Annotated in this window: 96 protein-coding genes (1 of these 96 only partly in view); 54 read left to right on the top strand and 42 right to left on the bottom strand. The window is 64.4% G+C overall.

From position 1 onward, the window contains the following. Nucleotides 1-817: the 5' portion of a helix-turn-helix domain-containing protein gene (locus SPO_RS19295; RefSeq protein ID WP_011049475.1), read on the bottom strand. The gene continues 215 nt to the left of window position 1, outside the view; only the first 817 of its 1032 coding nucleotides appear in the window; its start codon is at nucleotides 815-817; its stop codon lies off the left edge, out of view. Nucleotides 818-933: 116 nt separating this feature from the next. Here SPO_RS19295 and dmdC point away from each other — a divergent pair, with 116 nt between their 5' ends. The 3 genes from dmdC (at nucleotide 934) to smpB (ending at nucleotide 4105) form a co-directional block, all read left to right on the top strand. Next, nucleotides 934-2700: a 3-methylmercaptopropionyl-CoA dehydrogenase gene (gene dmdC, locus SPO_RS19300; RefSeq protein ID WP_011049476.1), complete on the top strand. Its 1767-nt coding sequence runs from the start codon at nucleotides 934-936 to the stop codon at nucleotides 2698-2700. Nucleotides 2701-2759: 59 nt separating this feature from the next. After that, nucleotides 2760-3563 carry a methylthioacryloyl-CoA hydratase gene (gene dmdD, locus SPO_RS19305; RefSeq protein ID WP_011049477.1) on the top strand — a complete coding sequence of 268 codons (804 nt, stop codon included), beginning with the start codon at nucleotides 2760-2762 and terminating at the stop codon, nucleotides 3561-3563. Nucleotides 3564-3628: 65 nt separating this feature from the next. After that, on the top strand, nucleotides 3629-4105 hold the full coding sequence (gene smpB / locus SPO_RS19310) for an SsrA-binding protein SmpB (protein WP_011049478.1): 477 nt from the start codon (nucleotides 3629-3631) through the stop codon (nucleotides 4103-4105). 95 nt (nucleotides 4106-4200) lie between these two features. On the opposite strand, the gene SPO_RS19315 is transcribed toward smpB, so the two are convergent. Genes SPO_RS19315 through SPO_RS23235 form a run of 3 tightly spaced genes read right to left on the bottom strand, consistent with a single transcriptional unit; the run spans nucleotide 4201 to nucleotide 5750 of the window. Continuing rightward, a complete protein-coding gene (locus SPO_RS19315; RefSeq protein ID WP_011049479.1) occupies nucleotides 4201-4551 on the bottom strand; it encodes a DUF2794 domain-containing protein in 351 nt (116 codons plus the stop codon). A 30-nt stretch (nucleotides 4552-4581) separates the two neighbouring features. Beyond that, nucleotides 4582-5070, bottom strand: coding sequence for a hypothetical protein (locus tag SPO_RS23230; RefSeq protein WP_051420410.1), 489 nt, complete (start codon nucleotides 5068-5070; stop codon nucleotides 4582-4584). After that, complete coding sequence (locus SPO_RS23235; protein WP_011049481.1) at nucleotides 5055-5750, bottom strand: ArsR/SmtB family transcription factor; 696 nt, start codon at nucleotides 5748-5750, stop codon at nucleotides 5055-5057. The genes SPO_RS23230 and SPO_RS23235 overlap by 16 nt, the downstream gene beginning before the upstream one ends. 147 nt (nucleotides 5751-5897) lie before the next feature. On the opposite strand from SPO_RS23235, the gene SPO_RS19330 reads away from it, so the two are divergent. The 4 genes from SPO_RS19330 to SPO_RS19345 all read left to right on the top strand — a co-directional run bounded on the left by SPO_RS19330 (nucleotide 5898) and on the right by SPO_RS19345 (nucleotide 10466). Beyond that, the gene (locus SPO_RS19330) at nucleotides 5898-6392 is read left to right on the top strand and encodes a c-type cytochrome (protein WP_144084036.1); all 495 of its coding nucleotides are present in this window, start codon (nucleotides 5898-5900) and stop codon (nucleotides 6390-6392) included. 85 nt (nucleotides 6393-6477) lie between these two features. Beyond that, a complete protein-coding gene (gene gpmI, locus SPO_RS19335; RefSeq protein ID WP_011049482.1) occupies nucleotides 6478-7995 on the top strand; it encodes a 2,3-bisphosphoglycerate-independent phosphoglycerate mutase in 1518 nt (505 codons plus the stop codon). Next, a complete protein-coding gene (locus tag SPO_RS19340) occupies nucleotides 7992-9128 on the top strand; it encodes a murein hydrolase activator EnvC family protein (protein ID WP_011049483.1) in 1137 nt (378 codons plus the stop codon). The genes gpmI and SPO_RS19340 overlap by 4 nt, the downstream gene beginning before the upstream one ends. Before the next feature lie 6 nt (nucleotides 9129-9134). Then, complete coding sequence (locus SPO_RS19345) at nucleotides 9135-10466, top strand: S41 family peptidase (RefSeq protein WP_011049484.1); 1332 nt, start codon at nucleotides 9135-9137, stop codon at nucleotides 10464-10466. A gap of 93 nt (nucleotides 10467-10559) precedes the next feature. Here SPO_RS19345 and SPO_RS19350 read toward each other — a convergent pair whose 3' ends face one another. Together SPO_RS19350 and SPO_RS19355 are read right to left on the bottom strand one after the other, a co-directional pair. After that, nucleotides 10560-10937, bottom strand: a complete 378-nt coding sequence (locus SPO_RS19350) for a hypothetical protein (RefSeq protein WP_044028860.1) — start codon at nucleotides 10935-10937, stop codon at nucleotides 10560-10562. Nucleotides 10938-10948: 11 nt separating this feature from the next. Then, nucleotides 10949-11710: a DUF6478 family protein gene (locus SPO_RS19355; protein ID WP_011049486.1), complete on the bottom strand. Its 762-nt coding sequence runs from the start codon at nucleotides 11708-11710 to the stop codon at nucleotides 10949-10951. A 250-nt stretch (nucleotides 11711-11960) separates the two neighbouring features. Between SPO_RS19355 and SPO_RS19360 the strand changes: the two genes are divergently transcribed. From SPO_RS19360 to SPO_RS19375, 4 genes are read left to right on the top strand one after another with little or no spacing between them, the layout of a single operon-like run. After that, complete coding sequence (locus SPO_RS19360; RefSeq protein ID WP_044028861.1) at nucleotides 11961-15077, top strand: ABC transporter transmembrane domain-containing protein; 3117 nt, start codon at nucleotides 11961-11963, stop codon at nucleotides 15075-15077. After that, on the top strand, nucleotides 15070-15960 hold the full coding sequence (locus SPO_RS19365) for a CPBP family intramembrane glutamic endopeptidase (protein ID WP_084791027.1): 891 nt from the start codon (nucleotides 15070-15072) through the stop codon (nucleotides 15958-15960). Before SPO_RS19360 ends, SPO_RS19365 begins: the two co-directional genes overlap by 8 nt. A 58-nt stretch (nucleotides 15961-16018) precedes the next feature. Continuing rightward, entirely contained in the window at nucleotides 16019-16963 is a 945-nt protein-coding gene (gene accD, locus SPO_RS19370) for an acetyl-CoA carboxylase, carboxyltransferase subunit beta (protein WP_011049489.1), read from the top strand. Then, nucleotides 16960-18234 carry a bifunctional folylpolyglutamate synthase/dihydrofolate synthase gene (locus SPO_RS19375; RefSeq protein ID WP_011049490.1) on the top strand — a complete coding sequence of 425 codons (1275 nt, stop codon included), beginning with the start codon at nucleotides 16960-16962 and terminating at the stop codon, nucleotides 18232-18234. Before accD ends, SPO_RS19375 begins: the two co-directional genes overlap by 4 nt. A 75-nt stretch (nucleotides 18235-18309) precedes the next feature. Here the strand turns inward: SPO_RS19375 and zapE are convergent, their stop codons facing one another. Next, the gene (gene zapE, locus SPO_RS19380) at nucleotides 18310-19371 is read right to left on the bottom strand and encodes a cell division protein ZapE (protein WP_011049491.1); all 1062 of its coding nucleotides are present in this window, start codon (nucleotides 19369-19371) and stop codon (nucleotides 18310-18312) included. A 150-nt stretch (nucleotides 19372-19521) separates the two neighbouring features. On the opposite strand from zapE, the gene SPO_RS19385 reads away from it, so the two are divergent. Beyond that, nucleotides 19522-20757, top strand: coding sequence for an MFS transporter (locus SPO_RS19385; RefSeq protein ID WP_011049492.1), 1236 nt, complete (start codon nucleotides 19522-19524; stop codon nucleotides 20755-20757). Between the two features lie 16 nt (nucleotides 20758-20773). On the opposite strand, the gene SPO_RS19390 is transcribed toward SPO_RS19385, so the two are convergent. The 9 genes from SPO_RS19390 to fghA all read right to left on the bottom strand — a co-directional run bounded on the left by SPO_RS19390 (nucleotide 20774) and on the right by fghA (nucleotide 27770). Continuing rightward, complete coding sequence (locus SPO_RS19390; RefSeq protein ID WP_011049493.1) at nucleotides 20774-21682, bottom strand: ornithine cyclodeaminase family protein; 909 nt, start codon at nucleotides 21680-21682, stop codon at nucleotides 20774-20776. After that, nucleotides 21679-22299, bottom strand: coding sequence for an HAD family hydrolase (locus SPO_RS19395; protein WP_011049494.1), 621 nt, complete (start codon nucleotides 22297-22299; stop codon nucleotides 21679-21681). Before SPO_RS19395 ends, SPO_RS19390 begins: the two co-directional genes overlap by 4 nt. Before the next feature lie 166 nt (nucleotides 22300-22465). Continuing rightward, nucleotides 22466-22762, bottom strand: coding sequence for a 50S ribosomal protein L23 (locus SPO_RS19400; protein WP_011049495.1), 297 nt, complete (start codon nucleotides 22760-22762; stop codon nucleotides 22466-22468). Then, nucleotides 22759-23376: a 50S ribosomal protein L4 gene (gene rplD / locus SPO_RS19405; protein WP_011049496.1), complete on the bottom strand. Its 618-nt coding sequence runs from the start codon at nucleotides 23374-23376 to the stop codon at nucleotides 22759-22761. Before rplD ends, SPO_RS19400 begins: the two co-directional genes overlap by 4 nt. Further along, a complete protein-coding gene (rplC, locus tag SPO_RS19410; RefSeq protein WP_011049497.1) occupies nucleotides 23373-24098 on the bottom strand; it encodes a 50S ribosomal protein L3 in 726 nt (241 codons plus the stop codon). The genes rplD and rplC overlap by 4 nt, the downstream gene beginning before the upstream one ends. A gap of 16 nt (nucleotides 24099-24114) precedes the next feature. Further along, on the bottom strand, nucleotides 24115-24429 hold the full coding sequence (gene rpsJ / locus SPO_RS19415; protein WP_005621947.1) for a 30S ribosomal protein S10: 315 nt from the start codon (nucleotides 24427-24429) through the stop codon (nucleotides 24115-24117). A gap of 226 nt (nucleotides 24430-24655) precedes the next feature. Continuing rightward, a complete protein-coding gene (locus SPO_RS19420; protein WP_011049498.1) occupies nucleotides 24656-25120 on the bottom strand; it encodes a YaiI/YqxD family protein in 465 nt (154 codons plus the stop codon). Between the two features lie 380 nt (nucleotides 25121-25500). After that, nucleotides 25501-26928 (bottom strand): Si-specific NAD(P)(+) transhydrogenase, encoded by a 1428-nt coding sequence (gene sthA / locus SPO_RS19425; RefSeq protein ID WP_011049499.1) that lies wholly within the window; start codon nucleotides 26926-26928, stop codon nucleotides 25501-25503. Nucleotides 26929-26936: 8 nt separating this feature from the next. Beyond that, on the bottom strand, nucleotides 26937-27770 hold the full coding sequence (fghA, locus tag SPO_RS19430) for an S-formylglutathione hydrolase (RefSeq protein ID WP_044029417.1): 834 nt from the start codon (nucleotides 27768-27770) through the stop codon (nucleotides 26937-26939). Between the two features lie 173 nt (nucleotides 27771-27943). Between fghA and pepT the strand changes: the two genes are divergently transcribed. The 4 genes from pepT to SPO_RS19450 all read left to right on the top strand — a co-directional run bounded on the left by pepT (nucleotide 27944) and on the right by SPO_RS19450 (nucleotide 33173). Continuing rightward, nucleotides 27944-29182 carry a peptidase T gene (pepT, locus tag SPO_RS19435; RefSeq protein WP_011049501.1) on the top strand — a complete coding sequence of 413 codons (1239 nt, stop codon included), beginning with the start codon at nucleotides 27944-27946 and terminating at the stop codon, nucleotides 29180-29182. A 3-nt stretch (nucleotides 29183-29185) separates the two neighbouring features. Beyond that, on the top strand, nucleotides 29186-30043 hold the full coding sequence (locus SPO_RS19440) for an alpha/beta fold hydrolase (protein ID WP_011049502.1): 858 nt from the start codon (nucleotides 29186-29188) through the stop codon (nucleotides 30041-30043). Then, nucleotides 30040-30987, top strand: a complete 948-nt coding sequence (locus SPO_RS19445) for an ornithine cyclodeaminase family protein (protein ID WP_011049503.1) — start codon at nucleotides 30040-30042, stop codon at nucleotides 30985-30987. Before SPO_RS19440 ends, SPO_RS19445 begins: the two co-directional genes overlap by 4 nt. A 137-nt stretch (nucleotides 30988-31124) precedes the next feature. Continuing rightward, nucleotides 31125-33173: a DEAD/DEAH box helicase gene (locus SPO_RS19450; protein WP_030003273.1), complete on the top strand. Its 2049-nt coding sequence runs from the start codon at nucleotides 31125-31127 to the stop codon at nucleotides 33171-33173. Nucleotides 33174-33176: 3 nt separating this feature from the next. On the opposite strand, the gene dapB is transcribed toward SPO_RS19450, so the two are convergent. Beyond that, on the bottom strand, nucleotides 33177-33986 hold the full coding sequence (gene dapB, locus SPO_RS19455; protein ID WP_011049505.1) for a 4-hydroxy-tetrahydrodipicolinate reductase: 810 nt from the start codon (nucleotides 33984-33986) through the stop codon (nucleotides 33177-33179). A gap of 88 nt (nucleotides 33987-34074) precedes the next feature. Here dapB and rbfA point away from each other — a divergent pair, with 88 nt between their 5' ends. From rbfA to rpsO, 6 genes are all read left to right on the top strand, one after another. Next, nucleotides 34075-34470, top strand: coding sequence for a 30S ribosome-binding factor RbfA (gene rbfA, locus SPO_RS19460; RefSeq protein WP_011049506.1), 396 nt, complete (start codon nucleotides 34075-34077; stop codon nucleotides 34468-34470). Further along, on the top strand, nucleotides 34467-35204 hold the full coding sequence (locus tag SPO_RS19465) for a phosphodiester glycosidase family protein (protein ID WP_011049507.1): 738 nt from the start codon (nucleotides 34467-34469) through the stop codon (nucleotides 35202-35204). Before rbfA ends, SPO_RS19465 begins: the two co-directional genes overlap by 4 nt. Nucleotides 35205-35329: 125 nt before the next feature. Then, on the top strand, nucleotides 35330-36241 hold the full coding sequence (truB, locus tag SPO_RS19470; protein ID WP_011049508.1) for a tRNA pseudouridine(55) synthase TruB: 912 nt from the start codon (nucleotides 35330-35332) through the stop codon (nucleotides 36239-36241). A 45-nt stretch (nucleotides 36242-36286) separates the two neighbouring features. Further along, nucleotides 36287-36793 carry a DUF1643 domain-containing protein gene (locus SPO_RS19475; protein WP_011049509.1) on the top strand — a complete coding sequence of 169 codons (507 nt, stop codon included), beginning with the start codon at nucleotides 36287-36289 and terminating at the stop codon, nucleotides 36791-36793. Between the two features lie 98 nt (nucleotides 36794-36891). Next, complete coding sequence (locus tag SPO_RS23445) at nucleotides 36892-37923, top strand: calcium-binding protein (RefSeq protein ID WP_044028862.1); 1032 nt, start codon at nucleotides 36892-36894, stop codon at nucleotides 37921-37923. A 154-nt stretch (nucleotides 37924-38077) separates the two neighbouring features. After that, the gene (gene rpsO, locus SPO_RS19485) at nucleotides 38078-38347 is read left to right on the top strand and encodes a 30S ribosomal protein S15 (RefSeq protein WP_011049511.1); all 270 of its coding nucleotides are present in this window, start codon (nucleotides 38078-38080) and stop codon (nucleotides 38345-38347) included. Nucleotides 38348-38431: 84 nt separating this feature from the next. Here rpsO and SPO_RS19490 read toward each other — a convergent pair whose 3' ends face one another. Continuing rightward, nucleotides 38432-39049: a TetR/AcrR family transcriptional regulator gene (locus SPO_RS19490; protein WP_011049512.1), complete on the bottom strand. Its 618-nt coding sequence runs from the start codon at nucleotides 39047-39049 to the stop codon at nucleotides 38432-38434. Between the two features lie 130 nt (nucleotides 39050-39179). Between SPO_RS19490 and mbfA the strand changes: the two genes are divergently transcribed. The 3 genes from mbfA (at nucleotide 39180) to polA (ending at nucleotide 44038) form a co-directional block, all read left to right on the top strand. Further along, nucleotides 39180-40154 (top strand): iron exporter MbfA, encoded by a 975-nt coding sequence (mbfA, locus tag SPO_RS19495; RefSeq protein ID WP_011049513.1) that lies wholly within the window; start codon nucleotides 39180-39182, stop codon nucleotides 40152-40154. A gap of 38 nt (nucleotides 40155-40192) precedes the next feature. After that, nucleotides 40193-41122, top strand: coding sequence for an AEC family transporter (locus tag SPO_RS19500; RefSeq protein ID WP_011049514.1), 930 nt, complete (start codon nucleotides 40193-40195; stop codon nucleotides 41120-41122). Between the two features lie 114 nt (nucleotides 41123-41236). After that, complete coding sequence (polA, locus tag SPO_RS19505; RefSeq protein WP_011049515.1) at nucleotides 41237-44038, top strand: DNA polymerase I; 2802 nt, start codon at nucleotides 41237-41239, stop codon at nucleotides 44036-44038. 55 nt (nucleotides 44039-44093) lie between these two features. On the opposite strand, the gene SPO_RS19510 is transcribed toward polA, so the two are convergent. Continuing rightward, nucleotides 44094-44324 (bottom strand): DUF2798 domain-containing protein, encoded by a 231-nt coding sequence (locus tag SPO_RS19510; RefSeq protein WP_044028863.1) that lies wholly within the window; start codon nucleotides 44322-44324, stop codon nucleotides 44094-44096. A 134-nt stretch (nucleotides 44325-44458) separates the two neighbouring features. Then, on the bottom strand, nucleotides 44459-44638 hold the full coding sequence (locus SPO_RS19515) for a zinc-finger domain-containing protein (protein WP_011049517.1): 180 nt from the start codon (nucleotides 44636-44638) through the stop codon (nucleotides 44459-44461). Nucleotides 44639-44729: 91 nt separating this feature from the next. Between SPO_RS19515 and SPO_RS19520 the strand changes: the two genes are divergently transcribed. Then, on the top strand, nucleotides 44730-45659 hold the full coding sequence (locus tag SPO_RS19520) for an ABC transporter ATP-binding protein (protein WP_011049518.1): 930 nt from the start codon (nucleotides 44730-44732) through the stop codon (nucleotides 45657-45659). Here SPO_RS19520 and SPO_RS19525 read toward each other — a convergent pair. The 3 genes from SPO_RS19525 to SPO_RS19535 form a co-directional block, all read right to left on the bottom strand. Continuing rightward, on the bottom strand, nucleotides 45643-46425 hold the full coding sequence (locus SPO_RS19525; protein ID WP_011049519.1) for a sterol desaturase family protein: 783 nt from the start codon (nucleotides 46423-46425) through the stop codon (nucleotides 45643-45645). The two genes, SPO_RS19520 and SPO_RS19525, sit on opposite strands and share 17 nt — an antisense overlap. 60 nt (nucleotides 46426-46485) lie before the next feature. After that, nucleotides 46486-46953 carry a DUF1203 domain-containing protein gene (locus SPO_RS19530; protein ID WP_044028864.1) on the bottom strand — a complete coding sequence of 156 codons (468 nt, stop codon included), beginning with the start codon at nucleotides 46951-46953 and terminating at the stop codon, nucleotides 46486-46488. 74 nt (nucleotides 46954-47027) lie between these two features. Then, the gene (locus tag SPO_RS19535) at nucleotides 47028-47306 is read right to left on the bottom strand and encodes an I78 family peptidase inhibitor (RefSeq protein ID WP_044028866.1); all 279 of its coding nucleotides are present in this window, start codon (nucleotides 47304-47306) and stop codon (nucleotides 47028-47030) included. A gap of 131 nt (nucleotides 47307-47437) precedes the next feature. Here SPO_RS19535 and SPO_RS19540 point away from each other — a divergent pair, with 131 nt between their 5' ends. Beyond that, nucleotides 47438-48550 carry an S-(hydroxymethyl)glutathione dehydrogenase/class III alcohol dehydrogenase gene (locus tag SPO_RS19540; RefSeq protein ID WP_011049521.1) on the top strand — a complete coding sequence of 371 codons (1113 nt, stop codon included), beginning with the start codon at nucleotides 47438-47440 and terminating at the stop codon, nucleotides 48548-48550. Nucleotides 48551-48649: 99 nt separating this feature from the next. On the opposite strand, the gene SPO_RS19545 is transcribed toward SPO_RS19540, so the two are convergent. The 3 genes from SPO_RS19545 to SPO_RS19555 are packed head-to-tail and all read right to left on the bottom strand — an operon-like array spanning nucleotide 48650 to nucleotide 52225. After that, entirely contained in the window at nucleotides 48650-50143 is a 1494-nt protein-coding gene (locus SPO_RS19545; RefSeq protein ID WP_044028868.1) for a heme biosynthesis protein HemY, read from the bottom strand. A 10-nt stretch (nucleotides 50144-50153) separates the two neighbouring features. After that, nucleotides 50154-51458, bottom strand: a complete 1305-nt coding sequence (locus SPO_RS19550) for a hypothetical protein (protein WP_044029420.1) — start codon at nucleotides 51456-51458, stop codon at nucleotides 50154-50156. Nucleotides 51459-51511: 53 nt separating this feature from the next. Next, a complete protein-coding gene (locus tag SPO_RS19555; RefSeq protein ID WP_011049524.1) occupies nucleotides 51512-52225 on the bottom strand; it encodes a uroporphyrinogen-III synthase in 714 nt (237 codons plus the stop codon). Between the two features lie 98 nt (nucleotides 52226-52323). Here SPO_RS19555 and tsaD point away from each other — a divergent pair, with 98 nt between their 5' ends. Genes tsaD through SPO_RS19580 form a run of 5 tightly spaced genes read left to right on the top strand, consistent with a single transcriptional unit; the run spans nucleotide 52324 to nucleotide 55511 of the window. After that, a complete protein-coding gene (gene tsaD, locus SPO_RS19560; RefSeq protein WP_011049525.1) occupies nucleotides 52324-53421 on the top strand; it encodes a tRNA (adenosine(37)-N6)-threonylcarbamoyltransferase complex transferase subunit TsaD in 1098 nt (365 codons plus the stop codon). Further along, the gene (locus SPO_RS19565; protein ID WP_011049526.1) at nucleotides 53418-54380 is read left to right on the top strand and encodes an NAD(P)H-dependent glycerol-3-phosphate dehydrogenase; all 963 of its coding nucleotides are present in this window, start codon (nucleotides 53418-53420) and stop codon (nucleotides 54378-54380) included. The genes tsaD and SPO_RS19565 overlap by 4 nt, the downstream gene beginning before the upstream one ends. 1 nt (nucleotide 54381) lies before the next feature. Further along, nucleotides 54382-54651, top strand: coding sequence for a YciI family protein (locus tag SPO_RS19570; RefSeq protein ID WP_011049527.1), 270 nt, complete (start codon nucleotides 54382-54384; stop codon nucleotides 54649-54651). Beyond that, nucleotides 54651-55073 carry an EVE domain-containing protein gene (locus tag SPO_RS19575; RefSeq protein ID WP_011049528.1) on the top strand — a complete coding sequence of 141 codons (423 nt, stop codon included), beginning with the start codon at nucleotides 54651-54653 and terminating at the stop codon, nucleotides 55071-55073. Before SPO_RS19570 ends, SPO_RS19575 begins: the two co-directional genes overlap by 1 nt. A gap of 42 nt (nucleotides 55074-55115) precedes the next feature. Continuing rightward, complete coding sequence (locus tag SPO_RS19580) at nucleotides 55116-55511, top strand: DUF1761 domain-containing protein (RefSeq protein WP_011049529.1); 396 nt, start codon at nucleotides 55116-55118, stop codon at nucleotides 55509-55511. Nucleotides 55512-55755: 244 nt separating this feature from the next. Here SPO_RS19580 and SPO_RS19585 read toward each other — a convergent pair whose 3' ends face one another. The 4 genes from SPO_RS19585 to SPO_RS19600 form a co-directional block, all read right to left on the bottom strand. Further along, nucleotides 55756-56097: a DUF2853 family protein gene (locus tag SPO_RS19585; RefSeq protein ID WP_011049530.1), complete on the bottom strand. Its 342-nt coding sequence runs from the start codon at nucleotides 56095-56097 to the stop codon at nucleotides 55756-55758. Between the two features lie 157 nt (nucleotides 56098-56254). Beyond that, a complete protein-coding gene (locus tag SPO_RS19590) occupies nucleotides 56255-56800 on the bottom strand; it encodes a DUF922 domain-containing protein (RefSeq protein WP_230981755.1) in 546 nt (181 codons plus the stop codon). A 135-nt stretch (nucleotides 56801-56935) separates the two neighbouring features. Beyond that, nucleotides 56936-58324, bottom strand: coding sequence for an adenosylhomocysteinase (gene ahcY, locus SPO_RS19595; RefSeq protein WP_011049532.1), 1389 nt, complete (start codon nucleotides 58322-58324; stop codon nucleotides 56936-56938). Between the two features lie 96 nt (nucleotides 58325-58420). Beyond that, on the bottom strand, nucleotides 58421-58735 hold the full coding sequence (locus SPO_RS19600; protein WP_044028870.1) for a hypothetical protein: 315 nt from the start codon (nucleotides 58733-58735) through the stop codon (nucleotides 58421-58423). A 207-nt stretch (nucleotides 58736-58942) separates the two neighbouring features. On the opposite strand from SPO_RS19600, the gene SPO_RS19605 reads away from it, so the two are divergent. After that, the gene (locus tag SPO_RS19605) at nucleotides 58943-59536 is read left to right on the top strand and encodes an HD domain-containing protein (protein ID WP_011049534.1); all 594 of its coding nucleotides are present in this window, start codon (nucleotides 58943-58945) and stop codon (nucleotides 59534-59536) included. Here the strand turns inward: SPO_RS19605 and SPO_RS19610 are convergent. The 3 genes from SPO_RS19610 to SPO_RS19620 form a co-directional block, all read right to left on the bottom strand. Beyond that, nucleotides 59509-60738 carry a glycosyltransferase family 61 protein gene (locus tag SPO_RS19610; protein WP_011049535.1) on the bottom strand — a complete coding sequence of 410 codons (1230 nt, stop codon included), beginning with the start codon at nucleotides 60736-60738 and terminating at the stop codon, nucleotides 59509-59511. The two genes, SPO_RS19605 and SPO_RS19610, sit on opposite strands and share 28 nt — an antisense overlap. Nucleotides 60739-60748: 10 nt before the next feature. Continuing rightward, nucleotides 60749-61303 (bottom strand): ActR/PrrA/RegA family redox response regulator transcription factor, encoded by a 555-nt coding sequence (locus tag SPO_RS19615; protein WP_011049536.1) that lies wholly within the window; start codon nucleotides 61301-61303, stop codon nucleotides 60749-60751. Between the two features lie 86 nt (nucleotides 61304-61389). Next, entirely contained in the window at nucleotides 61390-62010 is a 621-nt protein-coding gene (locus SPO_RS19620) for an SCO family protein (RefSeq protein WP_011049537.1), read from the bottom strand. Nucleotides 62011-62097: 87 nt separating this feature from the next. On the opposite strand from SPO_RS19620, the gene regB reads away from it, so the two are divergent. The 13 genes from regB (at nucleotide 62098) to arsJ (ending at nucleotide 77947) form a co-directional block, all read left to right on the top strand. Beyond that, nucleotides 62098-63495, top strand: coding sequence for a sensor histidine kinase RegB (gene regB, locus SPO_RS19625; protein ID WP_011049538.1), 1398 nt, complete (start codon nucleotides 62098-62100; stop codon nucleotides 63493-63495). A gap of 67 nt (nucleotides 63496-63562) precedes the next feature. Then, nucleotides 63563-65065 carry a PAS-domain containing protein gene (locus SPO_RS19630; RefSeq protein ID WP_011049539.1) on the top strand — a complete coding sequence of 501 codons (1503 nt, stop codon included), beginning with the start codon at nucleotides 63563-63565 and terminating at the stop codon, nucleotides 65063-65065. Between the two features lie 42 nt (nucleotides 65066-65107). Next, nucleotides 65108-65581 carry a tRNA (adenosine(37)-N6)-threonylcarbamoyltransferase complex ATPase subunit type 1 TsaE gene (gene tsaE / locus SPO_RS19635; RefSeq protein WP_011049540.1) on the top strand — a complete coding sequence of 158 codons (474 nt, stop codon included), beginning with the start codon at nucleotides 65108-65110 and terminating at the stop codon, nucleotides 65579-65581. Then, complete coding sequence (locus tag SPO_RS19640) at nucleotides 65578-66585, top strand: aminoglycoside phosphotransferase family protein (RefSeq protein ID WP_044028873.1); 1008 nt, start codon at nucleotides 65578-65580, stop codon at nucleotides 66583-66585. Before tsaE ends, SPO_RS19640 begins: the two co-directional genes overlap by 4 nt. Further along, nucleotides 66582-67268, top strand: coding sequence for a nucleotidyltransferase family protein (locus tag SPO_RS19645; protein ID WP_011049542.1), 687 nt, complete (start codon nucleotides 66582-66584; stop codon nucleotides 67266-67268). The genes SPO_RS19640 and SPO_RS19645 overlap by 4 nt, the downstream gene beginning before the upstream one ends. Then, complete coding sequence (addB, locus tag SPO_RS19650; RefSeq protein ID WP_011049543.1) at nucleotides 67261-70188, top strand: double-strand break repair protein AddB; 2928 nt, start codon at nucleotides 67261-67263, stop codon at nucleotides 70186-70188. The genes SPO_RS19645 and addB overlap by 8 nt, the downstream gene beginning before the upstream one ends. After that, a complete protein-coding gene (gene addA, locus SPO_RS19655) occupies nucleotides 70185-73541 on the top strand; it encodes a double-strand break repair helicase AddA (protein WP_011049544.1) in 3357 nt (1118 codons plus the stop codon). Before addB ends, addA begins: the two co-directional genes overlap by 4 nt. A gap of 60 nt (nucleotides 73542-73601) precedes the next feature. Then, entirely contained in the window at nucleotides 73602-73922 is a 321-nt protein-coding gene (gene trxA, locus SPO_RS19660) for a thioredoxin (protein ID WP_011049545.1), read from the top strand. 87 nt (nucleotides 73923-74009) lie between these two features. Then, complete coding sequence (locus SPO_RS19665) at nucleotides 74010-74360, top strand: Lin0512 family protein (protein WP_011049546.1); 351 nt, start codon at nucleotides 74010-74012, stop codon at nucleotides 74358-74360. Continuing rightward, entirely contained in the window at nucleotides 74357-74734 is a 378-nt protein-coding gene (locus tag SPO_RS19670) for a Lin0512 family protein (protein ID WP_011049547.1), read from the top strand. The genes SPO_RS19665 and SPO_RS19670 overlap by 4 nt, the downstream gene beginning before the upstream one ends. A 79-nt stretch (nucleotides 74735-74813) precedes the next feature. Then, the gene (locus SPO_RS19675) at nucleotides 74814-75644 is read left to right on the top strand and encodes a helix-turn-helix domain-containing protein (protein ID WP_044028875.1); all 831 of its coding nucleotides are present in this window, start codon (nucleotides 74814-74816) and stop codon (nucleotides 75642-75644) included. A 33-nt stretch (nucleotides 75645-75677) separates the two neighbouring features. Then, on the top strand, nucleotides 75678-76676 hold the full coding sequence (locus SPO_RS19680) for an ArsJ-associated glyceraldehyde-3-phosphate dehydrogenase (RefSeq protein WP_011049549.1): 999 nt from the start codon (nucleotides 75678-75680) through the stop codon (nucleotides 76674-76676). Beyond that, nucleotides 76673-77947 (top strand): organoarsenical effux MFS transporter ArsJ, encoded by a 1275-nt coding sequence (gene arsJ, locus SPO_RS19685; RefSeq protein WP_011049550.1) that lies wholly within the window; start codon nucleotides 76673-76675, stop codon nucleotides 77945-77947. The genes SPO_RS19680 and arsJ overlap by 4 nt, the downstream gene beginning before the upstream one ends. Before the next feature lie 72 nt (nucleotides 77948-78019). Here arsJ and SPO_RS19690 read toward each other — a convergent pair whose 3' ends face one another. Continuing rightward, nucleotides 78020-78214: a DUF1127 domain-containing protein gene (locus SPO_RS19690; RefSeq protein WP_044028877.1), complete on the bottom strand. Its 195-nt coding sequence runs from the start codon at nucleotides 78212-78214 to the stop codon at nucleotides 78020-78022. A 195-nt stretch (nucleotides 78215-78409) separates the two neighbouring features. Here SPO_RS19690 and hslV point away from each other — a divergent pair, with 195 nt between their 5' ends. Beyond that, nucleotides 78410-78967, top strand: coding sequence for an ATP-dependent protease subunit HslV (gene hslV, locus SPO_RS19695; RefSeq protein ID WP_011049551.1), 558 nt, complete (start codon nucleotides 78410-78412; stop codon nucleotides 78965-78967). A gap of 161 nt (nucleotides 78968-79128) precedes the next feature. Here the strand turns inward: hslV and SPO_RS19700 are convergent, their stop codons facing one another. Beyond that, nucleotides 79129-79518 carry a DM13 domain-containing protein gene (locus SPO_RS19700; protein WP_011049552.1) on the bottom strand — a complete coding sequence of 130 codons (390 nt, stop codon included), beginning with the start codon at nucleotides 79516-79518 and terminating at the stop codon, nucleotides 79129-79131. A 191-nt stretch (nucleotides 79519-79709) separates the two neighbouring features. Here SPO_RS19700 and hslU point away from each other — a divergent pair, with 191 nt between their 5' ends. Continuing rightward, entirely contained in the window at nucleotides 79710-81017 is a 1308-nt protein-coding gene (gene hslU, locus SPO_RS19705) for an ATP-dependent protease ATPase subunit HslU (protein WP_011049553.1), read from the top strand. Nucleotides 81018-81049: 32 nt separating this feature from the next. After that, on the top strand, nucleotides 81050-82153 hold the full coding sequence (locus tag SPO_RS19710) for an alpha/beta hydrolase (RefSeq protein ID WP_011049554.1): 1104 nt from the start codon (nucleotides 81050-81052) through the stop codon (nucleotides 82151-82153). Here the strand turns inward: SPO_RS19710 and SPO_RS19715 are convergent. The 3 genes from SPO_RS19715 to SPO_RS19725 are packed head-to-tail and all read right to left on the bottom strand — an operon-like array spanning nucleotide 82150 to nucleotide 84433. Next, a complete protein-coding gene (locus SPO_RS19715) occupies nucleotides 82150-82740 on the bottom strand; it encodes a Smr/MutS family protein (RefSeq protein WP_011049555.1) in 591 nt (196 codons plus the stop codon). The two genes, SPO_RS19710 and SPO_RS19715, sit on opposite strands and share 4 nt — an antisense overlap. Then, on the bottom strand, nucleotides 82740-83780 hold the full coding sequence (locus tag SPO_RS19720) for a murein transglycosylase A (RefSeq protein WP_011049556.1): 1041 nt from the start codon (nucleotides 83778-83780) through the stop codon (nucleotides 82740-82742). Before SPO_RS19720 ends, SPO_RS19715 begins: the two co-directional genes overlap by 1 nt. Then, a complete protein-coding gene (locus SPO_RS19725) occupies nucleotides 83777-84433 on the bottom strand; it encodes a Tim44/TimA family putative adaptor protein (RefSeq protein WP_011049557.1) in 657 nt (218 codons plus the stop codon). The genes SPO_RS19720 and SPO_RS19725 overlap by 4 nt, the downstream gene beginning before the upstream one ends. Nucleotides 84434-84542: 109 nt before the next feature. Between SPO_RS19725 and SPO_RS19730 the strand changes: the two genes are divergently transcribed. Together SPO_RS19730 and secB are read left to right on the top strand one after the other, a co-directional pair. Next, on the top strand, nucleotides 84543-85034 hold the full coding sequence (locus SPO_RS19730) for an FxsA family protein (protein WP_011049558.1): 492 nt from the start codon (nucleotides 84543-84545) through the stop codon (nucleotides 85032-85034). A 54-nt stretch (nucleotides 85035-85088) separates the two neighbouring features. Beyond that, on the top strand, nucleotides 85089-85586 hold the full coding sequence (secB, locus tag SPO_RS19735; protein WP_011049559.1) for a protein-export chaperone SecB: 498 nt from the start codon (nucleotides 85089-85091) through the stop codon (nucleotides 85584-85586). A 24-nt stretch (nucleotides 85587-85610) separates the two neighbouring features. Here the strand turns inward: secB and dnaQ are convergent, their stop codons facing one another. The 4 genes from dnaQ to SPO_RS19755 are packed head-to-tail and all read right to left on the bottom strand — an operon-like array spanning nucleotide 85611 to nucleotide 88348. Then, nucleotides 85611-86336 carry a DNA polymerase III subunit epsilon gene (dnaQ, locus tag SPO_RS19740; RefSeq protein ID WP_011049560.1) on the bottom strand — a complete coding sequence of 242 codons (726 nt, stop codon included), beginning with the start codon at nucleotides 86334-86336 and terminating at the stop codon, nucleotides 85611-85613. Continuing rightward, nucleotides 86329-86922 (bottom strand): dephospho-CoA kinase, encoded by a 594-nt coding sequence (coaE, locus tag SPO_RS19745; RefSeq protein ID WP_011049561.1) that lies wholly within the window; start codon nucleotides 86920-86922, stop codon nucleotides 86329-86331. Before coaE ends, dnaQ begins: the two co-directional genes overlap by 8 nt. After that, a complete protein-coding gene (locus SPO_RS19750) occupies nucleotides 86919-87752 on the bottom strand; it encodes a shikimate dehydrogenase (protein WP_011049562.1) in 834 nt (277 codons plus the stop codon). The genes coaE and SPO_RS19750 overlap by 4 nt, the downstream gene beginning before the upstream one ends. After that, the gene (locus tag SPO_RS19755; RefSeq protein WP_011049563.1) at nucleotides 87749-88348 is read right to left on the bottom strand and encodes a Maf family protein; all 600 of its coding nucleotides are present in this window, start codon (nucleotides 88346-88348) and stop codon (nucleotides 87749-87751) included. Before SPO_RS19755 ends, SPO_RS19750 begins: the two co-directional genes overlap by 4 nt. Before the next feature lie 412 nt (nucleotides 88349-88760). Here SPO_RS19755 and SPO_RS19760 point away from each other — a divergent pair, with 412 nt between their 5' ends. The 3 genes from SPO_RS19760 to mnmE all read left to right on the top strand — a co-directional run bounded on the left by SPO_RS19760 (nucleotide 88761) and on the right by mnmE (nucleotide 91925). After that, on the top strand, nucleotides 88761-89210 hold the full coding sequence (locus SPO_RS19760) for a CopD family protein (protein ID WP_044029424.1): 450 nt from the start codon (nucleotides 88761-88763) through the stop codon (nucleotides 89208-89210). 125 nt (nucleotides 89211-89335) lie between these two features. Next, nucleotides 89336-90607, top strand: a complete 1272-nt coding sequence (gene rho / locus SPO_RS19765) for a transcription termination factor Rho (protein ID WP_011049565.1) — start codon at nucleotides 89336-89338, stop codon at nucleotides 90605-90607. Between the two features lie 31 nt (nucleotides 90608-90638). Further along, a complete protein-coding gene (gene mnmE, locus SPO_RS19770) occupies nucleotides 90639-91925 on the top strand; it encodes a tRNA uridine-5-carboxymethylaminomethyl(34) synthesis GTPase MnmE (RefSeq protein ID WP_011049566.1) in 1287 nt (428 codons plus the stop codon). The last annotated feature ends 12 nt before the right edge of the window (nucleotides 91926-91937 follow it).

Below are 91937 nucleotides of genomic sequence, written 5' to 3' on the forward strand. Positions count from 1 at the left end.
GCCGGGTCAGGGTGCGCCGGCTCATGCCCAGCGCCTGCGCCGCATCCGACAGGGAACAACCGACCCAATCGGAGCGGAACAGAAAGGCGCGTACCCGCAGCGACTGGCTGTGCTCGTGATAGCTGGTAAAGATCCAGTCACGCGGGGCCCGCGCCAGAAAGGCATCCATCTCGGCGCTGCTGCGCGCCTGTGGCGGCGACAGCTGTGCCGGATCAAAGGACAGGCCCGAGGCCGAGGCGCCGAAATGCACCGGCGCAGGAAAGATAACCGAATAATCCTGGGCAAAACCGGGGCGCTCGAAGGCGAAATGCACCGCCCGCACCGGGACCTCGTGCCCGGCCAGCCAGGACAGCAGCCCATGCGCCAGTTTCAGGATCAGCATGTGACCAAAGCGCTGCACCGGGCCATCGCCCAGGGGCAGCAGCACCAGGTCGATCTGCGCGACGCCGGTGTGCAGCTCGAACTGAAAATCGTCCAGCAGCAGGTTCCAGAAGGTCGAGAACCGGTGCAGCGCAGAAGGGAGCGAGCCGCTTTCCCGGACCGTGGCCAGCAGATGCTGCAGGGCGCGATGGCGGATCGGGCGGCTCCACAATCCGGTCATCTCGTCGCCGGTCTCGACAGCGGCGATCTTATAAAGCCGAACGATCTGGTCCAGCGTCACCCGCGCGCCGGGCTGGTCGTGGATCGCCCCCAGCCCCGACCGGTCCAGAAACCCGGCCATCTCGGCCTTGGCGCAACAGCGGCGCAGCGCCGACAGCCAATCCTCGATAAACGGCTGCGACACGGTTGCCAGACTGGCGGTATCCGGTCTGCGCATGGTCCGGGCCCCTCATTGGTTTGGCGCGAATGGAAAGGAATTTGTCTCACAATGACGTTGATCGCAAGTTTCGGCTCCTCTAGCTGGCACATTGAAACAGGAATGGAGATTTGGGAATGACCTATCAGGCGCCGGTCCGTGACATCATGTTCGCCATCGAACACCTTTCGCAATGGCCCCAAGTCGAGGCGCTGCAAACCTATTCCGAGATCGAACTGGACGATGCCCGCGCCGCGCTGGAGGAATTCGGCCGTTTCTGCGGCGAGATGATCGCCCCCCTGTCCACCATCGGCGATACCGAAGGCGCCCGGCTGGAAAATGGGCGCGTCGTCCTGCCCGAGGGCTACAAGACCGCCTATGACCAGTTCGTCGATATGGGGTGGCAAAGCCTCAGTCACCCGGCCGAACATGGCGGCATGGGCCTGCCCAAGGTTGTTGGCGCCGCCGCGACCGAAATCGTCAACAGCGCCGATATGAGCTTTGGCCTCTGCCCGTTGTTGACCAACGGCGCCATCGACGCGCTGTCGATCACCGGGTCCGATGCGCAAAAGGCCTTCTATCTGGACAAGCTGATCACCGGGCGCTGGTCGGGCACCATGAACCTGACCGAGCCGCAGGCGGGCAGCGACCTCAGCCGCGTGCGCTGCACGGCGGTGCCGCAGGATGACGGCACCTATGCGATCAGCGGCACCAAGATCTTCATCACCTTCGGCGAACATGACCTGTCGGAAAACATCGTGCATCTGGTGCTGGCCCGCACCCCCGACGCACCCGAAGGGGTGCGCGGGCTGAGCCTGTTCGTGGTGCCCAAGCTGCTTGCGGGCGAGGGCGGCGAAACCTCGCAGCGCAATACGCTGGGCTGCGTCAGCCTGGAACACAAGCTGGGCGTGCGCGCCAGCCCGACCGCGGTGATGGAATATGACAATGCCACCGGCTATCTGGTGGGCGAGGAAAACAGCGGCCTGCGCTACATGTTCATCATGATGACCTCGGCCCGCTATGCGGTGGGTGTGCAGGGTGTGGCGATTGCCGAACGCGCCTATCAGCATGCGCTGTCCTATGCCCGTGACCGGATACAAAGCCGACCCGTAGACGGCTCGGCCCAGGACGCGGTGCCGATCATCCAGCACCCCGATGTCCGCCGGATGCTGCTCAGGATGCGCGCGCTGACCGAAGGCGGGCGGGCGCTTGCCATCGCCACGGGCGGCTGGCTCGACCTGGCCGAACATGGGCCCGAAGAGGCCCGCGCCGAGGCGCAATCAATGGCCGAATTCCTTGTGCCGCTGGTCAAGGGGTTCTGCACCGAGCGCGCGGTCGAGGTCGCCTCGCTAGGTGTCCAGATCCACGGCGGCATGGGTTTCATCGAGGAAACCGGCGTGGCCCAGTTCTATCGCGATGCCCGCATCCTGCCGATCTACGAGGGCACCACCGCCATTCAGGCCAATGACCTGTTGGGTCGCAAGGTGCTGCGCGATGGCGGTCGCACCGCCCGCCGCTTTGCCGAGATGATCGCCGCAACCGAGGGTGAGCTGTCCAAGGGTGGCGCGGCGGCGCAACGGATCGCCCAGCGCCTGGCCGAAGCGCGCGCGGCCTTTGCCGCCGGCCTCGACCATCTGCTGGCAACCGCCGGGCAGGACCCCAACCGCGCCTATGCCGGCAGCGTGCCCTTCCTGATGCTGACCGGCAATCTGGCCACAGGCTGGCAGCTTGGCCTGTCGGCGCTGGCCGCCGAGGCCGAGCTGGCCAAGGGCGGCGATGCCGAGTTCCTGCAGGCCAAGATCGCAACCGCCGACATCTTTGCCCAGCAGGTGCTGGTCGAATGTTCGGCCGAGCACAGCCGCATCACCGATACCGGCGACAGCCTGCTGACCGCATCGCTCTGAGAGCGCAGCCAACAGGGGGCCCGCATCCCGGGCCCGACCCCAATCGAAAGGAAAAGCCCGTGACCCAGGATGTAACCTCCGGCTACAGCAATCTCGACCTTGATCTGCGCGACAATGGCGTCTGCGTTGTGACTCTGAACCGCCCGGACAAGCGCAACGCGCTGGATGTCGCCACCATCGAGGAACTCGTCACCTTCTTCAGCACCGCCCATCGCAAGGGCGTGCGCGCCGTGGTGCTGACCGGCGCGGGTGATCATTTCTGCGCCGGCCTTGACCTGGTCGAACACTGGAAGGCCGACCGCAGCGCGGATGATTTCATGCATGTCTGCCTGCGCTGGCACGAGGCGTTCAACAAGATGGAATATGGCGGTGTGCCGATCATCGCCGCGCTTCGGGGCGCGGTTGTCGGCGGCGGTCTGGAACTGGCCAGCGCCGCCCACCTCCGGGTCATGGACCAGAGCACCTATTTCGCCCTGCCCGAAGGCCAGCGCGGCATCTTCACCGGGGGCGGCGCCACCATCCGCGTGTCGGACATGATCGGCAAATACCGGATGATCGACATGATCCTGACCGGTCGTGTCTATCAGGGGCAAGAGGCCGCCGATCTGGGCCTGGCGCAATACATCACCGAAGGATCCAGCTTTGACAAGGCGATGGAGCTGGCCGACAAGATCGCCAGCAACCTGCCGCTGACCAACTTCGCCATCTGTTCGGCCATCAGCCACATGCAGAACATGTCGGGTCTGGACGCCGCCTATGCCGAGGCCTTTGTCGGCGGCATCGTCAACACCCAGCCCGCCGCCCGCGAACGGCTCGAGGCCTTCGCCAACAAGACCGCAGCGCGCGTGCGCCCCAACAGCTGAAACCAGCCGCCCTTGCACACAGGCGCGCTTGCAAGGGCGGCCCAAGCCGCCTACATCTGCGCCCCATGGCAAAGAAGATCTCAGACCCCAATTACAAGGTGATCGCCGAAAACCGGCGGGCACGGTTCGATTACGCGATCGAGTCCGATCTCGAATGCGGCATCATGCTCGAAGGGTCCGAGGTCAAGGCGCTGCGCGGCGGTGGCAGCAATATCGCCGACAGTTATGCCGCCGTGGAAAATGGCGAGCTGTGGCTGGTGAACGCCTATATCCCACCCTATGAACAGGCCAAGATGTTCAAGCACGAGGAACGGCGGCGGCGCAAGCTGCTGGTCTCGCGCAAGGAACTGGCCAATCTGTGGAACGCAACCCAGCGCAAGGGCATGACGCTGGTGCCGCTGGTGCTCTATTTCAACCACAAGGGCATCGCCAAGATGAAGCTTGGCATCGCCAAGGGCAAAAAGATCCACGACAAGCGCGAGACCGAGGCCAAGCGCGACTGGAACCGCCAGAAACAGCGCCTGCTGAAAGACAACGCCTGACCCCTGCGCAGGCAAAAGCGCAGCCGCTTCTTTCTGGTCACAAATACTCCCGCCGGAGGCGTCCGACATTGCCGCCTGGCGGCTGCGCCGACAGGTCAGTCCGGCCTGACCACACGGATCAGCTTGCGCTCCAGCACCCGCAGCACCGAAGTCAGATCCTGCCCCCGTTTCAGCACCTGCCCGTCCATGCCGACCACCGCGTACATCCCTTGCCGGTTGCGCAGGCGCGGACGTTTTTCGATCCGGTAAAGCGGGTGTTCGGCGGTACGGCGAAAGACAGAAAACACCGCCATGTCGCTCAGCATCGAAATACCGTAGTCGCGCCATTCGCCAGCGGCGACCATGCGCCCGTAAAGGCCCAGGATGACAGCCATTTCGCGCCTGTCAAAGGCAACCTGCGTCGGGGCCTGACCGGCGGAGAACGGGCTGGGAGGCGACATGTTCATGCCCCCAGCTTGCCGGAAATCGCGGGCAAATCAAGCCTGTCGCGACACAGTTCCTCGCGATTGCGGTGGCCCGGCCACGTCGCGGCGATGCGCATCGGGCACCCAGTCGGCGGTCTCGCGGTTCCAGAACCGGTTCGGATTACCCTCGTCCACGCCCCGGATATGGTTGGTCCGCAACGCCGGCAGCACCAGGATCACCGGCTCTTCGTAGGGGTGGACGCGATAGATCGCGTGCAGCACCGGATCAAGCCGCCCGGCATCCCCCGACAGAAAGAACGAAAGCTCCAGACAGGGCACGCTCACCGCATCGTCGGTAGGCGTATTGGCGCCGCCGGGCAGCGAGCGGAAGTGCTGTTGCCCCGGTGCGGCAAAGGTCACCCGGTCATAATCACCCCAGATCAGCGGGTCTTCGGCGATCACCGCCGCGATCACTCGCGGGCAATCCGGCTCGGGCACCTGCACCAGCACCCGCCAGCCGGTCTGGGTCGTGAAACGTTCCGAGGTCAGTTCTGGTAGCATTGCCCACCCTCCCATCTGATACCGAGGATCTGCCGCAGCGCTACCGCGCCAGCAGGTGTCACTTCCAATCCGCGCTCGCCGCGAACGCGTCGCAGCCAATTGGCCGACAGCGCGTGCGACAGCACCTCGCGTCCGACCGGTCCGGCCACATGTGGCAACCGCTCGGTCCAGTCGAGACAGGGCCGCGCCAGCGGCGCGCGCCCGGTCAGCGTCACCCCCAGTTTGGCCCAGCGTTCGGAAGGAACGACCCGGTATTGCGCCCCATCCCGAGCCAGATCGCCCAACTCCAGCAACGCCTGGGCGATGGCCACCCCAAGCCGTCCGGCAAGATGGTCATAACAGCTGCGCGCCTCCAGCATCTTCAGCCGGGCGCCCTTGCGCTGTTGCACACGATAGAGGTGATCGCTGGGCGCCAGCGCCGAGAGGGTTTCCAACGCCTCGGCCACGTCCGGCCCGGCAATGCTGTGATACAGGCACCGCCCGCTGCGGGTGGCCCGGATCAGCCCCGCCTCCTCCAACCGGCGCAGATGCGCGGTGGCGGTCTGCGGGGTGACACCGGCGGCGCTGGCCAGTTCCTTGTTGGTATAGGCGCGGCCGTCCATCAGCTCGCACAGCATCCGCGCGCGGCTGGAATCGGCAAGGGCGGCGCCCAGGATATCGAGGCGTGGGGTCAGGGTCATGGGGGCAGCCTAACCGCAAGCCTGGCGGTACAGACAGCAAAAACACTTCGCCGATGGGCTGAGCGTTTTCTTACTCCTTAACGGCACGGTAACCCGCCTGCCCGATGCTTGGCCTGCCAATGCGAGACCGAAGAAAGGGCGGCCCAGGTGACCCGACCGACCCAGACCAATGCGATGCGCCGCGCCGGCGGGCGGTGGCGGCTGATCGCCCTGTTTCTGGTCTGTCTGCCTGTGCTCTCGGGTCTGCCGCCCCTGCGCGCCGATGAACCGGTGGTGCGGGACGAGGCGGTGCTGGCGCGTCAGGCCACCATGCGTCAGGCCAAGGCCGCGCTGGGGGTGTTGATGGACATGATCGCCCAGCGCCGCCGCTTTGACCGGGCGACCGCACGCGCGGCACAGGCGCAGCTGGTGGACGTGCTCGACACGCTGCCCGAAATGTTCGGAGATCCCTATATGGATCGTCACAGCCGGGCCCGCAGCCTGATCTGGCAGGACTGGGGCCAGTTCTCGGCCGCCGCCGATGCTGCCGCGCGCGCCGCGCGCGATGTGAGGCCGAACCGCCTGCCCACGCTGCGCCGCAGCCTGCCGGATCTGATGGCCACCTGCCTGGCCTGCCACCGCCGCTTTCGCCGTGAACGCTAACGGCCTTGCTGCGCTGAAAAAGACGGTTCACCCCCCGCCGGGCACAGGATAGAAGGCAGCCAAAGCAATTTGCCGGAGTCCGAATATGAACGCCCCCAAACCCGTCGTCCTGTGTATTCTCGATGGCTGGGGCCTGTCCGACGACAAGACGGCAAACGCACCCTATCTGGCAAAGACCCCGACATTCGACGCGATCATGACCAAGGGGCCGCACGCCCGGCTGATCACGCACGGGCCCGACGTTGGTTTGCCCAGCGGCCAGATGGGCAATTCCGAAGTGGGGCACACCAATATCGGCGCGGGCCGGGTTGTCGCCATGGACCTTGGCCAGATCGACCTGGCGATCGAGGATGGGTCGTTCTTTGACAATGCTGCGCTGCGGGACTTCATCGCCAGGACCAGGGCCGCTGGCGGCACCGCGCATCTGATGGGACTGGTCTCGGATGGCGGCGTGCATGGTCATCTCAATCATATCATCGCCGCCGCGCAGGCGATCACAAATGCCGGTGTGCCGGTGGTCATGCATGCCATCACAGACGGGCGCGACGTCGCCCCGAAATCGGCCTATGGCTTCATGGCCGAGTTGGAGGACCGCCTGCCCAAGGGCGCCCGCATCGTCACCGTCACCGGGCGCTATTTCGCGCTGGACCGCGACAATCGCTGGGAACGCGTGCAAGAGGCCTATGACGCCATGGTCAGGGGCGAGGGGCGACGGGTCAGCACTGCCCATTCGGCCATCGACTATGCCTATAACCAGTCCGAGAGCGACGAGTTCATCACTGCCTCGGTCCTGACCGGCTATGATGGCATGCGCGATGGCGACAGCCTGTTCTGCCTCAACTTCCGCGCCGACCGCGCGCGCGAGATCCTGCGCGCCATCGGCGAGCCGGGCTTTGCCGATTTCGACACCGGTGCCCGCCCCGCCCTGTCGGCGCTGCTGGGCATGGTCGAATATTCGGACGCTCACAATGCCTATATGACCACCGTCTTTCCCAAGCGTGACATCGTCAACACGCTGGGCGCCTGGGTCGCCCGGCACGGGTTGCGCCAGTTCCGCCTGGCCGAGACCGAGAAATACCCGCATGTCACCTTCTTCCTCAATGGCGGCAAGGAAGAGGCAGAGCCGGGCGAAGACCGCTTCATGCCGAAATCGCCCAAGGTGGCGACCTATGACATGCAGCCCGAGATGAGTGCGCCCGAGGTGACCGACAAATTCGTCGAGGCAATCGGCGCGGGTTATGACCTGATCGTTACCAATTACGCCAACCCCGACATGGTCGGCCATACCGGCGACCTGAAGGCCGCCATCAAGGCCTGCGAGGCGGTGGATCAGGGTCTGTCCCGGGTCATCGCCGCGCTGGAACAGGCCGGCGGCGCCATGATCGTCACCGCCGATCACGGCAATTGCGAGATGATGATCGACCCCGAAACCGGCGGCCCCCATACCGCACACACGCTGAACCCGGTGCCGGTTGCGCTGGTCGGTGGCCCGGCGGGCGTGACCCTGCGCGACGGGCGGCTCAGTGATCTGGCCCCCACCGTGCTGGCGCTGATGGGCCTGCCGAAACCGCCCGAAATGACCGGAGAGAGCCTGATCACATGATCCGCCACGCCGCGCTTTTCCTGGCTCTGACACTCTGGTCCGGCACGGCCCGGGCCGAAAGCGACCCTGCCGAGGCAGCGCAGGCGGCGGCGCGGATGCTCGAAGAGGCCTCGGTCGCGCTGAGCGAGGCGGAAAGCGCGCGTGACCGGGTACGCGCGCTGACCGGCACCGTGCAGGCCTACGAGGCAGGGCTGGCCGCCATGCGCGACGGGCTGCGCCGTGCCTCGGTCCGCGAAGGGCAGCTGGCCACCGAACTGCGCGCCCGCGAGGGTGAGGTGGCGCAGCTTCTCGGCGTGCTTCAGACCATCGAAACCGCACCGCCGCCGGTGCTGATGCTGCACCCGTCCGGCCCGCTGGGCGCGGCTCGTTCGGCCATGACACTGGCCGAGATGACACCCGCGTTGCAGGCTCGCGCCAATGCGTTGGGGCGCGATCTGAACGAGGTGCGGACCCTGCGTACCCTGCAACAGAACGCTGCCCGCACCCTGCAAGAAGGGTTGACCGGCATCCAGCAGGCACGGGCCGAGCTGAGCCAGGCCATCGCCAACCGAACCGATCTGCCGCGCCGGTTCACCGAGGACCCGGTGCGCACCGCCATCCTGGTTTCATCGACCGAGACGCTGCAAGGGTTCGCCAGCGGCCTGTCCGAGATCGCCGAGGGCGAGATCGCCGCCTCGTCGGCGGATATCTCGGACCTGAAGGGCAGTCTGCCCCTGCCGGTGCAGGGGGTGTTGCTGCGCCGCTCGGGCCAGGCGGATGCCGCCGGCATCGCGCGGTCTGGCATCATCGTGGCGACCCGGCCGCGGGCGCTGGTGGCCTCGCCTACCGCCGCGACCATCCGCTATCGGGGTCCGTTGCTCGATCTGGGCAATGTGGTGATCCTGGAACCGCAGCCCGATCTGCTGATCGTGCTGTCCGGCCTGCAAGAGGTCTATGGCGCCGCGGGCGAAGTGATTCCGGCGGGCACGCCTGTTGGCCTTATGGGCGGCGCAGCGCAGGAAATCGGCGCGATTCTGTCAACAAGCGGTGATGGCTCTGGTACAGAGCGGTCAGAAACGCTCTATATAGAGGTCAGAGAGGGCGACAGCCCGGTGGACCCGGAAACGTGGTTCCAAACCGACAAGGATGGATAGACGAGCATGAAGAAAGTCGTTTTGGCCGGGCTGGCCGGGACCCTGGCAGGGATCATCGCCACAACCCAGATCGCCGGACCGCTGGTTGCGCAAGAGGCAAAGGCAAATTCCAACGTCTACGAACAGCTCGACCTGTTCGGCGATATTTTCGAGCGCATCCGAGCGCAATATGTCGAAGAGGTCGACGCGGGCGAACTGATCGAGGCAGCCATCGACGGCATGCTCACCTCGCTGGACCCGCATTCCAGCTATCTCTCCCCCGATGACGCGGCGCAGATGCGGGTGCAGACCCGGGGCGAATTCGGCGGGCTGGGGATCGAGGTCACCCAGGAAGAGGGCTTCGTCAAGGTGGTCTCGCCCATCGACGGCACCCCAGCCGACGAGGCCGGGATCGAGGCAGGCGATTTCATTACCCATGTCGATGGCGAAAGCGTTCTGGGCCTGACCCTGGACAAGGCGGTCGACCTGATGCGCGGCCCGGTGGGCAGCGAGATCGTGATCACCGTGGTACGCGAAGGCGAGGACGAGCCGTTTGACGTGTCGATCATCCGCGACACCATCAAGCTGACCGCCGTGCGCGCCCGGACCGAAGGCACCAGCGTGGTGCTGCGCGTGACCACCTTCAACGACCAGACCTATTCCAACCTCGAAGACGGGCTGGCCAAACAGGTCGAGGCCGCCGGCGGTATCGACAAGATCAACGGCTTTGTGCTGGACCTGCGCAACAATCCCGGCGGCTTGCTGACCCAGGCAATCAAGGTCTCGGACGCGTTCCTGGACAGCGGCGAGATCGTGTCGACACGCGGCCGCAACCCCGAGGACGGCGAGCGGTTCAACGCAACGCTGGGCGACCTGGCCCAGGGCAAGCCGGTCGTGGTGCTGATCAATGGCGGCTCGGCCTCGGCCTCGGAAATCGTCGCCGGCGCCCTGCAGGATCACCGCCGCGCCATCGTGGTGGGCACCAAGAGCTTCGGCAAAGGATCGGTTCAGACGGTGATGCCGCTGCGCGGTGACGGTGCCATGCGCCTGACCACCGCGCGTTACTACACGCCCTCGGGCCGCTCGATCCAGGCGCTGGGTGTCAGCCCCGATATCGTGGTCGAACAGCCGCGCCGCCGCCCCGAAGCCGAGGAAGAGCGGGTCACGCCGCGTTCGCGCTCCGAGGCCGATCTGCGCGGACGCCTGAACAATGACAGCCTGAGCGAGGACGAGATCCGCCAGATCGAGGAAGACCGCGCCAAGGCCGAGGCCACCGCCGAACTGCGGCAAGAGGATTACCAGCTGGCCTATGCCATCGACATCCTCAAGGGCCTGTCCGCCTTCGCACCGGCCGACTGACACGACCGGACAAAGAAACTTGGCCGCATCGCCACCCGGCGGTGCGGCCATTTGCTGTCAGGCGCGCACCAAACGCGCAGCCGAGTTTCGGATTCAGCTTGTTTCCAGGCAATGCCGGCGAAAGGCGCGTTTCAGCATGTCCAGTTCGGCGCGCAGCAATTCCACCTCGGCCCGCAGATCGTCGGGAACGGATTCGCCCGCGATCAGGGTAAAATCACCCAGCTTGGTCTCGGTCTCGCCATCGACGATCAGAAAGGTCTGCACCCCGTCTGCAATGGCATAATCCGGCACCGGGATGGTCAGGGTCCAGAAGCTGCTGTCGGTGCCTTCCACCAGCTCCACATCCGGCACCGGCTGATCCAGATGGGTGACCCGGATATCGGGCCGTTTGCCGGTTGTGGGCGCGCCGGTCAGCCGCCCTTCCCATGCGCCGTTGCGCAGCCGGATCTTGGTCAGGGTCAGGTCGCTCATTCTGTCACCTCTCACAGGGCCGCGCGCCGATGGCGGCAGAATGTCAGGTCGCGCAGAATGACCTGGTTCATCTCGGGCGCTTCAAAGATCAGATCCAGCCAGATTTTCTCGATCCGTTTCTCGTTCAGTCGCGAATAGGCCAGATCGAATTCCACCATCACATCCTGTTCATGCAGCGGCAACTCGCGCACGATCTGTTCGGTATTGGGACCGTGGCGGATGTTGAGACGGGCAAAGATCTCCAGCGGCTTCTCGCTTTCGATGATGGTATCGACCCGCAGCAGATGGGCACGGGTCATCCCCTCGGCCGCGGTCTCGGGCAGGTCGATCACCAGCGACAGGAACGAGCCGTCGAACTTGAACACATCCATGCGCAACCCATAGGGCGCCAGGTCGGCCTCACGCAGGTTGCGCAGCTGGCGCAGCGTCAGCTCGGAGAACTCGCAGTCGTGAAACAGCGTCACTTCGCCGCCCAGGGTCGACCGGGTCGGAACCGAGGACAGGCCCGGCGAGGCCAGTGGCCCGCGCCACAATTCGGGCCGCCACGACCAGTCGGTTCCATGCGGCTTTGGAAAGAAGGACGAGCCGATGAGTGGCAGCGCCAACCGTCCGTCGGCCACGTTGATCAGCCGGTCCAGATGGGTGCGCAGATCGCGCGCCCGGTTGCGTTGCCCCCGCAGCTCGGACAGGGGTGTCGACAGCGCATTGCGGGCGGCCCGGCGCCAGCGCCGCATCTCTCGCAAATGAAACAATCTGTCCAGAACCCTGCCCATTCCCGTCCGCCGCTATTGGTGTCGCGCTGTTTTCTCTGTTTAACGAAAGGATGTTAACTAAATAAACCCAATAACTCGATCCCTTGGCAAAAATTCTCGCTCTGGAAACAATCACCCCCTTGCCGCGACGGTCTGCCCGGTGGGCGCAACCTTGTAATCGGAACGCTCTATACTTACCGTTCAGAGAGCGGCGAGGGTCGCGCAGCCGGCAGCGACGCCGGTCAGGATCAGCTGCGGCGAGAGGTGGGTGATGGAGCCCAGTCTGTTTTCCTTCATCTGGAAACATTCCAAACGCCAGCAGATCGTGCTGCTGGCGCTGACGGTGATCTCGTTTCCCTTTCTCTATGCGACGCTGGAGCTGCCCAAGCAGATCATCAACGACGCCATCGGCGCCCAGACAGATCGAATCGATCTGTGGGGGCTTGAGCTAAGCCAGATCGAATATCTGTTCGCGCTCTGCCTTGCCTTCCTGGCCATGGTGATCGCCAGCGGGCTGATGAAGATGAAGATCAACACCATGAAAGGGGTGTTGAGCGAACGTATGCTGCGTCGGCTGCGCTTTCAGCTGATTGCCCGGATGATGCGGTTTCCGCGCAGCTATTACTCGACCACCAGCCAGGGAGAGTTGGTGTCGATGATCACCTCCGAGGCCGAGCCGATGGGCGGGCTGATGGGGGATGCGGTGGCGCAACCGGTGTTCCAGGCCGGACAGATGCTGACCATCGTCACCTTCCTGTTCATGCAGAATGTCTGGTTCGGGCTGGCCTCGGTGGCGCTGATCCCGCTTCAGGCCTGGCTGATCCCGCGCCTGCAAAGGCAGATCAACCTGCTGAACAAGGCGCGTATCCAGCAGGTGCGCCACCTGAGCTCGGAAATCGGTGAAAGCGCCGCTGGCATCGCCGATCTGCGTACCAATGGCGGCTGGCGCTATCGGCTGGCGCAGATCACCGACCGGCTGGGGCGGCTCTACGATATCCGGTTCCGGATCTATCAGAAGAAATTCTTCATGAAGTTCCTGAACAACCTGATCTCGCAGATGACCCCGTTCCTGTTCTATTCGGTGGGCGGTTATCTGGCGATCAAGGGCCAGATCACGGTGGGGGCGCTGGTGGCGGCGCTGGCCGCCTACAAGGATCTGTCCAGCCCGTGGAAAGAGCTGCTGACCTATTACAACCAGGTGCAGGACATGTCGCTGCGCTGGCAGGTGGTCACCGAGCGCTTTGCCCCGCAAGGCATGATCCCGGCCGAGCTGTTCGAAGGCGAGCCCAAAGAGATCCCGCGCCTGACCGGAGCCATCGAGCTGCGCGACGTCACCGTGCGCGACCAGGACGGCAATACGATCCTTGAAGATATCGACCTGACGATCCCGCCCGGCGCCCGGGTGGCGATACAATCGGACCGGCCCGCCGAGCGGGCGGCCCTGGCCCAGCTTTTGACCCGCGAGATCGTGCCCAGCCGGGGCGAAGTGGTGATCTCGGGGTATCCGCTGTCCACGCTGCATCAGGCGGTGATCGCGGCCCGGATCGGCTATGCCCATTCACGCCCCTATCTGTTTGACGGGACGCTGGGCGACAACCTGCTGATGCCGCTGCGCACCCGGCCTCAATCAGACTCGCTGGCACCAACCCGGCCCGGCCGCCGTCAGATCGAGGCGGTCGAGGCCGGCAACAGCGGCGACACGCTGGATGCGGACTGGATCGACCCGGGTCTGGCCGGGCTGAGCGATGGCGACCAGATCCGCGACTGGTGGTTCCAGCTGGTCGAGGCGATGGGTCTGGACGAATTCATGTTCCGCCGCACCCTGCGCAGCCGGATCGACTCGCGCCTGCATGAAAGCCTTGCCGCCGAGATCGTCGCCCAGCGCGACACCGTCGCCCGCCGCCTGAACCAGCGGGGGTTGGCCGAGATGGTGCACCGGTTCCACCCCGACCGCTTCAACCCGGCGGTGCCGCTGGGGGGGAACCTGCTCTTTGCTGCCCCGGTGCGCGAGATCTCGCAAGAGCAGCTGGTCGGCGATGGCCGCTTCATCCAGATGCTGCGGAACGAGGGTCTGGCGGACGAGGCCATGAGCATTGCCCTGGGCGTGGTGGCGACCCTACGACAGACCTTTGGCCGCGATGGCACCCAGCACCCGCTGTTCCGGCGCATCGGGATGGAGGACGCGGTCTATCTGCGCCTGCTCGACATCGCCGACCGACAGGCCGCCGGAGGCACCGAGGCACTGTCTGACGAGGAACGCGCCCAGTTGATGACGGTGCCGTTCCTGCTGACCGCCGAACAGATCGGCCCGACCTTTCCCGAAGAATACAAGGACAAGATCCTCGCCATCCGCCGCGACCGCGCCAGCCGTCTGCGCACGCTGGTGGGCAGCGATTTCGTCGCCGTCGATCCGCAGGTCTATATTCCCCGGCTGACGGTTCTGGAAAACGCGCTGTTCGGGCGGGTGTCGATCGTGGCCGGCGCCCAGGCCGAAGCGATCGAGGATACCGTCGCCGAGGTGCTGGCCGAGGCCGGGCTGCGCCGCCGCATTGCCGCGATCATCTACGACCTGCCCGCAGGTCTCGGCGGCGCCAACCTGCCCACCGTGTTCCAGGAGCGCGCCGCCTTCTCCCGCGCCAGCATCAAGCGCCCCGATATCCTGATCCTCGACAATGCGCTGGCCAGCCACGATTCCGAAAGCCGCCTGCGCACACGGCAGCGTCTGCGCGAATTGCTGCCGCGCGCGATCATGATCTTCATGGAGGACCGGTTCGCCAATCCCGAGGCCTATGACCTGTTCATCGAGATCAAGCAGGGCCGCATCGACGGGGTGACCCGGGCCCAGCCCGATCTTGCCGCCGGCGCGGCGGCGGATCTGGATCGCAAGCTGAAGATCATCGCCTCGACGCCGCTGTTTACGCGGCTCGACGCGCGCAACCAGCGCCTGCTGGCCTTTTCGGCGCAATGGTATCGGGCATCGGCGGGTCAGGTCATCTTCTCCAGCGGGCAGACCGCCGATGCGGCCTATCTGTGCCTGTCGGGACGGGCGGCGCTGCGCTGGCCCGAAGATGCGCCGGGCGAACGGCCCATCACCCTGGTCGAACCGGGGCGGCTGATCGGCGATCTGTCGATCATCACCCGCCAGCCACGGCCGATGGACCTGGTCGCCGAGACCGATAGCCGGTTCCTGCGTATCGGCGCTGAAGAGTTTCGCGCCGTCATCGAACATGATGCCGGTGTCTCGCTGCATCTGCTGCAAACGGTAGCCGGGCATCTGGTCGAAGCTGGCGACATCCTGCGCGCGGCGCGGATCAACATCACCGATTTCACCGATCAATCGCTGCGTCCGGTGCCGCGGCCCGAAAACACAAAGGCCCGTGATGCCTGACCGCCCGGCCTATACCCCACATGAACAGCTGGTCGCGCCCGGCCGCGCCCGGCCCGAGCTGTGGCGGCTGATCGCCGGGCTGATCGCCATCGGGGTCATCGTGATGGCCGCGAACATGGTGCTTTACGGGGCGGTCAACACACTCGCCAGCCCGGAATGGGCGGCCGGTTTCACCAGTGGCACCACGCCCGACGGGCTGCTGGTGCTACTGGGCAGTTTCGGCTTTGTCATTGTGGGTGTCGGGGTCGCCGCGTGCCTGTTCCAGCACCGCGCACCGCTTGGCATCCTTGGCCCGCCCCGGCTGGCGCTGCGGCAATTCTGGCAAGTGTTCCGCCTGCTGCTGGTGCTGGGCGTGCTGCTGTTGATCCTGCCGCCCTATGACATGGGCGCGCCGCTGAAAGAGAACCTGCCGCCGGGGCGCTGGCTGCTGTTGCTGCCGCTGTCGATCCTGGCGCTGCTGATCCAGACCGGTGCCGAAGAGATCCTGTTTCGCGGCTATGTCCAGCAGGCGCTTGCGGCGCGCTTTCGCTCGGCGCTGATCTGGATGGTGCTGCCCTCGGTCCTGTTTGCCCTGGGCCATTACCTGCCGCAAGAGGCCGGAGGTAACGCGCTGCCCATCGCGCTCTGGTCCGGGGTGTTCGGCATCCTGATGGCCGATATAACCGCGCGCGCCGGCACGCTGGGCCCGGCCATTGCGCTGCATCTGTTCAACAACATGATCGCGCTGCTGATCGTTTCGCTGCCCGACAGCCTGTCGGGCCTGTCTCTGTATCTGCTGCCCTATTCGATGGCCGATACCGAACATCTGCGCGCCTGGCTGGCGGTCGACTTTGCCACCATGTTCGTGACCTGGCTGCTGGCCCGGCTTGCTTTGCGACGTTGATTGCATTTCCGCGCACATCACCTTATTTGACGCGGGTGCAGCATCACCGGGAGTCCACATGAACTGGATCACGAATTACGTCCGGCCACGGATCAACTCGATCTTTTCGCGGCGCGAAGTGCCCGAGAACCTCTGGCAGAAATGCGACGAGTGCGGGACGATGCTGTTCCATCGGGAACTGGCGGATAACCTGAATGTCTGCACCCAATGCGGCCATCACATGCAGATCACGCCGCGCGCCCGGTTCCAGGCCCTGTTTGACGGCGGCATCTTTACCGAGGTCGAGGTGCCCGAGCCGGTCGCCGACCCGCTGCATTTCCGGGATCAGAAGAAATATCCCGAACGGATGAAGGCGGCCCAAAAGGGCACCGGCGAGAAAGAGGCGATGCTGGTTGCAAGCGGCGAGATCGGGCGCACGCCGATCGTGGCCGCGGCGCAGGATTTCTCGTTCATGGGCGGGTCCATGGGCATGTATGTTGGCAACGCGATCATCGCGGCGGCGCAAAAGGCGGTTGATCTGAAACGCCCGCTGATCCTGTTCTCGGCCGCTGGCGGCGCGCGCATGCAGGAAGGCATCCTGAGCCTGATGCAGATGCCGCGCACAACCGTGGCGGTGCAGATGCTGAAAGAGGCGGGCCTGCCCTATATCGTGGTGCTGACCCATCCGACCACCGGCGGGGTGACCGCGTCTTATGCGATGCTGGGCGATGTGCATATCGCCGAACCCAATGCGCTGATCTGTTTTGCCGGACCGCGCGTGATCGAACAGACCATCCGCGAAACACTGCCCGAAGGGTTCCAGCGCGCCGAATACCTGCTGGATCACGGCATGCTGGACCGGGTGATCAAACGCACCGACCTGCGCGAAGAACTTATCACCCTCACCCGTATGCTGCTGAACCTGCCGCCCGCGGTTCGCGGCGACCTGCCCCCGCCCGAGGCTGCGACGCCCGAGACGGCAAAGGAACAGACCGCCCCCTCCGAGGCACCAGCCAAATCATGACCAACCCCGGTTCCGACGTCATCCTCCAGCGGATGCTGGCGCTGCACCCCAAGATCATCGACCTGACGCTGGACCGGGTCTGGCGCCTGCTGGCTGCGCTCGACAATCCGCAGGACCGCCTGCCGCCGGTCATCCATATCGCCGGCACCAATGGCAAGGGCTCGACCCAGGCGATGATCCGCGCCGGTATCGAGGGCGCGGGGCTGAGCGCGCATGCCTATACCTCGCCGCATCTGGCACGGTTTCACGAACGCATCCGGGTGGCCGGAGAGCTGATTTCGGAACCCGACCTGGTGGCGGTTCTGGACGAATGTTATGCCGCCAATGGCGGCGAGACGATCACCTATTTCGAGATCACCACCTGTGCCGCGTTGCTGGCCTTTGCCCGCACGCCCGCCGATTACACCCTGCTCGAGGTCGGCCTTGGCGGCCGTCTCGACGCGACCAATGTGATCGCGCGCCCGGCACTGTCGATCATCACCCCGATCTCGATGGATCACGAACAGTTCCTTGGTGACACGCTTGCCAAGATCGCCGGCGAAAAGGCCGGGATCATCAAGCGCGACGTGCCGGTGGTGAGCGGCCCCCAGCCCGATGAGGTGCTGGAGGTGATCGAGGCCACCGCCGCGCGGCTTGGCGCGCCCCTGCTTGCCCATGGCCAGCACTGGCATGTGCGCCAGGAGCGCGACCGCCTGATCTTCGAGGACGAGACGGGCCTGTGCGACCTGCCCCTGCCCAACCTGCTGGGTGCTCATCAGATCGAGAATGCCGGTGCGGCGCTGGCCGCGCTGCGCCATCTGAACCTGGGTGAGGCCGCCTGCGAGGCCGCCGTCACCCGCGCCCATTGGCCCGCCCGGATGCAGCGGCTGAAGACCGGCCCGCTGGTGCAATCCGCACCCATAGCCGAGCTCTGGCTTGACGGCGGTCACAACCCCGCCGCCGGTGTGGCGCTGGCCACTTTGCTGGCCAGCCGCCCTGGACGCCCGACCCACCTGATCTGCGGCATGCTCAATACCAAGGACGTGACCGGCTATCTGCGCCCGCTCAGCGCCCAGGCGGGCAGTCTCACGGCAGTGTCGATCCCGGGCGAGGCAAACACGCTGAGCGCCGAGCAGACCGCCGTCGCCGCCCAGTCGGTCGGGTTGACCGCCAGCACCGCGCCGGACGTGGCCACCGCGCTTGCCCGCATCGTCGCTGCGGAACCCGACGCGCGTGTCCTGATCTGTGGCTCTCTCTATCTGGCCGGAAACATCCTGCGCGAAAACGGCTGAGTCTTCATTCCGCCGCAAATACTCCGGGAGAGGCGACAAAATTCTGCGAATTTTGTACCGGGGGGCTGCGCCCCCCTACTTGCCCCACTCCTTGTCCTGCATTTCACGCAGGCGCGAGGCGGTGCGCTCGAACTCAAACGTCCCCTCGCCCTCGACATAGAGCATTTCCGGCTCGGCCGCCGCCGAGCAGATCAGCCGCACCCGCGCCTCATACAGCGCGTCAATCAGGGTCACAAACCGCTTGGCCTCGTTGAAATTGTTGCGGCTCAGACGCGGAATGTCCTCGAGCACCAGAACCTTGACCGCCTCAGCGATGGCCAGGTAATCGCCCGGCCCCAGCATCCGCCCGCAGAGATCATAGAAACTGGCCCGCCCGATGCCGTTGCGAAACGCGGGCAGCTCCACGTCGCGGCCCTTGACCTTCAGGATCAGCGGCCCGCCCGCCCCGCCGGTCAGGTCGCGCCAGATCGCCTCGATCTCGCCGCGTGCCGCAGGGCCGATGGGCGTGAAATAGACCCGGGCCCCCTCCAGCCGGTTCTGCCGGTAATCGGTGGGCGAGATCATCTCCCACACCCGCATCCGCTCCTTGATCAGCTCGATGAAAGGCAGGAACAGCTGCCGGTTCAACCCGTCCTTGTAAAGGTCATCGGGCACCCGGTTCGAGGTGTTGACAACCACCACCCCCGCCGCGAACAGCGCCTCGAACAGGCGCCCCACGATCATCGCATCGGTGATGTCGGTGATCTGCATCTCGTCAAAGGCCAGCACCTTGACCGAGCGGATCACCGCCTCTGCCACGGGCGCCAGGGCGTCGGCCACGCCCTTGGCGCGCGCCGCGTGCATGCCCGCGTGGATCTCCTGCATGAAGGCATGGAAATGCACCCGGCGAACTGGCACTGTCTCGCCCAGCACCTCGACAAACAGGTCCATCAGCATCGACTTGCCACGCCCGACCCCGCCCCACAGGTAGAGACCCCTCGGCGGCGGAGGCGCCTTGCGGAACAGCCCGCGCTTCACCGGGGTGCTCAGCGCCTCGTGGATCCGGTCGAATTCGGCCAGTGCCGCCTCTTGCGCGACATCGGCCTGCAAGGTGCCTTCGGCGACACGGGTGGCATAAAGGGCGGAAACAGCAGTCATTTCGCAGCCATACCCAACCAGCCCCGCCTTGAAAAGCGGCCCTGTCGGGCACGGATCATCAATTTCCGTGAATGATGCGCGAAAAACTCCTGAATTGACGCCGCCTCGTTTCACTTTAGGGTCCGCCAGGCACCATACCGGAGACCGCCAATGGACCGTTCGGCCCGCCTGATCAATCCGATCCTGATCGTCAGCTGTATCATCATCACCGTCAGCTTTGCTGTCCGGGCCTCGTTCGGCGTGTTCCAGATCCCTATCGCAGAAGAGTTTGGCTGGCTGCGTACCGATTTCTCGCTGGCCATCGCCATTCAGAACCTCGCCTGGGGGGTTGGTCAGCCCATCTTTGGCGCGATCTCGGAAAAGATCGGCGACCGCAAGGCGATCTTCCTCGGCGCACTCCTATACGCCGGCGGCATGGTGCTCAGCGCCTGGTCGACCACGCCGCTGGAACATCAGATCTATGCCTGGGCGGTGGGTTTCGGCATCGCCGGTACCGGCTTTGGCGTGATCCTTGCGGTGGTTGCGCGCGCCTCCAGCGACGAGAACCGCTCGATGAGCCTGGCGCTGATTACCGCCGCCGGCAGCGTTGGGCAGGTGATCGGCGCGCCCACGGCGGAATGGTTGCTGACCTTCCTGCCCTGGCAACAGGTGTTCATCGTCTTTGCGGTGGCGGTCCTGGCGCTGGTGCTGACCCTGCCGATGCTGCGCGCGCCCGCCCCCTCCAGCAAGGCCGAGCTGGAAGAGAGCATGGGCCAGATCCTGACCCGCGCCTTTCGCGACCCGTCCTATACAATGATCTTTCTGGGCTTTTTCAGCTGCGGCTATCAGCTGGCCTTCATCACCGCGCATTTCCCCGCCTTCGTGACCGAGATGTGCGGCCCGATCCTGCCCGGTGGCGTGCTGCATTCGATGGGGATTACCACCACCTCGGCGCTGGGTGCGGTGGCGATCTCGCTGGTGGGGCTGGCCAATATCGCGGGTACGCTGACAGCAGGTTGGGCGGGCAAGCATTTCTCCAAGAAATACCTGCTGGCGGGCATCTATACCGCCCGCACCGTGATTGCGGCGGCGTTCATCCTGCTGCCGATCACGCCGCTGTCGGTGATCCTGTTTTCGGTGGCGATGGGCTCGCTGTGGCTCGCCACCGTGCCGCTGACCTCGGGCCTTGTCGCGCATCTTTACGGGCTGCGCTACATGGGCACGCTCTATGGCATCATCTTCTTCAGCCACCAGCTGGGCGGGTTCCTCGGCGTCTGGCTGGGCGGGCGGATGTACGACCTCTACGGCGATTACACCATGGTCTGGTGGATCGGGGTGGGCGTCGGCGCCTTCAGCGCCATCGTCCACCTGCCGATCCGCGAGAACAGGGCGCCGCTGCCCGCATGAACAGCGGGTGGCAGGGTCAACCCTGCCACTTGTCCAGGATATAGCGGCTGGTCATCAAGTCCAGATGCGCACCGCCGCCATTCTTGAACAGGGTGATATCGTCGCGGGACGCTTTGAAAGCATCAAGATCGTAGTAATCGGCCACCACATCGGCGCGGGTGATCACCCCATCGGCCAGCGGCATCATCAGCTCGCCAATATGGTCCAACGTAGTGTCGACACTGTCGACAAAGATGCGCGCGCGGCGCATCGCCTCGTCATCGGCCTCGCGCATGTCGGGGCGATAGGCGCCGATCAGGTTGAGGTGCTGGCCGGGACGCAGCCATTCGCCGCGAATGACCGGCTCGCTCGACATGGTGGCGGTGACGATGATGTCGGCCCGGTTTACCGCCTCGGCCAGGTCATCAACCACCTCGAGGCCTGCATAACGTGCCGCGACCTCCTCGGCCTTGGACCGGGTCCGGTTCCACATCTTCAGGCGCGCCTTGGGAAACCCTGCGCCAAACGCCTCGCACAGCGACAGGCCCACGGTGCCAGCGCCCACGACCAGCACCTCGCGCGCGTCGGGGTCGGCCAGCCGCAGCGCCGCCAGCAGGCTGTCACCGGCCGTCTTCCACTTGGTCACCAGGTGGAAATCGACCAGCGCCGACAGCGCGCCGTCGTGGTCGCTGTAAAGGTTCACCGCCCCGTTGATCATCGGATCGCCCCGCTCGGGGTTGCGGGGAAAGATATTGGCGGTCTTGACCGCAATGCCCAGCCCGTCGATCCAGGCCGACCGGGTCAGCATCGTGTCGGGGTCGCGATACAGGAACGTATCGCCGATCTGCGCCTTGGGCAGCGTGTGACCATCGGCCAGCGCCCGTGTCAGCTCCAGCCAGTCCAGTTTGGCCTCTCCCTCGGCAAAGGGGATATGGGGAATGCTCATGCGGCCTCTCCTTCGGTCAACAGCCCCTCGGCCACCAGGCGTGCGGCCCAGCCCTGAGGCCCGGTGAAATGATGCACTTGCCAGCCGCGCGTCTGCGCGGCCTCGATATTCTCGACCCGGTCATCGGCAAATAGCAAGGCCGCGGGCGCCAGCCCGCAATCGGCCTCGACGGCGGCATAGATCGGTGCGTGCGGCTTGACCATCTGCATGCGGCCCGAGACATAGGCCCGGTCGAACTCGGTCAGGAACGGGTAGACCGTGCAGGCATAATCGAAGTTCTGTACTCCGAAATTGGTCAGCGCAAAGACCGGCACGCCCTTGTTTCTGAGCGCCCTAAGCAGGCGCACCGAATGCGGGATTTCGGGCGTGGCCAGCTCGATCCAGCTGTCATGCCAGGCCCGGATCTCGTCACGCCAGTCGGGATATTTCTCGGCCCAGTCATAGATCGTGTCGGTGAAATGATGGCCCTGATCGACAAGGTCGTTCATCCCGTGCAAATCGACCTCGGCAAACATCTGCCGCCGCCGCTCCTCGCCCAGAACACGGTCGTAATAGCGCTCGGGCTGCCACTCGATCAGCACATTGCCGATGTCGAAAATCACCGCCTCGATTGTCATCTGAAATCTCTCTTGCCCTGAATGAATGCGGGCCTGCGGCCCTGCCCCGGACTGAACCAAGAGCGGGGCGGATGATCAACCCGAAACATCCGCGTCGAGCCGCCAAACGAAAAACCCCGGCTGCACGGGGCAGCCGGGGTTCGATCTGTTGCAAGAGCGGGGTCGCTCAGAGGCCGGTCGACACGTCGATCGTGTTACCCTCTTCGAGGGTCACATAGGCCTTTTTCACGTCTTTCCGCTTGCCCAGCTGGCCGCGGAACCGCTTGACCTTGCCTTTGGTGATGGTGGTGTTGACCGCCTTCACCTTGACACCGAACAGCGATTCGACCGCTTCCTTGATCTGCGGCTTGTTGCTGTCGATCGACACTTCGAACACCACGGCGCCGTTTTCGGATGCCATGGTCGATTTCTCGGTGATGATCGGCTTGCGGATCACGTCGTAATGTTGTGCTTTCGCGCTCATTTCAGACGAGCCTCCAGTGCTTCGACAGCCGCTTTGGTGAGCACCAGGGTGTCACGCTTGAGGATGTCATAGACGTTTGCGCCCATCGACGGCAGGATATCCAGACCTTCGATGTTGCGCGCGGCGCGGGCGAACCCTTCGTTGACCGCGGCGCCGTCGATGACCAGCGCGCGCTTCCAGCCCAGGTTTGCAACCTGCTTGGCCAGAGCTGCGGTCTTGCCTTCGGCCTCGGCGTTCTCGATCACGACCAGTTCACCCGCCTTGGCCTTGGCCGACAGCGCGTGGCGCAGGCCCAGCTTGCGGAACTTCTTGGTCAGGTCGTGGCCGTGCGAACGCGGGGTCGGACCCTTGTAGACACCACCGTGACGGAAGGTCGGCGATTTGCGCGAGCCATGGCGAGCGCCGCCGGTGCCTTTCTGGCGGTAGATCTTCTTGGTCGAGTAGCTGACCTCGGACTTGGTCAGCACCTTGTGGGTACCGGCCTGCGCGTTGTTGCGCTGCCAGCGGACCACACGGTGCAGGATGTCCGCGCGCGGTTCGAGACCGAACAGCGCTTCGTCCAGGTCGATGTTGCCGGCCTTGGTGCCGTCGAGTTTGATCACATCGAGTTTCATGCTTCACCCCCTTCGGCGGGCGCTTCGGCAACAGGTGCTTCGGTTGCGGCCGATTTCACAGCAGCCGGGAAGGGCAGGCCTTCCGGTGCTTTCTTCTTGACGGCATCCTTGACGGTGACCCAGCCGGACTTCGGACCGGGCACGGCGCCCTTGATGAAGACCAGACCACGCTCGGCGTCGGTTTTCACGACTTCGAGGTTCTGGGTGGTGACACGGGCAGCACCCATGTGACCGGCCATCTTCTTACCCTTGAACACGCGGCCCGGGTCCTGACACTGACCGGTGGAGCCGTGCGAACGGTGGCTGATCGACACGCCGTGCGAGGCGCGCAGACCACCGAAGTTGTGGCGCTTCATGGCACCGGCGAAACCCTTACCGATCGAGGTCCCCGACACGTCGACCTTCTGGCCGGTCAGGAAATGCTCGGCCGAGATCTCGGCGCCAACTTCGATCAGCGCGTCTTCGGACACGCGGAACTCGGCCAGCTTGCGCTTGGGCTCGACCTTCTGTGCGGCGAAGTGGCCGCGCATGGCCTTGGACACGCGCTTGATCTTGGGGGTGCCTGCACCCAGCTGAACGGCGGTATAGCCATCCTTCTCGGTGGTGCGCTGGGCGACGACCTGCAGGTTGTCCAGCTGAAGAACGGTCACAGGGATCTGCTTGCCGTCTTCCATGAACAGCCGGGTCATGCCGACTTTCTTTGCGATAATACCGGAACGCATTCTCTACCCTCCGATCTTACGACTGCAGCTTGATCTCGACGTCCACGCCGGCGGCGAGGTCGAGCTTCATCAGCGCGTCCACCGTCTGCGGGGTCGGATCAACGATATCCAGGAGCCGCTTGTGAGTGCGGATCTCGAACTGGTCACGGCTTTTCTTGTCGACGTGAGGGCCACGGAGAACCGTGAACTTCTCGATCTTGTTCGGCAGCGGGATCGGGCCGCGCACTTGCGCGCCGGTCCGCTTGGCAGTGTTGACGATCTCTTGCGTGCTGGCGTCCAGAACGCGATAGTCAAATGCCTTCAGCCGGATACGGATATTTTGGCTTTGCATTGTCATGCCTTTTTGTCAGGCGTTGGGGTTGAGAGGAGGATCCGCGCGCATCGCAAACCCTCGTCGAACCCAAACGGCGGGAATCACCCCGCCGCCAAATTCTCATCGAGAACCCGCGCGCTATACTAGGGGTCGGGATGGCTGACAAGGGGTTTTGGCCCCCGGCGGCGGGATGCGGGCGCTTTTCCCCCAAATACCACCCGCCAAGGGGATTGCGGGCCAAATATCAGCCCTGGGCATCCCTTTGCGCCGCGCGGATCTCGCGCTCCAGCGCGTCCAGAAAGCGGGCGCGATCGGCCTTGGAAAAGGGTTTGCCGCCACCACCCGCGCCCAGCGGGTTGGCGGCGCGCAGGTCGGCCATCAGGTCGCGCATCGCCAGTTGCTGGCCGATATTGGCGGGGGTGAAGGCCTCGCCATTGTGGCGCAGCACCCGGGCGCCCGCCTCGACACATTTGGCAGCCAGCGGAATGTCGGCGGTGATCACCACATCGCCGCGCCCGGCGCGCTCGGCGATCCACTGGTCGGCCACATCCGGCCCGTCGGGCACGATCACGGTTTCGACCAGCGGATTTTGCGACGGGCGCAGCCCCCCGTTCGACACAACGGCCATGCGCAGCCGGTGCCGGGTGGCCACCCGCTCGGCCTCGGCCCGGACCGGGCAGGCATCGGCATCGACGTAGAGGGTTGTCATGGGGGCGATGTATAGGGGGTTTGGTGGGGGAGAGGTAGGGGGATGGCCGCAAAGAGCCCAGAGTTGCGAGCGCTACGACGGCAAGCCCATCAAATAGACTGGCAAAACGAGTGACAGAATATGGGCTAGTGTTGCCAGAGGGTGTTCAAACGCAACACGAAGCGACGATTTCTCCATGCGGAACATCTTTATTGTATCGTCCCGATATCGTTGAGAAACCGCTAAAAGAAATCCATAGGTTGCGAGCATCGACATGACGACAATAGCGAAGCTTTGATCTGATGACATATTGAAACCCAAGAATCTCTAAACCAGAATTCTGCGCAGAATACGCTTTCGATTCAACGGCAACTTCGTCCGCACAGCCGCCACCCTCACCGCTACTTCTTGGGCTTCTTCACCTTGAACTCCTCGGGGATGGGCATCCGGTTGAACGCGTCCAGACCGGCGGTGCGATAGGCCTCGGCCAGGGTGGGATAGTTGAACGTGTTCTGCACGAAATAGTCCACCGTGCCTTTCAGGTTCATCACCGCCTGGCCGATATGGATCAGCTCGGTCGCGCCCTCGCCCACGATCTGCACCCCCAGCACGCGGCGGGTCTTGAGGCTCAGCAGCATCTTCAGCATACCATGTTCCAGCCCCATGATATGCCCGCGCGAGGTTTCGCGGAATCGCGCCACGCCCACCTCGTAGGGGATGCCGCGTTCCTGCAACTCTTCCTCTGACATGCCGCAGGTGGACATCTCGGGCACCGAATAGATGCCATAGGGGAACCAGGGGCTTTCCGGCAGGGTCGGCGTTTCCAGCGCATGACAGGCCGCGACCCGCCCCTGCTGCATCGAGGTCGAGGCAAGCGAAGGATGCCCGATCACATCGCCGGTGGCATAGATATGGGGCACCGATGTCTGATAGGTCTTGCGATCCACGGTGATCCGGTTGCGGTGATCGGTTTCCAGCCCCACCGCGTCGAGGTTCAGGGCCGAGGTCGCGCCCATCCGACCAGCGGCGAACAGCAGCATCTCGGCGCGGATATGGCGGCCATTGGCCAGGCTGATCTCGATATGGCTACCGGTATCCTCGATCTTCTCCACCGCCGAACCCAGCCGCAGATCGACACCGTTTTCGCGGATCTGATGGGTGAATTCCTGGATCAGGGTGCGGTCGATGAAGTCGAGAAAGGTCTCGCGCGGTTCGATCAGCGTCACCCGCACATCCAGCGCCGAGAACATGCTGGCATATTCGACCCCGATCACCCCGGCGCCGATCACGGCCAGCGAACGCGGGATCCGCTCCATCTCCAGAAAGTCGTCGCCATCGACCACCGTCTTGCCATTGAACGGCACGTAGTCGGGGCGATAGGTCTTGGTTCCGGTGGCGATCAGGAACTTGGCGGCGGTCAGGCGCGTGGTATCGCCCGCCTCGGTCGCGACCTCGATCTCGTGCGGGCCGACAAAGCGCGCCAACCCGTTCAGCGTGTCGATATGGTTGCGGTTGAACTGATGCTCCAGCACGTCGACCTCGTAATCGAGCGTCATGTGCAGCCGCGCCTTGAGATCCTCGGCGCTGATCCGGTCCTTGACCCGGTAGGAGCGCCCGTAAAAGCTGCGCTCGCGCCAGCCCGACAGGTTCAGCACCGTTTCGCGCAGCGTCTTGGACGGGATGGTGCCGGTATGGACCGAGACACCACCCAGCCGGTCCTTGCGGTCGATCACCAGCACCCGGCGTTTCAGCTTGCCCGCCTGAATTGCGGCGGCCCGGCCCGAGGGGCCGGAACCGATGATGATCAGGTCATAGTCGAACGTGCTCATACCGCCGCTCAATCCCGATAAAGCGCTTCGGCATGGAACGACACGTGGTCTTCCATGAAACTGGAGACGAAGAAATAGGAATGATCATACCCCGGTTGCAGCCGCACCGTCGCCTGCTGGCGGCGCTCGGCGATGGCGGCGGCCAGCGCCTCGGGGCGGAGCAGGTCGATGAACTGGTCACTGGTGCCGGTGTCGATCAGGATCGGACCGTCAAAACCCGCCTGTTGCATCATCAGCGTCGCGTCATGTTTCGCCCAGGCCGCCTCGTCTGTTCCCAGATAGGCGTTCAGCTGCTTGCGGCCCCAATCGCTGCCCGTCGGGTTCGAAATCGGTGCGAAGGCCGAGACCGAGCGATAGCGGCCCGGCAGGTTCATCGCCAGTGTCAGCGCCCCGTGCCCGCCCATGGAATGGCCGGTGATCGCCTGACGGGTGGGGTCGATGGCGAAATGTTCCGCCACCAGCGCTGGCAGTTCCTCGGCCACGTAATCCCACATGCGGAAATGCGGGGCCCAGGGTTCCTGGGTGGCGTTCACATAGAACCCGGCGCCCTGACCCAGATCGTAATCCGCGTGATCCGCGACACCCTCGCCGCGCGGCGAGGTATCGGGAAACACCAACGCGATTCCCTGCTCGGCGGCCCATCCCTGCGCACCCGCCTTGACCATGGCGTTTTCATGGGTGCAGGTCAGGCCCGACAGGTACCACAGCACCGGCACCGGGCCGTCCTTGGCCTCGGCCGGCAGGAACAGGCCAAAGGTCATGTCACAGCCGGTGGCGGCCGAGGCATGGCGATAGACACCCTGTACACCGCCGAAACAGGCGTTTTCCGAGACGGTTTCGATCATGACACGGTCCTTTTCCACTGGTTCCCCGCCATGGCTAGCGGGACAGGGCGCAGAGGTAAAGCGTACTGGCCGACCGACCCCGTCTTTTTGCGACACCCTGCGGCGACCCAGCGGCCCGCTTGACTTGTCCCGGACCTGCGCCTTTGATCGCGACAACCGCAGGAGGTGACATGCAAAACCAATTCGACAAGGAACTTCAGGACCGTCTCGTGCGCTATGCCGCCATCGACAGCCAGAGCGACGAAAGCGTGCCCACCTCGCCCAGCACCGCCTGCCAGTTCGACATGCTGCACCTGCTGCGCGACGAGCTGGTCGAAATGGGCGCACAGGATGTGGAACTGACCGAGTATGGCGTGGTGCTGGCCACCATTCCGGGTACCGCGCCGGGGCCGACCGTTGGGTTCCTTGCTCATGTAGACACTGCACCGCAGTTCAACGCCAGCGGCGTGAAGCCACGCGTGATCGGCGGCTATAACGGCGGCGACATCACCTTTCCCGACGATCCCGCGCTGGTGCTGTCGCCCGCCGAACACCCCTATCTGGCGGAAAAGATCGGCCATGACCTGATCACCGCATCCGGCACCACGCTGCTCGGCGCCGATGACAAGGCGGGGGTGGCGATAATCATGACCATGGCGCGGCACCTGCTGAACAGCCCCGATATCGCGCGCGGCCCGATCCGCGTGGCCTTTACCCCCGACGAAGAGATCGGGCACGGCGTAAATGAACGGTTGCCCGCCGATCTGCGCGCCGATTTCGCCTATACGCTGGACGGCGGGCAGGTGGGCGAGATCGAGTATGAAAGCTTCTCGGCCGACCGCGCGGTGGTGACAGTGACAGGCGTGTCGATCCATCCTGGCTGGGCCAAGGAGAAGATGGTCAATGCCATCCACCTCGCCGCGAAGATCGTGCAGACCCTGCCGCAAGCAACGATGACCCCCGAAACCACCGACGGGCGCGACGGGTTTATCCACGCCACCGATATGGAGGGCGGCTCGTCCGAGATGGTGATCAAGTTCATCCTGCGCGATTTCGAGCGCGACGGGCTTGCCGCCAAGGGCGAGTTGCTGCGCCAAGTCTGCGCTGCCGTGCAGGCGGGCGAGCCGCGCGCGGCGATCAAGTGCGAGATCTATCCGCAATACCGCAACATGCGCTATTGGCTGGAAAAGGACATGACACCCGTCGAACTGGCCCGCGCGGCGGCCGAGGCCGAAGGGGTCGCGCCGATCTCGGTCCCGATCCGGGGCGGCACCGACGGCTCTCGCCTGACCGAAATGGGGGTGCCGACGCCCAATATCTTTACCGGCATGCAATGCATCCACGGACCTCTGGAATGGATTTCGGTGCAGGACATGGCAACCGCCACGCGCACCTGCCTGAGACTGGCGCAGATGGCAGCAAAGGGCTGAGGTTTGGGCGAGCGTAATCTGACAGAAGAACGCGACAAGTTTGCCGCCCTGCACCCGGAAGCGCGCCATGTCGTCCATGGCCGCGACTGGGGCGTGATCCGGGTGGGGCAAAGCGGCCCCGCGCTGGTGCTGATCCCGGGTACGCTGGGCCGGGCCGATATCTTCTGGCAACAGATCGCAGCGCTGTCGGGTGAGGCGCGCATCCTCGCGGTCAGCTATCCGGCCTCGGGCGGGATCAGCGATTGGGCGGCCGATCTGGCGCAGATTATCTCGGATGCCGAAATGCAGGGCGCGACCATACTCGGCTCGTCGCTGGGCGGCTATCTGGCACAGTATCTGACTGCCACCGAACCGGCGCTGTGCGGCGGGCTGGTGGCGGCCAATACGCTGGCCTCGGTTCGCGGGATCGACCAGGTGCCACCCTATGCGCTAGACCTTGCCACCACGCCAATCGACGATCTGCGCGCCGGGTTCGAGGCCGGGCTGGCGAGCTGGCAGGCACCCGACCATCCCTATAGCGATCTGGCGAGGCTCTTGCTGCAAGAGGTGCGCACACGCATTCCCGAAGGCGAATTGCGCGCGCGATTGCAGGCGCTGAAAACCGCGCCGGAACTGCCCGCGCAAAGCCTGCCACGTGATCGCATGTTCACTGTCGAAAGCGATGACGACCATCTGATTTCGCCGCCGATGCGCTCGGCCCTGCGCGCTGCGCTGACGCCCGCGCGCGCCTATCGGTTCCGCGCTACCAGCCACTTTCCCTATGTCACCCGTCCCGACGCCTATACCGCATTGCTGCGCGAGGTGCTGGGCCTGACAGGCGATCATGCGATCTGGCCCGCCGGGGAGGAGAGCCTGTCATGAAGATCATATCCGCCGAAGAAATCCGCCAGCACTTGCCGATGCGCGATGCCATCGAGGTGGTGGAAAAGACGATGATCCAAGTTTCGCAAGGGAAGGCCAATCTGCCGCTGCGCACGGTGATGGATATCAACGGCACCAACCGGCTGGGCGTGATGCCCGGCGCGCTGAGCGACCCCACACTTTATGGGATCAAGGTCCTCAGCCTGTTTCCCGGCAATCCCGCCAAGGGGCTCAGCTCGCATACCGGAACCGTGCTGCTGTTCGATGCCGAGACCGGGCAGCCCCGCGCGGCATTGGATGCCGATGCGATCACCGCGATCCGCACCGCAGCCGCAACCGCGGTGGCGACACGGGCGCTGGCCCGGTCTGACGCGCAGGTGTTGGCGCTGATCGGCACGGGCGAGCAGGCCGAAAGCCATATCGAAGCGCTGACACTGGTGCGCGAGATTGCCGAGATCAGGGTTGCCGGGCGCAACCCCGAGCGCGCCGCCGCATTTGTCCGGCGCATGGCCGATCATTATCCCGGCATCACGTTCACCGCTGCCACCGATGTCGAACAGGCGGTCAGCGGGGCCGATATCGTCTGCACGCTGACCTCCTCGCCCTCGGTGGTTCTGCATGGCGACTGGATCGGGCCGGGCACGCATGTGAACGCGGTCGGCGCCTCGATCCCCTCGATGCAGGAAATCGACGAAACGCTGCTGCTGAAATCCGAGCTGTTCGTCGATTACCGCCCCTCGGCCTTTGCCCAGGCGCGCGAGATCATCTCGGCTCTGGAAACGGGCGCGATGAGCGAGGCGCATGTCAGGGGCGAGATCGGCGAGGTTCTCTCGGGCAAGATTCCGGGGCGCTCGGGCACCGATGCGATCACACTCTACCGCTCGCTTGGCATCGCCGCGCAGGATCTGGCCTGCGCCGATCATGTCTGCCGCACCATCGGCTAGCAGACGCCCATCTGGCCGCGACATAGCCGGTATTCGCAGCATTCGCGCCACCGGGCATGGACAAATGCGCCTCTCTTCGTTACATGGCCCAATCTTTGCGCCGGGGTGAGTCCCGCGCCCTATTGGACATTCCCCTGATGACTTCCCCCCTTCTCGATGCCCTCGCCGAGCGCGGCTTCGACACGCTGACCGATGTACAACAGGCGGTCACCGACCCCGAGTTGGCCAGCGCCGACCTGCTTGTCTCGGCCCGGACCGGATCGGGCAAGACCGTGGGCTTTGGTCTTGCCATTGCTCCAACCCTGCTGGGCGAGGCCGAAACGCTGGGCCCGCCCGCCGCGCCACTGGCGCTGATCGTGGCCCCCACCCGTGAGCTGGCCTTGCAGGTCAGCCGCGAACTGACATGGCTGTTCGCCAAGGCGGGAGGGCGCATCGCCACCTGTATCGGCGGCATGGATGCCCGCACCGAGCGCCGGACGCTGGAGCGCGGCGCCCATATCGTCGTCGGCACGCCGGGGCGCCTGCGCGACCACATCACGCGCGGCGCGCTTGATCTGGCCGATATTCGCGCCGTGGTGCTGGACGAGGCCGACGAGATGCTTGACCTCGGCTTTCGCGAGGACCTGGAGTTCATGCTGGGCGAGGCACCCGAAGACCGCCGCACCCTGCTGTTCTCGGCAACCGTCTCTCCGGCCATCGCGGAACTGGCCAAGACCTATCAGCGCCAGGCCGCGCGCATTTCGACCCTGGGCGGCGAACGCCAGCATTCCGATATCTCGTATCAGGCGGTGCAGGTTTCGGGCGGTGACGGCGAACACGCGATCATCAACCTGCTCAGGTTCCATGATGCGCCCACCGCCATCGTATTCGCCAATACCCGCGCCGCCGTGGCGCGGCTGACCGCACGTCTGGCCAACCGTGGCTTTGCCGTGGTCAGCCTGTCCGGAGAGTTGAGCCAGGACGAGCGCAGCCATGCCTTGCAGGCCATGCGCGATGGGCGCGCCCGGGTCTGCGTCGCCACCGATGTGGCCGCGCGCGGCATCGACCTGCCCAATCTCGACCTGGTGATCCACGCCGATCTGCCGACCAATACCGAAGGTCTGCTGCACCGTTCGGGCCGTACCGGACGCGCCGGGCGCAAGGGGATTTCGGCGCTGATCGTCCCGGACAAGATCTCGAAAAAAGCCTCGCGCCTGCTGAAATGGGCCAAGATCGAGGCCGAATGGACCCAGGCGCCCACGCCCGAGGATATCCTGGCCAAAGACGAAGCGCGTCTGCTGGCCGATCCGCTCTGGACCGATCCGGTCGAGGACGAGGAAACCCGCATCGCCGCCGGCCTGATGGAGCAGTTCACGGCCCAGCAGATTGCGGTTGCCTGTCTGCGTCTTTATCGCGCCAAGCTGACCGCGCCCGAGGAACTGAACCAGCCGCCCGCGCGCGGCGCCCCGTCTGTGGCGGCAAGTTTCGGCCCCTCGCGCTGGATCTCGCTGTCGGTCGGGCGCGAACAGCGGGCCGAACCGCGCTGGCTGCTGCCGCTGCTGTGCCGGGCCGGCAATCTGGAGAAAAGCCAGATCGGCAAGATCACCATGCAGGCGCAGGAAACCCATGTGGAACTGGCCGAAGCGGCGGTTCAGGGGTTCCTGGACCAGATCGGCCCGTCCGGTGTCGTCGAAGGCGAGATCACCGCGCGGCTGCTGGATGGCGTGCCGGAAATGACCCGCGGCCCGCAAGGCAAGCCCCGCCCGCGCAGCGACCGGCCGGCGGCAAAGCCGTTCAAACCGGCGAAGCCACGCCATAAGGCCGATCGCGACAGCGCAGCGCCCGCAGCCGAACCGCGCCCGTTCAGAGAGCGCGAGGCCACCCCGGCCCCGGCAAAACCCAGACGCGCCAGGGAAGACGGCGCCGACAGGCCCGCGAAACCGGCGCGCGCAACGCTGCATGCCGGCAAATCCGAGAAGCCGTATAAACCGCGCAAACCGGCCTCGGGCCCCGGTGTCAAGCCGAGCAGCAAACCGGGCGGCAAACCCAGTGACAAACCCGGCGGCAAGCCCTGGGCAAAGCCTGGCGCCAAACCCGGCGTGAAACCGGGCGGCAAGAAACCGGGTGGGAAACCGACAGCTGGCGCGTCGCGCCCCGCAGCGGGGCGCCCGGGCGGTGAAGCTCCGCCAAAGCGCAAGCGGGACTGAGGCTCAGAGCCCGAGCACGTCGACCATGTCGTAATGCCCGGGCGCCTTTCCTTGCCCCCAGAGCGCGGCCTTGAGCGCGCCGCGCGCAAACACCGCGCGGTCGCTGGCCACGTGGCGCAGCACGATCCGCTCGCCCGGGGCGGCAAACAGCACGTCATGCTCACCCACGATGTCGCCACCGCGAATGGCGTGAAATCCGATATCGCCGCGCGTGCGCGCCCCGGTGATGCCATCGCGGGCGCGGTCAGCCACGTCGTCCAGACGCACGCCGCGCCCTTCGGCGGCGGCCTCGCCCAGCATCAGCGCGGTCCCCGAGGGCGCGTCGACCTTGTGGTGGTGATGTGCCTCGATCACCTCGATATCGAAATCCTCGTCCAGCGCGGCGGCCACCTTCTTGGTCAGCTGTACCAGCAGGTTGACGCCAAGGCTCATATTGCCCGCCCGCACGATCACCGCATGACGCGCCGCCGGTTCCAGCGCCGCGATCTGTTCCGCCGTCATGCCGGTGGTGCCGATCACATGCACGCAACGCGCCTGCGCCGCGAGGGCGGCAAATCCCAGCGTCGCGGCGGGCGCGGTGAAATCGATCACCGCCTGCGCCTGGGCAAATGCCTCGAGCGGATCGTCGGTCACCGCTACGCCCAGCGCCTGACCGCCCATCGCCTCGCCCACATCGCGCCCGATCCAGTCATGCCCGGGCCGTTCCAGCGCACCCACCAGACGCACCTTGTCACTGTCGGTGACGGTCCGCACCAGCATCTGGCCCATGCGTCCCGAGGCGCCGGTGATCACGATACCTGGTATATGGGTCATGGCTTGGTCCTTCATTTCCTGCGCTTGTTGCCTCCTACCGTGTTCGGCACCGCTTGGCAAAGCCTCGCTTTGCGCTTAGATCGAAGCCATGGCAAAGAACAAGTTCCACGATGGCCCCGGCCCGTCGCAGCGTCAGCTGCGTGTCGGCGAAGTGATCCGCCGCACCCTGTCCGAGGTGCTGGCGCGCGGCGACGTGCATGATCCCGACCTGAACCGGATGTCGATCACCGTGGGCGAGGTGCGCACCTCTCCCGACCTCAAGATCGCCACCGCCTATGTGCTGCCGCTGGGCGGCAGAGGGCAAGAGGATGTGGTCCAGCTGCTCTCGCGCAACAAGGGAGAGCTGCGCCGGATGATCGGCAAGAAGCTGGGGCTGAAATTCACTCCCGACCTGCGGTTCCGGCTGGACGAGACCTTCGACCGGCTCGACGATACGCGGCGGATGTTCGATCAGGACGCGGTACGCCGCGATCTGGACGAGTGATCCGGGCCGCGGCCGTCCTTTTCCTGCTGGGTGTCGCGGGGCAGGCGGCGGCGGTAGACTGCCGGGATCTAACCCACGAAGGCAATCTTTATACCGTGTGTGAGGTGGATGCGCGCACTGCGGATCTGCGGCTGTTTCTGAACGATGTCGAGGGCGCGCCCTTGGGCCAGTTCTCGACCGTCGATCAGACGTTACAGACCGAGGGCAAGCGGCTGGCCTTTGCCATGAATGCGGGCATGTATCACGATGACCGCTCGCCCGTCGGCCATTATGTCGAGGACGGGATCGAGCAGAAACGAGTGATCGCCAATGCCGGACCGGGGAATTTCGGCCTGCTGCCAAACGGGGTGTTCTGCCTGCGTTCGGGGCGGGCGGATGTGATCGAGACACTCGACTATCAGGCCGCGAAGCCGGATTGCCGCTTTGCCACCCAATCGGGGCCGATGCTGGTAATCGACGGGGCGCTGCATCCGCGGTTTCTGCCCGATTCGACCTCGCGCTATATCCGCAACGGGGTCGGCACCAGCGCCGACGGCGCGCGGGCGGTGTTTGCGATTTCGGGAAACTCGGTGACGTTTTACGAATTCGGCACCCTGTTCCGCGATGTGCTGAAGACGCCGAACGCGCTCTATTTCGACGGCAATATCTCGCGCCTCTATGCGCCTTCGCTGAACCGCGCCGATCTGGGCTTTTCCATGGGTCCGATCGTGGGTGTCGCGGTCGAGGACCGCTGATCGGCGAGGACGCCCGTCAGGGCGGACGAGCCGCTCCTCCGCCCTGACGGGCGTCCTCGCGGCACAAATTGACAGCCCGGCCACGATCAGATAGGTCGCGCGCCTCAGATCTGGACGAGGGCAGGATGGCACGCAAACGCAAGGGACGCGATATTTCGGGATGGCTGGTGGTGGACAAGCCCGCCGGCATGACCTCGACCGCCGTCGTCAACAAGGTTCGCTGGGCGCTGGGCGCCAACAAGGCCGGTCATGCCGGAACCCTCGACCCCGAGGCCACCGGCGTTCTGGCCATCGCCCTGGGCGAGGCGACCAAGACCGTTCCCTATATCACCGACGCGCTCAAGGCCTATGTCTTTACCGTGCGCCTGGGCCAGGCAACCAATACCGACGATGCCGAGGGCGAGGTGATCGCCTCCAGCGACCTGCGCCCCACCGATGAACAGATCAAGGATGCTCTGGCACCGTTCCTGGGTGACATCATGCAGGTCCCCCCCAAATTCTCGGCCGTCAAGATCGACGGCCAGCGCGCCTATAAACTGGCTCGCGACGGCGAGGATGTAGAGTTGGCCGCCCGCCCGCTCTGGGTCGAGGAGCTGCTGATGCTGGACCGGCCCGACCCGGATCACGTGCTGCTCGAAATGACCTGCGGAAAGGGCGGCTATGTCCGCTCGATCGCCCGCGATCTGGGTGCAGCGCTGGGCTGTTACGGCCATGTGCGCGAGCTGCGCCGCATCTGGTCGGGCCCTTTCGAGGCCGAGGATGGCATCACCCTCGAGCAGGTCGAGGCGCTGGCCAAGACACCCGAACTCGACAGCTATCTGCGCCCCCTCGAAGAGGGCCTCGCCGATCTGCCCGAGTTGAAATGCAGCCCCGAGGGCGCCCAGCGCCTGCGCAACGGCAATCCGGGCATGGTCTATCCCGGCGAGGCCGAATATGGCGACGAGGCCTGGGCCTCGTTCGAGGGGCGCGCTGTTGCGGTGGGCATCTACAAGTCCGGCGAGCTGCATCCCGCCCGCGTCTTTGCCCGGCCCGAGTAAGCGGTGGGGCGTGACGCCGGGTGGCGCTCGTGCTAGGGCACGGCCATGATCACCCGTTCCCATACAAAGGGCGACGCCCCCTCGACTGCCGTCTATTCCGACTGCGAACGCTACCGCTACAGCCTGACTCGGATCTGGGATCCGGCCGGGCGCAAGGCGCTGTTCGTGATGCTGAACCCCTCGACCGCGACCGAGGTGCAGAACGACCCCACGGTCGAACGCTGTGAGCGGCGGGCGCGCACGCTGGGTTTTGGCGCCTTTCAGGTGACCAATATCTTTGCCTGGCGCGACACCGATCCCCGCAAGATGCGCGCCGCGGCCGACCCGGTCGGCCCGGAAAACGATGCCGCCATCCTGGCGGGCGCCGAATGGGCCGATCAGATCGTCGCCGCCTGGGGCACCCATGGCGCCCATCTTGAACGTGGCCTGGCGGTCGAGCGCCTGCTGCGTGGCACTGGCCTGCCGCTGTTTCACCTGGGCCTGACCAAGGACGGGCACCCCAAGCACCCGCTCTATATCGGCTATGCGCAACAACCGAGCCCCTGGTCCTGACCCGGTACTGTTAACCATTCACCCGGAACGGCTTTGACGAACCCCTTGCAAAAATGGGATATTTCCCGACAGGGGTGACGTGTGTCTGGAGTAGTGGGATGTTGATGCTCGCAGGTCTGTTAGGGCTGGCCGCTGTAAGCGGCGTTGTGCTGATGACGGGGGGAGGCGAAGACGACGCCGATGAGGAGTTGCTGCCGGCAGAGGATCAGCAGTTGGAGGTTGAAACAACCGAAACGCTGGGCATGATCTCGGGCGGCGGCGCTCAGCAGCCGCTCCTTATGTCGGACGCCATCATACCTTCGGACGGGCTGGTCCTGTCCGGCGGCAGCGAGGGCGATGTTCTGACCGGGCAGGAAGGAAACGATCAGATCAACGGATATGATCTGAACGACTCCATCGCCGGGGACGACGGAAACGATACCCTGCATGGGGCCGGTGGGGACGACGACATCCGGGGCGATGACGGCTTCGATCTGCTGCATGGCGAGGATGGCGATGACAGCCTGGATGGCGGTGCAGGCAATGACAATCTGTTCGGCCATTTTGGCGAGGACGAGTTGCAGGGCGGCGCGGGTGACGACACGCTCTATGGTGGACAGGATAACGACCAGCTGGATGGCGGCGCGGACAATGACGCGCTGCATGGCGGCTATGGCGACGACACCCTGTCTGGCGATGCCGGTCAGGATACGGTGTTCGGTGGCTTCGGAAACGATCTGATCCTGGGGATCGAGGGTGGTCCGGGCAATCCGATATCGCCCGTTGCGCAAGAAGTCGATTACCTTAACGGCGGACAGGGCGACGATACGATCTGGGCCGGCGCTGGCGACATCGTCACAGGTGGCGACGGCGCCGACAATATCGTCGCCGGCGATTGGGCCAACGATGGCGACGCGATCGAGGTGATGGATTTCGACCCCGACGAGGACCGCTTGATGGTGGTTTGGGACGGCCCCGAAGGTCAAAGCCCCCAGATCGAGATCAGCAAGGATCCCGAGAACCCTGATATCAGCCGTGTCACAGTGGACGGGCACGACGTCGCGTTGCTGCGCGGGGGCGAGCCGGACGATGTCAACGATATCGTTTTGGTGCGTCCGGGCGACCTGCCCCTGACCGGAACCGCGGCCTGATCTGCACCCGCAGAAAGCCTTTGCCCTCCTACCCGTTTCCGCGTATACGCGCGCATCCGCATCGGAATCGCTCTGATGCGGAACCTCTCCATGGGCCTGTGCTGGACGACATCCCGGCCTGCGCCATTCACTCTAACCTGACAAGGAGACCCCGATGTCGATCACTACCGAAGAAAAAGCCCGCGTGATGAAAGAATATGGCACCAAGGACGGCGACACCGGTTCGCCCGAGGTCCAGGTTGCCATCCTCAGCTCGCGCATCGCGACCCTGACCGAGCATTTCAAGACCCACAAGAAAGACAACCACGGCCGCCGTGGTCTGCTCAAGCTTGTGGCCCAGCGCCGCAAGCTGCTGGACTATCTGAAAGCCAAGGACGAAGCCCGCTATCAGTCGCTGATCGAGCGTCTGGGCCTGCGCCGCTAATCAGGTCCGCAAACGGATTTGGGAAAGCGCCCGCCTCTGGCGGGCGTTTTTCGTTTCCATTGCGCGCCAATCAGGACCCGTCGGTCAGGCCCCGTAGCGCGCCAGAAACGTGTCGACGGCGGCCAGAGCCACCTCGTCGATCTCGGCCTGGGTAAATCGCGTCTGGATACCGAAGACCGCGCGCGTCCACAGGCGCGTCTTGCACAGTTCCGAAAACTGCTCGGCCGCCATCGGAATGTCAGCGATCACCAGCTCGCCCTTCGTGACCGCCTTTTCCAGGTATTCACATATCTGGCGCTGGCCGTTCTCGGGCCCCGCCGCATAGAAGGCGCGGGCCAGTTCGGGGAACCGCTCGCGCTCGGCCAGGCAGATGCGAAACACCTGTTGCGCGAAATCCGAGATCAGGAACGCCACCAGCTGCGTTGCAGTGATGGTCAGCACCTCGCGCACGGGCCGGTCTTCGTCGATCATCGACAGGATACGTTCGGCCATCAACTGGCATTCGGTTTGCGCCACCTCGACGAACAGCAACCGCTTGTCGGGGAAGTAGCTGTACAGCGTCGCCTTGGACACACCGGCCGCGCGCGCGATGTCATCGACATTGGCGCCCTCGAACCCGTCGCTCATGAACACCTCACGCGCACCCCTGAGCACCTGGTCGAATTTGCGTCCCGTGCGCAGGATGGTCGCAGCCTGGGTCATTCCGTCTCCGCTGATATTCGGTTTTTCAAACCTATTTTGCGGCGGCCAGAGTTTCAACGATTCGGGCGAAACCGGTTGCAAGCGATCACCGCTGCGCTATCTTGGAATCATTCTAAATTCGAGGTCAAACATGCGGTTTCTCTCCTATCGCAAACACTTTCGCGATCTGTCGGAACAAGAGGTCATCGCATTGGCGATCTCTTCCGAAGAGGACGATGCGCGCATCTACCGCTCTTACGCTGAAATGCTGCGTGCCGATTTCCCCGCCACCGCCAAGCTGTTCGACGGCATGGCCGCCGAAGAGGATGAGCACCGCGCCCAGCTGATCGCCCTGCATGAACGCCGCTTCGGCGCGGTGATCCCGCTGATCCGGCGCGAGCATGTAGCGGGCTATTACGCCCGCCGGCCGGTCTGGCTGGTTGAAAACCTCGGGATCGAGCGAATCCGCACCGAGGCCGCGGCGATGGAGCGCGATGCGGAACGGTTCTATCTGACCGCCGCCGCGCGCTCGACCGATGCCGCCACTCGCAAGCTGCTGGGCGATCTGGCAGCGGCAGAGGCCGGGCATCAGGCCACGGCATCCGACCTCGAATCGACCCATCTGGACGACGAGACCCGTGCCAATGAGGATGCGACCGCGCATCGCCAGTTCATCCTGACCTGGGTACAGCCCGGGCTGGCAGGGCTGATGGACGGCTCGGTGTCGACCCTGGCGCCGATCTTTGCCACCGCATTCGCCACCCAGGATACCTGGACCACCTTTCTTGTGGGTGTTGCCGCATCGGTCGGGGCTGGCATCTCGATGGGCTTTACCGAGGCCGCCTCGGATGATGGCGAATTGTCGGGCCGCGGCTCTCCGGTCAAGCGCGGCTTTGCCTCGGGCATCATGACAACGCTGGGCGGGCTGGGCCATGCCCTGCCCTATCTGATCCCCGATTTCTGGACCGCGACCAGCATCGCGATCTTCATCGTGTTCTTCGAGCTTTGGGCCATCGCCTGGATCCAGAACAAATACATGGAAACACCCTTCTTCCGCGCGGCCTTCCAGGTGGTGGTGGGAGGTGCGCTGGTGCTGGCAGCAGGGGTGCTGATCGGCAGCGGCTAGCGCCTTGTCATCCGGTCAGATCATGTTACCAGTTTCCCATGGTCGAGATCTTTCTGCGTACATTGCCGTTTTTCGTGATCATCGGCCTGGGGTTCTGGGCCGGTCGCACGCGGTTCTTCACGCCCGAGGCGACCGCCTATCTGACCAAGTTCGTGTTCTTCTTTGCCCTGTCGGCGATGCTGTTCCGGTTTGCCGCCACCCTGCCCTTTGCCGAGATCTTCAACGGCCAATTGGTGATGGGCTATCTCTGGGGCACCGCCGGGGTCTATGGCATCGCCTCACTGGTGGCGTTTCTGCGCAAGCTTGACGTGCCGACCGCGGCGGTCGAGGCACAATGCGCCGCCATCGGCAATGTCGGGTTTCTGGGTCTGCCGATGCTGGCGATGCTGTTCGGCGAGGCGGCGATCGGCCCGGTGATGCTGGTTCTGTCGGTCGATCTGATCGTGTTTTCCTCGCTCATCGTGATCCTGATCAATGGCGGGCGTGATGGGCGGCTGAGCCTGGGCACCCTGCGCCTGATCGGCATGGGACTGCTCAAGAACCCGATGATCGTCAGCATCTCCGCCGGGCTGATCTGGTCGTCGCTGCGCCTGCCGATCCCCGCTCCGCTGAACGATTTTCTGACAATTCTGGGCGGGGCCGCGACCCCCGGTGCGCTGTTCGCCATCGGTGCCTCGCTGGCCGGGCGTTCGGCCGAACGGGTGCAGATCGCCGCATGGCTGAGCCTGTGTAAACTGGTGATCCACCCGATCCTGGTGGCGCTGGCGGTCCTGTGGGTGTTCCCGGTCGATGCCTTCTCGGCCTCGGTCGCGATTGCTGCCGCGGCGCTGCCGGTGGCAGGCAATGTCTATATGCTGGCCGCCCATTACGGGGTGGCGCCACAGCGCGCGTCGGCCGCGATCCTGCTTTCCACCGCCGTGTCGATCCTGACAGTGCCCGCCTTCATCGCCTGGGTCACCTCTGCCTGAGGTGAAAGAGCGCCGGGAACCACCGCCGAACGCCCATCTGTGAGCAGGCTCCCCCTTCACCCTCGCGCCGTTCCGTGGCAGGACAGAGGCAGCGCGCCAGAGGGAGAGACAGGCATGAGCACTTTCGGCAAGGGTTGCCATCTGCATCTGATCGACGGATCGGCCTTTATCTTTCGCGCCTATCACGCGCTGCCGCCGCTGACGCGGAAATCCGACGGCCTGCCCATCGGGGCGGTCTCGGGCTTTTGCAACATGCTGCAACGCTATGTCGATGGCGATCACGGCCCCGATGCGCCGACCCATCTGGCGGTGATCTTCGACAAGGGCAGCCATACGTTCCGCAACGATCTCTATGATCTCTACAAGGCCAACCGCGAGGCGATGCCCGAGGACCTGCGCCCGCAGATCCCGCTGACGCGGGCCGCGACCGAGGCGTTCAACATCCCCTGCAAGGAACTGGAGGGGTACGAGGCCGACGACATCATCGCCACCCTGTCCAATCAGGCCCGCGACGCCGGCGGCCGGGTGACCATCGTCAGTTCCGACAAGGACCTGATGCAGCTGGTGGGCGACGGGGTCGAGATGTTCGACGCCATGAAGAACAAGCGCATCGACCGCGACGGCGTGTTCGAGAAATTCGGCGTCTTCCCTGACCGCGTTGTCGATGTGCAGGCGCTGGCAGGCGACAGTGTCGACAACGTGCCCGGCGCCCCCGGCATCGGCGTCAAGACCGCGGCGCTCCTGATCAACGAATATGGCTCGCTCGAAGACCTCCTGGACCGCGCCGAAGAGATCAAGCAGCCCAAGCGGCGGCAGACCCTGATCGACATGCGCGCCCAGATCGAACTGTCCAAGCGCCTGGTCGAGCTTGACGCCAACACCCCGCTCGATTTCACGCTGGACGATCTGGAACTGCGCGATCCGGACCCCGAGAAACTCCTGAGCTTCCTGGCCGAGATGGAGTTCCGCACCCTGACCAAGCGGATCGCCGACAAGCTGGGAGCCGAGGCGCCGGTGATCGCCGAGAAGGCCTCGCCAGAGGCCGAAGAGGCGCCCCAGCCCGAACAGCCGCCCTTTGACGCGTCCAGATACGAATGCGTGCGCGATGCGGCGGCACTGGAAACATGGATCGCACAGGCGCGCGAACGCGGCTGGGTCGCGGTCGATACCGAAACCACCAGCCTTAATGAGATGACCGCCGATCTGGTCGGTATCTCGCTGGCGGTGGAACCGGGTGCAGCCTGCTACATCCCGCTGGGTCATCGCGATGGCGACGCGGGTGACCTCTTTGGCTCGGACAAGCTGGCCGAGGGGCAGTTGCCACTGCAACAGACGCTCGACCTGCTGAAACCGATGCTCGAGGATCCCGCGATCCTCAAGATCGGGCAGAACATGAAGTACGACGCCAAGATCTTTGCCCGCTATGGCGTCGCCGTGGCGCCGATCGATGACACCATGCTGTTGTCATACGCCATGCATGGCGGGCTGCATGGGCATGGGATGGATACGCTGAGCGAACGCTATCTCAGCCATACACCGATCCCGATCAAACCGCTGCTGGGCTCGGGCAAATCGGCGATCACCTTTGACAAGGTGGCGATAGACGAGGCCACCGCCTATGCCGCCGAGGATGCCGATATCACCCTGCGGCTCTGGCAGCTGTTCAAGCCGCAGCTGCACCGCGCGCAGGTCACCACCGTCTATGAAACTCTGGAACGCCCGCTGGTGCCGGTGCTGGCCGAGATGGAGATGCATGGCGTCAAGGTCGACCGCGAGGTGCTGAGCCGGATGTCGAACGCATTTGCACAAAAAATGGCGGGGCTCGAGGCCGAGATTCACGAACTGGCCGGCGAACCGTTCAACGTCGGCTCGCCCGCGCAGGTGGGCGAAATCCTGTTCGACAAGATGTCGCTTGAGGGCGGCAAGAAGGGCAAGACCGGCAAGTATTCGACCCCGGCAGACGTGCTCGAGGATCTGGCGACGGAACACGAACTGCCCGCGCGCATTCTCGACTGGCGACAATTGAGCAAGCTGAAATCGACCTATACCGACGCGCTTCAGACCCATATCAACCCCGATACGGGGCGGGTGCATACCTCGTATTCGATCACCGGCGCCAATACCGGGCGCCTGGCCTCGACCGATCCGAACCTGCAGAACATCCCCGTGCGCACAGAAGAGGGCCGCCGCATCCGCGAGGCCTTCGTGGCCGAGCCGGGCAATGTGCTGCTTAGCCTCGACTATTCCCAGATCGAGCTGCGCATCCTGGCCCATATCGCCGACATCCCGGCGCTGAAGCAGGCCTTTGCCGACGGGTTGGACATTCACGCGATGACCGCGTCCGAGATGTTCGACGTGCCGCTGGATCAGATGACGCCCGAGGTCCGCCGCCGCGCCAAGGCCATCAACTTCGGGGTGATCTACGGCATCTCGGGCTTTGGCCTGGCGCGCAACCTGCGCATCCCGCGCGCCGAGGCGCAGGAATTCATCGACCGCTATTTCGAGCGTTTCCCCGGCATCCGCACCTACATGGACGACACTATCGCCTTTGCCAAGGAACACGGGTTCGTACAGACCCTGTTCGGCCGACGCATCCACACACCCGAGATCAATGCCAAGGGGCCGCATGCGGGCTTTGCCCGCCGTGCGGCGATCAACGCGCCGATCCAGGGCACGGCCGCCGATGTGATCCGCCGCGCCATGGTGCGGATGCCCGATGCCATTCGCGACCTACCGGCAAAGATGCTGCTTCAGGTGCATGACGAATTGCTGTTCGAAGTGGCCGAAGAGGCGGTGGAAGACACCATCGCCGCCGCCCGCGACATCATGGAGGGCGCCGCCGATCCGGCGGTGCGGCTGGATGTAAGGCTGGTGGTCGATGCGGGCCGGGGCGCCAACTGGGCCGAGGCGCATTGACGACTGTCGAAGTCAGGCGCCGCTTCTCCGGCCCTGCGGGCCGTCTTCGCTGGGTTCAAGCCTCGCTGCGCACCAATGCGGCGACCAGACGGCGCGCCAACGGTGCCACGAAAAGCAGGACCACAAAGGCGATGGGCCAGGCCAGCACCCAGGCGCCCATCCATTTGCCTGCCATGCCCGGGTCCATTCCCACGGCACGTATTGTCGCCACACAGGTGACGATACAGGACATCAGGCCGGACATGATCGCGGCAAAAAGAACCGGTGCGAAACGGGCGGGAAGCATCGGGGACTCCGTCAATATTCCGGCTTTTGAATATTGCATCGAGGATCGGACCGCAATGGCACGCGCGCCCGTTCTCACACCCTTGTTAACGGCGATGTTACACGCCGATCCAACAGGTCAGCGCGTTGCGCAGATCAGGCGTCGGCCTTGCTGCCCTTGAGCACGTATTTGCAATCGCAATAGGGGCATTCGACCCAGCCGGTATCCTCGGGGATTTGCAGCCAGACCCGCGGATGTCCCAATGCGCCTTCGCCCCCGTCACAGGCAACGCGGCTTTTGTCGACGATCTTGGTTTCCGGCGCTTGGATGGTCATCGTTAGAGGGCCCTTCTTGAGGTTGTCGGCACTGCGGACATGGATTAGGTCCGTTTATGAGCGACAAGGCGAGCAGGAGCAAGAGCCGCGCATGAGCGAAGATGCAATCCGGATCGAAGGCCTGACCAAGACCTATCGCGGCAGTCACGGACAGCCCGAGAAGCAGGCGCTGAAGGGCATCGACCTGAACGTGCCGCGCGGCTCGGTCTTTGGCCTGCTGGGGCCGAACGGCGCGGGCAAATCGACACTGATCAATATCCTTGCCGGGCTGGTCACCAAAACCGCTGGCAAGGTCACGATCTGGGGATTCGATCAGGACCAGAACCCGCGCCAGTCCCGCGCCGCCATCGGGGTGATGCCACAAGAGCTGAACCTTGATCCGTTCTTTACCCCCCGCGCCGCGCTCGAAGTGCAGGCGGGTCTCTATGGGGTACCCAGATCACAGCGCTGGAGCGACGAGATCCTTGCCATGATCGGCCTGACCGACAAGGCCGAGGCCTATGCCCGCACCCTGTCGGGCGGCATGCGGCGGCGGCTGTTGCTGGGCAAGGCCCTGGTGCACCGGCCCCAGGTTCTTGTGCTGGACGAACCCACTGCCGGGGTCGATATCGAGCTGCGCCAGATGCTGTGGAGCAATGTGCGCAAGCTGAATGCCAAGGGAATGACCATCATCCTGACCACCCATTACCTGGAAGAGGCGCAGGAGATGTGCGACCAGATCGCCATCATCAACCAGGGCAGTGTGGTGGCGCGCGACAGCACCGCCAACCTGCTTGGGCGGCTTGATGCGCGGGCGATGGTGATCCAGCCCGACGGCCCGGTCTCGACCCTGCCGCAGGGGCCGGGGATCGAGGCCGAAGCGCGCGCAGACGGCACGCTCGCCCTGCGCTATCACAACCGCCAGACCAGTGCCGAAGACGTGCTGGCCGCCGTCCGCGCCGCCGGTATCCACATCCGCGACGTGCGCACCGAACAGGCGGATCTGGAGGATGTGTTCCTAGCGCTCACTTCGTCGCGGTAACGGGCGCGGCGGCGCCCGTCGCCCCCTCATAGGCAGCGTCATAATCAGCGCGCAGCGTGCCCATCACCCTGTCCCAGAACAGGAAATACAGCCCGTAATTGCCAGTAAACCGCCCGTGATGCTGGTTGTGCGCGACCGAGGTGTTGATCCAGCGGCCCAGCCAGTGCTTGTGGAACCCGCGCGGGTACAGCTCGAACCCGAGATGGCCATAGACGTTGTAGGCGATCTGGAAGATGAAGAAATACATCACCGCCGCCCAATGCACCGGCAGGGTAAAGGCGATCAGGGGCAGGATGCCCACCTCAAGCACCGCCTCTACCGGGTGAAAGGCATAGGCGGTCCAGGGCGAGGGGTTGGTCGAGTGGTGATGCACCAGATGCACGTGACGATACAGCACCCGCGTATGCATCAGCCGATGTATCCAATAGAAATAGGTGTCATGCAGTGCCAGCATCCAGACAAAGGTAAAGACCAGATACCCCCATCCCCGGCTGCCCATCGAGCCGCCATAGATACTGGTCTGGTCACGGAACACGAAAAAGATCAGTGACGAGATCACCGCAAAGATACCGACCGAGATCAGCGAAAACGCCAGATCCCGGCCGTAATCGGTCAGCCGGGGCCAGCGTTTCTGTATCTTGCGCGGCCACATCAAACGGCGCAGCAGCAGATAGAAAAGAGCAAAGGCCCCGGCCGCAAAGAACAGGTAGCGCTGCACGATACGCAGCGATTCCTCGGCCACGAAACGGATCAGATCCGGGTCCAAACGCGCCTCCTGCTGTCCCTTGGGGTCAGTCTACAGTGGCGCGCGCGATTGTCACCCGGATCAGGCGCGGTCGATCCGCGCCTGATAGCAGTTGTTGCGGGCCGAGCGGACATGCACATAGGCAACGTCGGGCCGCGACAGGATCGCCTCGGCCCCGGCGGACAGATCGGCCGCGGGCACGACGCGCCCGGTGCCATAGACGATGCGGTCGTTCGCACCGTAACCCTTGATCAGATAGTCAGGCGAATTTGTCAGCATTTCGGGCAACGGCTCGTCCCCGGCATGACGTGCGCATGGCTCGGCACAGACAAAGATCGGCCCGGTTTCGGCATAGGGGTGCAGCCCGTCAAAGGGGCGATGCGCCAGGATCAGCATCGGCGCCCCCTGCGGAATATAGCGCAGGCAATGGCGGCACGGGTTGCCGCCGCCATCCGACAGGGCGCGTTCGGGTGGGTTGCCATAGGCATCGGGCGCGCCCGTCTGCCAGGCACGAACGGTTTCGGTGTCAAGGGGGGTGATACGGATCATGGGGCTCTCCTGTCTGGTCATGCCGCATGATATCGCCCTGTCCGCGGGTCTCTGGCGACCCGGTTCCTGCGGGTTCAGCCGCAGGACAGCCGGGTCACCACTCCCGCCCGGTCCGTCGAGACATTCAGGCGATCGGGCCTGTAATCCTGTATGACAAGACTGTCGGGGCCAATCACGCGTGCACCCTCGGGCAGAAGGTGGCTGACTTCGGCAGCGGGGCGCCCTACGATCTCTCCCAGGTCATCCCCCTTGCAGAAGCTCAGGTCGACCGGTGCCGGATCGACCGCGTTCGGGTCTTCGACAGGGTCGGCACAGGCGGCGAGCAACAGAAAGATCGGGGTAAATCGATACATTGGCGTTCCCTTTTTGACAAATGTCGGTTCCGTGTGGTCAGGTGCGGTCGGAACCTGACACGAAACCGGTATCAAAGAAACCCGGCGCTCGAGGTCGGGCTGTATTGGATCGGGACAAGGAGAAGACACAGATGCGGACGCGTGCGGCGGTAGCGGTTGAGGCGGGGAAGCCTCTGGAAGTGATGGAGGTGAACCTCGAAGGGCCCAAGGCCGGCGAGGTTCTGGTCGAGATCAAGGCCACCGGCATCTGTCACACCGACGAATTCACCCTCTCGGGCGCCGATCCCGAGGGGCTGTTCCCGGCCATCCTGGGCCACGAGGGCGCGGGCATCGTGCTGGAAGTGGGCGAAGGCGTCACCTCGCTCAAGCCCGGCGATCACGTGATCCCGCTCTACACCCCCGAATGCCGCCAGTGCGAATACTGCCTGAGCGGCAAGACCAACCTGTGCCAGGCCATTCGCACCACCCAAGGCAAGGGCCTGATGCCCGACGGCACCACCCGGTTTTCCATGCTCGATGGCACGCCGATCCTGCATTACATGGGCTGCTCGACCTTTTCCAACCACACCGTCCTGCCCGAGATCGCGCTGGCCAAGGTGCGGCCCGACGCACCCTTCGACAAGATCTGCTATATCGGCTGCGGCGTCACCACCGGCATCGGCGCGGTGATCAACACCGCCAAGGCCGAGATCGGCTGCCGCGCGGTGGTGTTCGGCCTGGGCGGCATCGGTCTGAACGTGATCCAGGGGCTGCGCCTGGCGGGCGCCGACCAGATCGTGGGCGTCGACCTGAACCCCGACAAGGTGGCGATGGCGACGCGCTTTGGCATGACCGATTTCGTCAACCCGGCCGAGGTCGAGGGCGATATGGTGGCCCATCTGGTCGAGCTGACCAGGGGCGGCGCCGATTACTCGTTCGACGCGACCGGCAATGTGGGCGTGATGCGCACCGCGCTGGAATGCGCGCACAAGGGCTGGGGCGAGAGCATCATCATCGGCGTGGCGCCGGCGGGGGCCGAGATCTCGACCCGGCCGTTCCAGCTGGTCACCGGCCGGGTGTGGAAGGGCACCGCATTCGGCGGCGCCAAGGGCCGGACGGATGTGCCCAGGATCGTGGACTGGTACATGGACGGCAAGATCGAGATCGACCCGATGATCACCCACACGCTGAGCCTGGACGAGATCAACAAGGGCTTCGACCTGATGCACGCAGGCGAAAGCATCCGCTCCGTCGTCGTGTACTAAACCCAATCCCGGCGCCCAAACAATGGGCGCCGGAAACCCTGGACCGGGTGCCCTCAGCGCATCGGCGACGGCACCCTCAAAGCTCGAACCGCAAAAACCTTACCTGCTGACAGGTTCGTTGGCCCCGTCCACCTCTTTGGCCGTGCCTTCCACTGAATCGTCGCTGTCGGCATCCGTCTCGAAGTCGACTTCTTCGACATCGGGCGCCTTCTGTTCGATGGCCCCGACGATCAGCGGCAGCATGTTCGCCGTGGTCATGGCCCCCGCGTCGGTGTCCTGCGGTGCCCGCCAGCTGAGCGTGTCAAAGCTGTTGCAGTTCCCGCAAACCGGTGCCCAGGCGGCATGGATATGCTGGCAATTGTCGCAGACCCATTGCGGCCCGCGCGGCGCGGTCAGCGCGCGCGCCAGCCAGCCCTGCACCACCGCGTCCGAGGCGCCCTCGCCCCGTTCGATCGCGGCCATCAGCGTATAGGCGCGCGCATCGGGCGCATGATCCAGCAGGTCGCCCAGCGCCCGGCGCGCCTCGGGGAAATCCTCGGCGACGATGTTCAGTTCCGCCATCATCAGGCGGGTTTCAGCATGCTGCGGATGCGCCTTGGCCAAAGCCGCGAACCGTTTGATCCGCGCGGCGGGTGTCTCGTCAGGTGCAATCTCGGCAAAGGCATGGGCCAGATCTGGATGCGGCTGCACTTGCCAGGCCTTGGTCAGTATCTTGGCCGCATTCTTTGGTTTGCCCTTGGCGATATGCGCGCGCGCCGCCATGGCCGCCGCCGGGATCAGATCGGGAGACAGGCGGTTGGCCTCGATGGCGCGTTCCTGCTGGTCAAGGCTTGCGGTCTCGGACAGAAGATCGCGCGCCTCCGACAGCGCCAGAACCGCATCGCGGCGCTTGTACACGTCGCGCGGCAGGGTGCCGGTCTTGAGCTTCGAGGTCAGCGTTGCCCGCGCACCGGCCCAGTCCTGCGCCCGCGTCTGCAGCGTCAGCAGCACGTCCTGCGTTTCTTCATGGCGGGGTTTCAGCGCCAGCGCCTTTTCGGCCAGCTTGCGGGCGGTCTCGTCATCGCCCTCGGCCAGTTTCTGCTTCATGATCCCGCGCACCCCGACAAAACGGGTGCTCTGGTCGGTGACCAGCTTGCGATAGGTTTCCGCCGCCTTCTTGGTGTCGCCGGTCATCTCGGCGGCCTGCGCCACCAGCAGATTGGTCAGCTCGGGTTTCTGCAACAGCTTCTCGGCGCGCGCGGCCTTGGCCATGGCGAGACGCCCCTCGCCCGAGGCGAGCGCCATCAGCCCCTCGGTCAGCGCCTGATATCCGCGCCGCTCGCGCCCCCGGTCGAAATAGCGCGACAGGGCGGTTTCATCGCCGTTGAGAAACTTGAGCGTAGCAATCAGCAGCGTCAGCAGTTTGAAGAACAGCCAGACCGCCACCACCAGCAGCCCGAACCCGATCACCGATTGCAGCGGCCCCAGCGTGTATTCGGTGCCCGCGACGGTGATCTGGACACCGCCGCTTGCTTCCATCAGGAAACCGGCGCCCAGGGCCAGCAATGCGATGATCGCGACGAAAACCAGGATCTTGAGCAATGACCACAGCATGGGCTGTCCTTCAGTTCGAGTTCAGGCTTTGCGCCAGCGCATCCGCTGCCGCAATCGCTTGGTGGCGGCTGCTGGCCTGGGCAACCCAGTCGGCAAGGGCGGCCTGCGCCGCCTCGGGCAGCGCCGCCACCAGATCGAGCGCCGTTGCCAGATCGCCAGAGGTGACCGCCGCCTCGGCCCGCGAAAGCACCGCATCGGGGTCATCGCCCGCGCGCGGAGTGACCGAGCGGGCGCCGGTCTGCCGTTCGAGGAAAGCCAACAGGCCGGTGCCCCGGGTCTCTTGCCGCAGATCGGCCAATGCGGCGCGGGCAGCGGGCGGGAAAGTGTCACGCAGCACCGCCAGCGAGGCGACCCCGTCAGCGGCAGGGCCCGACAGCGCGACGGGAATGTCGATACCGGCAGCCGTCAGCGCGGCCAGCGGTTCGGCATACGCGGCGCCAGCCTCGAGCTGACCACGCAGCTGCGCCAGCGTGCCGCGATTGGCGGCCCTTTGCGCATCGGCGGCGGCGGTTGCCTTCAACGTCTGCGCATCGGCCACCATCTGTTCGACCTCGGCGCGTTGTGCCGCGAGAACCTCGCGGGTGCGGGACAGTTCCGCCTCATAGGCGGCGACCACCTCGGGAGAGGCCCCTTCGGCCACGGGCCGGGCTTCAAGCTCGGACAGGCGGGCCGTCAGGGCACTCAGCGCCTGCGCCTGGCTGTCGGTTCGGGCGCTCAGGTCCTCGGCAGTGGTGGCGAGAGGTGCAAGCTGGGCGGAGAGATCGCCCAGTTGTGCCGATAGGCCCGAGATATCAGGCATCTCAATCTTGCCGATATCGGATTTCAGGGCGCTCAGCGCCGCCTGCTGCTGATCAAGCTTCGACTGAAGTGCGGCAATGGCCTCGGCACCGTCCGATGCGCGCAAGCCTGGGGGCAGCAGAGGGTCGATCAGGTCGGCACGTCCCGCCAGAAAACCCAGCACTGCCGCGACAATGCCACCGATCAGGGCCGGGGCAAAGCCGCCGCGCCGCGTTTCGGTCGGCGCGGGCTGCGGAGCCGTTTCTGGTGGCGTAGCGGCTTCGGCTTCGGCTTCGGCTTCGGCTTCGGCTTCGGCTTCGGCTTCGGCTTCGGCTTCGGCTTCGGCTTCGGCTTCGGCTTCGGCTTCGGCTTCGGCTTCGGCTTCGGCTTCGGCTTCGGCTTCGGCTTCGGCTTCGGCTTCGGAAGGTGCCTCTGTCGCCGCCTTCGCCTCGTCAACCGCCGGTTCAGGCAACTCCTGTTTGGTCTCGGACATAGGGTCGGTGACGGTTTCCAGCTCTGGGTCTTTCTTCTCGGCCACCGCGCTGTCCCTTTCGAATCTGAAAATCTTCAAATACCGGATGCCGTTCGACACTAATGCGCGCCCGGACGCCCCTCAACCCGAATGGCACCTGTCACAAGATTTTCAATCGCCGCCCGCATTGCGTCGGCATCCGGCGCCGTCGCCGTCAAAACTTGGGAAAGCGGCGTGTTTTCAAGGGGTTTTGCTACCGCGACACTCATCGCCACCACGCTCAGCGGGGCCTGCCCCCGCACCAGACCGGCAAATTGTCGCGCGGTCCGGGGGGAAAAGAGCGGCGCGATCACCCGGTCGTCCCCGGCCAGCACCGCAAGCGCCTCGTCGGAGAACGGCAGCAGGCGCTGCGCATAGATCACCCGCTCCTCGGTCCTCAACCCCATCCGCGTCAGGTTTGCCGCCACCTCGCCCCGTCCATGTTCGCCGCGCAGATGCAAGAGCGGCGTATCCGGGCGCTGCGCCAGCAGCCCCGCGATCAGCGCCTCGGCGCTCTCACCCGCCATGGTGGCGGACCAGCCCGCCTGCGCCGCCATCCGGGTGGTTGCGCGCCCGACACAGAAACAGGGCAGCCTGCGGTCGGCACTCAGCCGCGCGGCGATGCCGACCCCATTGGACGAGGTAAAGATCAGCCCTGCCGCCGGTCCGAAATCCAGCGTCTCGACAGTTGGTTCGATCCGCAGCAGGGGGGAATAGACCACGCTCAGCGCCTCCCGGATCTCGGGGCGCAGACCGGCGACAAACCGTTCCGAGGCGCCACGCGGGCGGGTCATCAGCAGATAGATCAGAGGCGCGCTCCTGCGTGGCGGGATTGTTTGCCGGTCGCGGGGGTGATACCCCGCTCGCCGAACATCATGCAACGGTGGGGCCGATGGCGCAAACCCTGACGATACTCGGGCTGGAAAGCAGTTGCGACGATACCGCCGCCGCAGTGGTGCGCCAGACCGAGGGGCAGGCGGCCGAGATCCTGTCCTCGGTCGTGCATGGCCAGGCCGATCTGCACAGCGCCTATGGCGGTGTGGTGCCCGAGATCGCCGCCCGCGCCCATGCCGAAAAGCTGGATATCTGCGTGCGCCAGGCGCTGACCGAGGCGGGTGTTTCCCTGACCGATCTGGATGCGGTGGCGGTGACTGCCGGGCCGGGCCTGATCGGCGGGGTGATGTCGGGAGTGATGTGCGCCAAGGGAATCGCCGCCGCGACCGGCCTGCCGCTGATCGGGGTGAACCATCTGGCGGGTCACGCGCTGACCCCGCGCCTGACCGACCAGATCGCCTATCCCTATCTGATGCTGCTGGTCTCGGGCGGGCATTGCCAATACCTGATCGCGCACGGGCCCGAACAATTTTCACGGCTTGGCGGGACCATCGACGATGCCCCGGGCGAGGCCTTTGACAAGACCGCGCGCCTGCTGGGCCTGCCCCAGCCGGGCGGCCCCTCGGTCGAGGGCGAGGCGCGGCAAGGTGACCCCAAGCGGTTCCGCTTTCCCCGGCCCTTGCTGGACCGGCCCGATTGCGACCTGTCCTTTTCAGGGCTGAAGACAGCGCTGATGCGGATGCGCGACCAGCTGGTTGGCGAAAAGGGCGGGCTGACCCGGCAGGATCGCGCCGATCTGTGCGCCGGGTTTCAGGCCGCCGTGGTAGATACGCTTGCGGAAAAGACCCGGCGTGCGCTGACGCTTTATCTGGATGAGGCGCCGGCGGAGCCGGTTGTCGCGGTCGCCGGTGGGGTGGCGGCAAACGCCGCCATCCGCGCGGCGCTGGAGACGGTCTGCGCCGAGGCGGGTGCCCGGTTCACCGCGCCGCCGCTGCGCCTGTGCACCGACAACGCGGCGATGATCGCCTATGCCGGGCTCGAACGCTTCCGCAGTGGCGCCCGCGACGGGCTGGACCTGACCGCCCGGCCCCGCTGGCCACTTGATCAAAGCAGCCCGGCGATGCTGGGCAGTGGCAAGAAGGGCGCCAAGGCATGAGTATCGCGGTTCTGGGATCGGGTGCATTCGGAACCGCATTGGCGATCTCGCTGGCGGGCAAGGGGCCGGTCACGCTGTGGTCGCGTGCGCCTGAACAGGCACGGCAGATGCAGGAGACCCGCGAGAACCACCAGCGCCTGCCCGGCCTGCCGTTGCCTGCAGCGCTGAATGTGACCGCCGATCTGGATCAGGCCACGCGGTGCGACACGCTGCTTTTGGCGGTGCCGATGCAGAAGTTGCGCGGCATGCTATCCGAGCACGCCGCCGCGCTGCATGGGCGGGTTCTGGTTGCCTGCTGCAAGGGGATCGAACTGAATAGCGGCCTTGGCCCGATGGCCGTGATGGCAGAAACCCTACCCGGCACTCGCACCGCGCTGCTAACAGGACCCAGCTTTGCCCAGGATATCGCGCGCGGCCTGCCGACGGCGCTGACGCTGGCCTGCGCCGATCCGGATCTGGGCCGCGACCTGCAGGCGCAGCTGACCACCACCAACCTGCGGCTCTATCGCACCACCGACACGATCGGGGCCGAACTGGGCGGAGCGCTGAAGAACGTGATCGCGATCGGGTGCGGCGCCTGTATCGGCGCCGGGATGGGCGACAGCGCCCGCGCCGCGCTGCTGACCCGTGGCTTTGCCGAGATGCAGCGGCTGGCGGCGCTGAAAGGCGCCCGGCCCGAGACCCTGATGGGCCTGTCCGGCCTTGGCGATCTGATGCTCACCTGCTCATCCGACCTGTCGCGCAATTATCGGTTCGGCCTGGCATTGGGACGACAGGAACCGTTCGACCGCGCCACCACGGTCGAAGGTGTGGCCACCGCCCATGCGGTGGCGCAGCTGGCCCGGGACCTGGGAATCGACATGCCGATCAGCACAACGGTAGCGCAGCTTTCAAACGGTGATTACAGTGTCGCCGAAGCGATGCGTTCGCTGCTCAACAGACCGCTCAAGGAGGAATGACATGCTGGTTGCCCTGATCGCCCGCGACAAGGACGGCGCCCTGCAAACCCGGCTCGACAACCGCGCCGCGCATCTGGCCTATATCGAGGAAACCGGCGTTGTCTCGCAGGCCGGCCCCTTGCTGGACGGCGACGCGATGATCGGCTCTCTGGTCATCCTCGATGTAAGCGACCTGGCCGCCGCCGAGGACTGGGCCGCCAACGACCCCTATGCCAAGGCCGGGCTGTTCCAGTCGGTGCAGCTGATCCCGTGGAAAAAGGTGATCGGCTGATGGCCTATTGGCTGTTCAAATCGGAACCCGAGACCTGGGGCTGGGACGATCAGGTCGCCAAGGGGGATGCGGGCGAGGAATGGGATGGCGTGCGCAACTATCAGGCACGCAATTTCATGCGGGCGATGGCGCTGGGTGACCGGGGCTTCTTCTACCATTCGCAAAGCGACAAGGCCGTGGTGGGAATCGTCGAGGTCTGCGCCGAGGTTCATCCCGACAGCAAGTCGGATGACCCGCGCTGGGAATGCGTCGACATCAGGGCGGTGCGCCCCTTTCAACAGCCGGTGACACTGGAGCAGATCAAGGCCGATCCGCGCCTGTCCGAGATGGTTCTGGTGCGCAATTCGCGCCTGTCGGTGCAGCCGGTGACCGAGGCGGAATGGCGCGCAATCTGCGCAATGGGGCAGACAGATCCCGACTGATCATGCATTCTGGCCGTATCGCGGATACTCGATGAGGCAAGAATGGAACTGTTGAATGTTCTGGCGGCCGCTTTTGGCGCCTTTGCGCTGGGCTCGGTCTGGTACATGGTTCTGGCGGAACCCTGGATGCAGGATGCCAAGGTGCCGCGCGGCCCTGACGGCAGGCCCGAAGGCGGCATGACGCCGGGCATCTTTGCCGCCAGCTTTGTGCTGCAACTGATTGTGGCGGGAATGATGCGCCATGTCTTTGCCCTTTCGGGGATCGACAGCCCGGGCGCGGGGATTGTGGCCGGAATTGGCGTCGGGCTTTTCTTCATCGCGCCCTGGATCACGCTCAACAATCTCTACGGTATGCGCCCACTGCGGCTGAGCCTGATCGACGGAGGCTATGCCACGCTGGCCTGTGCGGTGATGGGCCTGATCCTGACGCTGTTCTAGGATCGCGGCCCTGGTCGGTAGCTCAATAAAAAGGGGAAGGTTCCGACGGTTCAGAACCCTCCCCTACCCCCGCGTGCTCCCAACTCACCACACGCGAATATCGTTCCGAGGTTCTGACCGTCCTGGTCATGCTTCATTTATACGCCCAATCCCCGGTCCGGCGCAAAGATAAAGCTTTGACAATACTCCTAAAATGCGAAACGCCCGCGATTGCGGGCGCTTGCGTTAGCGGCTCGTCCTCGGCTTAACCGTAGACGGATTCCTTGCCGAAATGCTTGGTCAGCATGTAGTAGACCACGGCGCGGTACTTGTTGCGCTCGGATTTGCCATAGGTGTCGACCACCTTGGCAATGGCGGCATCCAACTCGGGCCCGTCGGCCAGGCCCAGCTTCTTGATCAGGAAATTGTTCTTGACGGTTTCCAGCTCGCTCGGCTGGCTCGACGCGACGGTCGAGGCATCGGCATCATAGATCGCCGGACCGCAACCAATGGTCACCTTGGTCAGCAGGTCCATGTCGGGTGTCATCCCGCACTTGTTCTTCAGATCGTCAGCATATTGGGCGATCAGGTCGTCGCGTTTTCCCATCTCTTCGCTCTCCCGAGTTTTTCTGTTTTCGACCGGTCAATCGGTACTGGCCAGAGCCTAGCCGGAGCACGGGCACGTACAAAGGGAAAACTTGACCGGTTTTCCCTGTAAATCCCCGACACCGATCCCGGCGCGGACGGCAGGGCAGCGGGCCGCATCACTTCAGCACCACGCCATCCTTCTTGCCGTGGTCGGTACGCTGGTCAAGAACCTTGTCCTGTTCGGACCACTTCCGGATCACGGAGTCGCCGTCTGCGCATTTGCTCTTTTCGATTTCCTGAGCGGCCTGAATGCCATGCGCGCCGTGCAACTCCTCGTGTTTCCGCAATGCCGTGACAAAGGATTGCCAGCTTTTGCGTAGTTCCGGATCCAGCTTGGCCTCGTTCTTATGCTTTGGCATCGTGTAGGTAATGCTGACCGACAAGTCGCAACCACCCGTCCATTTCACATACCAATCCGTATAGGCCCAGAATCCTTTGGGGCCGCGCGCATCCATCTGCTGGATCAGATCCTGTGCGGTGGTGGCGTTCACCGAATAGGTCTTGTTCACAACCTTGATCTTGGGTTTCGCATCGGCCGCTGTAGCACCGACCGAAAGGCACAGGACCGACACGAACAGGCATTTCATCGCCCGGGAAATCGGCAGAGACTCATCAAACATGTCACACTCCACAAAAACGCTGACGATCAGAGGGATCGGCACGTTCCGGCATCGTAAGATGAGAGGGGTTCTGGGCGTCAAGATCTTTTCGATCTGCTCGACCCACACAAAAAGACCGCCCCGATCCAGTCGGGGCGGTCAATCATTACCGGAATAGCCAGCGCTTATCGCCGACAATCAATAGCGATAGTGTTCCGGTTTGAACGGGCCTTCGGGCTTGACCCCGATATAGCTGGCCTGATCGGGGCTCAGCTGGGTCAGCTTCACGCCGATCCGGGCCAGGTGCAGGCGGGCCACTTTTTCATCCAGATGCTTGGGCAGGATATAGACCTTGTTCTCGTACTGGTCGCCCTTGGTGAACAGTTCGATCTGCGCCAGAACCTGGTTAGTGAACGAGGCCGACATCACGAACGAAGGGTGGCCGGTGGCATTGCCCAGGTTCAGCAGGCGGCCTTCGGACAAGAGGATGATCTTGTTGCCCGAGGGCATCTCGATCATGTCCACCTGTTCCTTGATATTGGTCCATTTGTGGTTCTTCAGTGCGGCGACCTGAATCTCGTTGTCGAAATGGCCGATGTTGCCGACAATGGCCATGTTCTTCATCTCGCGCATATGCTCGATGCGGATCACGTCCTTGTTGCCGGTCGTGGTGATGAAGATGTCGGCGCTGGCGACTTCGTCTTCCAGCGTGGTCACCTCGAACCCGTCCATGGCGGCCTGAAGGGCGCAGATCGGGTCGACCTCGGTCACCTTCACGCGCGCACCGGCGCCGCGCAGAGACGCGGCCGAGCCCTTGCCCACATCGCCGTAGCCGCAGACCACGGCGACCTTGCCGGCCATCATGGTATCGGTGGCGCGGCGGATACCGTCGACCAGCGATTCCTTGCAGCCGTATTTGTTGTCGAATTTCGACTTGGTGACGCTGTCGTTCACGTTGATCGCCGGGAACGGCAGGTGGCCGTCCTTGACCAGCTGGTACAGGCGGTTGACGCCGGTGGTGGTTTCCTCGGACACGCCCTGAATCTGGTCACGCATCTTGGTGAACCAGCCCGGGCTTGCGGCCATACGCTTGGCGATCTGCTTCTTGATCACTTCTTCTTCTTCGGAGCCCGGAACCGGGATGATGTCCTCACCCGCCTCGGCGCGAGCGCCCAGCAGGATGTACAGCGTCGCGTCGCCGCCATCGTCCAGGATCATGTTGGGGCCTTCGTCGAACAGGAAGGACTTGTCGAGGTAATCCCAATGCTCTTCCAGGGTCTGGCCTTTGATCGCAAAAACAGGAATGCCCGCCGCCGCAATCGCCGCCGCCGCATGGTCCTGGGTCGAGAAGATGTTGCACGAGGCCCAGCGCACATCGGCGCCCAGCGCCACCAGTGTCTCGATCAGCACGGCGGTCTGGATGGTCATGTGCAGCGAGCCGACGATCCGCGCGCCCTTGAGCGGCTGCGCCTTGCCATATTCCTCGCGCAGGGTCATCAGGCCCGGCATCTCGGTTTCGGCAATGTCCAGCTCTTTGCGGCCAAACCCGGCCAACGAAATGTCCTTGACGATATAATCCCCGGCCATCTGTCACTCCATTCCGGCAAATTCGGTCGCCAGAGGCCCTATCACCCCTGCCTGCGGCTGGCAACGAGGATCAGGGGGAATGATCGCGGCACTGGCTCAGCTGGGGATATCGGGCACCGGATCGGCGTCGGGGGTCCGGAAATAATCGGTTCCCGCCGCCACGATACAGCTGATGCCGCTGGCCCGGGTCAGCAGCACGGTAAAGGTGCCGGTCTCGGCCGAGGCCCAAAGCTCGATCACCGAGGCGCCACCCGACAGGGGCTGCAAACCACCCGCCGCCAGACGTTCGGAGTATTTCTGCTGCAACCGGTCGACGATCGCATCGCGCGCGGCACAGGATTGCGCGGTGGCCGTCCCGGCGGACAGGATCAGGCCAAAGCCGGCCAATGCGCTCAACAGAGGCTTGAACATCGCAAGCTCCTTTCGCATAGAGGAACGGATCTGTTGGGGGACGTGCCGGGAGGAGATAACACGCCCCCCGGTCTTCGATAGACCGATCAAGCCACCGGGCCGCAAACGCGACACCTGATCGTTTGGCTGGCAGCATGTGATCGGAACAGGGATCAGGCTGCGCCCGGAATGTGGCAAAAACATGGCGCGCAAAGGGGGCGTGGCACGATGGCAACACAACCCAGAGCCTGGCAAAGGATGCTGTCGGGGCGGCGGCTGGATCTGCTGGACCCGACTCCGGTCGATATCGAGATCGAGGATATTGCCCATGGGCTGGCCTTTGTCGCCCGCTGGAACGGGCAGACTCATGGCGAGTTCGCCTACTCGGTCGCCGAACACTCGCTGCTGGTCGAGGATATCTTTGCCCGCATGGTGCCCGGTGCCGGGGCGAAATGGCGTCTGGCGGCGCTGCTGCACGATGCGCCCGAATATGTGATCGGCGACATGATTTCTCCGGTCAAGGCGGCGGTGGGGGCCGATTACGGGCTGCTCGACGCGCGTCTGACGGCAGCGATCCATATCCGGTTCGGCCTGCCCGCCATGCTGCCGATACAGATCAAGAAACAGATCAAGCGCGCCGATCGGGTCAGCGCCTGGATGGAGGCCACCCGCATTGCCGGGTTCACCGAGGCCGAGGCGAACAGGTTCTTTGGCCGACAGAAGCCCGAGTTGATGCAGGGTCTGGACATCCGACTGCGGCCACCGCTGGAAACACGAGCTGCCTTTACCGCGCGCTACGAGGCCTTGATTTCGGGCGTCTGATCCGTTGGCGCATCCTCAGTCGCGGCGCGGCGGGCGCGCCGTTCCTGCCGCATGATGCGGCGGCGGCGTTTCCGGTATTCCTCGCTTTCGACAAAATCGCCGGCCTGATCCAACCCCTTGTCGCGGAACATCTGCGCGCGCTCTTCATCGGTTGCGCGCGACCAGTCCACATCCGGGCGCACAAAACCGCCCATCGCCAGGCCGCGCCCGATCACCGCATGATCCAGCTCGCCAAAAGAGAGCCGGTTCGATTTGCCGCCCTCGCCGCGCACCCATTCGGTATAAAGCGCGTCGATCACCATCGGATTGCAGCGGCAGAAATGGGCAACGTTCTTGGCCAGCAGGTTGGTCGCCCCGGCCTTGCGCCGCAGGATCATCGCCACTTTCTGCTCGGGCCGTCCGACCATGGCATAGAGATGCAGCGCCGAGCCGTCTGCGGCAATCACATGGCTGGCCGCCTTGTACCGGGCCAGCTGGGTTTCGAGATTGTATTTCTCGGGGTGAAAGATGTCATAGCCCTCGGCTCGCAGCAGATCCTCCAGCCGCTCCTCTCCCAGCATGCCGCCCTTGCCTAGGCCCAGCGCCGAGCGCGAGATATAGATCTTGCTGGGACCATCAGGTTCGACCGCCTTGCCGAACCCGGCATGGATCGCATCGCGGAATTTCTGCGTACCTTGCGTGATCGGCCCCAGGCCAAAGCCTTGTCCGGGAACGATCAATTCCTCGACACGGATTGGGTCCGTGGCCACATGGATCGGCAGACCCGGGTGCATCAGGTCGATGAAGTCGCGCTGGAACCCGCGAATCTGATCGCCGACACGCGGCCGTTTGGGGATGAACAACACACCGTCGATGGGCCCGTCGATATGGTTCAGCGCCCAGAGCCGCGCAGTGCTTTCCACAAGGAAATGACCGAAATGAGCCCACAGCACCCCACCCCACAGCCAGCGTCCCGACAGAACCTCGGACACCTTCTCGGGCATCGGGGGCTCGGTCGTCAGCGGGCGATACCGACGCCAGAGCGCGCCTTGCGGACAATAGCGGCCATCGCTGTGCAGCACGCCTGCCTCTTGGGTGAATCCACTGACCTCGGGCGGCACGACGATGGCGTCGCTCAGCCTGTCCAGCCCCTCGGACCAGCCACCATCGGGCTGTGGTTGGGTGGTGGGGTCATTGGGGTCGAGTTCAGGCGCTTGCGCCATAGCGAACCTCTCAGCGCGGGCTTCTCTTGGCCAGAATCCTTTGCAGGGTCCGGCGGTGCATGTTTAGCCGGCGCGCGGTTTCGCTTACGTTACGATCACACAGTTCATAGACACGCTGGATATGTTCCCACCGTACCCGGTCCGCGCTCATCGGGTTTTCCGGCGGCGGCGGCAGCTCGTCGCCCGTGGCCAGCAGCGCATTGGTGATGTCGGTGGCATCGGCGGGTTTGGACAGATAGTCGGTGGCGCCGATCTTGACCGCCGCCACCGCAGTGGCGATGGCGCCGTACCCTGTCAGCACCACGACCCGGCAATCGGGCCGCTTGTCGCGCAACACCTCGACCACATCCAGCCCGTTGCCGTCCTCAAGCCGCAGATCGACCACCGCATAGGCCGGCGGCCGGGCCGTGGCAATGGCGCGTCCGGCGGCAACCGAACCGGCGGTCTCGATCTCGAAGCCGCGTTTTTCCATCGCCTTGGCCAAACGGCGCAGAAACGGTTCGTCATCATCGACCAGCAACAGCGACTTGTCGGGTCCGATATCGGGCTGGGGGGCGTCGACCATGCTCATACTTTCCGCTGTTTTTCGTGTTTTTGCCTAAAGGCGAGTATTACCAGCGACTGCGGCAAGGTCAAACGCCTCTGTCGTGATCACATGGCGTCCAGGAAACATCCGACCCGGTCGGCCATCTTCTCTGCCGTCTCGTCGCGGCGGAAAAACTCGACAAACCCATGTTCGGGCAGCACCAGGTAGGAGAAGGTCGAATGATCGACCAGGTAGTACTCGTCGCTCTTGTCCTGTGCCCGGTAATAGGTCTTGTAGGCCTGACTTGCCGCCTTGACCTGTTCGGGCGAACCGGTCAGGCCGATCATCCGCTCGTGCAGGTTTGCGGCAAAATCGCCGACCACCTCGGGCGTGTCGCGGTCGGCGTCGATCGAGATGAAGACCGGCGTCACCATCTGGCCCCGACCTTCCAGGATATCCACCGCCTCGGCATTGCGCGAGGTATCCAGCGGGCAGACATCGGGGCAGAAGGTATAGCCGAAATAGAGCAGCGAGGGCTCTGTGATCACATCCTTGTCGGTGACGGTCTCGCCCTTGGCATTGACCAGTTCGAACGGGCCGCCGATGGTCTCGGCCCCGCCGGCGATCTGCCCGGCGCGGCACTGGGCGAACCGGTCATTCCCATCGCCGCCCCGGGTTGCGATCCAGGTGGCACCCAATGCGGTGGCAGCGACCACCGCGGCGAGAAAGGCATAGAGTCTGGTCATTTTCGGCCTCGAAGTCAGAGATGTTGATCGTCTCGGCCCGGACACCTATCAAGATAGCCAGCCGTTGCAACTGGACATAGGCGCGCGATGCCAGACTCCAACATGAACCTCGTGCTCGGACAAGAGCGCAGCAGCTGGATCCGTCTGCGCACGATGATCCTGCTCAGATGGGTGGCCATCGCCGGACAGGTCGCTGCGATCCTGGTCGCACAGCACAGCTATCACCTGCAACTGAACCTTGGCCTGTGCTACCTGGCCATCGGCATTTCGGCCGTCGGCAACCTGCTGGCGATCTTTCTTTTCCCTGAAAACAAACGCTTGGGAGAGTTCGAGAACTTTCTCATGGTGCTGTTCGACCTGTTGCAGCTGGGGTTCCTGCTGTATCTGACAGGCGGGTTGCACAACCCTTTCGCGCTGCTTCTGGTCGGGCCGGTGATCATTTCGGCCAATGTGATGGGCCTGCGCTCGACCCTGTTCATCGGGACCACGGCCATTGTTCTGGTTACGCTGCTGGGCCTTTATCACGTTCCGTTGAGAACCGAGATGGGCTTTATCCTGCGCATTCCGGATGTGTTCGTCTTTGGTCATTGGACCGCGATCATCATCGCGATCGTCTTTCTGGGCGCCTATTCCTATCGCATCAGCTCCGAGGTGCAGTCCATGTCCGAGGCGCTGGCCGCGACCCAGATGGCCCTCTCGCGCGAACAGAAGCTGACCGATCTGGGCGGCGTTGTCGCCGCCGCCGCGCATGAGCTGGGCACGCCGCTGGCCACGATCAAACTGGCCAGTTCCGAGCTGGTCGAAGAACTGGATGACCGCCCCGACCTGCGCGAGGACGCGGCGTTGATCCGCCAGCAGGCGGATCGCTGCCGCGATATTCTGCGCAACATGGGGCGCGCGGGCAAGGACGACCTGCATCTGCGCCAGGCGCCGCTGTCCACCGTCATCCACGAGGCAGCCGAACCGCATATGCATCGCGGCAAGACCGTGCATTTCGACGAAGGGCCGGGGGCGGGCGGAGATCTGCAACAGCCCTCGATCCTGCGCAAACCCGAGGTCATCCACGGGTTGCGCAATCTGATCCAGAATGCGGTCGATTTCGCCCGCGCCAATGTCTGGGTCGAGGCGGAATGGACCGCCGAGACGATCATCGTGTCGATCATGGATGACGGGCGCGGCTATCCCGGCCACATGATCGGACGCATCGGCGACCCGTTCGTGCGTCGCCGCCGCGCCGAAATCGACCGCCGCGCCCGCCCGGAATACGAGGGCATGGGCCTGGGCCTGTTCATTGCCAAGACCCTGCTCGAGCGCAGCGGCGCCGAGCTGAGCTTTGCCAATGGCTCGGACCCCTACCAGACCCTCACCAAACAGGCCGAACGCCGCGGGGCGATCGTTCAGGTGGTGTGGCCCCGGGCGCAGATCGACGCGCAGACCGGCGAGAATTCAATCCCGCTAGGGTTGAACGAACAGTTTCAAGTTTAGTTAAACTTGTGTTAACCTCTCCCCGACAGGATCGGTCCATCCGGACGATGCAAGGCGGGACAGGCAAATGGTGGAATGGTTGGCTCTGGCGGCGATAAGCCTGCTTTCCGCAGGTCTGTCGGCGCGATTTCTGCTTGCATCGACGCAGCGCCGCAAGGCTGTTCCGCATGTTCTCGAACCCGGCGGCGGGCAGGGGCATGTCTTTCTCTTCGATGGGGCCGACTTGATCGGCGCCTCGCATGGTGGGGCCGACAAGGATATCCACGATTGGCACGGGCTGCGCGAAAGGCTGGCCGAGGATTTCCCCGGCTTTCCCTCGGACCCCGATCATGTGGAGCAAAGGGGGCAGATCGTAGTCACCCCGATCGACGGGCGCAACGACCGAGACGTGTTCTGCGAATGGGTCGATGGTATCGTCAGGGTCGAACTGCGCCGCCATTGCGCCGCGCTGGACGGAGTCCGGCGCATTCCCGACACCGACCCTTTGCGTCTGGCGATGGATCAGGCGCCCTATCCGGTCTGGTATCTGGACGGCGATGGCGGCATCCGATGGTGCAATGCCGCCTATGTGATGCTGGCGCGCAAGGTACGCGGTCGCAATCCGGAACTGTTCGACCCCCTGTTCCCGGATACCTCGGATATCGGGTCCCCGGGCAAGAAGACCCGGATATCCATCACCATCGGCGAAACCCGGACGAAACTGTGGTTTGACGTGGTGATCGTCCCCCAGGATACGGGATGCCTGTGCTACGCGATGGATATCAACGCGGTTGTGGACGCCGAAATCGCCCAGCGCAATTTTGTGCAGACCCTGGCCAAGACCTTTGCCCAGCTGTCCATCGGTCTGGCGATCTTTGACCGCAACCGGCAACTGGCGCTGTTCAACCCCGCCCTGATCGACCTGACCTGCCTGCCGGCCGATTTCCTCAGCAGCCGACCCGAAGTGTCGAGCTTTTTCGACCGGCTGCGCAATCTCAACATGATGCCGGAACCCAAGAATTATGGCGGCTGGCGCCAGCAGATGAACGACCTGCTGCAAGCGGCGTCGAAAGGCAACTATCAGGAGACCTGGTCGCTGCCCTCGGGCTCGGTCTATTCGGTCAGCGGGCGGCCGCATCCCGACGGGGCGGTGGCCTTTCTGTTCGAGGATATCACCGCCGAGATCACCCTGACCCGCCGGTTTCGCTCCGAGCTGGAACTGGGTCAGGCGGTGCTTGACCATCTGGATGCGGCGATTGCGGTGTTTGCCTCGGACGGGTCGCTGGCCTTCTCCAACGCGGCCTATCACCAGCTGTGGAAATCTGACCCCGAGCGCAGCTTTGCGCAGGTGACAATCCTGGATGCGACCCGAACCTGGCAGGACCTGTGCACCGCCACCCCGGTCTGGGGCGAGATCCGCGACTTTGTCGACAGCCGCGAGAACCGGGTCGAGTGGGAAGGTCAGGTGCAGCTGCGCAGCGGCGCCAATCTCACCTGCACCGTCAGTCCGATTCAGAACGGCTCGACCCTGATCTCTTTCACCACCCTGATCGACGACCTCGCGCGCAGCCCCGCCCAGGCTGAGGGGTGATACCGTCTTGCAGCCGGATTGCGCCGCGGTCATTGTGGCGCCATGACCGCTTCGCCCCTGATCCTGCACCTTGATAACCCCGATGAAACCGCCCATCTGGCCGTGCGTCTGGGTGCCGCTTTGGCACCGGGCGACTGCCTGTTGCTGTCCGGTGAGATCGGCAGCGGCAAGACCCATTTCGCCCGCCATCTGATCCAGTCGCTGCTGCCCGTGGCCGAGGATATCCCCTCGCCCACCTTTACGCTGGTACAGGTCTATGACAGCGCAAGGGGCGAGATCTGGCATAGCGATCTATACCGGCTGACCGGGCTGGACGAGATCGAGGAACTGGGCCTGAGCGAGGCCTTTTCCGACGCGATCACATTGGTCGAATGGCCCGACCGGCTGGGCCCGCTGACGCCGGATCACGCCCTGCATCTGTCTTTCGAAACCGATCCGGCGGATGAGCTGAAACGCCGCCTGACCCTGTCCTGGAGCGATCCCAAATGGGATCCGCGCATCGAGGCGCTGAAATGAGTGACCGCAGCGCGCTTGCCACTGCCTTCCTCGCCGGCACCAGCTGGGCCACTGCCACGCGCGCGCCGCTGGCCGGCGATGCATCGGCCCGCCGCTACGAGCGGCTGACCAACCCCGAAACCGGCCAGACCGCCGTGCTGATGGACGCCCCGCCCGAGCAGGGCGAAACGGTGCACCGATTTGTCGAACTGGCGCGGCATCTGCGCGCCCAGGGCCTCAGCGCGCCCGAGATCCTGGCCGAGGATCCGGCGCAGGGTTTCTTGCTGATCGAGGATCTGGGCGACGATCTGTTTACCCGCGTCATCGCCCGCGACCCGACGCTGGAGGCTCCGCTTTACGAAGCCGCGACCGATCTGCTGGTGGCGCTGCGCGACATGCCTCTGATGGCCGGGCTTGACAGCTATGGCCCGGCTTTGCTGGCCGAAAAGACCGATATCGCCTTCGATCATTACGTGAGCGGGATCACCGGTGACGACGTGAGCGAAACGCGGGACCGCTTCATCGACCGGTTCGGCGACCTGCTGCACCAGACCGTGCAGGGGCCAAAGGTGCTGATCCTGCGGGATTATCACGCTGAAAACCTGATCTGGCTGCCCGATCGCAGCGATCTTGCCCGGGTCGGGCTACTCGATTTTCAGGACGCGGTCGTTGGGCATCCGGCCTATGATCTGGTCAGCCTGTTGCAGGACATCCGCCGCGATGTGCCCGCCCGGATCGAGATGCCGATGATCGCCCGATTCATCGAGGCGACCGGGGCCGACGACCACGAGTTCCGCACCGCCTATGCGGTGCTGGGCGTGCAGCGGAACCTGCGGATCCTGGGTGTATTCGCCCGGTTGTCGCGCGACCTGGGCAAGACCCGGTATCTGGCGCTGATGGCGGCGGTCTGGCGCCATGTGATGCGCGATCTGGAGCATCCTGCAATGGCGGGTATCGCCGACCTGCTGCGCGAAACGCTGCCACCGCCCTCTTCCGAAAATCTGGCCCGACTGCACCCGAGATGACCTCATCCGACCTGCCCGTAATGCTGTTTGCCGCCGGCTTCGGCACCCGCATGGGCGACCTGACCCGTACCCGCCCGAAACCCCTGATCGAGGTGGCGGGCCGCCCGCTGGTCGATCACACGCTAGATCTGGCCCGCGCCGTATCGCCGCCCCGGATCGTGGCCAACCTGCATTACCTCGCTCCGTTGCTGGCGGCGCATCTGGCGCCGCAAGGCGTGCTCTTGTCCCACGAGCAGCCCGACATCCTTGATACCGGCGGCGGGCTGCGGCAGGCCTTGCCGCTGCTTGCGGCCGAGACCGTGTTTACCGCCAATTCCGATGCGATCTGGTCGGGGCCGAACCCCTTTGCCCTGCTGGCCGAAGCCTGGGAGCCGGCGCGTATGGACGCGCTGTTGATGTGCGTTCCGGTGGGACAGGCCATCGGCCATGCCGGGCATGGCGATTTCAGCCGTGATGCACAGGGGCGGATCGAACGCGGCCCCGGGTTGATCTATGGCGGGGTGCAGATCGTCAAGACCGGCGGTTTGGGCGATTTTGACATGCCTGCCTTTTCGCTGAACCTTCTCTGGAACAGGATCGGGGCGGCGGGGCGGCTGTTTGCGCTCGAATATCCCGGACGCTGGTGCGATGTGGGCCATCCCGGCGGAATTGCCCTGGCCGAGGAGATGCTGCGCGATGTTTGACCCCTGCCCGCACCCCCGTGTCTTTGCCCTGCCACCCGGTGTCGATTTTCCGCGGGCGCTGGTACAAGGGCTGCGCCAGCGCGCTGCCGGGCAGGCGCCGCATGTGCTGGCGCGGGCGCAGGTGGTGGTCAACACCCACCGGATGGAGCGGCGCATCCGCGCGCTGTTCGATGCCGGGCCGGCAACGCTGTTGCCGCGGGTGTCGCTGGTCACCGATCTGACAGCGCTGGGCGCGGTCACCCATCTGCCGCCCGCCATACCGCCGCTGCGGCGGCGGCTGGAACTGGTGCAGCTGATCACGCGCCTCTTGGACCAGCAACCCGACCTGGCGGCGCGCGCCTCGATCTTCGATCTCTCCGACAGCCTTGCCGCGCTGATCGACGAGATGCAGGGCGAGGGAGTCTCCCCCGCCATCATTCGCGCACTGGATGTCAGCGACCAGTCGGGGCACTGGGCGCGCGCGCAGCAATTCATCGCCATCGCCGAGCACTATTTGCGCAGCGGTGACGACGAACTGGACGTGCAGGCCCGGCAAAGGCGCGTGGTCGAGGCGCTGATCGCCGAATGGGCACTGCGCCCGCCCGAGCATCCGGTGATCCTGGCCGGCTCGACCGGATCGCGCGGCACAACCATGCTGCTGATGGAGGCGGTTGCCCGCCTGCCGCAGGGCGCCGTGGTGCTTCCGGGCTATGACTTTGACCAACCGGAGCGGGTCTGGGACGGGCTCGAGGACGCGCTGACCGCCGAGGATCATCCCCAGTTCCGCTTTGCCCGGCTGATGGCGCGGCTGAACCTGACGCCGGATCAGATCGCGCCCTGGTCGGATGACGTGGCCCCCTGCCCGGCCCGCAACCGGCTGGTGTCGCTGGCGCTTCGCCCCGCACCGGTGACCGACGCCTGGATGAGCGAGGGACCGCAGCTAGAGGGCATCGACACCGCCACCCGCGACATCACCCTGATTGAGGCGGCCAGCCCCCGGGACGAGGCGCTGGCCATCGCCCTGCGCCTGCGTCAGGCGGCAGAGGATGGTCAAAGCGCGGCGCTGATCACCCCCGACCGGATGCTGACGCGGCAGGTCAGTGCCGCGCTTGACCGCTGGAACATCCTGCCCGATGACAGCGCCGGCCTGCCGCTGCACCTGTCACCTCCGGGCCGGTTCCTGCGCCATGTGGCGGCGCTGTTTTCCGCGCGGCTGGATGGCGAAGCCTTGCTGAGCGTGCTGAAACACCCGCTGTGTCACACCGGAGAGGGCCGCAACGAACACCTGCTGCACACCCGCGATCTGGAACTGGACCTGCGCCGCAACGGCCCACCCTTTCCCGGTGTCGGCGATCTGGCCGCGTTCGCCACCCGCCGCGAGGTGCCCGAAGGCTGGACCAACTGGGTCGCCCGCTGTTTCTGCGACCAGCATGTCACCGGCACCCTGCCACTGATCGACTGGGTCGACCGCCTGCGCCAGTTGGCCGAGGCGCTGTCGGCGGGCACCGAGGGCGGCACTGGCAGCTTGTGGGAACAGAAGGCAGGGCAAGAGGCGCTGGCCATCGTCACCGCTCTGGCCGACGAGGCCCCGCATGGGGGCGAGATGGACGCCCGGGATTTCGCCGATCTGCTGGGCGGGCTGTTGTCCACGGGCGAGGTACGCGACCGCGACGCGCCCTATCCCGGCATCATGATCTGGGGCACGCTCGAGGCGCGGGTGATGGGGGCCGAGCTGTTGATCCTGGGCGGGTTGAACGAAGGCAGCTGGCCCGAATCCCCGGCCCCCGACCCCTGGCTGAACCGTCGCATGCGCCATGATGCGGGCCTGTTGCTGCCGGAACGCCGCATCGGCCTGTCGGCACATGATTTCCAGCAGGCCATCGGCGCGCCCGAGGTCTGGCTGACCCGCGCCAAACGCTCGGACGATGCCGAAACCGTGCCCTCGCGCTGGCTGAACCGGCTGACCAACCTGTTGCAGGGCCTGCCCGATCAGGGCGGTGCCGCGGCGCTGTCCGAGATGCGGGCGCGTGGCCGCCGCTGGCTGTCGATGGCAGAGGCGCTGGAGGAGGCCCCGCGCAGCGCCCCCGCCCCGCGCCCCTCGCCCAGGCCCCCGCTGGCGGCACGGCCCCGGCAATTGTCGGTGACCGAGATCAAGAAGCTGATCCGCGATCCTTACGCGATCTATGCCCGGCATGTGCTGCGGCTGAAACCGCTGGACCCGCTGGTGCAGGCGCCCGACGCGCTGTTGAGGGGGATCGTGATCCACGAGATCCTGGAGAGTTTCGTTCGCGACAGCGTGCTGGACATGGCCCTGCTCAATCGCGACACCTTCCTGAAACGTGCGGCCACGATGTTGGAGGAGCTGGTTGCCTGGCCCACGGCACGGGCGCTGTGGCTGGCACGGCTCGACCGGGTGGCCGATGCCTTCCTGCTCTCTGAGGAGGCCCGGCGCGCCGATGCCGGCCCGATCGCCTTCGAGGCGCGGATGCGCAAACAGCTCGACGGGCTGGATTTCACCCTGACCGGGCGGGCCGACCGGATCGACCGTACCGAACGCGGCTCGCTGTGTCTTTACGACTACAAGACAGGGGCACCGCCCAGCGAAAAGCAGCAGGCGAAATTCGACCGGCAGCTGTTGATCGAGGCCGCGCTGGCCGAGGAAGGCGGGTTCGAGGGGATCGACCCGGCCCCGGTGGCGCGCGCGGTCTTTATCGGCATGGGCGGCAGTTACAAAGAGGTGCCAGCCCCGCTGGACGCCGAACCCCCGGCCAGGGTCTGGGCCGAGCTGCACCAGCTGATCGGCGCCTATTTCGAGCCAGATCAGGGCTTTACCGCGCGCCGGATGCTGCACAAGGACAGCGATGCCGGCGATTACGATCATCTGGCCCGGTTCGGCGAATGGGACCGCAGCGCCACGTCCGAACCCGAGGATCTGACATGAGCGCCCGCAACGCGGCAACCGAACGGCAGGTACAGGCCGCGCGGCCCGATACCTCGACCTGGCTGGCGGCAAATGCCGGTTCTGGCAAGACCAAGGTGCTGACCGACCGGGTGGCGCGGCTGTTGCTCAGCGATGTGCAGCCGCAGCACATCCTGTGCCTGACCTATACCAAGGCAGCGGCCAGCGAGATGCAGAACCGCCTGTTCAAGCGGTTGGGCGAATGGGCGATGCTGGCCGATGCGCCGCTCAGGGCGCAATTGTCGGATCTGGGGGTGCCGGGGGCGATCGACGACGCGCGGCTGGCCCATGCCCGTACCCTGTTTGCCCGCGCCATCGAAACGCCCGGCGGGCTCAAGATCCAGACCATCCACTCGTTCTGCGCCACGCTCTTGCGCCGGTTCCCGCTTGAGGCCAAGGTCAGCCCGCAGTTCTCTGAAATGGAGGACCGCGCCGCCGCCCTGCTGCGCGAAGAGATCGTCGAGGATCTGGCCGCCGGCCCGCAAGCGGCGCTGGTCTCGGATCTGGCCCGCCACATCACCGATACGGATTTCGCCAGTCTGACCGCCGCCATCTGCCAGCAACGCGCGGCCTTTGCCCAACCGCTGGACTGGGCCGGGCTGCTGACCCTGTTCGATCTGCCCGAGGGGTTCGACACCCAGGCGCTGCTCTCCTCGGTCTTTCTGGGGGGCGAGGTTGAACTGATCCGTGCCCTCCTGCCTGCGCTGATGGGCAGCGGTTCCAATGACCAAAAGGCCGCCGCGCGGCTTGCCGCCTTTACCCGGCCAACGCTCGACGGGCTGATCGTGCTCGAACAGGTGCTGTTGACCGGCGCCAGCGCTAAATCACCGTTCTCGGCCAAGATCGACAGCTTTCCCACCAAGGGGCTGCGCCAGGGCGCGCTGGCCCGGCAGATGCCGCAGCTCGAGGCGCTGATGCTGCGGGTCGAGGCGGCGCGCGACCAGCGCCTAGCGCTGGCTGCCGCGCAGAAATCGCTGGCGCTACACCGGTTCGCAGCCGTGTTCCTGCCGGAATATGACCGCCGCAAGCAGTTGCGCGGCTGGCTCGACTTTGACGACCTGATCCTTAAGGCGCGGCAATTGCTGACCGATCCGAGCGTCGCGGCCTGGGTGCTTTACCGCCTTGACGGTGGCATCGACCATATCCTGGTGGACGAGGCGCAGGATACCAGCCCCGAGCAATGGGACGTGATCGAAAAGCTGGCGCAGGAATTCACCAGCGGCGAAGGCGCGCGCTCGGGTGTCGAGCGCACCATCTTTGTCGTCGGCGACAAGAAACAGTCGATCTATTCCTTTCAGGGCGCCGACCCGGACGCGTTTGACCGCATGCAGGGAGAATTCGGGCGCAAGCTGCGCGATTCAGGCTCTAACCTCGAAGATCTGACGCTGGAATTCTCGTTCCGCTCGTCCAGCGCGATCCTTGGGCTGGTCGATCTGGTGTTCCGGGACCGGGCACAGGCCGGGTTCCGCAAAGAGTCGTTGCACCGCGCCTTCAAATCCGACCTGCCGGGGCGTGTCGACCTTTGGCCGCTGATCGACAAGGTCGAGGACGAGGAGGACGGCGACTGGACCGATCCGGTGGACCGGCCCGGCGCGCGCCATCACACGGTGATCCTGGCCGAACGGGTCGCCGGGCAGATCAGGGAAATGATCGACCGGGGCGAAACCATCCCGGTCGACGGAGAAACGCCCGGCACCTTTGCGCGGCGGCGGGTCCGGCCCGGAGATTTCCTGATCCTGGTACAGCGCCGATCCGACCTGTTTGCCGAGATCATCCGCGCCTGCAAGGCGGCGGGCCTGCCCATCGCGGGGGCCGACCGACTCAAGGTCGGGGCCGAACTGGCGGTCAAGGACCTGGCCGCCCTGCTCAGCTTTCTGGCCACGCCCGAGGACGACCTGTCGCTGGCCACGGTTTTGAAATCGCCGCTGTTCGGGTGGAGCGAACAGCGGCTCTTCGATCTGGCGCATCGCCGAAGCGAACGCTACCTGTGGGCGGCTCTCAGGGCGCGCCGGGCCGAGTTTGCCGAAACGCTGGCCGTGCTCGACGACCTGCGCGGACAGACCGATTTCCTGCGCCCCTATGACCTGATTGAGCGGATCCTGACCCGGCATGACGGGCGCCGCAAACTGCTGGGCCGATTGGGCGCCGAGGCCGAGGACGGGATCAACGCCCTGCTCAGCCAGGCGCTGGCCTATGAACGATCGGACATTCCCAGCCTGACCGGGTTCCTGGTCTGGATGCAGACCGACGATCTGGAGATCAAGCGCCAGATGACCGGGGTGGGCGACATGATCCGGGTGATGACGGTGCACGGCTCCAAGGGGCTGGAGGCACCCATCGTGATCCTGCCCGATACCGCCCAGCGCCGCGCACCGCGTGATGCCGAGATCATGCTGGCCGAAGGCACGCCGCTGTGGCGGGTGCCGCGCGACAGCTCTCCGGCGCTGCTCTCGACCGCGCGCGAGGCGGCGCAGTCGCGCGAGATGAACGAGCGGCTGCGGCTGTTGTATGTGGCCCTGACACGGGCGGAAAAGTGGTTGATCGTGGCGGCGGCAGGCGATCTGGGCAGCGATGGCAACAGCTGGTACCAGGCGGTTGCGAACGCGATGGCCGAGGCCGGGGCGACCGGGACCGAGGGCGATATCCTGCGGCTGGAACATGGCGACTGGACCGCGCCTGCGCTGGTCGAGGAACGCGCCACGCCTTATACGGCCGAGACACCGCCGGACTGGGCCAGCCGCCCGGCGCCTGCGCCCGTGGCGGCGGTCAAGACCATCGCGCCCTCGGATCTGGGCGGCGCCAAGGCCCTGCCCGGCGAGGCCGGTCAGGACGAAGAAGCCGCCAAGGCGCGCGGCAGCCAGTTGCACCTATTGCTGGAACATCTGCCCGGCACCGATCCGGCGGGCTGGCAGGATCATGCGCGGCGCCTGTTGCCCGATCTTGATGCCCTGCTGCGCGACGATCTGCTTGCCGAGGCACGCGGCGTGCTCAACTCTCCGGCGCTGGCCGAAATCTTTGCCCCCGGCACCCTGGCCGAGGTGCCGATTACCGCGCCGCTGGGGGCAAGGCGCTTGCACGGAGTGATCGACCGGTTGCTGATCGGTGATAGTGAAATCGGCGTCGTCGACTTCAAAAGCAACGCGGTGGTGCCCGCCCGGCCCGAAGCCTGCCCCGAGGGGCTGTTGCGGCAGATGGGCGCCTATGCCTACGCGTTGGAACAGGTCTATCCCGGCCATACCATCCGCACCGGTATCCTCTGGACTCGCACCGCGCAGATCATGTGGCTGCCTCACGATCTTGTGGCCGCTGCCCTGGGTCGCATCCAGATATCTTGACCTCCCCCCATCGGGAACCTACCTTTCCGGCCCAAGTGCATCCCTTTTTGGAGACAGTCCATGTCCACCGTAGCCGTCACCGACGCAACCTTCGACGCCGAAGTCAAGAATTCGGACATCCCCGTAGTGGTGGATTTCTGGGCCGAATGGTGCGGCCCCTGCAAACAGATCGGCCCCGCCCTGGAAGAGCTGGCAACCGAATATGCCGGCAAGGTGAAGATCGCCAAGGTCGATGTGGACAGCAACCCCAATGCCGCCGCCGCCATGGGCGTGCGCGGCATTCCGGCTCTGTTCATCTTCAAGGATGGTCAGGTCGTCTCGAACCGCGCCGGCGCGGCGCCGAAAGCGGCGCTGCAGAACTGGATCGACAGCTCGATCTGAGGCCGGTTTCACGGTATGAACCAAGAGGCGCCCCGCATCGGGCGCCTCTTTTTCGTTCCGATCACGGGCGATGGCAGGAGAGGCAGAATGGCTAAGACGCGCGTATTGGTGGAATTCGGCATGGGCAGTTCGCTCAGGCGCGAGGATTATACCGAGGCGGCGCTGCGCGCTCTCAAGGACGCGCTGTGGCACAACTCGGTCAACATGGCCGAGCTGTTCGGCTTTCCGAAAGAGGCGATGATCGTCGATGCCGAGATTGGCGTGCAGCGGCCCGAGGCGGTGGATAACGTAGCGCTGGCGGCAGTGTTTCCCTATGGCCAGCCCAATATAACGGTCCGGCAAGGCGGGCTGGACATCGACAAGCCGCAGGGCGGCGGACGCACGGTCATCGCCAATGCGGCGGTCGTCGTTTCCTTTGACATGGAGGCGGTGGGATGAGCGATCATCGGATGATCCTTGAGATGGGCACAGGTAATGACCTCTATGGTCAGGATTATACCAAGGCGGCGCGACGGGCGGTTCAGGACGCTCTGCACCATTCCTCGATCACGCTGTTTTCGAAACTGGGGATCGATCACGGACAGATGCGGGTGCAGGTGACTATCGGCGTGCAGCGACCTGATCAGGTCGATTGCGATGCCGTCGCCGCCGAACTGCCGCGTGGGGTTGCCACGGTGTGCGCGGTGCTGGGTGGGTTGGACGTGGCGGACCCGGATGCCGGAACCCACCATGTCGTGGCAACTGCCGCGATCGAGGCGTACCTGCCCTCCCTTGCGGGCAAATATCAGCTGACACGGAACGATCCGGTCTGAACACCCTCAGCCGAGCGTGAGCAGGAGGGACAGCGCAAAGGGGCTTGTGCGAATCCTTTATTTCGATAAAACGCGAAATATGGAAATAACGATTCCCCTCCGCCTGTCCACCCTTGGGCACCCGCAACGGCTCGCCGTGTTCCGCCTGCTGATGCGGCGCTATCCGGGCCGCGTCGCCGCCGGTGAAATCGGCACCGCGCTGGATGTGAAGCCCAGCACATTATCGTCATATCTTTCTGCTTTGGTGCAGGTGGGGCTGGTGACCCAGACCCGCGAGGGCACCTCGCTGCTTTACCAGGTGGATATGGACGGGATGCGTGAGACGATGAATGGGCTGTTCCTGGATTGCTGCCGGGGCCGCCCTGAATTGTGCGCGCCAACCGATCTTTCCAACTTCGCGACGAGCCCACTCATGACCCACCCGGCCTTCAATGTCCTGTTCATCTGCACCGGCAATTCCGCCCGCTCGATCTTTGCCGAGACCCTGTTGCGGGACGAAGGCGGTGACCGGTTCAACGTCTTTTCAGCAGGGACCAGGCCCTATTCCGAGCTGAACCCCCACGCGGTCGAGGTGCTGCGCGCCAAGGGTCATGACGTGACCCGCCTGCGCGCCAAGAATATTGCGGAATTTACCACCCCCGAGACGCCGAAGTTCGATTTCGTCTTTACCGTCTGCGACCGCGCCGCAAACGAGGAATGCCCGGCCTGGCAGGGGCAACCGATCTCGGCCCATTGGGGCATGCCTGACCCGGTCAAGGCCGAGGGCAATGGCGCGCAGAAAAGCCTCGCCTTTCAGCAGGTCTATGGCACGCTCAGAAACCGCATTCGCGCATTCGCTAACCTGCCTTTCGAGCAGCTTGACCGGATTTCCCTGCAACGCGCGGTCGATGATCTGGGCCGCGAGGCCTGACCCGATCCGATCCGATTTTTCAAAGGAATTATCATGACCGTTTACGCACTGAATGGACTTGGCCGTATGGGCAAGCTGGCCCTGAAACCGCTGCTGGAGCGCGGCGCAGAAATCGCCTGGATCAACGATGCGGTGGGCAGCCCCGAGATGTTCGCGCATCTGCTGGAATTCGACACCGTACATGGGCGCTGGCAGGCCGAATTCGGCTGGGATGACCAGTCGATCACCATCGACGGCACCCGGATTCCGGTCCACACCAGCCGCCGGATCGAGGATCTGCCGCTGAATGGGGTGGATGTGGTGATCGACTGTACCGGCGTCTTCAAGACCGAAGCGAAACTGACCCCCTATTTCGATGCGGGCGTCAAAAAGGTGGTGGTCTCGGCCCCGGTCAAAGATGGCGATACGGCAAACATCGTCTATGGCGTGAACCACGATATCTACGAGCCTGCGCGCCACCGGATCGTCACCGCCGCCAGCTGTACCACCAACTGCCTGGCGCCGGTGGTCAAGGTCCTGCACGAAGGGGTCGGGATCAAGCACGGCTCGATCACCACGATCCATGATGTCACCAATACCCAGACCATCGTCGACCGCCCGGCCAAGGACCTGCGTCGGGCGCGCTCGGCGCTGAATTCGCTGATCCCCACCACCACCGGCAGCGCCACCGCGATCACGCTGATCTATCCCGAACTCAAGGGGAAGCTGAACGGCCATGCGGTGCGGGTGCCGTTGCTGAATGCCTCGATCACCGATTGCGTGTTCGAAGTCGCCCGCGACACCAGCGCCGAAGAGGTCAACGCGCTGTTCAAGGCCGCGGCCGAGGGGCCGCTGAACGGCATCCTGGGATATGAGGAGCGGCCGCTGGTCTCGGCCGATTACACCAACGATCCGCGATCCTCGATCGTGGATGCGCCCTCGACCATGGTGGTGAATGGCACCCAGGTCAAAATCTATGCCTGGTATGACAACGAGATGGGCTATGCTCACCGGCTGGTCGATGTGGCCATCATGGTGGGTGACAGCCTGTGACCCGGGCCCCGTCCGAGCGTGGCGGGTTGTCGGCCTATATCGCTGTCACCGCCGCCTATTGGGCCTTCATGCTGACCGATGGCGCCCTGCGCATGCTGGTGCTGCTGCATTTCCACATGATGGGCTTCAGCCCGGTGCAGCTGGCCTATCTGTTTGTGCTCTACGAGGTCGCGGGCATGGTCACCAACCTGTCGGCGGGCTGGATCGCGGCGCGGTTCGGGCTGGCGGCCACGCTCTATGCCGGGCTGGCGCTTCAGGTGGGTGCGCTGGTGGCCTTGTCGCAACTGGATCCGGGCTGGCAGATTGCCACATCGGTGGCCTTTGTCATGGTCGTGCAGGGCCTGTCCGGCGTGGCAAAGGACCTGGCCAAGATGTCCTCGAAATCGGCGGTCAAACTGCTGGCGCCAAAACAGGGCGACGGGTTGTTTCGCTGGGTCGCGGTGCTGACAGGGTCAAAGAACGCGGTCAAAGGCGTGGGGTTCCTTCTGGGCGCCGTTCTGCTTGGGTTCGCCGGTTTCACCGCTGCAACACTGGGCATGGCGGCGATCCTGGCGGTGATCCTGCTGGCGGTGCTGGTCGCCATGCCTGCCGGCCTGCCCAAGGGCCGCAAGGGGGCCAAGTTTTCCGAGGTCTTCTCCAAATCCGCCAATATCAACTGGCTCTCGGCGGCGCGGGTGTTCCTGTTCGGCGCCCGCGACGTGTGGTTCGTGGTCGGCATCCCGGTCTATTTCTACGCGGTCCTGTCCGACGGCAGCGAGGCGGGCAACCGCGCCGCGTTCTTCATGATCGGCAGCTTCATGGCGGGGTGGATCGTGTTCTATGGCGCGATACAGGCCTCGGCCCCGCGCCTGCTGCGCGCCGCATCGCGGGGTGAGGACGGGTTGATCGCAGCCGCCCGCCATTGGGCGGCCTGGCTGGCCCTTGTTCCCGCAGTTCTGACGGGCGCGACCTTGATTTCCAGCGGACCACAGCCCTGGCTGACGGCGGTTCTGGTATCGGGCCTGCTGGTGTTTGGAGCACTCTTTGCCGTCAATTCCTCGCTGCATTCCTATCTGATCCTCGCCTTTTCCAAGGACGAGCGGGTCACCATGGATGTGGGGTTTTACTATATGGCAAATGCGGCGGGGCGGCTGTTGGGCACGCTTTTGTCCGGGCTGACCTATCAGCTGGGCGGGGTACCCGCCTGCCTGGGAACCGCGGCGGTGATGGTGGCGCTCAGCGCGCTGGCCGCCGGTCGGCTACAGGTGGCACCGACCCCCAGATCGGCCTGAGCCAAGGCCCACAATAGAAAAAGCCGCCCGAAACACGAGCGGCTATTCTAACGTCGATCCGTGGGGAAAGGATCAGATCTTGGCGATGTCGGCACGGCTCAGGCCAATGTCGTCCAGCTGGGCGTCGGTCAGAACCGACAGCGCCTTGCGGGTGCGGCGCGAGTCGTTCCAGGATGCCACGGCTTCTTTCGCCGAGTAGAAGAAATCCACCACGCGGAGAACGGTGACTGCTCCGAGCGGCGCTGTGGTGCTGGTGGTATATGCCATTTGCGCGTTCCTTTGAATGAAACAGCCGACCCTGCGTCGGTTGTGAGCCTCAGATAGGGGATGGATCCGAGTCTTACAAATGCCCGCTCGGCAGGCCCGAAATGCAATCCGTGCATAACTTGTGGGCAATATGCATAACTTGCCCTCGCGCACGCGACGGCCCATATACGGGCGCAACACAGGATGGAGGCATTCATGGCAGACGATCAATTCCCGGGCTGGCACGGCACCACGATCATCGGCGTCAAGAAGGGCGGCGAGGTTGTCATCGCGGGCGACGGTCAGGTCAGCCTGGGCCAGACCGTGATCAAGGGCACCGCCCGCAAGGTACGCCGCCTGTCGCCGGGCGGCTATCACGTGGTCGCGGGCTTTGCCGGATCGACCGCCGACGCCTTTACCCTGCTCGAACGGCTGGAAGCCAAGCTGGAGGCAACGCCCGGCCAACTGGCGCGCGCCTCGGTCGAGCTGGCCAAGGACTGGCGCACCGACAAGTATCTGCAAAAGCTCGAGGCGATGCTGATCGTCAGCGACGGTCAGGACATGTTCGTGATCACCGGCGCGGGCGACGTGCTGGAGCCAGAACATGACGTGGCCGCCATCGGCTCGGGCGGGAATTTCGCGCTGGCCGCCGCGCGGGCGATGATGGACAGCGACAAGAGCGCCGAGGAAGTGGCCCGTGCCGCCATGGCGATCGCCGCCGACATCTGCGTCTATACCAACGGCAACCTGACCGTCGAGAAGATCGCGAAATAAGTGAGGCCGCGCCAGTGGCGCGGCCTCGCGGGCGGAGAGAGTGAGTGGTGGCGCCCGTTAGAGCATGTCGCGAAAAAGTGGGAACCGGTTTTTCGCTCCCCGGACATGCGAGATCAAAATGTTAGAGCGTGCAGCGTGAATGCGAATGAACGCGACACGCTCTAGTTAATCTTGGCGACGCCCAGCGGCACACCGGCCACGTCGCACCAGATGTAGACTTCGTTATAGGCGGAAACATCCCAGGTCGGCGGCACCGCATATCGCTGCTTTCCGGTCAGCGACAGCAGCGCACCCAGCTTGGTGTCCGGATCGTACTTGCCGTCCTTGCCGAATGCGACGCGCGGGTCCGGACCGCCATCGAGAGAGAAATCGTCACCCAGTTCGACAACATAGCGTTCGCCATCTTTCACCAGCTTCACCGAGCCCGAGGTGACATGGTTGGAGCGGCCTTCAAAGTGACCCTTGGTGCCGCCGGCAAAGGCGGCGGTGCTGGAAGCAAGCGCCACGGCAACGCCGGCAGCGGTAGCAAACAAAGAACGACGGGTGATCATGAGTGGTGAATTCCCTTGGTTGGACTTTGCGTCTTGTGCGCATAGAGAGGAATAAGCTTGCAGGAGCCTTTCGGAAAGGTTGCCTCACGCATAGCTGAAAGCACGTGTCCTGCGGTGAACGCCGCGTGATCGGCTTGTGTTTTCGGCCCCCATGCTTAGGTTCCGGAACGCAACAACGAGATTGAGAGCACATGACCGACCTGACCCCGCGCGAGATCGTCTCGGAGCTTGACCGTTTCATCATCGGCCAGAAAGACGCCAAACGCGCCGTCGCCGTGGCGCTGCGCAACCGCTGGCGGCGCAAGCAGCTGGCCGACGATCTGCGCGACGAGGTATACCCCAAGAACATCCTGATGATCGGCCCCACCGGGGTCGGCAAGACCGAGATCAGCCGCCGCCTGGCGAAACTCGCGCGCGCGCCCTTCATCAAGGTCGAGGCGACCAAGTTCACCGAGGTCGGTTATGTCGGGCGCGATGTGGAACAGATCATCCGCGACCTTGCCGATGCCGCCATCGTGCAAACCCGCGACTATATGCGGGACGAGGTCCGCGCCCGCGCCCATAAGGCGGCCGAGGACAGGGTGATCACGGCCATTGCTGGCGAGGATGCGCGCGAGGGCACCCGCGAGATGTTCCGCAAGAAGCTGAAATCGGGCGAGTTGGACGATACCGTGATCGAGCTGGAAGTCGCCGATGGCGCGAACCCGATGCCGATGTTCGAAATCCCGGGCCAGCCGGGCGGCAATATGGGCATGATGAATCTGGGTGACCTGTTCGGCAAGGCCTTTGCCGGGCGCACCACCCGCAAGAAACTGCGCGTGGCTGACAGCTATGAAATCCTGATCGGGGAAGAGGCCGACAAGCTGCTGGATGACGAGCTGGTCAACAAGACCGCGCTGGAAGCGGTCGAACAGAACGGTATCGTGTTTCTGGACGAGATCGACAAGGTCTGCGCTCGCTCGGACGCGCGCGGGGCCGATGTCAGCCGCGAGGGCGTGCAGCGCGACCTGCTGCCGCTGATCGAGGGCACTACTGTCAGCACCAAATACGGGCCGATCAAGACCGACCATATCCTGTTCATCGCCAGCGGGGCCTTTCACATCGCCAAGCCCAGCGACCTGCTGCCCGAATTGCAGGGTCGGCTGCCGATCCGGGTGGAGCTGCGCGCGCTGACCGAAGAGGATTTTGTGCGCATCCTGACCGAAACCGACAATGCGCTGACCCTGCAATACACGGCGCTGATGGGCACCGAGAACGTGGCCGTTACCTTTACCCCCGACGGTATCGCGGCGCTGGCCCATATCGCCGCCGAGGTGAACCAGAGCGTCGAAAATATCGGTGCGCGGCGGCTTTACACCGTGATGGAGCGGGTGTTCGAGGAACTGTCCTTTACCGCGCCCGACCGGTCGGGCGAGGCGGTGACGGTGGATGCCGGTTTTGTCGATACCAATCTGGGAGAGCTCACACGCTCGACCGACCTGAGCCGTTACGTTTTGTAACAGACGGGGTTTCGCCGGAACGAGGGTTTGAAATGCGGATTCGGGTTGCGATCATCCTGAGTGTCGCGCTGTTGTCGGCCTGTACCGACCGCAGCTATACGCCGATCACGCCCGAGGCATTGGCGGTGGGCAGCCCCGCCACGATCTTTGCCGCGACCACCCGGGTGCAAAAGGACGACGGATCCTTTGGCCCTGACCGTGCCGACAACCTGAGCCTGCTGGAACTGACCGTCTCGATCCCGCCCGACCGTCGCCCCGGGCGGCTCGATTTCGGCTATGGCCGGGCCAACCCGGAAAAACAGTTCATCCTGGCCGGGCAGACGGTGTTCGACCAGCCCGAAGCGTTTCGCGCCCGGTTAAAGCAAGAGCTTGCGCGACAACCGGCAGGACAGCGCGAGCTGACTCTGTTCGTGCATGGCTTCAACTCGACCCAGACAGAAACCGCCTATCGCGCCGCCCAGCTGGCCCATGACATCGAGATGCCGGGGTCGCTGATGGTCTATTCCTGGCCCAGCAAGGGTCATGCGCTGGGCTATGCCTATGACGCCGACAGCACGGTGTTTGCCCGCGACGGGCTGGAAACCGTGCTGCGCAGGCTGGGCGAACAGCGGATCGACCGGCTTGCGGTTGTTGCCCATTCGATGGGCTCGTTCCTGTTGATGGAAGCGTTGCGCCAGATCGAGATCGCCACCCCGGGCTGGTCCGCGCGTCATCTGGACGGGGTCATCCTGATCTCGCCCGATCTGGATCTCGACGTGTTCCGCAGCCAGATGCGCCGGATCAAGACCGTGCCACAGCCCTTTGTGGTGATGGCCTCGGAAAAGGACAACGTGCTGAACCTGTCGCGACACCTGCGCGGCAAGCAAAGCAGCGAGCGGCTGGGTCAGATCGGCTCGGCCGCGCTGATCACCGACCTGCCGGTCGCGGTGATCGACACCAGCCAGTTTTCGGACGAGGCGGAATCGGGTCATTTCATCGCCGCCACCTCGCCGACGCTGCTGGCGATGATCGCCGAGGCGCGCAACATGACCGACCTGTTCGAGGCGGGAAACGTTCCGCTGGAACGCGCTTTTCCCGGGATCGTCTCCTATGCGCGCGACACGCTGGACGTGGTGATCGAGAATAACGACCGCTAACCCCGGTTGCGCCTGAGATAGACGTAATAGGCGCCCTCGCCACCATGGCTGATATGGGCTGGTGTGACCTGCAATACCGCCTGTGCCAGCGGCGGCAGCGACAGCCATTGCGGCACCTGATGGCGCAACACGCCACGCGGGGTGGGGATGGGGCCGGGTTCGTCGCGATATTTGCCCTTGCCGGTGACAACCAGAACCAGCCGCTTGCCCTGGGACTGGGCGGTCAGGATGAAGCGGATCAGGGCAGGGTGGGCGGTATCGACGCGCATGCCGTGCAGGTCCAGCTTGCCCTCGGGTTTCAGCTTGCCGCGCCGCATCCTTGTATAGGCCTTTGGGTCCATCTGCACCGGCGTGCGCGACAGCCGCTCGCTGAGCGATGGCGACAGCGCATGGCGCCCCGGTTTGGCGCGCGCGGCCTGGCCCAGTTCAAACGGCTCCAGAGGCACCGGAAGCGGTTTGGTGGGCTTCGGTTTCGGCAGGGTCTGGGGATGCACCCCGTCCACGCGTTCGGGATGCAGGCGATCCGCCTGCCGCACGACCTTGCGCCAGAGGTCGATTTCATCCCGTGTCAGCTTTCTCCGGGTCATCAGTACCCGTCCGGCAACAGGGCATAGGCGCGCTGGATCGGCAGCAAAACCACCATGCGGCCCGGGTCGCGCAACGTGCCCGCCGCCTGTCCCGCCGCGTCTCCGGTGCCAAAGAAGATATCGGCCCGCTGAGCCCCCTTGATGGCCGAGCCGGTATCCTGCGCCACCATCAGGCGCCGCATCAGGCCGGCACCGTTCTTTTCGACCCAGACCGGCGCGCCCAGCGGCGTATAGGCGGGATCGACCGCGATCGACCGCAACGGCGTCACCGACCGGTTCATCGCCCCGACAGGCCCCAGATCCGAGGGCAGGTGCCGCAGCTCGCGAAAGAAAACGTAAGACGGGTTGTGATAAAGCAGCTCGGTCCCGGCCTCGGGGTTGCGCCGCACCCAGTTCTTGATCACCTGGGCGCTGACCTGATGGGCGGAATAGACACCGCGCCGTACCAGTTCGACCCCGATCGAGCGATAGGGATGCCCATTGGCACCGCCATAGCCGACCCGCACGGTCTGGCCATCGGGCAAGCGAATGCGGCCCGAGCCCTGGATTTGCAGAAAGAACAATTCGACCGGGTCATCGACCCAGGCAATCTCGAGCCCGCGATTGTCCATCACACCGCTGGTGAGGATCTGGCGCCTTTCCAGCCATGGATTGCTGGCGCGCGCCTCGGGCGGCATCTTGTAGACCGGATAGCGAAAGCGGGACGAGGGGAACCGCGCGCCCTCAAGCTCGGGTTCGAAATAGCCGGTGAACAGCGCGTCCTGCCCGTCTTCTATCAGGACCGGGCGAAACAGCAGCTCGAAGAAACCGCGCGCGGTTTCGGGCGTCGCCTCGCGCGCCATGGCGCACAGGCTGCGCCAGTCGGGATCATTGAACTGATCGCAGGTGTTCAGAAAGGTCGACAGCGCGGCCGCGTGGTCATCCTCTGCCCAGCCGTCCAGCTGGGCAAAGGAAAGAACGGTATGCGTCGTCTCTGCCGCTCCGGCTGAGGCGGTCATCATGGCACCTGCCAGAACAGCCGACCGGAGCGCGCCAATCATGCGTCCGTGGCGACAAGCAGCCAGTTCGGATCGTCGGTGCCCATGACGCGGGCAAAGGTCCAGACGTCCTTTTGCCGTTTCACCGCCGTGGGGCTGCCTTCGATCACATCGCCGCCCCGGTCACGCACGACCGAGGTCAGCTCGCCCACAAAGCGCATGGTGATCTCGCCTCGATTGCTGTCCTTGTCGAAATGCACATCCTGGATCGAGGTTTCACGTACACCGATGAATTCGGCCTCGATGGTCAGGCCCTGATCTTCGCGCGCGGCGACCACGCCAACGAAGGTTTCAAACACCTCTTCGGTCAGGAACGGTTCGATCTCGTCCAGATTGCCGCGCTCGAATCCCATCACGATCATCTCGTAGGCGCCACGCGCGCCCTGTACGAATTCGCTGACCGAAAAGGCGGGTTCGATCCGTTTCATTGCCGCAAGGGCCTGGGCTTGCGGGCTGTCCTCGGGGACATGGTCGGTGATATCGCGGTCAGGGCCGCCTTCGATCACCTCGAAATCACGCCGGGTGCGGTTCTCCGGTTGCTGCGGCACGGGCGGCTTTTCGAACCCCTCACGGGTTCCAAGCACGCTTTTCAGGCGCAGAATCAGAAAAATGGCAATGCCGGCCAGCACAAGAAGCTGGATCAGGGGAGAGTTCATTATGTCCTCGGTCTCGGGCCAGAAACTTTGTAACCTGGGCTTAGGATCACTATGTAGGCAACGGTTGGGGGCAAGTCCACCATTGACCATAGGCGAAAGGACGCGCTGAATGTATCTGTTTCTGGCCTTCCTGCTGGTTCCGATCATCGAGATCGCCCTGTTCATACAGGTCGGCGGGCTGATCGGGCTATGGCCGACACTGGCGATCGTGGTGCTGACTGCGGTATTGGGAACCTGGCTGGTCAGGACACAAGGCCGCATGGCGCTGGGCCAATTGAACCGCGCCTTCAACCAGTTGGACGATCCGACCGAGCCGCTGGCCCATGGTGCGATGATCCTGTTTTCCGGCGCTTTGCTGCTAACGCCGGGGTTTTTCACCGACGCTTTGGGATTTGCGCTGCTGGTACCGGGCGTACGGGTCGCGGTCTATCGCTACCTGCGCGCGCGCATTCAGGTCGCCAGTTTTCAGATGGGGCCAGGAATGCGCCAGCCGCATCGTGACGCCGGCGACGTGATCGACGGCGAATGGGAAGAGGTGCGCCCCCATCGCGAACGCGGCGCCGGCCCGTCAGGCTGGGTCGAGGGGCCCGACCGGCATTGAGCCGACCGCGCCAAACTGTTAAGCAGTGGCAAATTTGTAAAGCCGGAGGATTTCATGGCCGAGACCGACGCCGCTGCTGCCCAGCAGCCGCCCCAGATCCAGATGCGTGTATTGGGTCAGTTCATTCGTGACATGTCGTTTGAAAACGTCATGGCGCAGCGCGGGGCCTCGGGCGACGTGCAACCCGACGTCAATGTCCAGGTCAATCTGGATGCCAAGAAGCGCAGCACCGACAACCAGTACGAAATTGCGATCAAGCTGAACATCACCTCCAAGGCCAAGGGCATGGACGATGTGCTGTTCGTGTTCGAGATCGACTATTGCGGCATTTTCCATGTCGAGGGTGTGCCGAACGAGCAGCTGCACCCGTTCCTGTTGATCGAGTGCCCGCGGATGCTGTTCCCGTTCCTGCGCCGCATCGTCAGCGATATCACCCGCGACGGTGGCTATCCGCCGCTGAACCTCGACAATATCGACTTCATGGCGCTGTACCGCTCGGAGCTGGCTCGCCAGCAGGCGGCCGCCCAGGCCGAGCAAAAGGCCGACGCCTGATCCGGAACGCGCGCCTGACCCGGGTCAGGCGCGTTTCCACACCGCGTTTTCCCCCAGTTTCTCGACAAACTCGGCATGCGCCGTGCGCTCTGCCTCGGTGATCCTTGCGGGAAGGGGGGTTGGCCGTGGCATCGCCCGCCAGGCGGTTTCCTGTCCGGGGCCATCGCCCGTTGTCACCGTCGACAGGCCGAAATCGGGCTGCTTGCCACCGATCAGTTCCAGATAGACCTCGGCCAGGATCTCGGCATCCAGCAAGGCCCCGTGCAGCACCCGGTTCGAGTTGTCGATGCCAAACCGCCGGCACAGCGCATCCAGCGTGGCGGGCGAGCCCGGAAATTTGCGCCGGGCCATGCCCAGCGTGTCGATGGCCCGATCGAACGGAATCTCGGGCAGGCCCATCCAGCGCAGTTCGGCATTCAGGAACTTCATGTCGAAGGACGCGTTGTGGATGACCAAATGGGAATCGGCGACGAAATCGCGAAACGCCTGTCCGACTTTGGCAAAGACCGGCTTGTCGCGCAGGGTCACCTGGCCCGGTTCCGGCTGTTGCGGCGGCTCCAGGATATCGGGGCCGATGCCATGCACGCCAAAAGCCTCGGCGGGCATCATCCGTTCGGGATTGATATACTGGTGATAGGTGTTGCCGGTGGCGATGTGGTTCCACAACTCGACCGCGCCAATCTCGACAATGCGGTCGCCGGTTTCAGGGTCGAATCCGGTGGTTTCAGTGTCGAGTACGATTTCACGCATGGATGTTACCCGCCCGTATCTGCCTGACGATATCCTGCACCTGCGCGCGGGCATGGTCCAGCGTGTCGGTCACGATCACGAAATCGGACCGCGCGCATTTTTCTTCGTTCGGCATCTGCTTGGCCCGGATCTGTTCGAACTGTGCCTCGGTCATGGTGCCGCGTGCCATGACACGGGCCTTTTGCTCCTCGGGCGGGATCGAGACACAGGCGACCGCATCCATCGCGGCCTCGCCCCCGGTTTCAAACAACAGCGGGATGTCAAAGACAAGGATATCTGCCGTCGCGCTGTCGCGGAACCGGGCGCGATCCTCGGCCACCAGCGGATGCACGATGGCCTCGATCCGTTTCAACGCCTGCGGGTCCTCGGCAATGATGTGTTTCAGCACCGGGCGGCTGACCGCATCGTCAACCACCGCATCAGGAAAGGCCGCCCGCATTGGCGCTACAGCCGCGCCGCCGCTGGAATAGAGCCTGTGCACCGCCGCATCCGCGTCCCACAGCGCGCAGCCTTCGTCCACGAACATCTGCGCCGTGGTGGATTTACCCATGCCGATGGAGCCGGTCAGCCCAAGTCGAAATGTCATCTGAGCGCGGCCGCGCGCGTGGCCGCATCGACAACCGGGCGCTCGCCAAACCAGCGTTCGAACCCCGGCACCGCCTGATGCAGCAACATGCCCAGCCCGTCGACCGTGGTGCATCCCATCTCTTCGGCTTCTGCCAGAAGACGAGTCTTGAGCGGAGCATAGACCAGATCGGTCACCACCGCATCCGCGCGCAGCCCATCCAGCGGCACCCGCAGCTCCGGCTTGCCGATCATCCCCAGAGAGGTTGTGTTGACCACAAGACGCGCATCCTCGATCACGTTCCCGGCCTGCACCCAATCGGCGACGGTGACCCGCTGGCCGAAATCGTCCTTCAGCTTGTCGGCGCGCACACGGGTGCGGTTGGTAACGATCACCTCGGGCACGCCAGCCTCGGCCAGGGCCGAGATCACCGCCCGCGCAGCGCCGCCGGCGCCAAACACCACCGCCGGCCCCGATTTCGGGTCCCAACCGGGCGCACCTGCGCGCAGGTTTTCCATGAAGCCATAGCCATCGGTATTGTCTGCCAGGATCCGCCCGTCTTCGCGAAAGATCAGCGTATTGACCGCGCCGATCAGCGTGGCCCGATCGGTGATCTGATCGGCAACCGACATCACCGCCTCTTTGTGCGGGATGGTGATGTTCACCCCTACAAAGCCTGCCTTGGGCAGGGTGCGCACCACCTGCGCCAGATCCTGGGGCGCCACATCCATCGGGATGTAATGGCCGTTGATGCCATAGGTTTTGAGCCAGTGGCCATGCAACCGGGGCGATTTCGAATGCGAAATCGGGTGGCCGATCACGCCAGCCAGCGGAATCCGGTTCTCGGTCATGTGTCAATCACTCCGCGCAATGCCAGAAAATTGAGCAGTTCCAACAGGGGCATACCCAAAACGTTAAAGTGATCCCCGTCAATGGTCGAGAACAGGCGAACGCCCTCTTCCTCAAGCTTGTAGCCGCCGACCGCGTGGCGAATGCTGTCCCAGTTGCGCGCCACGTAACCGCTCAGATAGCTGTCGGACAATGCCCGCATCCGCAGCCGGACCTGACCGACATGGCGCCAGACGGGTTGCCCGTTTTCATAGATCACCGCGGCCGACAGCAGCATGTGCCGCTGACCGCTCATCTGTTTCAGTTCCGCCAATGCGGTCTCGGGGCTGTCGGGTTTCGACAACAGCCTGCCCTGAAAGTCGAGCACCTGATCACATCCCAGCACCATGGCGCCGGGATGCTTGTCGCTGATCTTGCGCGCCTTCATCTCGGCCAGGGCATCGGCGATATCGCGCGGCGGTGCACTCTCGGCCAGCAGGGCTGCCTTTACCGATTCTTCATCAACGCGCGGTACATCCTTGGTAAAGGGGACGGCTGCGTTTTCCAGCAGCTGGGCCCGGATGGCCGAGCCGGATGCCAGGATGAGGGGGACAGTCATGTGGAAAACCCCGTGGGAAATCTGGTGATCGCTCTGGTACGGTTTTTCATGCTTTTCGGCTTGACGTGCAAGCCCGGGGAAAACCGATAAATCTCACCCGAGTCGCCCGGGTTCCATCCCATCTGGACAAGGATAACCGCACGAGCAGGGATAACAGGACATATTCATGGTCCTCCACCCGTACTCCCCGATCTTATCCGCCAAGAGAAGTTGATGTAAGCCACTGTTAAAAAATGTAAATGTTTGATGTTTCCACAGACCTCGGAACATTCGCGCAAAGTTTCACACATTGGGGAAAACCGCAGGGAGAGAACAGTTATCCACGAAAACGGAGCGGCCTACAAAACCATCAATCTTTCTTCTTTTCTTTTTTATTATTAGATACGAGGCCAGGACCCCGAAGAGAGACATGATGACCGACCTGCTGTTCACCCTCTACCCATGGGTCAAATCCCTGCACATCATGGCGGTGATCAGCTGGATGGCTGGTCTGTTCTATCTGCCCCGGCTCTTTGTCTATCACGTCGAAAAGGCTGAGAAGGTGCAGGAGGCACCGGCGATCTTCCACGAGATGGAAGAAAAGCTGGTACGCGTGATCATGCGGCCGGCCATGATCGTGTCCTGGGTCTGTGGTCTGATCATGGTTCTGACGCCCGGAATCGTCGACTGGGGCGAGGTCTGGCCCTGGACCAAGGGTGCGTCCGTCATCGCGATGACCTGGTTCCACGAGTGGCTCAACGCGCGTCGCAAGGGCTTTCTAGCGGGGCAGAACCGGCTGACCGGGCGCCAGTACCGGATGATGAACGAGGTACCGACGCTGCTGATGGTGGTGATCGTGCTGTCGGTGATCGTGAAATTCTGATCCCCCTTTGACTCTGCCTGCCAGCGCGCTTATCTAGGGGTCAACGCGCCCGTCCGGGCATCCGTGTCTCCTGTTCACATATTCCGTTCTAGCGCCGCCACAGGGCGGCAGAGGGTCCGTATACGATGACGATCGAATCCCTGAATCTTGCCGATCTCAAGGCAAAGAGCCCCAAGGACCTGCTGTCCATGGCCGAGGAGCTGGAGATCGAAAACGCCTCGACCATGCGCAAGGGCGAGATGATGTTCCAGATTCTGCGCGAGCGCGCGGACGAGGGATGGACCATCGGCGGCGATGGCGTGCTTGAGGTGCTGCAGGACGGCTTTGGCTTTCTCCGCTCGCCCGAGGCGAACTATCTGCCGGGTCCTGACGACATCTATGTCTCGCCCGACATGATCCGCCAGTACAGCCTGCGCACCGGTGATACGGTCGAGGGTGAGATCAAGGCGCCTGACGATAGCGAGCGCTATTTCGCCCTGACCAATGTCACCATGATCAACTTCGAAGATCCCGAGAAGGCGCGCCACAAGATCGCCTTTGACAACCTGACGCCGCTTTACCCCGATGAGCGGCTGAAGATGGAGATCGAGGATCCGACCATCAAGGATCGCTCTGCCCGGGTCATCGACCTGGTCGCACCGATCGGCAAGGGCCAGCGTTCGCTGATCGTGGCGCCGCCGCGGACCGGTAAGACGGTGATCCTGCAGAACATCGCCCACTCGATCGAGCGCAACCACCCCGAGTGCTATCTGATCGTTCTGCTGATCGACGAACGCCCCGAGGAAGTCACCGACATGCAACGCTCGGTCAAGGGCGAGGTGGTGTCCTCGACCTTTGACGAACCGGCGACCCGCCACGTGGCCGTGTCGGAAATGGTGATCGAAAAGGCCAAGCGCCTGGTCGAGCATAAACGAGATGTTGTGATCCTACTCGACTCGATCACAAGACTTGGTAGGGCATTCAACACCGTAGTCCCGTCCTCGGGCAAGGTTCTGACCGGTGGTGTGGATGCTAACGCGCTCCAGCGGCCCAAGCGGTTCTTTGGTGCGGCCCGGAACATCGAAGAGGGCGGCTCACTAACCATCATCGCAACCGCGCTGATCGACACCGGCAGCCGGATGGACGAGGTGATCTTTGAAGAGTTCAAGGGTACCGGCAACTCGGAACTGGTGCTGGATCGCAAGATCGCAGACAAGCGCGTGTTCCCGGCCATCGACATCCTGAAATCCGGAACCCGGAAAGAGGACCTGCTGGTCGACAAGGGCGATCTGCAAAAGACCTTTGTCCTGCGTCGTATCCTCAACCCGATGGGCACCACCGATGCGATCGAATTCCTGTTGTCGAAGCTGAAACAGACCAAGACAAATGGTGAGTTCTTCGATTCGATGAATACCTGATCCGGTATCCCGGCAGCGCGAGGGCAAGGATATGGACACGATTTTTGCCTTGGCCACGGCACAGGGCAAGGCGGGTGTTGCAGTCATCCGCCTGTCGGGTCCGCGCGCCTATCACACCGCCTGCCTGCTGGCGGGGCCCGACCTGCCGTCGCGGGGCCTGTCGGTCCGGCAGCTGAAGGATTCGCAGGGCGCCCGCCTGGATGATGGTGTGGTGCTGACCTTTGCCGCACCTGCCAGCTTTACCGGCGAGGACGTCGCCGAATTCCAGATACATGGCAGCCTGGCCACCACCGAAGCGGTGCTGCGGTGTCTTGGCGATCTTGACGGATTGCGCCTGGCAGAGCCCGGGGAATTCACCCGGAGGGCTTTGGAAAACGGCAAGATGTCTCTTCCCCAGGTCGAGGGGTTGGCCGACCTGATAGACGCCGAGACCGAGGCGCAGCGCAAACAGGCGCAGGCGGTGCTGAATGGAGCATTGGGCCAGTTGGCCGAAGGCTGGCGTGCCAAACTGATTCGCGCCGCCGCGCTGCTGGAAGCGGTGATCGACTTTGCCGATGAAGAGGTCCCGACAGATGTCAGCCCCGAGGTGCGGGCGCTGTTGGCCGAGGTGCGCGCGGATCTGGAACACGAGATCGCCGGCGTCCGTATCGCGGAACGTATTCGAACCGGGTTTGAGGTGGCGATCATCGGGCCGCCAAATGCCGGAAAATCGACTTTGTTGAACATGTTGGCGGGTCGCGAGGCAGCGCTGACATCGGAAGTCGCAGGAACCACCCGTGATGTGATCGAGGTGCGCATGGACCTTGGCGGACTGCCGGTTACTCTGCTCGACACTGCTGGACTGCGTGAAACCGGTGATCTGGTCGAGGGAATGGGCATCGCCCTGGCCCGGCGTCGGGCGGACCAGGCCGATCTGCGGGTCTTTCTGACAGAGGATGTCGATGCCATGGGCGTGGAATTGCAGCCCGACGATCTGCATGTTCTCCCAAAGGCTGACCAGCGCCCGGATACGGCAAACGCGATCTCGGGCGTGACGGGGCAGGGGGTTGATCAGCTGGTGCAGCGGATCTCGGATGTACTCAAGACCCGGTCCTCCAGCGCCGGTATTGCCACCCGCGAGCGTCATCGCGTGGCAATGAAAACCGCTTTAGACGCCCTGGATCGCACCGGCACTGTTCTGGAATCGGGCCCGGACCTGTATGATATCGCTGCCGAAGAACTGCGCACCGCGATCCGTGCACTGGAATCTCTGGTCGGCCGGATTGGAGTGGAAACGCTGTTGGACGAAATCTTTGCGTCCTTCTGCCTGGGTAAGTGAGGAGTGTTTCAC

The organism is Ruegeria pomeroyi DSS-3 (assembly GCF_000011965.2).
In the GTDB taxonomy this organism is placed as follows: Bacteria; Pseudomonadota; Alphaproteobacteria; order Rhodobacterales; family Rhodobacteraceae; genus Ruegeria_B; species Ruegeria_B pomeroyi.

Excerpts from the sequence above, each read along its gene's own strand:
- dmdC (WP_011049476.1), top strand. The coding sequence starts at position 934 with ATGACCTATCAGGCGCCGGTCCGTGACATCATGTTCGCCATCGAACAC.
- smpB (WP_011049478.1), top strand. The coding sequence starts at position 3,629 with ATGGCAAAGAAGATCTCAGACCCCAATTACAAGGTGATCGCCGAAAAC.
- SPO_RS19315 (WP_011049479.1), bottom strand. The coding sequence starts at position 4,551 with ATGAACATGTCGCCTCCCAGCCCGTTCTCCGCCGGTCAGGCCCCGACG.
- SPO_RS23230 (WP_051420410.1), bottom strand. The coding sequence starts at position 5,070 with ATGCTACCAGAACTGACCTCGGAACGTTTCACGACCCAGACCGGCTGG.
- SPO_RS23235 (WP_011049481.1), bottom strand. The coding sequence starts at position 5,750 with ATGACCCTGACCCCACGCCTCGATATCCTGGGCGCCGCCCTTGCCGAT.
- gpmI (WP_011049482.1), top strand. The coding sequence starts at position 6,478 with ATGAACGCCCCCAAACCCGTCGTCCTGTGTATTCTCGATGGCTGGGGC.
- SPO_RS19340 (WP_011049483.1), top strand. The coding sequence starts at position 7,992 with ATGATCCGCCACGCCGCGCTTTTCCTGGCTCTGACACTCTGGTCCGGC.
- SPO_RS19345 (WP_011049484.1), top strand. The coding sequence starts at position 9,135 with ATGAAGAAAGTCGTTTTGGCCGGGCTGGCCGGGACCCTGGCAGGGATC.
- SPO_RS19350 (WP_044028860.1), bottom strand. The coding sequence starts at position 10,937 with ATGAGCGACCTGACCCTGACCAAGATCCGGCTGCGCAACGGCGCATGG.
- SPO_RS19355 (WP_011049486.1), bottom strand. The coding sequence starts at position 11,710 with ATGGGCAGGGTTCTGGACAGATTGTTTCATTTGCGAGAGATGCGGCGC.
- SPO_RS19360 (WP_044028861.1), top strand. The coding sequence starts at position 11,961 with ATGGAGCCCAGTCTGTTTTCCTTCATCTGGAAACATTCCAAACGCCAG.
- SPO_RS19365 (WP_084791027.1), top strand. The coding sequence starts at position 15,070 with ATGCCTGACCGCCCGGCCTATACCCCACATGAACAGCTGGTCGCGCCC.
- accD (WP_011049489.1), top strand. The coding sequence starts at position 16,019 with ATGAACTGGATCACGAATTACGTCCGGCCACGGATCAACTCGATCTTT.
- SPO_RS19375 (WP_011049490.1), top strand. The coding sequence starts at position 16,960 with ATGACCAACCCCGGTTCCGACGTCATCCTCCAGCGGATGCTGGCGCTG.
- zapE (WP_011049491.1), bottom strand. The coding sequence starts at position 19,371 with ATGACTGCTGTTTCCGCCCTTTATGCCACCCGTGTCGCCGAAGGCACC.
- SPO_RS19385 (WP_011049492.1), top strand. The coding sequence starts at position 19,522 with ATGGACCGTTCGGCCCGCCTGATCAATCCGATCCTGATCGTCAGCTGT.
- SPO_RS19390 (WP_011049493.1), bottom strand. The coding sequence starts at position 21,682 with ATGAGCATTCCCCATATCCCCTTTGCCGAGGGAGAGGCCAAACTGGAC.
- SPO_RS19395 (WP_011049494.1), bottom strand. The coding sequence starts at position 22,299 with ATGACAATCGAGGCGGTGATTTTCGACATCGGCAATGTGCTGATCGAG.
- SPO_RS19400 (WP_011049495.1), bottom strand. The coding sequence starts at position 22,762 with ATGAGCGCGAAAGCACAACATTACGACGTGATCCGCAAGCCGATCATC.
- rplD (WP_011049496.1), bottom strand. The coding sequence starts at position 23,376 with ATGAAACTCGATGTGATCAAACTCGACGGCACCAAGGCCGGCAACATC.
- rplC (WP_011049497.1), bottom strand. The coding sequence starts at position 24,098 with ATGCGTTCCGGTATTATCGCAAAGAAAGTCGGCATGACCCGGCTGTTC.
- rpsJ (WP_005621947.1), bottom strand. The coding sequence starts at position 24,429 with ATGCAAAGCCAAAATATCCGTATCCGGCTGAAGGCATTTGACTATCGC.
- SPO_RS19420 (WP_011049498.1), bottom strand. The coding sequence starts at position 25,120 with ATGACAACCCTCTACGTCGATGCCGATGCCTGCCCGGTCCGGGCCGAG.
- sthA (WP_011049499.1), bottom strand. The coding sequence starts at position 26,928 with ATGAGCACGTTCGACTATGACCTGATCATCATCGGTTCCGGCCCCTCG.
- pepT (WP_011049501.1), top strand. The coding sequence starts at position 27,944 with ATGCAAAACCAATTCGACAAGGAACTTCAGGACCGTCTCGTGCGCTAT.
- SPO_RS19445 (WP_011049503.1), top strand. The coding sequence starts at position 30,040 with ATGAAGATCATATCCGCCGAAGAAATCCGCCAGCACTTGCCGATGCGC.
- SPO_RS19450 (WP_030003273.1), top strand. The coding sequence starts at position 31,125 with ATGACTTCCCCCCTTCTCGATGCCCTCGCCGAGCGCGGCTTCGACACG.
- dapB (WP_011049505.1), bottom strand. The coding sequence starts at position 33,986 with ATGACCCATATACCAGGTATCGTGATCACCGGCGCCTCGGGACGCATG.
- rbfA (WP_011049506.1), top strand. The coding sequence starts at position 34,075 with ATGGCAAAGAACAAGTTCCACGATGGCCCCGGCCCGTCGCAGCGTCAG.
- truB (WP_011049508.1), top strand. The coding sequence starts at position 35,330 with ATGGCACGCAAACGCAAGGGACGCGATATTTCGGGATGGCTGGTGGTG.
- SPO_RS19475 (WP_011049509.1), top strand. The coding sequence starts at position 36,287 with ATGATCACCCGTTCCCATACAAAGGGCGACGCCCCCTCGACTGCCGTC.
- SPO_RS23445 (WP_044028862.1), top strand. The coding sequence starts at position 36,892 with ATGTTGATGCTCGCAGGTCTGTTAGGGCTGGCCGCTGTAAGCGGCGTT.
- rpsO (WP_011049511.1), top strand. The coding sequence starts at position 38,078 with ATGTCGATCACTACCGAAGAAAAAGCCCGCGTGATGAAAGAATATGGC.
- SPO_RS19490 (WP_011049512.1), bottom strand. The coding sequence starts at position 39,049 with ATGACCCAGGCTGCGACCATCCTGCGCACGGGACGCAAATTCGACCAG.
- mbfA (WP_011049513.1), top strand. The coding sequence starts at position 39,180 with ATGCGGTTTCTCTCCTATCGCAAACACTTTCGCGATCTGTCGGAACAA.
- SPO_RS19500 (WP_011049514.1), top strand. The coding sequence starts at position 40,193 with ATGGTCGAGATCTTTCTGCGTACATTGCCGTTTTTCGTGATCATCGGC.
- polA (WP_011049515.1), top strand. The coding sequence starts at position 41,237 with ATGAGCACTTTCGGCAAGGGTTGCCATCTGCATCTGATCGACGGATCG.
- SPO_RS19510 (WP_044028863.1), bottom strand. The coding sequence starts at position 44,324 with ATGCTTCCCGCCCGTTTCGCACCGGTTCTTTTTGCCGCGATCATGTCC.
- SPO_RS19515 (WP_011049517.1), bottom strand. The coding sequence starts at position 44,638 with ATGACCATCCAAGCGCCGGAAACCAAGATCGTCGACAAAAGCCGCGTT.
- SPO_RS19520 (WP_011049518.1), top strand. The coding sequence starts at position 44,730 with ATGAGCGAAGATGCAATCCGGATCGAAGGCCTGACCAAGACCTATCGC.
- SPO_RS19530 (WP_044028864.1), bottom strand. The coding sequence starts at position 46,953 with ATGATCCGTATCACCCCCCTTGACACCGAAACCGTTCGTGCCTGGCAG.
- SPO_RS19535 (WP_044028866.1), bottom strand. The coding sequence starts at position 47,306 with ATGTATCGATTTACCCCGATCTTTCTGTTGCTCGCCGCCTGTGCCGAC.
- SPO_RS19540 (WP_011049521.1), top strand. The coding sequence starts at position 47,438 with ATGCGGACGCGTGCGGCGGTAGCGGTTGAGGCGGGGAAGCCTCTGGAA.
- SPO_RS19545 (WP_044028868.1), bottom strand. The coding sequence starts at position 50,143 with ATGCTGTGGTCATTGCTCAAGATCCTGGTTTTCGTCGCGATCATCGCA.
- SPO_RS19555 (WP_011049524.1), bottom strand. The coding sequence starts at position 52,225 with ATGACCCGCCCGCGTGGCGCCTCGGAACGGTTTGTCGCCGGTCTGCGC.
- tsaD (WP_011049525.1), top strand. The coding sequence starts at position 52,324 with ATGGCGCAAACCCTGACGATACTCGGGCTGGAAAGCAGTTGCGACGAT.
- SPO_RS19565 (WP_011049526.1), top strand. The coding sequence starts at position 53,418 with ATGAGTATCGCGGTTCTGGGATCGGGTGCATTCGGAACCGCATTGGCG.
- SPO_RS19570 (WP_011049527.1), top strand. The coding sequence starts at position 54,382 with ATGCTGGTTGCCCTGATCGCCCGCGACAAGGACGGCGCCCTGCAAACC.
- SPO_RS19575 (WP_011049528.1), top strand. The coding sequence starts at position 54,651 with ATGGCCTATTGGCTGTTCAAATCGGAACCCGAGACCTGGGGCTGGGAC.
- SPO_RS19580 (WP_011049529.1), top strand. The coding sequence starts at position 55,116 with ATGGAACTGTTGAATGTTCTGGCGGCCGCTTTTGGCGCCTTTGCGCTG.
- SPO_RS19585 (WP_011049530.1), bottom strand. The coding sequence starts at position 56,097 with ATGGGAAAACGCGACGACCTGATCGCCCAATATGCTGACGATCTGAAG.
- ahcY (WP_011049532.1), bottom strand. The coding sequence starts at position 58,324 with ATGGCCGGGGATTATATCGTCAAGGACATTTCGTTGGCCGGGTTTGGC.
- SPO_RS19600 (WP_044028870.1), bottom strand. The coding sequence starts at position 58,735 with ATGTTCAAGCCTCTGTTGAGCGCATTGGCCGGCTTTGGCCTGATCCTG.
- SPO_RS19605 (WP_011049534.1), top strand. The coding sequence starts at position 58,943 with ATGGCAACACAACCCAGAGCCTGGCAAAGGATGCTGTCGGGGCGGCGG.
- SPO_RS19610 (WP_011049535.1), bottom strand. The coding sequence starts at position 60,738 with ATGGCGCAAGCGCCTGAACTCGACCCCAATGACCCCACCACCCAACCA.
- SPO_RS19615 (WP_011049536.1), bottom strand. The coding sequence starts at position 61,303 with ATGGTCGACGCCCCCCAGCCCGATATCGGACCCGACAAGTCGCTGTTG.
- SPO_RS19620 (WP_011049537.1), bottom strand. The coding sequence starts at position 62,010 with ATGACCAGACTCTATGCCTTTCTCGCCGCGGTGGTCGCTGCCACCGCA.
- regB (WP_011049538.1), top strand. The coding sequence starts at position 62,098 with ATGCCAGACTCCAACATGAACCTCGTGCTCGGACAAGAGCGCAGCAGC.
- SPO_RS19630 (WP_011049539.1), top strand. The coding sequence starts at position 63,563 with ATGGTGGAATGGTTGGCTCTGGCGGCGATAAGCCTGCTTTCCGCAGGT.
- tsaE (WP_011049540.1), top strand. The coding sequence starts at position 65,108 with ATGACCGCTTCGCCCCTGATCCTGCACCTTGATAACCCCGATGAAACC.
- SPO_RS19640 (WP_044028873.1), top strand. The coding sequence starts at position 65,578 with ATGAGTGACCGCAGCGCGCTTGCCACTGCCTTCCTCGCCGGCACCAGC.
- SPO_RS19645 (WP_011049542.1), top strand. The coding sequence starts at position 66,582 with ATGACCTCATCCGACCTGCCCGTAATGCTGTTTGCCGCCGGCTTCGGC.
- addB (WP_011049543.1), top strand. The coding sequence starts at position 67,261 with ATGTTTGACCCCTGCCCGCACCCCCGTGTCTTTGCCCTGCCACCCGGT.
- addA (WP_011049544.1), top strand. The coding sequence starts at position 70,185 with ATGAGCGCCCGCAACGCGGCAACCGAACGGCAGGTACAGGCCGCGCGG.
- trxA (WP_011049545.1), top strand. The coding sequence starts at position 73,602 with ATGTCCACCGTAGCCGTCACCGACGCAACCTTCGACGCCGAAGTCAAG.
- SPO_RS19665 (WP_011049546.1), top strand. The coding sequence starts at position 74,010 with ATGGCTAAGACGCGCGTATTGGTGGAATTCGGCATGGGCAGTTCGCTC.
- SPO_RS19670 (WP_011049547.1), top strand. The coding sequence starts at position 74,357 with ATGAGCGATCATCGGATGATCCTTGAGATGGGCACAGGTAATGACCTC.
- SPO_RS19675 (WP_044028875.1), top strand. The coding sequence starts at position 74,814 with ATGGAAATAACGATTCCCCTCCGCCTGTCCACCCTTGGGCACCCGCAA.
- SPO_RS19680 (WP_011049549.1), top strand. The coding sequence starts at position 75,678 with ATGACCGTTTACGCACTGAATGGACTTGGCCGTATGGGCAAGCTGGCC.
- SPO_RS19690 (WP_044028877.1), bottom strand. The coding sequence starts at position 78,214 with ATGGCATATACCACCAGCACCACAGCGCCGCTCGGAGCAGTCACCGTT.
- hslV (WP_011049551.1), top strand. The coding sequence starts at position 78,410 with ATGGCAGACGATCAATTCCCGGGCTGGCACGGCACCACGATCATCGGC.
- SPO_RS19700 (WP_011049552.1), bottom strand. The coding sequence starts at position 79,518 with ATGATCACCCGTCGTTCTTTGTTTGCTACCGCTGCCGGCGTTGCCGTG.
- hslU (WP_011049553.1), top strand. The coding sequence starts at position 79,710 with ATGACCGACCTGACCCCGCGCGAGATCGTCTCGGAGCTTGACCGTTTC.
- SPO_RS19710 (WP_011049554.1), top strand. The coding sequence starts at position 81,050 with ATGCGGATTCGGGTTGCGATCATCCTGAGTGTCGCGCTGTTGTCGGCC.
- SPO_RS19715 (WP_011049555.1), bottom strand. The coding sequence starts at position 82,740 with ATGACCCGGAGAAAGCTGACACGGGATGAAATCGACCTCTGGCGCAAG.
- SPO_RS19720 (WP_011049556.1), bottom strand. The coding sequence starts at position 83,780 with ATGATTGGCGCGCTCCGGTCGGCTGTTCTGGCAGGTGCCATGATGACC.
- SPO_RS19725 (WP_011049557.1), bottom strand. The coding sequence starts at position 84,433 with ATGAACTCTCCCCTGATCCAGCTTCTTGTGCTGGCCGGCATTGCCATT.
- SPO_RS19730 (WP_011049558.1), top strand. The coding sequence starts at position 84,543 with ATGTATCTGTTTCTGGCCTTCCTGCTGGTTCCGATCATCGAGATCGCC.
- secB (WP_011049559.1), top strand. The coding sequence starts at position 85,089 with ATGGCCGAGACCGACGCCGCTGCTGCCCAGCAGCCGCCCCAGATCCAG.
- dnaQ (WP_011049560.1), bottom strand. The coding sequence starts at position 86,336 with ATGCGTGAAATCGTACTCGACACTGAAACCACCGGATTCGACCCTGAA.
- coaE (WP_011049561.1), bottom strand. The coding sequence starts at position 86,922 with ATGACATTTCGACTTGGGCTGACCGGCTCCATCGGCATGGGTAAATCC.
- SPO_RS19750 (WP_011049562.1), bottom strand. The coding sequence starts at position 87,752 with ATGACCGAGAACCGGATTCCGCTGGCTGGCGTGATCGGCCACCCGATT.
- SPO_RS19755 (WP_011049563.1), bottom strand. The coding sequence starts at position 88,348 with ATGACTGTCCCCCTCATCCTGGCATCCGGCTCGGCCATCCGGGCCCAG.
- SPO_RS19760 (WP_044029424.1), top strand. The coding sequence starts at position 88,761 with ATGACCGACCTGCTGTTCACCCTCTACCCATGGGTCAAATCCCTGCAC.
- rho (WP_011049565.1), top strand. The coding sequence starts at position 89,336 with ATGACGATCGAATCCCTGAATCTTGCCGATCTCAAGGCAAAGAGCCCC.
- mnmE (WP_011049566.1), top strand. The coding sequence starts at position 90,639 with ATGGACACGATTTTTGCCTTGGCCACGGCACAGGGCAAGGCGGGTGTT.